This window comes from Belliella buryatensis (assembly GCF_900188245.1).
In the GTDB taxonomy this organism is placed as follows: Bacteria; Bacteroidota; Bacteroidia; order Cytophagales; family Cyclobacteriaceae; genus Belliella; species Belliella buryatensis.
This window is the reverse complement of the sequence record NZ_FZOK01000015.1, coordinates 1-107,916: the sequence shown is the minus strand read 5'-3', so window position 1 is coordinate 107,916 and position 107,916 is coordinate 1. Positions and strand designations below refer to the sequence as shown.

Genomic DNA, 107,916 nt, shown 5'->3' with positions numbered 1-107,916 from the left:
GTAGGTCGCCGCCACATTATCAAAAAGCCTTTCAGGAAACTGAAAGGCTTTTGTGTTTTTTACCCTATAGCTATATTTTCATGGATAGAGAATGATATATGCTTCGCTATATAAAGTTGATATATGCCTTTCCAAATCTTAATCTAACCAGATTTGTTAAACGTTAAAATTGTTCATCGTTAAATGTATGTTACCAGTATATTCCCTATCCTCCCACGTCTACCTGGCGTAGATAGGCTTAACGGATTATCATTTAACAATATTTTTCCTCAGATACAAGGCTGACCACTATCTATCCAATATGGCAAGCCCTTGCAAGCCTAATATCTATTCACCTAATAACCTAATCAACTAACCCCTCAATCAACCAAATCAACTAATTCCATTAGCTCAAAATCAACTTTAAACTTTCTAACTTCCCCAACTTTTACCCCAATCTACAATTTTCAATTCCTTCAATCTTACAATCCCTCAGGCTGTCCAAATTTCCAACTTTTTAAAAACCCCTCAGTATCTTATTTCCTTTTTAGGGAATAAAGTTGCAGTTTTGCACAAACTCAATCCTTTATGACTATCCTGCTGAAATCCCTAAGTTTTATTGATTCCAAAGGCATTCATAAGCCAGATGATTACATCTTTGATGGTGAAAGCCTTATCAAAACAGCTCCTAATTTATCCGTAAAGATTGATCAAACTCTGGACTGCACCGGACTTTTTGGTTCTGCTGGTTGGGTTGATTTAAGGTGTATGGCCTGTGAGCCAGGTGAAGAATATAAAGAAAGTCTAGATAGTTTGGGGGATTTGTTACAGGCTAGTGGGTTTTCAAAAGCTGTATTGATGCCTAATACCCATCCTGCAATTCAGAATAAAAGTGATTTGCAGTTTCTGAAAAATAAAACTTATGGGTGGTTTACCGAAGCAGTGATACAAACTTCAATTACAAAAGAAAATAAAGGAGAAGATTTTACAGATATTTTGGATCTGAATGCTCAGGGGGCTTTTGTTTTTGGTGATGGGCTTCATCCACTTTCAAATCCAGATAGACTGGCAAAAGTCCTTCAATACCTTCAAAAATTCGATGGTATTTTATTTGATCACTCTTATGAACCTTTGTTGGCTTTGTTTGGGCAAATGCATGAAGGCCTTATTTCCACTAGGATTGGAATGAAAGGAATACCTAGTTTGGCTGAGGAAATTGCTGTTAAAAAGAATCTTGATATTTTGAAATACACAGGTGGTAGGATGCATTTTCAGACAATCAGCACAAAGGGAGCTGTTGAGGCCATTAGATTAGCAAAGGGAGAGGGACTTGACGTTACTTGTGATACTTCCATTTATCATTTATTGTTCAGTGATGAGGACTTACTGACCTTTGATGCCAATTTTAAAGTGATGCCACCTTTTAGAGATAAAGAAAATATTACAGCATTAGTAGCGGGGCTTAAGGATGGCACGATAGACGCATTAGTATCGAATCATCAGCCGCAGGATTTTGATGCGAAGCATATGGAGTTTGATTTGGCTCAGCCAGGGATGATAGGATTACAAACCTTCCTGCCTGCTATGATCAAACTTAGTGACGAATTTGGTTGGGAACTTTTGATTTCTAAAATCACCGATGGTCCTAGAAGGGTCTTAGGTGAGGACCTGTCATCAATCAATAGCTTAACTATTTTCGATCCATCTGAAGATTGGCATTATAATCATAAATCTAACCTGTCTCTTTCATCAAATCACCCATGGATGGATTCCACCCTTCAGGGTAAAGTGAAATTTGTGATAAAAAAGAATAAACTAAACAAATTGTAATGTCTAAATACTTTTCTTATGCATTCAAAATAGGAGCACTTGGGGCGATATTTTCCATAGTTGCTTTTTTTGGTATGGGTATGCTTGGGCAAGACCCAACACTGCCAAGCCAGCTATTTAGTTTTGTTTCTGTACCAGTCTTTGTTGCAGCAGCCTTATATTTTGTGAGGTGGAAAGTCAATCAGAATCATCTAAGTTTCGCCGAGGGAATGACTGTAGGGTTTGTAGTTTACGCGACTAATGCATTAATAAGCTTTTTAGGGATTTTTCTCGGGTTGATATTTGCTCCAGAATTATTTCAAATGATAAAGGAAAATAAGCTTCAAATCACATTAGATAAGAAAGCCTTTACTATCGAGCAATATGGACAGGAGGTTTTTGACCTGACCTATCAAAGTATTTCAGATTTATCAGTTTTCCAAGTCTCAATTAATGATTTAATTTGGAAAATTATCTTTGGGCTGTTTTTTACAATTATTATTTCTATTATTTTGAGAAAAAATTTAAACTAAATAGCATTATGGAAACAACGCAAACGCCCCTAAAAGCTGGGCTAAATTCAGGAGTAATTCTAGGAATTGTCTCAGTGATCATTACCTTCATCTTTTATTTTGTCAGTCCTGAGCAATTGGTAGGCACAGCCTATACTGTTATTTATTTTGGGGCTTTAATAGGCCTTGTTATTTATTTTGGTCTCCAATACCGTAAGTCCATAGGAGGTTATTTGGAGTTTGGTCCGGCATTCAATTTCTCTTTCATTAGCATGTTGATTGGGGGATTGATAGGACTGGCAGGCACGATGATTCTTTATTTTGTAGTAGACCCATCTTTACCCAACGTGATAGCTGAATCCGCTTTGGAAACCAGTATGAATATGATGGAGAAATTTGGGGTAGCTGATAATTTGACTAGTGAGCAAATTGATGAAATGAGAAAAGCTACTTATGATTCAGTGTCCCCATTTGGTTTGATTAAGTCTCAAGGATTTGCTTTGATAGGCTATGCTATCTTATCTTTGATCATTGGCGCCATTATCAAGAAAAGAGATAAGTCGCTTGACTATTAATCAAAAGAGATGCTTGATATTTCCGTGATAGTGCCTGTTTTTAACGAGCAGGAGTCTTTGCCAGAATTAAATAATTGGATTAGCCGGGTCATGAATGACCACGGCTTTTCTTATGAAATCATTTTTGTCAATGACGGAAGTACCGATAGTTCTTGGGAAATTATTGAGGGGCTTTCTAAAAGCAATCCTAACATCAAGGCGATTAGTTTTACTAGGAATTATGGTAAATCTGCTGCCTTGGATATGGGCTTCAGTAAGGCTGATGGTGATGTTGTAATTACCATGGATGCAGACCTTCAAGACAGTCCAGACGAAATCCCTGGACTTTATCAAATGATCATAAAAGAAAATTATGATGTGGTGTCTGGTTGGAAAAAGAAAAGATTTGACCCCATCTCTAAAACTATACCTTCCAAGTTTTTCAATGGAGTAACTAGGTGGATCTCTGGGATCAAACTTCATGACTTCAACTGTGGATTGAAGGCCTACAAAAATAGAGTAGTCAAAAATATTCATATTTATGGGGAAATGCATCGCTATATCCCTCTTATAGCCAAATGGAATGGTTTCTCTAAAATAGGAGAAAGGGTAGTAGAGCATAGAGCTAGGAAATATGGTGTGACCAAATTTGGCCTTGAGCGATTTTTAAATGGTTTCTTAGATTTGATTTCTGTCTCCTTTGTAAATAGGTATAAGAAAAAGCCCATGCATTTTTTTGGAAGCTTGGGAACACTTTCCTTTTCTTCAGGGTTTTTGATTACGATTTGGCTTATTTTTCAAAAGGTTTACGGTTTATACAAAGGAACCAAGGTGAGAGAAATTACGGAGCAACCTTTATTTTTCCTCGCATTGGTGGCTTTGATAGTAGGTGTACAGTTGTTTTTGACTGGTTTCTTGGCTGAGATGATGACATCTAATAATTCCCGCAAGGCTGATTATAATATCAGTGAAATGATCAATATTGATAAGTGATGAAGTTTTCAGTCATCATTCCTGTTTACAATAGACCAGAAGAAATAGCAGAATTACTGCAAAGTCTTTTTCTCCAAGAGGAGCAACCAATGGAAGTAATCATAGTTGAGGATGGATCTACACAGAAATGCGAAAATTTACTTGCTGATTTTTCAGGCCAAATATTGATTAGATATTTTTTTATACCCAATATTGGACAAGGCTTTGCTAGAAACTATGGGATGAATCAGGCAAATGGTGATTTTTTTGTCTTATTTGATTCAGATTGTATTATTCCAAAGCAATATTTCCGAGTGCTTAAAGAAGCGATTTTGTCAAGAGAATTGGACGCATTTGGGGGTCCTGATGCTGCTGGATTAGATTTTTCTCCTATTCAAAAAGCCATGAACTACAGCATGACTTCTGTATTGACCACGGGAGGAATCAGAGGAAAGCTTAAAGATGTCTCAAAATATCAGGCTAGAGGATATAATATGGGGATGTCCAGAAAAGCTTTTCATCAATCGAAAGGTTTCATAGACCCTAACCGAGGTGAGGATATAGAATTAAGTTTGCGATTAAAAAAATTAGGCTTTCGACTTGAGTTGATTGAAGAAGCCTATGTTTACCATAAACGAAAAAATACACTCGCTTCTTTTTTTAAGCAAAGTTATACCTTCGGTCAGAATAGGATCAATATCAGTCGATTTCATGCAGACGCTATCAAAATTGTCCATCTGTTACCACTCTTTTTCTTGCTGTATTGGTTTTGTTTATTGTTAGGGATATTTGTTTTTCCTGATTCTGACCTACTAATTTCAGGGATTGTATTATTAGGGATTTGGAAAATTTCAATTTTAATTCACTCAACACTGAGCAATAATTCTTTAATCGTAGGTGTGTTGTCAGTAATTACATCTTTCGGACAACTCAGCGCTTATGGTCTAGGATTATTAAGTGAAACTGTAAAGAAATTTTTTAAAGGTTGATTCAACCTTTTTCACAATAAAAAATAATTTCCTGATCAGGTAAAGCATATTTTTTAATGGTTTCAAGATCTAGTGATTTTACAAATAAATTTTCTTGAACTTTAAGTCCAGATAAGCTCAGACGGACTGCATAGTCATTACCATATTTTCTGACATGATCTCTTTGACCAAAGAGGCGTTCTTTTTCAGCAGGGTCTGTGACCGTTTTATCTTCAATAGTCTCGGGTAAGTCATACACTGGTGATTGTATAATTCCCCAGCCATCTTTTTTCAGTACTCTGTTGATTTCTTTACAGGCCCGAATATCATCATCTACATGCTCCATGACGTGATTGCAAAAAACCACATCGAAGCTCTCGTCTTCGAAGGGGATTTGATGCACATCCATTTTGACTGAGGCTAAAGGTGATTCAATGTCTCCTGTGATGTATTCCAAATTTGGCAAGGCTTTCATTCTTTCGATGAAACATAGCTCTGGGGCAACATGGAGAACTTTTAATTTTTTAGTGAAAAATGGAGTTTCTTTTTGTAAAAACAGCCACATCAAGCGATGCCTTTCTAAGGCCAAGCAATTAGGGCAAAGAGCATTTTCTCTTGCTTTACGTCCGTATGGCAGGAATTTTCTGAATTGATGATCACAGACATTGCACTGAACTTGCTTTCCTTTGTAAAACACAGCTAAAACCCTGAGGAAAAAATGTGATACAAGTTGAAGGTATTTTCTAGGTATATACCGGATCACAAAACTAATAATTGATTTCATTATGAGCTTATTGCTGAAGTTAAATTGATTTAGCTTGCAATTTAAGGATTGTTGAGACAAAAATTGGAGTCGCTTGCCTACGAATCTTCTATGTGCCCTGATTTTATGCTAGTGGCTGTATAATATGCTCGTTGGGAGATTTTCCGGATTTCAAAATATTAGATTTGTAGATACTAGATTGTAACAAAAATCAGATGAAAAATAAAAAAACATATATTGGTATAGCCATTGCCATTGTATTGGTTTTCGTGGTATGGAGGTTTTTCTCGGGTACAGTAGGAGATAGCTTTGATATTTTTGCAGATGTCAAACAAGGCAGTTTTAGGGTAGAAATAACAAGTTCCGGAGAACTAGAAGCGCTTAATTCAGTCGAGATTCTCGGTCCTTTAGAGGCTAGAAGATTCCGTGTAAATAACATCACTATTGAAAGTATGGTGGATGAGGGGACAATAGTAAAGCAAGGTGATGTGATTGCCGAGCTAGATAAGTCCGAACTTTTTGGGCGACTTGATGATAAGCGTATAGACCTAGAGCAAAGTAGGGCGCAATACGAGCAAATTCAATTAGATACCTCTTTGGTCTTGAGACAGGAACGGGATAATATTTCTAATCTTGAGTACAATGTTCAAGAGAGGAAATTAGTTTTGGAGCAATCTCAATTTGAGCCCCCTGCGATTATCAAGCAAAATGAATATAACCTTGAAAAAGCAGAAAGAGATCTAGATCAAGCTAGAGAAAGATACAGGGTCAAAAGGCTTCAAGAACGAGCAAGGATGGTGGAGATTTCAGCTCGTGTTAGAGAGAATGAAAATGAGTTAGCTCAAATGCAAGAGGTTTTGGAGAAATTCACTGTGAAAGCTCCACAGAATGGGATGGTCATCTATCAATCTGGTAGAGGAGGTAAAATCAAGGCAGGCTCTCAGATAAGTTCTTGGAATCCAGTAGTAGCAACACTTCCAGATTTGTCTCGAATGAGAAGTGTAACTTATATCAACGAGGTAGATATTCGTAAAATAAAAATAGGTCAAGCAGTGGAGATTGGTTTAGATGCATTTCCGGATAAGAGATTGTCTGGGAAAGTTACCCGAGTAGCTAACATTGGTCAGCAAAGGCCAAACTCTGATGCCAAGGTATTTGAAGTGGTGATAGAAGTTAATGAAAGTGATGCTTCATTAAGACCTGCTATGACGACTAGCAATACCATTATTGTAGATCGTATTGAAGATGTGAAATATGTGCCTTTAGAAGCCATCAATGTACATAATGACAGTATTAATTATGTGTTTCTAAAGAATGGAGCTAAACAAGAGGTGTTGTTAGGTTTAGCCAATCTGAATGATATCGTCATAGAAATGGGGCTCAATGAAGGTGATCGAGTTTTCCTTTCTACGCCAGACTGGGCCAAAGATGCGCCTGTCAAATTACTCGCGGACCTTGATGGTAAAAGAAGAAAAATTATGGAAGAAACCTCAGAAGTCCCAGAGCAACCCGAATCAAATCAAGGTGAAGAGCGGACAGAAAGAAGAAGGGGGAGACAGTGAAAAAACCTTTGATTGATGAAAGATTGATGGCGAATTTCTCCATCGCTTTGGAGGCTGTATTTGCTAATAGGTTGAGGTCATTTTTGACTGCACTAGGGATTATTTTTGGAGTGGCTGCTGTGATTGCTATGCTGGCCATAGGAAATGGTGCGCAGCAAGAAATCATGGAGCAAATCAAATTGGTCGGGGTGAATAATATTGTGATTCAGCCAATTGTGGAGCAAGTGGAAGAGAATGTAGGTCAGGAAAGTGATCTTGAAAGTGAGCGTAAGCGTTTTTCACCTGGACTCCGGCTGATCGATGTAGAATCCATCCAGAAAACAATCCCCAACATAGAAAAACTAAGCCCTGAGGTAGTTTTAGAAACTCACGTAGTTTATGGTGGGATTAGGCGGTCTGCAAAATTGGTAGGGATCACTCCTGCATACTTTGATGTTTTAGATTTTCGACTGGAAGAGGGAAAGCTTTTTAGTGAGGCAAATAAAATAAAAGGAGATCCAGTTTGTATCATTGGTAAGGCAGTTCAGCGTAAATTTTTTCCAAAAGAAAACCCTATCGGTAAAAAAATCAAAAGTGGTAATCAGTGGCTAGAAGTGATTGGTATCATGGAAGAACGACTGGTATCAGAGCAGAGTATTTCTAAGCTGGGTATCCGGGACTTCAATATGGATGTCTATATCCCTATCCAAAGTATGTTGGTTAGGTTTAAAAACAGAGACTTGGTTACAGGTTTTGATCTTGAAGATGAAGAGACAACTCAGAGAAATGTTAATTATCATCAATTGGACAAACTTGTAGTCCAAGTAGGAGAAAGTGAGGCATTGAAGCCTACTGCTGAAGTGATATCTAAGCTGCTCGCTAGGAGTCACAACGGTGTTGTTGATTTTGAGATTACCATACCAGAACTATTGCTCAAACAGCAGCAACGAACCCAAAACATCTTTAATATAGTGCTGGGGGCTATCGCTGGAATCTCCTTATTGGTAGGTGGAATAGGGATTATGAACATCATGCTAGCTTCAGTGATGGAAAGAATAAAAGAAATAGGCCTAAGGCTTTCGTTGGGAGCAAAAAAATCCGATATTGTCAACCAGTTTCTTTTCGAATCCATCATGATCAGTGTTTCGGGTGGTTTGATAGGAGTGATACTTGGGGTAGTATTGGCCTATTTAGTCTCTGTTTTTGGAGATTTCCCTACAGTTGTATCATTTACTTCTATCGTACTTTCCTTTGGAGTTGCTGCGACGGTGGGTTTGATTTTCGGAATTGCACCTGCCCAAAAGGCAGCTAGTCAAGATCCAATAACTTCTTTACGATATGAATAAAAAACCGATTCTTTATCTATTCTTGGTAGGATTTTTTCTTACAATCAACAATTCAAGTGCTCAGCAAAGTGTAGAATATACACTTGAGCAAGTAGTAGCAAGGGCCAAATCTCAATCTCCAGCGGCAAAGAGGGCAGAGACTCAACGAGAAAATAGGTATTGGCAATACCGACTCTTCAGGTCTAATTACAATCCTCAATTGAGATTGGGTGGTACCATCCCTAGTTATTCTCAATCCTTCAATAATGTCACCCAGCCTGATGGAACTATCCAGTTTAGGGAGGTAAGACAGAACCTGATGGATGTCAATTTAGGATTGGTCCAACAAGTTTCTGCTACTGGTGGTACAGTGTCGGTCAATTCTTCGACCAATAGATTTGATAATTTTCTAGCAACTGGCTTTGATCCACAGACAAGATGGAGCGGGGTGCCGATAAATGTCCGTTTAGATCAGCCGATTTTTGCTTTCAATCCTTTGAAATGGGATAAAAAAATCGAGCCACTCCGATTCGAAGAGAGCAAAAGAGAGTATGTAGAGGAAATGGAAGGTATCAGCAGATTCGTTGCAATACTTTTCTTCGATTACTTGGACGCACAAGTTAACTTAGAGATAGCCTCACTTAATCTTAAAAATACTGAAGATATATTCAAAATCGAGCAGGGAAGATACAATATAGGTACTACCTACGAGGATAAGCTCTTGCAAGTAGAACTTCAAGTGCTTCAGGCCAAGCAACAATTGGCACAAGCAAGATTAGATATGGAAGAACGATCTCTAAGATTGAAGTCTTATGTGGGACTCAACGAGGCTACCAACTTAGTCTTGGTAGCACCTAAGGAGATTCCATTCTTTGATGTTCCCGTTGATGAAGCCATAGAGCGAGCATTTCAAAATAGATCTGAGGCACTTGGTTTTGAGAGAAGAAGACTTGAGGGTGAAGCTAGTGTAGCGCAGGCTAGAGGTCAGCGTTTTTTGATGAATTTGGGAGCAAGCTATGGTTTCAATAATGCTGCTTTGGCATGGGGAGATATTTATTCTAATCCAAATACACAAGCTTTGGTCAACCTCAATGTGTCAGTTCCGATTTTAGATTGGGGTAGAAATAAAGCAAGAATGGGCCAAGCGCAAGCGAGTAAGCAATTGATTGAATATACTGTGGAGCAAGATGTGATCAACTTTGAACAGGAAATTTTCACCAAGGTGAAAAACTTCCAAATGCTGAAAGACAGAATGGAAATCACCAAAGTGTCTGATGAGGTGGCAGAGAAGCGTTATGAAATATCATTAAAAAGATATCAAAATGGCAATGTGACTATTACAGATTTGAACATCGCACAGCAAGAGAAGGATAGCAATAGAAGGGCCTATATTCAGTCTTTGAGAGACTTCTGGACTGCATATTATGAATTGAGAGAGTTGACCCTATATGATTTTGAGTCAAGGACTTTGTTGTATAGCGCTGATAATTCAAATTAAAAAACAAAAAAGGTCAAGACTTAATTGTCTTGACCTTTTTTGTTCATCATTCTTTTATGCTTTTTCAATGCCTCGTGAATGATCCATTCGATCTGTCCATTGGTGCTGCGAAATTCATCTTCTGCCCATTTTTCCACAGCCTGCATCATCTTTTCATCTATTCTTAGGGCAAAGGGTTTTTTAGCCATAATCATTAATCCTCCTTCCAAGAATTTAAAATCTCTTGGATTTCTTTTTGCTTATGCGTGCTAAACACATATTTTTTATTTTCCTTCTCTAGGATTAGAATATGATCTGAAAAGTAAATAAATGCCTTGGTCTTCAGAGAAAACCTGATACCTACTCCTCCATATTCTAGCAATCCATCGGATTTTTTGAGTTCATATGTGTCAATTTCTTCTTTTTTGAACTTTGTCCAGCGATTGTAAATCGGAGGATTACGAAAGGAAATGCCATATTGATCTATCCGTAGCTCAAGCCTCATATTGAAAATGAAAAGAAATACGCCTATCATCAATCCTCCAACAATCAATATAGGAACCCATCCATCTTCTCCTAACTGCCCAGTAAAGTAGAAGGTCAATAGCAAAGCTAGCGTTGGCAGCTCAATCAATATGATTGCCCACATGATGAAGCTACCTCTTAAGTTTTGTTGCTCTTTGACTATCATGCTAAATTATTGGTTCAGCGTTCCCACATTCAACACAGGGCTTGCCGCTCTATCCGAACACAAGACCACCATCAAATTACTTACCATGGCAGCTTTTTTCTCCTCTTCAAAATCCACGATTCCTTTGATTTTCAGGTCTTCCAAAGCCATTTCTACCATTCCAACCGCACCATCTACTATTTTTCTTCTCGCTGCGACAATGGCTGTTGCTTGTTGCCTTTGAAGCATGGCGGAGGCGATTTCCTGAGAATAGGCCAAGTGAGAAATTCTTGCTTCGATGACTTTGATACCTGCATGATGCAAGCGGTCTGAAATCTCAGCTTCTAGAGAATGATTGACATCTTCTACACCAGAGCGTAAAGTGATTTCTGCATCCTCAGCTTCAAAATCATCATAAGGATATTTTCCTGCCATTTTCCGCACAGCTGCATCAGACTGAAGATGAATGAAGTTCTCATAATCCTCCACTTCAAAAGTAGCTTTGAAAGTGTCTTCTACTTGCCAAACAACAATGGTTCCCACCATGACAGGATTTCCGATTTTGTCATTTACTTTTAGCGGCTTGTTTTCAAAATTTCTTACACGAAGAGATATTTTATTCTTGGTCATAAACGGATTGACCCAAAAGAAACCATTCGCTTTAACAGTTCCTTTGTAAGCTCCAAATAGAATCAGAACCATGGCTTTGTTAGGTTGTAAAGTAAAGAAACCTGGTAGTGTTAAAATAAACAGTACAATCAGTGCTATACCTAACAAAATGACTTGGTTCATCAATAAAATAATAATGGCTGGTATCAGGGCTATCGCCACCAAAACCATCAAATAGCCAGAAAGGGGTTTTGTTATTTTTTCCATAGTGTATGATATTAAAATGATATCATTACAATATACTTAAATTTTGATAAAAGGTTACAAGTTTTTATTTATAACTAAAATCTACTATCTTCCATTTTTGAAAAATTAAACTATTTAAAATTAAGTAACAATGGAATTAGCCTTTATTAATAGTCCTAGTTTAATGGTTGTTTGGATTCTAACATTTTATTTGAACGTACTGATAAGTTTGTTTTTATTGTTTTATGTCCTATTAACAAAGAATCGGGATCATTTTATAACGATAGAATATTTGGTTTTACTTTTCATTCCAGTGTTAGGAGTTGCCTATACAATCCATAGGATATTTAAAATCAGGAAAATTCAAAAAGTATAAAGTCCATTTGCCTTATGAGAATTGTATTGGTACTGTTGTCTCTTGTTTGCTTGTCGAGTCAATCGATTGGGCAAGGAGTCGATTTTCAATCTATCACTTTGAAAGAAGCGCTGAATCAAGCTAAGGAAGAAGAGAAGCATGTCTTTGTAATGTTTGGTACTACACATTGTGGATACTCCATGCGAGCTTTTTTCAATTTGGGTAATAATAAAGAGGTTGGAGAATTTATGAATGCCAACTTTATCAATGTAGCATTCGCAAATCCTGAGGGGTTGAATGCCAAAACCATGAATGAATTGGTGGATCTTTCTATGGCAGAGCCATTGTCAAGACTTGAAAATAATGAAGAGGTAATCTTTACTAATTATTTTGTTTTTCCCAATTTCTTCTTTTTAGATCCTAATGGGAATATCACATATTTCTTTAATGGTAGTAGGAAAATTGATAAAAGAATTTTGAAAGCAGCACAAAAGGGGTTGAATCCAAAACCTCAAACCCCATTGTTTTTTAGGACATATTTTAACAATAGAATGTATCCAAAGACTAAACGCTCCCTGGGAATGCTTTCTGAGGGGATGCTTGCCTATCATCAATTGGAAATGCCTCCAGAACTTGATTATTCACAGCCTTTATCGATTAATTGGGAGGATATCAATCTCCCAGAAGGAAATCAAACTCTTGCAATAAAGCATATCGAAAATTCACTATCAAAAGGAGATCATTATTTTAACCAATTCTTGGCTGCGGTCATATATGATAAAACAGGAAATCCTGAAAAAGCATCTGTATATGCACAAAATGCAATTGATAATTATCCCAAACACTGGTCTAAGAAAAAAAGAGAATTGATAGATGAACTACTTAAGACTCAGTTTTCTTTGGACTGATCGCTATAGTAAAAAATAACCCTGCACTAAAGTAAAGCTCTTTCATGCAGGGTTTTTTTCTTTATTATTACTTCATCATTCGTGGTTCAGAATTCAATATTCAACATTTTAAATCCGAATACCGAAGAGTTCTCACTCGTGAATCTAAAATCTAAAATTTAAATTCTACAATTAAGTCAACATCGCTCCATCCACTTGTAGTACTTGACCTGAGATGTAAGAACTCATATCAGACCCTAAGAATACACAGGCGTTTGCCACTTCATCAGGTTGACCACCACGCTTCATCGGAATGGCATCTCTCCAGCCCTGAACAGTCTTTTCATCAAGAACAGCCGTCATCTCAGTTTCGATAAATCCTGGTGCGACAGCATTACATCTGATATTTCGAGAGCCTAATTCCAAAGCGACTGATTTCGTGAAACCTACGATTCCAGATTTGGAAGCGGCATAGTTTGCTTGTCCAGCATTACCTTTGATACCGACTACAGAAGTGATATTGATGATGGATCCAGCTTTGGCTTTCATCATCGTTCTAGTAGCAGCTTTGACGGTGTTGAAACAAGATTTGAGGTTGACATTGATGACTTCGTCCCAAGCATCTTCTGTCATTCGCATCAAAAGATTATCTCTGGTGATCCCGGCGTTATTGATCAAAATATCCAAGCCACCGAATTCAGAAACCACAGCATTGACCAATTCATCAGCAGCAGCAAAGTTGGAAGCATCAGATTTATAGCCTTTGGCTTTGATGCCAAATGCCGCTAATTCATTTTCCAAAGCTTGTCCTTTTTCAACACTTGACAAATACGTGAAAGCCACATTGGCACCTTCCTGAGCATATCTGATGGCAATGGCTCTTCCTATTCCTTTTGATGCTCCCGTGATCAGAGCCGTTTTTCCGCTTAATAATCCCATAGTTTAGTTTCTTTGGTTTTTTAAAATAAGGTCAAAAATAAAGATAATTTTTTAATGCACGCAGAGACGCAAAGACGCAGTCTTTTTGGTTATTTAATTTTAACCTCTTTAAAGACCAAAAACTATTCTTTTTACACCGTCTCTTAGAAGGCTTTCATTGAAATTAATTAGTAAACCAAGCTTAATATTAGTGAGCTTTAAATATGTGATTACTTGTTTGTAATGAACTTTAGATAAAGCTTCTATAGATTTTAACTCTATCAAAACCTTGTTTTCAATGATTAGGTCTGCTTTGAAGCTATTCTCGAAAATCATCCCTTGCCAAATGACAGGTATTGGTTTTTGCCTTTTTACATCAAATCCTTTATTACTCAATTCATATGCTAAAATATTTTCATAAATGTTTTCATATAAGCCTGGACCTAATTCAGAGTGAATCGTGTAGCATGAATTGATTATCTCTTTAGAAATTTCATTTTCAGTCATAAAAATAGAATTTGGAATGAACTATAATTTGCTAGCAATAATTTAAGAAAAATTATCATTTGAATAAAATTCCAGAATTCAAATTTCTTTGCGTCTCTGCGTGCCATGATTATAGCCTAGTCTTATATTTTTTTCTCACCTTAAAAAGCTTATTTTTGCGTAGCTTATTTGAAAATTAAACCTTAAAAATATGTCTTCAACGAAATATGATGTAATAGTAGTGGGTACTGGTCCAGGGGGGTATGTTGCGGCGATTCGCGCGGCTCAATTGGGTCTCAAAACCGCAGTAGTGGAAGCTGCCGAATTAGGTGGGATTTGCTTAAACTGGGGTTGTATTCCTACCAAAGCATTGATAAAAAGTGCTCAAGTATTTGAATATATCAACCACTCTGAGGATTACGGGATCAAAGTCAAAGGCGCTGAGATGGATTTCAACGCCATGATTAAAAGAAGCCGCGATGTAGCAGGTGGAATGTCCAAAGGAATACAGTTTTTGCTTAAAAAGAATAAAATCGATCAACTTTTAGGCTGGGGAAAAGTGCAGCCAGGTAAGAAAGTGGAGGTTGAAGACAAGGATGGTAAGAAGACTGTCTATGCAGGGGATCATATCATCATTGCAACAGGTGGTAGAGCAAGAGAACTTCCAGCCTTGAAAATCGACAATGAAAAAATCGTAGGTTACAGAAAAGCCATGACTTTGGATAAAAAACCTTCCAAAATGGTTGTAGTTGGTTCAGGAGCTATCGGTGTTGAGTTTGCTTATGTTTATAAGTCTATTGGTGTGGAAGTGACTATCGTAGAGTTTTTGGATAGAATCGTTCCTAACGAAGATGAAGAAGTATCAAAAGCGCTGGAGAAAATCTACAAAAAAGCAGGTGTCAAAATTATGACGAGCACAGAAGTGACTGCTGTGGATACCAAAGGAAAAGGTTGCAAAGTGACGGTGAAAGATAAGAAAGGAACTGAATCAACCATTGAATGTGATATCGTTCTTTCTGCGGTAGGTGTTGTATCAAATATTGAAAATATCGGATTAGAAGATGTTGGGATTTTGGTTGAGAAAGGTAAGATCAAAACTGACGAATTCTACAAAACCAATATGCCAGGTTACTATGCGATCGGTGATGTCGTAGCAGGTCCAGCATTAGCTCACGTAGCATCTGCTGAAGGAATTATTTGTGTAGAGAAAATCGCAGGTCACCATCCTGAAGCATTGGATTATAACAACATACCTGGATGTACTTATTGTATTCCTGAAATTTCTTCAGTAGGATATACAGAGGCACAAGCCAAAGAAGCAGGATATGAATTGAAAGTTGGTAAATTCCCATTCTCTGCTTCAGGAAAAGCATCAGCTGCCGGAGCAAAAGATGGATTTGTTAAATTGATCTTTGATGCAAAGTATGGAGAATTACTTGGTGCACATATGATCGGTGCTAATGTGACGGAGATGATCGCTGAGATCGTTGCTGTGCGTAAGTTAGAGACAACAGGTATGGATTTGATCAAGACTGTTCACCCTCACCCAACCATGTCAGAAGCAGTGATGGAAGCTGCAGCTGCTGCTTATGGAGAAGTGATCCATTTGTAATTACAATGAAATAATCCTAATATTATAAGCACAAGGTGAAACAATTGCCTTGTGCTTTCTTTTTATAGGAATGTCACATATTTTAAAAAGTACCTTTTGGAAGAAGAACAGTTAATAGCAGGACTTAGGGCTCAGGACCGGAAAACGGTGGAATACCTTTACGATAAGTATTCCAGAGCGCTCTTTGCCGTTATTTCTAGGATCATTACTGATCATGATATTGCTGAGGAGGTTTTTCACGATGCCTTTATCAAGATCACTAGAAAAATAGACGGCTATGATGAATCAAAGGGGAGGCTTTATACCTGGATGGCAAATATCTGTCGCAATGCGGCAATAGATAAAACCAGGTCTAAGGAATTTTCTAAAAGCAGTAAGACCAATACGATAGATGACTACGTATATGGAATCGAAAGCGAATCGGGTACCTTGGAGCTTGTCGATGGGATTGGAGTCAAAGAGCTCTTGACCGCCCTCAATGAGGAACAAAGGTTTGTGATTGAATGTATTTATTTCAAAGGGTACACCCACTCCGAAGTATCGGAGGAATATGATATTCCCTTAGGTACGGTCAAGTCACGTATTCGAGCAGCTGTAAATGTATTAAAAAAGAACTTAGAGAAAATTTAGTGGATATTCAAGCTTATATATCGTCAGGAAAACTCGAACTCTTCGTACTAGGGGAGTTGAGTGTGCGGGAGCAGGAAGAAGTGATGAAGCTAGCTGAGCAGTACCCTGAAATCAGGAAAGAACTGGATCAGATAGAAGAAGCGATGTTTGCCTTTGATAATTTATCAGGGAAGGCTCCTTCGACATCATTGAAGGCTCAAGTAATGGATACTTGGGAAAAAGAGGTCAAGCCTGCCGCTTCAGATCAAGCCATTCCTTCCAAAGGAGAAGGGAAAGTGGTACCACTTCAACCATGGAAAGCATATGCAGCAGCGGCATCTATTGTAGCAGTTGTCGCATCGGTTTTTGCAATTTATTATGCTACCCGATATTATGATGTAGACCAAAGGCTGATGGCAATGGTACAGGAAAGAGCAGTCCTCGCAGAGGAACTCGATAATTATAAAGTCAACTACGAACAGACAGATGCACAATTAGAGACACTTCTGACAGGTAATTTCGAAAGGGTACCTATGAAAGGAGATGGCTTTGAGATGCAGAAGGATGCGCAAGTTGATGTATGGTGGGATAAGGGTGCAGAAAGCGTATTTATCTCTGTCAACACGCTGAATGAACTGGATGAAAACTCCGACTACCAACTTTGGGCAATCGGTGACGATGGTCCTGTAGGAATAGGTCTAGTCAATGCAGGACAAAAATTCAGCTTGCAACAAATGCAAGCCGTGGCCGCAGCAGGAGCTTTTGCTATCACTATAGAGCCTAAAGGAGGAAGCGAAAGCCCAACCTTAGAGAAGCTCGTAGTATTAGGCCCAGTTGCTTAATTAATTATACTTATTCTAACAAAAAAGCCTGACTGGAAAGTCAGGTTTTTTTTATTTTAAGAAATTGATTTTAAATAGGTTGAAATTAAACTAAGAAAAAGCTTGACAACTATTGTTTTTTTTTTCTATAATTGTTCAGATCATTTTTACCGGTATTATTTTGATTGGGTTTCACGATCCTACCCGCGTTTTGCAATGGGTCTAAATTTATTTAATTATGAAAAAATTAATTGGAGCATTAGTATTATCATCTCTTATAAGTTTGTCTTTATCCATTCCAAATCAGACTTCTGCGCAGACTACTGGTTGTGATTATTGGGGTGAATTTCATAGTTGTGATATGTACGATTGTGGAGATTGTGTGTTCTTGGCTTGTGGTTCAGCAGGTGGGGTGTTAATTTGTGGATTTGATGATTTGATTGAAGATTAAGTTGATCTCAAAATAGTATATCCCTATGAGTTAATGCTGCATAAATGGATTTTGCAGCAAAACCCTTAATTAAATGTTTATGATACAGCGCTGTATTTTCTGTTTTTCATTGATTGGGTTTTTGTCTTGTAACGTTAAGGATGATGACCAAGTGAATTTTAAAGAATTTGAACTGAAAATTGAAGAATCAAAGATTTCAAATGATAAGATAGGTTTTTTCCAAAAGCCTGATAAGTCTCAGTTAGTATCTGATTCCCTTATCGTTTCTGTCGGTGGGTTTTCAGGTATTTCTATTTATAATTTAAATAATGGCGAACAAATTGATTTTGTTAACACGTTAAGTGATCCTAAAAGATCATTGATTTTCTCAACATTTGATGCGAGTGAGTTCCCTGATATCTATCTTTTGGAAAGTAAACGAAAAATGATTTATGTCTATAACTTTGAAGAAAAAGAATTCACTCAAACATTTCGTCTAGGTTTAGATGAAAGTACCTCTATACCATTGTTCGGAGGTAAGTTTAAAAAGTATCGAGATAATTTCTATATTGAACTCAATGCTGTAGAAACTTCCTTATTAGATCCTGAATATTATAGGAAGTCAGGTGAGTTTATGGGGGTGTTTGATACGGAGGGTAAACAGATAAAAAGGGTGATTCGGTATCCAAAACAAATGACTCATCCAGAAGGTCATTTTATACCCAATAATTATTATTCTTTTGATATTTATGAAGATAGATTGTATATCTGTTTTCCATTTGAGAAAGAAATACGAGTTTATGATATAAATGAAGATTTCGAGAAATATGAGTCAATCCCCCTCCCATTAAAAGGTTACATGACTTTAGACCTTATTGAAATTCCTGAAAAGTTTAATCCACAATTAATCCCTATTGAACAACGTCAGATTTCAGCCAGAGTTAGTAATTTGATCGTAGAAAGTGGTAAGTTGTATTTGTTTTTTGCAATAAATGATAATAAGCAGAATGAATTTTATAGAGTGTTTTGCTCCCTTTATCAACTAGATTTAGAAGAAGTTAAGTGGAATGTACAGAAAAATCATATAGACTTATATGAATTTGGTGAATTTATAGGAGTATCAGGTGAAAAGTTGGTTTATTTAGATGCTTCATTGAAGAATAAAGATAATAAATTCATCAATTTGGCGGTTATGAAATAAATATTCTCAACCATTTGAAAAAAGAAAACCGAAGGGATTTCCTTCGGTTTTCTTTTTTAACGGATATTCCCCAACTTGGCGTTTCAAATCTCTTTACCCTATGGAACTCCAACTTTCTACCCCTGCTTTGCTTTTCTCAGCCATCACGCTGATGATGCTGGCATTTACAAATCGATTTTTGGCCGTTGCCAATTTGATCCGGGGACTTCATAAAAAATACCTCGAAAACCCTAAAGAAAACATCATCATTGAGCAAATTCACAATCTCAAAAAGCGGCTAAGCATGATTAAATACATGCAACTTTGCGGGGTATTAAGTTTCTTGCTTTGCGTGATTTGTATGTATCTGATCTTTATCGGGGCACAGTCCGCAGCCAATTATGTATTTATTGGTAGTATGTTGGCACTTTTGATTTCTTTGGGGATCTCTCTTGTAGAAATCCTGATTTCCACCCAAGCACTTAACCTTGAACTGAAGGATATGGAAAATCAATTTCAAGAGCGAACAAGCAGTTTTTGGTTTAAAAAAGATAAAAATGATGAATAAACTCAGTAATAAAATTTCAGTATTATTTCTATTTGTAGCACTTTGGTCATGTAACACCAAGAATGCTGAAAGTTCTGCAGAAGTAGCTACTGCTTCTAATTTAATTCAAATAGAAAGTATTGAAGAAGCTAAAGAATTCTACGCTTGGACTGCAGATAGAATCCCGATGGTTTCCGCCCATAGAGGAGGTCCTTATCCTGGCTTTCCAGAAAATTCTATTGAGGCTTTTGAAAATGTGCTAAACCATACTCCTGCGATAATTGAGTTTGATGTAGCACTAACCAAAGATTCGGTTTTGGTGCTGATGCACGACAATACACTCGACCGTACAACCAATGGTTCGGGGAAAGTTATTGATATGACTTTCGAAGAAATCAGAACACTTCGCTTGAAGGACAAGGATGGAAACATTACTGATTTTATTGTACCTACTTTAGAAGAAGTCCTGGATTGGGGAAAAGGTAAAGTGCTCTACACGGTGGATATCAAAAGAGAAGTTCCTTTCGAAATGGTAGTAGAGGCTCTCAAGAAAGCTCAAGCAGAACCTTATGCTGCAGTTATTACTTACAGCGTCGAAGCAGCTAAAAAAGTACATGCTTTGCACCCAGAATTGATGCTTTCGGTAACGATAAGGAATGAAGAAGAATTGCAGAGATTTGAAGATTCCGGAATCCCGATTGATCAATGGATAGCATTCACAGGAACTTCTGAAAGACTGGCTGAATTCAATCAGTTACTCCATGAAAAAGGTGTTTTCACGATTCTTGGAGTATTGGGAAACTTAGACCGCAGCGCCAACGCCCGAGGTGATCAGATTTATGCAGAATTCGTCCAAAAAGGAGCGGATATTCTAGCTACAGACAGACCGATTGAAGCTGCAGAGGCGATTAAAGGTTTGATTCCGGAGAATAGTTCGAAGAAGAAATATTTGAAATAGGATTGAAATACTGTAGAAATAAGATGGAAATACGGTAGATATACGATAGAAATACGTTAGAAATAAAGTAGGAATAGAATAGAAATAAAGCTGAAATCTTACTTTCTACCTTGGTGAACTTGTCTGTTGCAGGCTGGGTGATATCTCTACGATATTTAATAGAACCTTTTTCAATCATATTTCGCCACAGGCATATTTCAATTTATTTCACAAAGTATATTTCAAATTTTACCACATTTCATAAAGTATATTTCTACTGTATTTCCTTTAATAATTATATATGATAATTGATTTAAGAAGTGATACCCTAACAAAACCAACTCAGGGAATGCTCGAAGCCATGTGGTCAGCACCTGTTGGGGATGATGTGTTTGGAGAGGATCCAACTGTAAATGCTTTGGAGCAAAAGTTGGCAGATATGTTTGGCATGGAAGCGGGTTTGTTTTGCCCATCTGGTACGATGACCAATCAGATTGCCATCCGCCTGCATACAGGTTTGCAAACTGAAGTGATATGTCATAAATATTCCCATATCTATCTTTATGAAGGTGGAGGAATCATGTCCAATTCTCACGCATCGGTCAAGTTGCTTGATGGGGCTTATGGTAAAATCAGCCCTCAGGATATCCTAGACTCCATCAATCCTGATGATGTACATGCACCGGAAACTACATTGGTTTCTCTCGAAAATACCATGAACAAAGGTGGAGGAAGCATCTACACGCTGGACGAAATCAAGCCTATCAAAGCGATCTGTGAGCAGTATGGCTTAAAGTTGCATTTGGATGGTGCCAGACTTTTCAATGCTCTGGTTGAATCAGGGGAAAGTCCCAAAGACTGGGGAGCTATGTTTGATACAATTTCTATTTGTTTGAGCAAAGGTTTGGGTTGCCCAGTGGGTTCAGTGCTTTTGGGAACCAAAGCTGATATCAAACGGGCAAGAAAGGTCCGAAAGGCTTTCGGTGGCGGTATGCGTCAAGCAGGTTTCTTGGCTGCAGCTGCAATCTATTCTTTGGATCATCATATTGATCGATTGAAGGAAGATCATGCTAGAGCGAGAAAGTTGGGGAAAATGTTGGGACAACATCCTTTGGTTTCTGAGGTATTTCCAGTCATGACGAATATCGTGATTGCCAAGTTAGCTGGGATCACTCCTGCGGAAATGCTATCTAAACTAGAATCCGAAGGCATTAAAGCCGTAAAATTTGGCAAAGATCAAGTTAGGTTTGTGACGCATTTGGATTTTGATGATGAGATGCTGGGGAGGTTTGGAGAAAGATTAAATGATATAAAATAGATATTTACTTTGTGATATAAGTGGATATATGGTAGAAATATACTTCGTGAAATACAATAAAATATGTCCTTTCCTGTCGCAAGCAGGCTCGGGGAAATAAAATAGAAATATGTTTTACTTTGGTTCCTTATTCAGTTTATTGAGATTTGTTTCAGGCAGAATTGGAGAAAACAGCTTAGGGATTTGAACCATAATTTCAATTAAAGCTGTTTCTTTTATATATTTAAGAAAAAACACAATGATTACTAAGGAAAAATTACTCGAAACTCTAAAAAGCATGCCGGATAAATTTTCAGTTGATGATTTAATGGAGCGAGTACTTTTATTACAAAAAATTGAAATAGGAATGGAGCAATCCGAAAAGGGAGAAGGTTATTCCGCAGAAGAGGCCAAGAAAATGATTAATGAATGGCTAAAGTAACATGGTCTCCTCAAGCTGTGGAAGATATCGCACATATTGCTGAATTCTATTTTAAGACATCTTCGAATTATGCCGAAAATCTAATATCCTCCATTTTTTCAAAAGAAGAAATGATAAGCACTTTTCCGGAAATTGGGAGGATAGTTCCAGAACTTAATAATAAGTCAGTTAGAGAAATAATTTTTAAAAATTACAGAATTATATATTGCATTTTCGATGAAAATAGAATCAGCGTATTGACAGTTCATACAAGTTCAAAGCCACTAACAGACATTTCTTTATTTGATTAATAAATTTTTTGTTGGTTTAAATGTTAATTTAATGGGTACAAAATCTTTATATAATACCCCATTAATATGGGTCTAAATCTGGGGAATCGAACATCGATTTCCGAACCAATATCTATTTATAACTTGTCCGCCTTGGCGGATCCAATATCCATTAATATCTTGCTAATGAGTAATTCAGGTTTCAATTCTCTGAATTCATTATAACCTTTCATTTTAGATATTCATAATGAACAACACCCCATTAGCAGAAAGAATGCGTCCGACAAGTTTAGATGAACTTATTGGGCAGGAACATCTTTCAGCACCAACATCCTTTTTGTACAAAGCCATCAAATCAGGCAATGTGCCTTCTCTGATTCTTTGGGGACCTCCGGGGGTAGGGAAGACGACTATTGCCAATATCATCGCCAACGAAATCAAAGCTCGTTTTTATACCTTGAGTGCAATCAGTTCTGGAGTGAAGGATATCCGGGAAGTGATAGAGAAGGCGAGATTTCAAATGGGTGTAGTACTTTTTATTGATGAAATCCATCGCTTCAATAAATCCCAGCAGGATGCCTTATTGGGAGCAGTCGAAAAAGGTGTAATTAGACTGATCGGAGCCACTACTGAGAATCCCTCTTTTGAAGTCAATGCCGCACTACTTTCCAGATGTCAGGTTTTTACTCTAAATCCATTAGGGAAATCCGAATTGGAAGGCATGTTGGTTCAAGCTTTGGAAAAGGATGTTTTACTAAAGAAAAAGACCGTAGAGTTAAAGGAAACTGAAGCTTTGTTGAGGCTGTCTGGAGGAGATGGAAGGAAGTTATTGAATCTTTTTGAAATTGTCATAGAAGGAATCAATGAAGATCCATGCGTGATCACCAACGAGAAGGTCACCACCATTGCACAACAAAAAGTAGCGCTTTATGACAAATCTGGGGAGCAACATTATGATATCATTTCTGCTTTTATCAAATCTATCAGAGGATCAGATCCCAACGCAGCAGTGTATTGGTTGGCAAGAATGATTGAAGGAGGAGAAGATGTGAAATTTATAGCGAGACGATTGGTGATACTAGCTTCTGAAGATATAGGGAATGCCAATCCCAATGCATTGCTATTGGCGACCAATTGTTTTGATGCCGTGAAGATCATAGGTTATCCAGAGGCTAGGATAATCTTGTCCCAGTGCGTGACGTATTTGGCAAGCTCGGCAAAAAGCAATGCGTCTTATATGGCTATCAACAAAGCCCAGGCATTGGTAAGGGAAAAAGGAGACCTTTCTGTCCCGCTTCATCTTCGCAATGCACCCACCAAGCTGATGAAGGATTTGAATTATGGCAAAGAATACAAATATTCACATGATTATGAAGGCAATTTTGTAGCTCAGGAGTTTTTGCCAGATGAAATCAAAAACCTCAAGCTTTATGATCCTGGAAACAATGCAAGGGAAAATGAATTGAGGAAATACCTCAATTCAAAGTGGAAGGGGAAGTATGGGTATTAACTTTTTTAATTAAAAGTTTTCAGCTAATCTGATGAATGGTTGGGGGGAAGTGGTGTAATTGCTTATATTCAAGTGACTTAAATCAAACCAGCCAACAGATGAAAAAAACTTTATCTTACCATTTAATAGTATTGGTATTTGCTTTTACGTCCTGCCAAGAGGTGCAGGAAGGTCCAATTTTCGAAATTTCATTTTCAGATTCGCTAATTGATCAAGCCCAAGATGGTAGATTAATTTTAATGCTTTCTATCAATGATGCTTCAGAGCCTCGATTTCAAATTTCTGATGGACCAGAATCACAGCTTGCTTTTGGAATAGATGTAGAAGACTGGGAACCTGGCAAAGCCATGCTGATTGATGCAGAAGCTTTTGGTTATCCCATTAGAAGCTTAAAGGATATCCCAGAGGGAACTTATCAAGTTCAAGCTTTGCTCAATCGCTACGAGACCTTCAATTTGAAAGATGGTAGAACTCTCAAACTTCCCCCAGATAAAGGGGAAGGACAGCAGTGGAACCGTAAACCCGGTAATTTTTATAACCTCCCTCAGCAAGTCAATATCTCCAAAAACGGAAAGATAAGTATTATGCTAGATCAAGAGATTCCTCCAATTCCTGATCCTGAGGATACGAAATATGTCAAACATGTGAAAATGAAAAGTGAGATGCTCAGCGAGTGGTGGGGACGCGATGTCTATTTAGGAGCAAATGTACTTATACCTCATGGCTTTGAAGAGCATCCAGAGGCGAGATACCCTCTGATGATTTTTCATGGTCACTTTCCATATACTTTTGGAGGCTGGAGAGAGAGTCCACCAGATCCAGATTTAGAGCCCGACTATGCTGCAAGGTTTGGAATCAGTGGATATAATATCATCCAACAGCAAGAAGCCTATGATCAGTATCAGCAATGGATCAGTCCAGGCTTTCCGAGATATTTGGTTATAGAAATTCAGCATCCTACACCCTATTATGACGATAGCTACGCTGTGAATTCTGAAAATCAAGGTCCTTATGGAGATGCCATTACTTATGAATTGATTCCACATATTGAAGAAATGTTTAGAGGTATAGGAGAAGGGTGGAGTCGTTTTCTTTATGGAGGTTCTACTGGTGGTTGGGAGTCTTTGGCTGTAATGGTAAAGTATCCGGATGAGTACGGAGCTTGCTTTGCAGCATGTCCTGATCCGATTGATTTTCAAGCCTTCACGGTTGTAGATATTTATAAGGATAAAAACGCTTACTATTTAGAAAGTCCTTGGAAGAAAACTCCTAGGCCAGGCAAGCGGGATTACCTAGGTTATGTCAGTGCAACTCTAGAGGAGATGAATCACCGAGAGCTGGTCTTGGGGACAAAAGGCAGAAGTGGACAGCAATGGGATATTTGGGAAGCGACTTATTCTCCAGCAGGGGAAGACGGTTATCCAGCTAGATTATGGGATAAAATCACTGGAGAGATCAACCAAGATGTCGCAGCATATTGGAAAGAAAATTACGATTTAGGTCATATTCTGAGGAGAGATTGGGAAAAAGGTCTGGGTGAGCAATTAAAAGGCAAGATTCATATTTACTGCGGTGATATGGATAATTATTACCTCAATAATGCCGTGTACTTAGTGGAGGAGTTTTTAGAAAGCACGACCAACCCTATTATGCAGGGGAGGTGGATTATGGAGATCGCGCAGAGCATTGTTGGAATGGAGACCAAGAAAATCCAATATACATTTCTAGACTCCGGTACAACACCTTTTACCTCCCAAAAATCTTAGAAATTATGAAAAGAGACGCTCCTGCTGGAGCTGATTTGAAAAGCTGGAGATACTGAAGAATTTGAGGTCTTTAAAAAACTCCTTTAAATCCAACTCAAAGCCTTGGATGACAGAAGATCTAGCCGTATCGCCTACTGTCATCCAAAGCGAGGCGGAGTATTTCCCGTAACTCCAATCGGGTTCTTTTACCAATGATTTAGACTCCTCTTTATCCATAGTTGAATTTACAAAAATTGGCGTCAGTTATCAAACTGGATCCGTTAAACCTGCTAGGTTTTTAAGCGTAATCAGCTATAAATTAGATCATTTCAGCAAGAAACCTAGCAGGTTTTTATTAATAGTGTCCTTGAATCCCAATAAGCCCTCTTAGTATATCCTAATATCTATTTAGTATCCATTAGACTCATTGAAGACCTGTTTTTAGAGGCGAGTTTATTCAGCCAAAATACTAATCATAATTCCTAAAGGAACCTGAATTCATCTACCTTCTCAATTTTCTGTTTGAGATCAGCGATGTTGATACTCGCCTTGATGCCATTGTCACGGATCATTTTCTTATCCTTCAGGTTTTGGGTGATTTTTTCATAGACCTGTTGAGGGGTTTCAGTGGGTCCATTCCCTTTTTTAGCCTGAATGATATTGTTTTTGTTGGCCAATTCTAGCGCCTCCAGTACCTTGAGGTGATAGTTGTCAGCCAATTCAAAGAAGTTGTCGTAGTAAAGGATAAACTTCTTAGCCAATTCCACCGTGCCATTGACCTGATTGCTGTAATTTTTCAGCTCCGTTTCATTCTGGATCAAGTTAGCGTAATTGATTTTTCCAGCGCTATTTCTGTACTTGCGCTCTATCTGGTTCAGGTACAGTTCTACATATTCTTTCGAAAAACTGCTCAATACCCTATTAAAATAAGCGTCTAGCGATTCAGAAGACATCCTATCTGGGGTATTGTATCCCAGTTTGGTAGCATCTTTTTTAAGTTTTCCCAGCAACTCCAGCTGAAGATTTTCTAAGAGTACGATCCTGTCATTGTTAGATGACTGGTTGATGGCATTGGCTTTGTCCAGTGCTGAGAAGTACACAAGATACTTGTTCAGCTCACTTTCAAACTTACCCAATTTTTGAAAATCAGGTTTTTTTTCGGTCAACATGGAGCTGTAGGCCACATTGATTAGGGAGTTGGAGGCAAAGAATGCTTGAGAAACAAAAGGTACCCCTTGTGTTAGTGGACTGGCCACAATACTGTTGGTGATCTCTAGAAACCGGTCCATCTTGGTCTTGGTCTCGAATATGCCGATTTTTTTGGCGGACTCCATGATTACCTCTTCCAGAGAAAATCCTAAAGGGCCACCTTCTATGCTACCCAAAGAATTGATAAATCCTTGATATTCCTGATCGGTCATTCTGGACTTCAGGTTGATGATGTCATCACTGAGTTTTTTGTAGATCTGAGTAGAATGGACGATGCTGGAGCGAAGAGATATCCACCTTGTCTCATCGGTAATGTTCTTATCAATGATCAGGTCATTGAGTGCTTTGTTGTTGATTTCCAAATTTTGCTGTAAGCTCTCATTGTAATTTTTGAGCACTTGGATTTCCTGTTCCAACCGAGAAATTTTAACTGAATCAGGGCTACTTTGAGCCATTGTCGACCAGGTGGTCCATGCCATCATAGAAGACAGCAAAAGGATTTTCTTCATATAAGAAAGAAATGGGTTAAAGTTTTAGCAGTCAGCGCAAAAACCGAGCAAATATAGAGGTGTTTAGCATTTTTTAATCTTTTAGAATCAAATTGTTTTTCAACAAAATGATTTAGGTACACAAGAGGGAAATAGTTTTTCAAACCAAAATTACAGGTAAACTTATACCCAAATTTCCTTGAATAGTTAAAATTCTATTTTATCTTCATTCCGTTAAAAATTAATTTGTTTCAAAAGTGAACAACCAGCCTATGATGTTACAATTGATCAAGCTTGAATTGCTGAAAACCATGAGGTCTACTTCCTTTGCCAAATCGGTATTGGTGGCGATATTTTTGGGTTTTTTAGCGATCGTATTACTTTCTTACCTTTTAATTCTAGGGATATTTCTGAAGGAGGTAATAGAAAAAGGCTTCAATCAGCCTGATGCTTACGCTATACTCAGCGCCAATTTGATTTATTTCTTTTTGGTGGAGTTTATGTATCGGTATTTTACGCAGCAGCTCCCTGTGATTGAGTTGGAACGATTTCTTCACCTTCCGATCAAGAAAAGTAAAATCATCAATTTCCTTTTGGCGAGATCTTTTATTTCGCCATTGACTTTGGTCGCGTTCCTTTTGTTTGCCCCATTCGCATTCAAGGAAGTGATGCCTAGATTTGGGGATGCTGCAGGCTGGTCTTGGCTTTTGTGTATATTGTTAACCAGCTGGTCCCTACATTGGCTGATGCTATGGTTTAAGCAGAAGTTTGAAGATAGCTTTACCGGATTAGCCGTCATTTTCGCAGTTTTATTGCTAGGAGCAGGCTCTAATTATTATGGCTGGTTTAATATTGGTGAGTTAATGAAGCCTGTTTTTGACTGGTCATTGACATCTCCTTTCCCAGTCCTTGTCATGGCAGTTTTGTGCTTGTTTTTGTACAGAGTTGCTTATTCATACTATTTTGAAAATGCCTATCTAGAAAGCTTGGCCAAGGAAGAAGATGTCAAGTTTGCCAATACGAATTTCGGTATTTTCGATAGATTTGGATTAGCGGGTGAGTTGGCTAACTTGGAATGGAAGCTGATTATCCGACACAAGAAAAGTAGGACTTACCTGATGCTGGCTGGCTTTTTCTTGTTATATGGCTTGATCTTTTATACCAACCCTGTATACCAATCTGAGGATGGCTTTAGTCACATATTCATCTTTGTAGGAACCTTTATCACGAGTATATTCATGCTGCAATATGGTCAGCTATTTTTGAGCTGGAATTCAGCTAATTTTGATTTCTTTCTTCAAAAGAGAGGAGGGATTGAGGCGTTAGTGAAAGGTAAATACCTTTTATTCGTAGCAACTTCCGCTTTGTGTTTTTTGGCTTCTGTTCCTTACGTGTATTTTGGCTGGGATATTCTATTGATTCATGTTTGCACTTTTCTTTTCAATATGGGTGTAGTGATCCATTTGGTGATTTATTTTTCACTTTGGAAACCAAAGCCTATGGACTTGAATAAAGGCGCAATGTTCAATTATGAAGGAGTAGGTATAGCTCAGTTTTTGATGATGCTTCCCATATTTTTAGGCCCCTATGCCGTCTATTTTCCTTTTGCTCTTTTAATTAATCAATATGCTGGTTTGGCAGCTTTAGCCATTTCAGGTTTGGTGGGGATAGTCTTCTCTCCCTATTTGTCCTCACTTCCTGTGAACAAAATATTAAAAAACAGATATGAAATTTCATCCGCATTTAGACAAGAACTATGATCACGATCAATAACCTCAAAAAACAATATAAAGATGCCGTTGTGCTCGATGTCTCAACGTTGGAAATCTCAAAAGCGGAATGCTTTGGTTTGGTAGGTAATAACGGTGCTGGTAAAACGACACTGTTTAGAATCATGCTCGATTTGGTTAGAGCTACAGAAGGTCAGGTTTTACTTGATGGTACAGATGTAAGTAAATCTGAAGATTGGAAGCATCGCGTGGGGGCTTATTTAGACGAGCACATGCTTTTGTCTTATTTGACAGCAGACGAGTATTTTGAGACTTTGAGAAAAATCTATAATCTTTCTGAGGAGGATTTAGAGGAGCATTTGGCAAAATTTGATGAACTATTCAATGACGAGATTCGCGGCAAAAAGAAATACCTCCGAGACCTTTCCAAAGGGAATACCAAGAAAGTGGGTATCGCTGCAGCCATGATGGGTAATCCAGAAGTGGTATTGCTGGATGAACCATTCGAAAACTTGGACCCAAGTTCACAAGTGAGGTTAAAGAAACTGATCCTTCAAGAAAAAGAACGATCACAACTCACTTTTTTGATCTCCAGTCATGATCTCAATCATGTGACAGATCTCTGTGATAGGATTGTTCTATTGGAAAAAGGAATAGTGATCAAAGACCTTCATGATAAATCCTCCATGGTAGAGGAGTTGAATACTTATTTTGGGACTTAAATCAATTTTTGATGCGAGGTTAAAATCAAAATAAAGTAAAAAAATGTTGACCTCCCATGATTCTCTTTGAGAATTGGGGGAGGTCAACATTTTTAAGTGGAGCTGGCGAGATTCGAACTCGCGTCCAGATAGGGAAACACCGTACCGTCTACATGTTTAGTCACCTGTTGGGTTTTCGACTGTTGTTTGCTGGATGACACACCTGACAACAGCTTATCCACTAATCTTAGCCTTGCTTAGTAGCCTCACAAGGAGCAGCGCTGTCAAGTCGACACCTCAATTCCAACCGGACAGTGCAACGGTTGGTGAGATGTGGCCGGGGAATCTCTATCGAGGCTCAACCCTTTAAGCGTTATCTATTTCCCGTGAGGGATAGATTATGCAGCCATGGCGTAATTAGATTCGCCAATTATAGTTTGTATGAATTATTCACAGACGTACATACTCCACCTGACATGCGAGCCCGATCCTTACACCTACTGTCAAAACCGGTCAGCCCCATTGTTTCCAAACAGGATGACAAATATAAGGGAAATAAAGTTCCTGCTTCTAGTTATAAGGTTGGGAAAGTTGAAAAGTTTAAGGGTAGAGCGCTTTTTTGTGAATTGGGCTTTGAATTGAAAAAATAAAAAATTGAAAGATTTTGGACTTTGCACTTCAAATGTCTTCGAGCCATCAGGGTACTTTGTACTTGGTACATTGTACACCGAATATCAAACCTCACATTCAATCTCCTCAAATTTGTTTTCCGAAGCAAAATTCAAAAACTTTGTAATTCATCAAAAAGCAATAACGTTTTGAAGAGACAACTCTTTTTACTCTTATTTCTATTACCATTAATCACAGAAGGTCAAATCCTCAACATTGAAAGATCCAGACTTCAAAAAGACACCTCTAAGGTTTTTCTGTTTAAAGCTAATGCAGGATTAAATGTCTATAATAGAAGTGCCGCAGCAGATGATCCGGTTAATTTATTTGGTTATAATGTCGACCTCAATGCACTTTATTATCCTGGCAAACATGGATATATGTTTATTTCTAAGTTTGATTATTTGAAAATCAACGATTCTGATTTCCTGAACTTTGGGATGGTTCACGCGAGAGCAAATTTTCTCAGAGAGGAGGCTGTCAATTATGAAACTTTCGTCCAATATTCTTTTGATAATTTCCGTGGATTAGACCCTAGATGGATAGCAGGGGGTTCAATAAGGCACAGTTTGATCAAGACTAAGAAGTTTTCTTTTCTCTATGGTATAGGAGGTATGTATGAATTTGAAAAGTGGCAAGTTCCCAATGACGAACAATTCATAGAGGTCAACTTCTTTAAAAGTTCCAATTACATCAGTGTTCGTGCTACTATCAATGAATACGTGGACTTCAACATGGTCAATTATTATCAAGTGGGCTATGATCGAAGTATTTCGGGTTTTAGGCACCGAATTAGTAATTCGACCATTTTGAATACCAAACTCACGGAGAAGTTTGCCATCACAAATACTTTTGAAATTTCCTACGAGGATAGACCAATAGTCCCGATCACCAATGTGATCTATTCTTTTCGAACAGGCCTTTCATTGAACTTCTAATTTCAAAATTTATTTCCTCACAGATTCAGCCAATTGTCAAAAATTAATCGCTGATTTTAAAAATCCGCGAGGACTAGTTTCCAATAATTTTATATCTTGCGGTGATGGAAAATTTTGTAGTATCAGCCAGGAAATATAGACCGTCCAATTTCAAGAGTGTGGTTGGCCAAAGCCATATTACCACAACTTTGAAAAATGCGATCAAGAATAATCACCTGGCTCAGGCTTTTCTTTTTTGTGGTCCCCGAGGAGTGGGTAAAACTACCTGTGCTCGTATATTGGCCAAAACCATCAACTGTCAAAATCTAACTGCTGATTTTGAAGCTTGCAATGCCTGTGATTCCTGCAAGGCATTTAACAACAATGCTTCTTTCAATGTCCACGAACTCGATGCTGCGTCAAATAACTCTGTAGATGACATCAGGAATCTCGTAGAGCAGGTTCGTTATGCACCACAGCAAGGTCAATATAAGGTCTATATCATCGATGAGGTTCATATGCTCTCCAATCAAGCCTTCAATGCTTTTTTGAAGACCCTAGAAGAGCCACCGAAGTATGCTATTTTTATTTTGGCTACCACAGAGAAGCATAAAATCATTCCTACGATTCTATCGCGTTGCCAGATTTTTGATTTTAATAGAATTCAAATCAAAGACATAGCTGATCACTTGAAGTACATCGCTGGTGAGGAAAAAATAGAGTCAGAAGAAGAAGCACTCAGATTGATAGCTACCAAAGCAGATGGAGCTTTGAGAGATGCACTTTCTATATTTGACTTGATTGTAACTTATTCGGCTGGCAATAAGCTCACTTATCAAGAGACGATCTCAAATTTGCATATTTTGGATTATGATTATTACTTCAAAGTAGTCGATGCGCTCCTTGAGGAAAGTATTTCCAAAGTATTGATGATTTTTGATGAGATTCTAAAAAAGGGTTTTGATGGGCACAATTTCATCGTAGGACTCAATGAACACCTCAGAGATCTGATGGTTTGCAAGGATTCAGAGACAATAGAACTACTTGAAGTTTCAGAATCTGCCAAAGAGCGGTATTTACAACAATCTCAAGACGCTTCTTTGTCATTTTTATTAACTGCTATGAATATCTGCAATCAGTGCGATATCCACTACAAGGCTTCCAAAAACCAAAGGTTACATGTGGAATTGGCATTGATGAAATTAGCAAAAGTCAATCAAGCCATCTCTCTGGCAGCCTTGGCTCAAGAAGAGTCAAAAAAAAAAGCCTAAGTAATCAATCTACTTCTAACTCAGAAGCTACTCCAAGCCTCTTTAAAGAAGCCAATCCATTTGGGCCTAAAAAGTCTCCTGTTCAAAAAACTATTGCTATTCCTAAGTCTATCGAAGAGACAAAGAAAATTGTTGCTTCCAGACCTGTGGAAATAAAGCAAACTCTTGAAGAAACCCAAGTTCAAGAAGCCGTTAATCAGCTTACAGAGACTTTTGACGAAGCTAAGCTCAAGTCTATATTGGAGGGAATGGTAGAGGAGTTTAAATCAAATCATAAAAATCTGGAAGTGACTGTTTTTAAGCAGCCCTTTAGATTAGACGGTGAGCAAATTACTTTCTTGCTTAATGGAGAAATTCAAGAAGAGATTTTTGGAAAAATACGTGGGGAGGTACAACAATTGTTAAGAAGGAAGCTGAATAATTATTCGGTTAGCTTACTTTCTGAAATCCATGAAGAGGCCGTACCTGAAGGGCAAAGACTCTATACTTCCACTGATAAGTTGAATTACTTGCTCGAAAAGCATGCGCCACTAAGAGAGCTACAGCGTAAGTTTGGGCTAGAAACTGACTTCTAATCCCTAAAAATCTATCCCAATCCCAAAGTTTATCAGGTTTTGAAGTTGAATAGCTGGGCCTTGTGTGTCATTAGATCTTGTGATCAAAACTCGCTCGTCATAGATCAAGACAGTCTCTATTCTTGTAGTGATGTATTTATTGACCTTCATGCTGATTACAGAGTTGAGATTGACCACCATGTTTCCAAGTCTCTCATAATTGGAGAAGAGGTTGAGATCAGCTCGCCAACGGATGTTTTCAAGGATTTGGATATCTGTAGAAGAACTCACTGACATACCAGCTTCAGCTCTGATCGATTCTCCTGGCAAAACCCCAAAAGCACCCGCTCTACTCAACGAATCGTCGAGTACTATTGTAAATCTACCAGTAAACGGAGAAGCAATGATGGAGACTTTGTCATTGTTTTTATATTCTTTTTTATAGTTAAGACCAGTAGAAGATTGGATATAGGCTGGTGCTAATAGATCAGATATTCGCTGCCTTGCATCTTGTTCCGCGCCTGAAGGTCTAAAGTAACGATAGCCACCTAGTAGCTGTGTTCTCGCTTCTATTTGGGTAGACAAATACCACTTGGGTGAAAGTTCTCTACCATACTTGCTAATGAAGAGGAAGTTGTCGTTGGTTTTTCTTGTGGCGAATCTCCGGTCGCTTTGCCTATTAAAACCAAAGTTGACAGTTAGTTTACTGTCCCATATTTTTTCATCTTTTTTGAAATTGGCAAAGAGATTCAAGCCTGTATTGAGGGCCATGTTGCTTGCCCCACCCGCTGACCAATTACTTAGACTCACTTGCTGAATGCTAAGGTTAAAGTTTCCCCCTTTTTTCCAATAGACGGGCTTTTCTGGTCTGATGATGATAACCGAGTCACCTAGCATGATGATGGTCTCACCATTGATGACAAGGGTGTCAGCCAACTGTATTTCTTCCTGTGCTTGGCTCAACTGCAATGTCCCTGCAAGTAAGAAAAGAATGAAAAGAAACCTTTTGATCATGGCTCAAAGATAAAAGAGAGTTTGTGAATTATGGTTTGATGATGATCAATTTTTGGCCGACTCTGATGTTATCATTGCTCAGGTTGTTCCACCTTTTGATATCGTCGATTTTGACGCTGTATCTTTGACTGATTCGGAATAGGTTTTCACCTTGCGCTACTGTATGGGTAAGTCTTTCAGAACTAGACATGGGATTGGTAGTAGCAGGAGTGGGTTCTGTTGGCGCTGATGTAGGAGATACGCTACTTGGCGCTGGTTGGTTAGCGCTAGGTTCCTGTATTCCCAATTGTCTTTGCTGATTGAGAGGGAGGATGGTGATATCTTCTCCCCTTTTCCTATGCTCTTGTAAGTTGAGCACCATTCCTGGCACCAAGCTCCTATCACTTCGAATTCTGTTTTTGGCTTTCAAGGAAGAAAGCTTTATTCCATACAGCTGAGAGATCGACCAAAGTGTTTCTCCTTGTCTTACTATGTGGATTTCTGCATCAGCACTGCTATTTTTTGCCTTGGTGTAATAGTAGGATCCAGCCTGTATATTGTCTCTTCGACTCAGGTCATTGACCCTTCTTAGTTTGCCTTTTCTGATGCCGATTTGATCAGCAAAATTTTCTTGAGAAGTAGCCTGAGCCGCTTGTACTGCTTCGATATTGTTAACCTTGATTTGATCTGGCTGACTGGCCCATTGGGTGTTACCTGTAACTTTAGGGTATTTTTCTGGTTGGCTTTGGCTGTATCGTGTGGTTTGAGCAGTTGTGCCTGTGGTACTCGTTGTTGTCGAAGTGGATGCAATGACAGGCCTGCTAGGTGCTGCACCAGATTTGAGGAAGATAATGGAGTAGGTTTTGTCTCCTGGGATTTGGCCATTGCTGGTCCATTTATTATACTCTCTCAGGTGGCTTTCTGTCACTTGCAGTCTAGCAGCTACGGCTTTCAAAGTAGTAGGGCCCTGCACACTCACCTCTTCCAAATATCCTGTGTTAGACACAGGTCTTCCAATTTGTCCTTCAAACGCAATTTTATGTGCTAGAAATTTCTTGAAATACCAATGCGTGTTTCTATCTAATTCTACCACTTTCTTACCATTGTATTGAGTGCCAAAATAGGCTTTTGCACCACCTAAACCCATTTGATAGGCTACCAAACCACACATCCAGTTGTCAAATTGGCTATTGTTCTTTTTGAGGTAGAGTGCCGCACCCTTTGTGGAGGAAACGATGTTTTTCCTTTCGTCGATTAAATTATCTACTCGTAAAAAAACCTCTTCTGCTGTCCCTTTCTTAAATTGCCAAAATCCAACTGCATTGGAGGTAGAGACAGCATCAGCAATCAGGCTACTTTCTTGGATCACGAGATACTTGAGATCTAATGGTACGCCAGCAGCTTGCAATTCCCGCTCTACAAATGGCATATATAGATTCACTCGGTCTAGCTTGGTTTTGAAATAGTTTTGATTTCTATGTAGGGCATCTACATCCAGCTGAATCTCCCTACGCGCTTGTTCGTTGAGTCTTAATGTTAAGTCAGCAAAACGGATTTCTTTTGGAACTTGAGGGATTTGTGCCTGCGCCGAGCTGTTTACAAAGGTCAGCATGGCGAAAAGTAACAAAGCGGTTTTAGTTAGATTTTTGATCATAATTTTCTTGCTAGCATGATTCCGTCTCTGATGGGTAGGAGTACATTTTCTACTCTAGGGTCTTCCTGTACCATCTGATTGTACTCCAGAAGTACTTTGGTGTCTTTGTCGATTTTTTTTCCTTCTTCGACCAATACTTTCCCAGACCATAGTACATTGTCTGCCATGATGATTCCACCTTTGTTCATTCTTTCAATCACTAAATTGTAATAATTGATGTAATTGGCTTTGTCTGCATCGATGAAAACCATGTCAAAGTTACCGTCAAGGGTTGGGATGATATCCAAGGCATTTCCAAGCCTGTAATCTATTTGAGCAGCCAAACCAGATTTTTCAAAAAATCCTTTTACCATTGGGGCAATTTCATCATTGATATCTAAGGTGATTAGCTTTCCCTCTTTTGAAAGTCCTCGTGCCATGCAGATGCCCGAATAGCCCGTGTAAGTACCTATTTCCAAAATCACTTTTGGATTATGCATCTTCACAAGAAGCTCGAGTACCTTTCCTTGAAGCTGTCCTGAAAGCATCCTAGGCATCATGACCTTAGCATGTGTTTCTCTGGTGATATACTTCAAGAGCTCGTCTTCTTGACTAGTATGACTTTCGCAATAGGCTAAGAGTTCGGGAGCAATGAATTCCATTTTATTTTGGTAAGTAAGTTAGGTAGCTGAGTTGATTGGGGTCAAATACTTCATTGGCAATGTCCAGCAACTCTTCAGCAGAAGTACTTCTGATCGTATCAAAGATACTATCTAAGGAATCGATTTTACCTTTGTCAAGTAGGTTTTTGCCAAAAACCAGCATCAAGGCGGCATAATTTTCCTCAGCCATAGCCATTTGTCCGATTGCTTGTTCCTTGGCCATGTGAAGCTGCATGGTGCCTAGCTTTTGGGTACGGAGCTTTTCCATTTCCCGCATGACCAATTTCTTGGCTCTTTTGACAGTATTCTCTTCGGTGCCAAAGAAAATCCCAATAAACCCCGTGTCAGAATAGGTCTGATAGGAAGACTCCACAGCGTAGACATAGCCATGTTTTTCCCGAAGAGAGAGGTTGAGCCGAGAGTTCATGCTCGGTCCTCCAAGAATATTATTGAGCAAGTAGAGTTTGAATCGTCTCGGGTCATAGAGGCTGTAAGCGGTTTTTCCAATAGCACAATGTGCTTGGCTAATTTCTTTCTCTACGATCTTAATCTTTGGTTGGTATTGAACATAGCTATTTCGCACATAAAGACTCCTTTTAGCAGGGATGCTAGATAAGTAGCCTTCTACTTGCTGTAGTACTTTTTTGAAGCTGATATTACCTACTACAGAAAAGACGATTTGTGTGGTGTCTAATCTTCTAGATATAAAATCGAAAAAATCCTGTTGGGTAAACCGACCTACTGTCTCCTCAGTGCCCAAGATATTTCTCCCTAAAGCATGTCCTTCGAATACCAGTTCATCAAAATCATCCTGAATAGAATCCTCAGGTGAATCTCGGTACATAGCCATTTCCTCCAAGATGACATGTCGCTCTTTCTCTATTTGTTTTTCCGGGAAAATGCTGTTGAAGGTAATGTCACAGAGGAGTTCTGCCGCTTTATTGAAATGCTCTTTGAGTACACTAGCGTAGAAGCAGACTTTTTCTTTGGTCGTGTAGGCATTCAGCTCGCCACCTAGAGATTCTAGTCTATTGATGATATGGAACGCTTTCCGTTTTTTGGTGCCTTTGAAGGCCATATGTTCCCAAAAATGCACCAAGCCCTCCTGTTCTTTGGTCTCGTCTCTGCTGCCAATATTCAATATAAATCCAGAATGAACCATCCTCGTATGTGGGACTTCCATGTGGATGATTCTGATTCCGTTTGATAGTTCTTTGAGGTTGTATTGCATCTCTTATGATTTCGCAATTAATGTACAAAAATATAATAGTTTTAATGGTTTTCGGTTCAATTTTAGTGTAATTCCAAGTTTTAAGCCTTAGAAAATTATATTTGTATATAGAAAGTAAAAATCAAAAGACAATATGAAATATAACCCACTTCCAAAAGAGCTGTATATCAAAAACCGCAAGAAGTTGACCGAGAAATTACCAGCGAAATCTGTTGCTGTTTTTCATTCGAATGACATCATGCCAACCAATGCGGATGGAACCATGCGGTTCAGACAGAATAATGATATTTTTTACCTGAGTGGAATTGATCAGGAAGAATCCATATTGATTCTTTGTCCTGATTTTCCCAATCCTGATATGCGGGAAGTGCTTTTTTTAAGAGAGACAAACGAACATATAGCCATTTGGGAAGGTCACAAATACACCAAAGACGAAGCACTAGAAGCCTCAGGAATTCAAAATATTCAATGGCTAGCCAATTTTGATCAGGTACTCAATACCTTGATGTCGCTGAGCGAAAATGTATTTTTGAATACCAACGAACATCTGCGAGCAGATGTACAGGTAGAGAGTAGAGATGCGAGATTTATCAAAACTTGCAAAGAAAGATTTCCGCTTCATAACTATCATCGTGTAGCGCCTTTGATGCATCAGTTAAGGGCTGTAAAAGAGCAAGAGGAGATCAATCAAATGCAAATTGCCTGTGACATTACTGAAAAAGGCTTTAGAAGAATCCTCTCTTTTGTAAAACCTGGAGTGACTGAATATGAAATCGAGGCGGAATTTATCCATGAATTTATTCGAAACAGAAGTAAGGGTTTTGCTTACGAACCTATCATCGCTTCTGGTGCAAATGCCTGTGTATTACATTACATCGAAAATAAAGAAATTTGCAAGGATGGAGACTTGATCCTTTTTGATGTTGGAGCTGAATACGGCAACTACAATGCTGATATGTCTCGCACTATTCCTGTGAATGGTAGATTTACCAAAAGACAAAGGTCAGTTTATGATGCTGTCCTTCGGGTGCAAAGAGCAGCTATGGATATGCTGACACCAGGCACAAATATTCAAGACTATCACAAAGAAGTGGGATTGATTATGCAGTCTGAGTTGGTGAGTTTGGGCTTGATCGATCAGACAGATATCAAAAACCAAGATCCAAAATGGCCTGCATACAAAAAATACTTTATGCATGGTACTTCTCACCATTTAGGTTTGGATGTGCATGATGTGGGCACGATGCATGAGGCGATCATTTCAGGAATGGTTTTCACCGTAGAACCAGGGATTTACATTCAGGAAGAAGGTTTGGGAATTCGATTAGAAAACAATATCGTCATCCAAGACAACGGTTACTTCGACCTGATGCGCAATATCCCGATAGAAGCAGAGGAGATTGAGGAACTGATGAATAAAGGATAAAGCGTATCTCGCAAAGGTGGAGGAGGAGCAAAGGTGCGCTGAGTTTTGTTTTTCGCCTGTGGATGCGATGAAGCAAGATTCAAGACAAAAGACACAAGAACCAAGATATAAGAAAATAGAAGCTTGAGACGAGATGTTAGAAGTAAATTCTAACAACTACGAAGTAGTTTAACTTTGAAGCCCCGGGTTGCAACCCGGGGATTGAAGTTGATGATGAGGACAACAACCCCGAAGCGCCTGTCCCGAGTACCGAGCTATCGGTACGGGAGGTTGAACTTCTTTATTTTTAGGAAAAAGTAAAGCTTGTTCACTGTGCTTCTTTCATTTTTATACTATTTTTTCAAATACACAACCTCAATAAAATCATATATAAACTAATGATTTTAGACTATAAAGTCGGATTATAGGCAATAAATACTTTTAAATTAGAATTTTTCCGATATTAATTATTTCAAAAAATACTTGGAACTAAAATCAATTTCAATTAAACTTGAAGCAAATAAATTAATTAACAAAAAAGTACACTTTTATGAAAAAGTTTCTATCTATCTATCTATCTATCTATCTATCTATCATTTCTACACTATTAGCACAAAAATTTTTATACATGGATTTCAAATTTTTAATGCAAATGAAGAGTGCAATATTTCTTTTATTACTTCTTTTGAGCTTTCAAGTCAATGCTCAAGATCAATTAAAAAATAATATCTATTCTACATATTCACATGTAACTGGGGATAGATATTCTGGTGGCAGTTTTATAGGTCAGGGATATACCATAGGATATAGAAGATATTTGAAAGATAGAATTTACGCTGATTTTTCTTATGGAAGATTAGATTATGAAGGTCAAAACAGTGTTTTCTTTTTATCAAAAGAAGAGACTGGTCGTTTTGATATGCATTTCTTTACATTAGGATTTGGATACGATTTAGTTCAAAAGGAAAAATTTATTTTATCCACCGAAGCAAGTTTTCTTAGGATAAGGAACCGGATGCTAGAAAGTCAAATCGGAGAAGGAGACAATATTACCTTTCGCCAAACAAATAGATTTACAGATGTCACAGCAAGGGTTGGGTTGAAGGCAAGGTTTTTCTTAACAGATAATCTTCAATTAATTCCTTCCATAGCCTATGGTTTTCAAATCGAACAATTTGAAACGAGTTGGCTAAACATCGGCTTAGGATATTCATTTTAATTAAATGAATCTGAAAGTTCTCTAGATTTAATTCTAGAGAGCTTTTTCAATTAAATGTGTTATTAAAATTTGAGTAAATGAAAAGATTAATAATTTTAGCAGCCTTTTTATCAGTTTTTACTTTTAATACAAATGCTCAAGAAAGCAGAGAAAAGGAACTGATCTACAGAATTGGGGTAGGGCCTGGGATTGAAGGGAATGCTGGATTGTGGACGATTAACTTGATAAATGAATTGAGCTATTATGCTACTCCTCGATTTTCTATCAATCCTTCTTTTACTTTTATGGCATCAGTTGAAGATTTTGACCTAAGTGGCAGATATTGGCAACCTGTGCTCAATGGTGAAAATACTGAATCATTTGTTGCCAGTCTTTTTACAGACGTCAGGTTTCAATATGATGTGATTAAGACTGAAAAGGACTTCCGACTAGGCATAGGCTTTGGTCCATCCTTCCAATATGGAGGTGATGGAATACATGGAGGTTGGGGTTTGAATGAGTTTGGGAACTATAGTAGTTTTTGGTTAGTGGAAAGACATGCAAGGTTAGGCTATGTGACCCAAGTGACCTTCGACTGGCAAGGTAAAAATCTAAATCGAAGAAATACCCTAGGTATCAGCATGTCCTCTTTTGAAGGCTATTGGCCATATTATTTGATGGTGAATTATAGGCTTGGATTTAAGCTATGATTAAGTCTGAAAAGTAGTATGATGTTATTGTTTTGGGAGTATAGTTTGTTAGACCTGGCAGGTTTTGAAAACCTGCCAGGTCTGCATTCCTCCTAAGATTTTGTGTTTTTAACGATTACATCAATCTCGATTTCCACACTACCCTTGATCCCAAAGGGATCACATGTATATAGCATCGAACATTGCATGAAGAGTACGACCCCGACGGGGTCGAATTAACCCATTATATGCTTCTCCCATAAGCATGGGACATCTACAAGGTCAAACTTTTTGATCTGAAGTCCATTTTTTAAAACATTTAACCACCTTGATTACGAAGCGAGGAAATGGTAAAATAAAAAAGCTGACCCTGATAAGGGTCAGCTTTTTTGTCTCAAGCCTTATATCTAAAAAGAATTATCCTATAGAAATTCTCTTAAAAGCAGCTACAGTCATTCCTTTGCTTACTTTGTCTAGGTACTGAGCGATAGATAAAGAACCATCTTTCACAAATGCTTGGCTAAGCAGTGTGTTTTCTTTGTAGAACTTGTTCAATTTACCCAATGCGATTTTTTCAAGCATTTCTTCAGGCTTACCTTCTTGTCTAGCTTGGTCTTTACCTACTTCGATTTCTCTCTCGATCACAGAAGCATCTACACCGTCTTTGTCAACAGCTACTGGATTCATCGCAGCAATTTGCATTGCTACATCTTTACCAGCCTCTTCTACGTCTGCACCGCTAGTGTTTGTCAAAGCTACCAATACACCCAATTTACCATTGGAGTGGATGTAAGGAACTACCGCCTCGTCTTTCACTACTTCAAAGTGAGAGATTTCGATTTTCTCACCGATTTTACCAGTCAATTCGATGATTTTCTCTCCTACTGTGATTCCTTCAAAAGGAAGTGCTTGGATGTCTGCAACAGAACTTGCATTATTTTCAGTTGCCAATTCCAAAGCAGTGTTAGCAAAAGCTACGAATTCTTCGTTTTTAGCAACAAAGTCAGTTTCACAAGTCAAAGAAAGCAAGTATCCTGTAGTACCGTCAGCGCTAACTTTGGTTACGATTGTTCCTTCTTTGGTCTCTCTATCAGCTCTAGAAGCAGATACTTTTTGACCTTTTTTTCTAAGGATGTCAATAGCTTTTTCGAAATCTCCTTCAGCTTCGGTAAGGGCTTTTTTACAGTCCATCATACCGGCACCGGTCATTTGTCTCAGTTTGTTTACTTCTTGTGCAGTAATAGCCATTGTATTGTCAATTTATGAGATTAAACTTTTTTCTATGTGATTTAGATTTGATATCCCATCGTGACGGACTACCAGATCTTAGTTGATAAAAACAAAAAATTGAACACAGGTGAGTACCTTATGTTCAATCTTTTGTAATGTATTTCAAAGTAGTGGATTACTCTTGTGTATCAGCGTCCACAGCTCTTTTTGCTTCCTCTTCTTCAGTGAGTTTAGCATCTTCTTTGTCTTTCTTTCTTTCAGAAAGTCCTTCTTCGATAGCTGCGCCAAACGCTTTTACAAGCAAAGAGATTGATTTGAAAGCATCGTCATTGGAAGGGATAGGGAAGTCTACCTCGTTAGGGTTAGAGTTCGTATCTACCAATGCGAATACAGGGATACCAAGCTTCTGTGCCTCGGCGATAGCGATGTGCTCTCTTTTGATGTCTACTACAAACAAAGCAGCTGGAAGTCTTGTCAGGTCAGCAATACCACCCAAAACTGATTCCAATTTTTCTCTTTGTCTAGTGATCATCAGACGTTCTTTCTTCGCTAAGTTCTTGTAAGCGTCTTCTTTCATCATTTTGTCGATGGTAGACATTTTCTTCAAGGATTTTCTGATTGTAGCGAAGTTAGTCAACATACCACCCAACCATCTCTCGGTTACGTAAGGCATATTAAGTCTTCTAGCTTCATCGGCTACCAAGTCTTTCGCTTGCTTCTTAGTCGCAACGAACATGACTTTTTTACCTGAGCGTACGATCTGCTTGATTGCGTTGGATGCTTCGTCTAGGCAAACAAGCGTTTTGTTAAGGTCGATGATATGGATACCGTTCTTCTCCATGAAGATATACGGAGCCATTCTCGGATCCCACTTTCTAGTTAAGTGTCCGAAGTGAACACCAGCATCCAGTAAGTCTTTATATTCTATTTGTGCCATTAAAATATGATGTTGTTTCGATATAAAATGTAAAGAATCTCCAGATTAACGTTTAGAGAACTGGAATCTTCTTCTTGCTTTTCTACGTCCTGGTTTCTTACGTTCTACCATTCTGGAGTCACGTGTTAAGAAACCTTCTTTTTTCAATGCTTCTCTGTGGTCAGCGTTGATTTCGCAAAGTGCTCTGGCAATTGCCATTCTTGCTGCTTCTGCTTGACCTTTGATTCCGCCACCGTCTACGTTGATTTTGATGTCATAAGCTCCATCTTCGCCAACTAGGGCAAGAGGCTGCTTTACTACGATCTGGTGCAGATCAAATGGGAAGTAAACTTCGATGGTTCTGTTGTTCACAGAAATCTCACCTTTGCCTGGTTGCATGTAGATTCTCGCAACAGACGTCTTTCTTCTACCGATTGTGTTGATAATTTCCATAGACTGCTTTGATTAGAATTTATGTTCTTTAGGTTGCTGTGCAGCATGTGGGTGCTCAGGGCCATTGTACACAAATAAGTTTCTGTACAATTGTCTTCCAAGTCTATTTTTTGGAAGCATACCTCTTACTGCTTTTTCTACCAAGATTGAAGCCGATTTGTCTTTCAATAGTCTTGGAGTAGAAATACGCTGACCTCCTGGATAACCTGTGTGACGAACATATACTTTTTCGTTCCACTTTTTACCAGTCAATCTAACCTTGTCTGCATTGATGACAATCACGTTGTCTCCGCAGTCTACATGAGGGGTATAAGAAGGCTTATGCTTACCTCTCAAGATTTTCGCTACCTCACTAGAGAATCTACCTAATACTGCAGCCTGGGCATCCACTACGATCCAGTTTTTTTCTACAGTTGCGGCATTCGCTGATACGGTCTTATAGCTTAATGTATCCACTGTGTAAATGTTTAATTATGAGCTTGTTAAATATATTTCACCCTCAAAAAGGGACACAAAGATAGAAGTAATTTCTTTTTAATGCAAAAGAAAGAACATTATTGCCCACATTTTCACGGCTTTACTTCAGTTTTTTTTGAAAGTTGGTGACTTTCTTCTAAAAACCTGCAACAATCCAAGCTAATGCGGGTCTAAATATTTATTCTATCTGTTTTTCTCCAATTGCTTGACTAAAACGTCAAAATCTTTCGGATATGGAGCAATCACCTCTATGCTTTCTCCTTTCACTCCTTTGAAATTCAAGGCGTAAGCATGAAGCGATACGCGTTGCATGATGGGTTGCTCCTCTGTGTTTTTTTTGAGGTTGAATCGCCTTTTGAGTTCTGATAGATAAAGTGGCTTTCCTCCGTATGTTTCATCTCCACAGATGGGTGACTTCAAGTAAGCCAGATGAACCCTGATTTGATGAAGTCTTCCGGTGACCGGTTTGCATTCTATTAAGGAATGCTTGAAATAGGTCTTCACTGTTTTGAAATACGTCTGTGCCGGCTTACCATCTTTGCTGACTTTGGCGATTCCCTTATTGTTGGCGAGTAGATTTTTGTCCACTAATACATCTTTGTAATCATGGATTCCTTCTACTACTGCATGATAGATTTTATCAACTTTTCTGTCTTCAAACTGGATGGCGATATTACGGTAGGCTTCAGGGTGCTTGGCTATTGCTAGGCAGCCCGAAGTCTCCTTGTCCAGACGATGACACACCTGGGCATCAGGGGTGTATCCTTTGGCCAAGTCCAGAATGTTCTGGGCCTCATGCCGGTCATCCAATGTCGATAAATATGGAAGCTTATTGATCACGAGGTAATCCTCATTTTCAAACAGAATGAGATCTTTAAAATCAATTTTCTTCATGCAGCTTCATTTACCAATAAGGGCGCAAAAGTATGGAAATAAATCAAGTAGAAGAAATTTTAACAAAAGAATATTTTGGAGGAGCTTGAAAAAACTCCGAAGGAGTGACCGACATATTAACCATGGGTTTCAGCCCATGGTAAAAGACGTTAGCGCAAGTGCTGAGTGCCGTGAGTACGGACGATTTGAAAATTTGATCTTTCCTTTATCCTTGACATTTACACTTTTATTTTACCTTTGGGATAGGAAAAAGCAAACGAATGAACAATCAAATACTCAATTCTAAACTTCGTACCGTCAATGTCATGCGCTATGTCATGCCATTGCGGGAAGGGGGTTCTTTGCCTGCTTTGGCAGATGCGGATGATGGATTTAGCTATGTATTGAAGTTTAGGGGAGCGGGTCAGCGTGAAAAGGCATTGATCGCTGAGTTGCTTGGGGGAGAAATTGCCAGATTGCTTGGCTTTAAAGTTCCTGAATTGGTTTTTGCCAATTTGGATGAAGCTTTTGGAAGATCAGAGGGGGATGAGGAAATTCAGGATTTGCTCAAAGGGAGTCAAGGGCTTAATCTTGCACTTCATTTTCTCTCCAAGGCTTTGACTTTTGATCCTGGTGCTACACAGGTAGATTCGATTTTGGCATCGAAGATTGTTTGGCTAGATGCATACATCACGAATGTGGATCGGACTTTTCGAAATACCAATATGCTGATTTGGAACAGAGAACTTTGGCTGATTGATCATGGCGCTTCTTTCCTTTTTCATCATTCTTGGGACAATTGGCAAAAGCATGCTGAAAGTCCCTTTACTACGATCAAAACACACGTCTTACTTCCTAATGCAAGCGAATTTAAAGCAGTTGACCTAGAATTTAGGAAAATTCTTACTCCTGCGGCTATCCGAACCATCGTTGACTTGATCCCTGATGAATGGATCTTGGCATCTAGAGATGTGGAAGATGCAGAAGAAGGAAAGGCGATCTATGAATCGTTTTTAATGAAGAGATTAGAATTTTCAGGAGTATTTATAAAAGAGGCGGAAGATGCAAGGAAAGCACTTATATGAATATGCCATTCTGAGAGTTGTGCCTAGGGTAGAGCGCGAGGAATTTATCAATGTGGGTGTCTTGCTCTGCTCCAAGAAGGAAAATTTCTTGAAATGTAAAGTCAGTCTGGATATCTCAAAGCTCAAGGCTTTAGACCCTGAAGCTGATGCCCAGCTATTTGAAAATTATCTCGAATCCTTAGATCAAATCTGCCAAGGCAAAGCAAATGGTAGCCCCATCTCACAGCAAGATACGCCTTCAAGATTCCGCTGGCTGACAGCCAACCGAAGTTCTATGATTCAAACCTCCCGACCGCATGGCGGTTTTTCGGATGATTTAGAGGCTACTTTGGAAGAACTCTATGATTTATTTGTCGCTTGACTCTTTCTTTTTTTCCACTGGCAGGGAAAAACTGAAAATAGAGCCTTTGCCCAATGTGCTGCTGACTGCAATTTTGCTTTGGTGAGCTTCTAAAATATGTTTGACAATCGCCAATCCCAACCCTGTACCGCCTTTTTCTCGAGAGCGACTTTTTTCTACCCTGTAGAATCTTTCAAAAATTCTTTTCAGATCTTCAGGCGGTATTCCTTGACCGTTATCTTTTACCTCGACACTATGTTGGCTCTTATTCGTTTGAAGAATGACTTCTACTTCGCCACCATCGTGATTGTATTTGATGGCGTTAGAAATCAGGTTTTGACATACTCTGAATATTTTGTCTTTGTCAGCTGTCGTGAGGAAGGTTTTGGACTTATCATAGAAAAATCGAATCAAAACATCTCTCTTCGCAGCTTTTTGCTCCAATTCTTCAATTACTTCTAAGATCAAATCTTTCAGATCAAATTTTTCAAAGTGAAATTTAATCACACCGCTTTCCATTTGATTGAGCGTAAGTAAATCCTGAACCAGTTTGTCAAGAGAGTTGAGGCTTTTAGCTGCTCTTTTTAGGAATTTGTATCGCACTTCTTCATCATCGACTGCCCCATCCAGAAGTGTATGAATAAAGCCTTGAGCAGCAAAAATTGGTGTCTTGAGTTCATGCGAAATATCAGCTATAAACTCTCTTCTGAAAGTTGCGTTTTTCTGTAGTGTTTCTATCTCTTTGTTTTTGGCAAGTGCATAAGAGTTGATCGTCTTGTTGATTTTGCGCAGAGGCGAAATGGATGTCCTGGCAGATTTCTCGTTGATAGAAGAAAGATCTTTCTTTTGAATTTTATCTAATACTGTGTAGATATTGCTTATTTCCTTGAAAATCAAAAATTCTAAAGTGACATTCATCAGGATATAAGAAACCGAAAATGAAATAGCTCCTGCCACCAAGAGGAGTGTAGCAGTGGCGTCATCCATTAAGTACAAAAATGCTACCGTCAAGGCAGAAATGGCAATAGCCAAAATAAAAGAGATCCCCCTTGAAGTGGTAAGCATGTGTGATTAGATCAGTTCAGTTCGAATTTATACCCTACGCCTTTCACAGTAGTGATGTAATCGTCTCCGATCTTTTCTCTTACTTTTCTGATATGCACATCGACGGTCCTAGCCAAGACAAATACATCGGCACCCCAAATATTCTGCAAGAGTTCATCTCTACTGAAAACCATATTAGGGTTTTTTGCAAGGAAATACAAAAGTTCGAATTCTTTTTTGGGTAAAATGATTGTTTTGCCACTTTTGTCTATAGTGTAGCTTGTGCGATCTATGGTAAGATCCTTGATTTTGATTTGGGTGAGTTCTTGCTCTTTTTTGGCTTCTCTTCTAAAAAGTGCTGCTATTCTGCTCATCAAGGCTCGCGGTTTGATTGGCTTGGTAATATAGTCATCTGCCCCAACATCAAAAGCCGCAACCTCAGAATATTCCTCAGATCTTGCAGTAAGAAATATGATAAAAGTGTTTTTGAGTTCAGGTATTTCTCTAATTTGTCGGCAGGTCTCTACACCATCCTGATTGGGCATCATGATATCTAGAAGGATCACGTCAGGTTGGAATTTGGAGGCAATTTTCACACCTTTCATTCCGTCTTCAGCTGTCTCTACTTCATAGCCTTCTTTTTTGAGATTGTAACTCAGAATCTCTATGATATCTGGTTCATCATCGACTACAAGGACTTTGACTTTCTGTTTTTCGCTCATGGCTATGCCGCTGGTTTCTGGTTTAATTCTGACGCTAATTTAGAAAAAGACCTCACATAAATTTGCTTCTTGTTGATAGAGAAACCTAAAAACAACAGAAAGTTTTCATTTGACTCCCTAATGTTAAGGCATTGTTAAGCAAGTGTCAATTAATTATTACGTAAACCTTTGGCTTCAGTGATATCCATGTTAAGTGCACCGACCATTAAGCGCGCTTTGATTTTAAGTGGGATTTTATTTTGATCATCAGAAACCCACACAGTGACGGGATGCTCTCCTCTGAACAGTTTATTGGCGGGCATTATAGGCGTAAACATGAAGGTGTCGAAGTCTCCTACTTGGGTTGATAGCTTTTCTTTTCCTTCATATATTAATTTTAGGTTATATATTTCTTTATCAAAAAAACCTGTGATATGGACAATGTCTCCTTTTTTATATTTTTTCAAATCCATTGTTCTAAGAAGGTAAAACCCACTTACAATATCCTGAACGTTGGAAGGGACTTTGTAATCCTTGGTATCTACTACTTTTTTATTTTCTCTGTCATAAAGACGTACCTTGGCATTTCCTTTTTCATGGTCAAAGATGACCCTTTCATTTTTACGATATTTTCCTTCTTCGATGAATCTGTAAGATTGATATGGGATGATTTTGGTCGTATCTAGATAGCTTCCCCAAGTGTCGTTCACTTTGAATAACTTAAACAATCCAAGTGTCTCACCAGTGACATCGATTCTATAGACGGGATTACTATTGATGGTACTTACCATAGGATAAACTTTCATTTTTGCTTCCGCTGCATCAAGGAAGCCATAAGAAACTTTAAAAGTGAGCTCTTCCCCTTGCTTGAAAGCATTATTTTTCTGTTGGGCAAATCCAGAGATACTTCCCAAGCTGCAAAAAAATGCGACAATTAGTGACTTAAATAAATGATTTTTCATTAACTTTTGTTTTTCGAACAAGTCTTTTCAAATCTTATTCCAATATTTACGGTTGACAACTTGTTAGTATTATTTAACCTTTGCTAGGTACGGATTATCCGACTATGTTGTTTATATCAGTTGGTTCTCCAAGTATCAATCATTAATTTCACAAATTCAAATCAAGAAAAAGTTAATATTCAAATATGAGCGCAAATATAGAAAAACTCAAAGCCCTGCAGTTGACCATTGATAAGTTGGAGAAGACCTATGGAAAGGGAACTGTCATGAAACTCAGTGACAACAAAGTGCAGGATATTCCAGCGATATCCACTGGTTCATTAGGTTTGGATATGGCTTTAGGTATTGGTGGAATTCCCCGAGGGAGGGTGATTGAGATTTATGGTCCTGAATCCTCTGGTAAGACAACCTTGACCATGCATTGTATTGCTGAAGCTCAAAAGGCTGGAGGTTTGGCTGCATTTATAGATGCAGAGCATGCCTTTGATAAGTCTTATGCAGAGAAATTGGGCATTGATACAGAAAATCTCTTGATCTCTCAGCCTGACAATGGTGAGCAAGCACTTGAAATTGCAGAGCATCTGATACGTTCTGGAGCGATTGATATCATAGTAATAGATTCAGTGGCTGCTTTAGTTCCCAAAGGTGAATTAGAAGGAGATATGGGGGATAGTAAAATGGGCCTTCAGGCAAGGTTGATGTCTCAAGCGCTTAGGAAACTCACTGGAGCAATCAATAAAACTGGCTGTGCTTGTATTTTCATCAATCAGTTGAGAGATAAAATAGGAGTCATGTTTGGTAGCCCAGAGACTACTACAGGTGGTAATGCCTTGAAGTTTTATGCATCTGTAAGATTGGATATCAGGAGAATCGGTCAGATCAAAGAATCTGCTGACAATATACTTGGTAATAGAACCAAGGTGAAAGTTGTGAAAAATAAAGTTGCACCTCCTTTTAAAGTAGTGGAGTTTGATATTATGTATGGTCAAGGTATCTCTAAAGTCGGAGAGATCATTGATCTGGGTGTGGAGTTTGATATAATCAAAAAAGCAGGCTCGTGGTTTTCTTATGAAGGCAACAAACTTGGCCAAGGTAGAGATGCAGTTAAAGCTTTACTTTTGGATAATCCTGAGCTAATGGAAGAGTTGGAGAAAAAGATTAAAGAAAAAGCAGGATTGGGAAAAGCTACCTTGCCAGAGGAGTTAGGAGAAGACTAAAAGATGTTAGCGATCAGTAAGATCAGTTTAAGATTGAACATTACTTGTGAAGTTAAGCTGAATGCTTTCTGCTAAATAGTAAAAAGACCTGCTTTGAGAGCGGGTCTTTTTTTGATTATTGTGATTTCTTTAATTTGATCTAATTGCTTCTACTGGATCCAGCCTAGCTGCTAAAGTTGCAGGAACGATTCCAGAGACTACGCCAATAAGTGAGGATACTCCAAGCCCTAAGATGATGTTGCCAAAGGTCAGGGTTAGTTCTAAAGAACCCAGTTGTATAAATGTAATGAGGTAGACGAGGAAAATTCCAGCAATTCCTCCTATCAAGCTTAAGAACATCGCTTCAAAAAGGAATTGAAATAAGATAAAGTAATTTTTAGCACCAAGAGATTTTTGAAGACCAATGATGCTTGTTCGTTCTTTTACAGATACAAACATGATATTAGCTATCCCAAATCCTCCAACTAAAATAGAAAAACCTCCAATTACCCAACCTGCGCCACTGATCACATCGAAAATTGAGCCGATTGTATTCATGATGAACTCTGATTTATTGAGTGAAAAATTGTCTTCTTCGGTAGGTTTTAGCCCTCGCTTAGCCCTTAGAAGTCCTTTGACTTCATTTTCCAATGCAATCAATCCAGCATCATCTTCTTGTCCTTTCATGGCAATACTTGGGCCAAGCCCATACCTGCCTACATTGTAAAGTTTAGTGAATGTGCCGTAGGGAACCATTACGGCTTCGTCTTTGGATGGCGTGTCAAAAAGTGCTTCACCTTCTTCTTCAAAAACACCAATTACAAAGAATTTCTGACCACGAATTTTCAACTCTTTTCCCAAAGGGTCGCTATTTGGGAAAAGTGAATTAGCAATTTTTGTCCCTATTAGAATTACATTTCTAGCAGAGTTAATTTCCAATTCAGTGAAGAATCTTCCTGTTCCTATCGGAACATCATAGACATCTTTATAAGTAAAAGAAACCCCTTTAAGAGATGTTCCGCTATAGGAGTTATTTCCAGATTGAACAGTCACATTTGCATCTGCAAAAATAGTAATACCGTCAGCACCTCTTACATTATCTCTTAAGAAAGTATATTCTGCAAAGGTATTATTAGGTCTTCTGAAGTACTTCCACCAAGGGAAGTCCGGCCCACCTGCTGAGTAATCAAATTTATCAACAGTCATGACATTATTGCCCAGAAAGCTCAAGCTATTTTTGATGTTGTTCTCGAGGGAATCAACTAAAGTGAAAACAGCGATAATGGCGAAAATACCGACTGTTACACCTAATAATGAAAGAATGGTTCTGGTTAGATTGGCTTTTAAAGCTTGGAGAGCAAAAAGAATGCTTTCCCAAATAAGTTTGATTGCGATCACGGTAAATACTGTTTGTTTTCAAAACTAATTCACAAGATAGGATACATTTAGGGATTTTTCTTGTTAACTTTGCAGTTTTTACGAAGTATCGTAAAATTAATCTCAAAGCACACTACATTCATTCTATATGAAGTTATCCGATTTTAAATTCGAAGTTCCAAGAAAACTTATTTCCCTTTATCCGGCAGAAAACAGAGACGAGTCTCGTTTGATGGTTGTTCACAAAAAAACAGGTGAAATTGAACACAGAATGTTCAAAGAAATCACCGATTACTTCGGCGAAGGGGATGTTTTTGTGATGAACAATACGAAGGTTTTCCCTGCTAGACTTTATGGAAACAAAGAAAAAACAGGAGCTAAGATTGAGGTTTTCCTATTGAGAGAACTCAATCAGGAATTGAGACTTTGGGATGTATTGGTAGACCCTGCTAGAAAAATCCGTGTTGGTAATAAGCTTTATTTCGGTGACAGTGACCTAGTAGCTGAAGTAATTGATAACACTACATCAAGAGGGAGAACGATTAGGTTCCTTTTCGATGGGACTGATGAAGAGTTTTACAAAACGATAGATACTTTAGGTGAGACGCCTCTATTGAAGGAGTTCATCGATAGAAAAATCGAGCCAGAAGACAGAGAGAGATATCAAACTATTTTTGCTCAGCATGTAGGTGCTGTGGCGGCACCAACTGCTGGTCTTCACTTTACACCACACTTGCTGAAGAGGCTTGAGCTCAAAGGGGTAGAGGTATCTCCCATCACATTGCATGTAGGTTTGGGAACCTTTCGTCAAGTTGATGTAGAAGACTTGACGAAGCATAAGATGGATTCTGAAAATTATGACATTCCGCAGAGAACCGTAGATCTTGTCAATGATGCTTTGGATAATAAGAAAAGGGTAGTAGCAGTAGGTACAACTACTCTAAAGACGGTAGAGTCTTCTGTGACCGCTAATAATAGATTGAAAGTGAGTGATGGTTGGACGGATAAATTCATCATTCCTCCTTATGATTTTAAAATTGCCAATGCGTTGATTACCAACTTCCATTTACCAGAGTCCACTTTGTTGATGACAGCTTCGGCTTTTGGAGGTTATGATTTGATCATGAAGGCATATCAAGAAGCCATCAAAGAAAAATATAGATTCTTCTCTTATGGAGATGCAATGTTGATCATATGATAATAGAAAGGCTCTTCAAGAGCCTTTTTTTATTTTTAATATTTCCCCAACTTTGGGCATCTAAATTAATGGTGCAAATATGAATAAGTATGCGGTAATTGTAGCAGGAGGCAGTGGTACTAGGATGAGAGCTCTTATGCCCAAGCAATATCTTCCGATTGGAGGTTTACCTGTATTGATGCATACTTTGAAAAAATTCGCAAGGGCTATTATTGACATCAAGCTAGTCTTAGTGATTCCAGCAGGAGACTTTGAATTATGGGAAGAGTTGTGTGAGCAACATCAATTTCAGATTCCTCACCAAGTGGTGGCTGGTGGAAAGAGCAGGTTCCAATCTGTGAAAAATGGATTAAATGCCATCAAAGAGCAAGAAGGTCTAGTAGCTATTCACGATGGGGTGAGACCATTTGTAGAGCCCTCTGTGATTCAATCAAGTTATGAAGTAGCCACTAAGTCAGGAAGTGCTATAGCAGTGGTTGCACTTAAGGATTCTATCAGGAAACTACAAGATGATGGGAAGTCGATTTTTCAAGAAAGGCAGTATTTCCGGTTAGTGCAGACACCTCAGACTTTTCAGTTAGCAAGAATAAAAAAAGCATTTGAGGTTATTGAATTGCATACTTTTACAGATGATGCCACTGTTTATGAACATCAGGGCTGGCAAGTGGAGTTGATTGAAGGTAATCTAGAAAACATCAAAATAACGACTCCTGAAGATTTGGAATATGCAGAGTTTTTATTGAGTAAATAATTTGGCCGACATGTTTTGGCATTTTACCGAGTTTCGAGTGTGTTTTGCCTAATGATAGACAAAGGGGGAATGAGATTAAGGTATTTTTGTTTTATAAATTTTAAAGACGTTCCTCATGACAAATCAAAAATTCAGCAATCAAAGTAATAACTACACCTTGGGTGTGATTTTGATTGTGGTCGGTGCGATCATTTTGATCAAAAAGCTCGGCTTCGTACTTCCTTTTTGGCTTTTTAGTTGGCCAATGATATTTATAGCAGTTGGATTGGTGATTTTGATCAATTCACAATTCAAAAATGGCTTCGGTTATTTTATGCTCATTTTTGGATCATTTTTTATGTTGAAAAAATATGTCGATTTGCCCACAGGTTTTGAGGGATATGTCATCGCTTTCGGATTGATTGGAGCGGGTTTTTATTTCTTGATCAATCAGAAAAAAGGCACAGATAAGTTTTTTGGTACAGGAAATCAGGACTTTTCAAGTTTTAATTCAGCTGTACAAGATGCTGAGGAGGTAGGCGAGGACGGTAATCCAAAACATCACACATCTGATGACTTTGGGTTTGAGCCTGAGGTGATTTCTTCCCAAGCATTCCTTTCTGGAGATCAAAAGAGAATTCTTTCCAAAAATTTTAAAGGAGGAAAAATTTCAGCCATTTTAGGTGGTTCTGAAATTGACCTCAGCCAAGCAGATATGATAGAGCCTGCGATGCTCAATATCGAAGTGGCACTTGGTGGTGTCAAATTAGTGGTGCCTCCACACTGGCAGGTGCAAGTTAACGTATCTAATGTATTGGCCGGCGTAGAAGACAAGCGCATGTTCCCAAATGTAAGTCCTGACCCGAAAAAGATTTTAAAAATTTATGGCTCTGTCATTCTTGGAGGCTTGGAGATTAAATCATTCTAAACCAACTTGTACCTGTGATCAGTCAAGTTTTTAAATTTTCTAACTCACTTTGGTACAAAGCCATTCTGATTATCCTACTGTGGATAGTTGGAGTGGCTTATTTGATTCATTCCTTCGGGGTAAGTTTAAGCGTTGCTTTATTTGATGTCAGCATTCATACCGCATTTTTGACACTAGGATTTTTTCTATTGGAGAATATCTTTAGATTTTATTCACCGCAAGGTAGAAGTGTATTCATTTTTATGATTTTCCCAATTTCAGTTTCCTTGATGGTGTTTTTTTCTGGTATGTTTAGTATGGAATTTTTTACAAAAAATGAAGATGACTATTTAAGATTGATGTCAAATGCTTTTTTTGTAAAATTATTTATCATCTTCCTATTGTGTTTGTGTTATACTGTAATCTTGCTTTTTCAATCCAAACTAGAAACTCAACTTCAGCATAAAGAGAGGGAAGAGCAGATTCAAAAACTCGCCAAAGAAGCTGAACTGTATCAACTGAGGCAACAGCTTCAGCCACATTTCTTGTTCAACAGTCTAAATTCTATCAGTTCTCTGCTCCATCGAAGTCCTGAGCAAGCTCAAGAAATGGTGATCCAACTATCGGAATTTCTTAGAAAGACTATCCGAAAAAATGATCAAAAGTGGATCTCTTTAGAGGAGGAATTAGCATTTTTACATTTATTTGTAGGGATAGAAAAGGTTCGATTTGGTCATCGATTGCATGTTGATTTTGATCAAAAAGGGGAAGTAGGAGTATGTAAATTGCCTCCCTTATTGGTTCAACCTCTCTTAGAAAATGCCATCAAGCACGGCTTGTATGGTTTGCTTGGAGAGGTGAATATTCGAGTATCGTTCAGCTCAGAAGAAGCTTATTTGGTAGTTAGAATCGTAAATCCTTATGATCCTCAAGCAGGGCAAGCAGGTGGAGAGGGCTTTGGTCTTGAAGTGATTAGGAGAAGGTTATTTCTTTTATTTGGGAGACATGATCTTTTAGCCACTCAAGCAGATGCTAAGTTATTTAAGGTTCAAATCAAAATACCCCAAAACTATGATCAATATTATCATCATTGATGACGAGCCCTTAGCAGCTGCGCTAGTTGAGGATTATTTGTCTGAATTTCCAGAAGCCAGTGTGAAAGCAATTTGTCATGATGGTTTTGAAGGACTCAAAGCTATTAAAGAACACGAGCCGGATTTAATTTTTCTCGATGTTCAAATGCCAAAAATCACTGGGTTTGAAATGCTTGAATTGCTCGAAAAAACTCCAGCAGTAATTTTCACTACAGCTTACGATGCTTATGCCATGAAAGCTTTCGATTCTCATGCTGTGGATTATCTTTTGAAGCCGTTTTCTAAAGAACGATTTGCGATGGCTTTCGAAAAATTTCTTAAGCTTCAAGGAAATGAAGAAAATGTTCCAAATTTACTTTTGTCTAAAATTGAACTTAGTGGGCCTTCGGAGAGGATTGTACTCAAAGACAAAAATGAGATCAAGATTATCCCTTCTTCAGAGGTGAGGTACTTAGAAGCAAATGATGATTATGTCAATATCTACACAGTCGAAGGGAAGTTTCTAAAAAACAAAACGATGAAATTTTTTGAAGCAATACTTAACCCCAAGCAATTTGTTAGGGTGCATCGATCTTATATTGTTAATCTTGGAGAGATTACTAAAATCGAACCTTACGAAAAAGATGGTTACTTATTGCTTTTGAAGTCAGGAGCCAAAGTCCCTGTGAGTAAGACAGGTTATCCAAAACTGAAACAAGCTTTAGGATTGTAGGTGATAACTTTTGATTAATAAGAATTAAGCTAATAAAGATAAAAAAGAGCCTAAAGTGGCTCTTTTTTAATATTCGTCCTCGTTGAAGAAGAAATCATCTTTAGTCGGATAATCCGGCCAAATTTCCTCGATGTTCTCGTAAGGCTCACCGTCATCCTCCAGTTCTTGTAAGTTTTCTACGACTTCCAAAGGAGCGCCCGAACGGATTGCATAATCGATCAATTCGTCCTTGGTTGCAGGCCATGGAGCATCTTCAAGGTAAGATGCAAGTTCTAATGTCCAGTACATAGTGTCAATGTTTTAATGTTTACCGCCTTAACGGGTTGCAAAAATAGAAATTGTTTTAAATTTTCAATCTTTAACTGATTATTTGTTTGAAAGTTCCTTTAAGATAAAATTTTTCACATCAATTTTTCTCCTGAATGCACTGATCTTTCTTCGCATCATAATTTCAAAATCTGGTTCCTGACTTCTGAAGTTCTCTGAATTTTCTTTTACTGTCCTCAGCTCACTTTCATCTCTTTGGAGTAGGTCTTTGAGGATGGCTATTTTGATTTTCGCTTGTTCTTCATCTGACTTGTCTCTAAAGTCATCATACTTTGAAATCGCGAGCCTGTTCAAGAATGATTTTTCAAAAACAATTTCAGAGTAAAAGATGAAATTTCTAGTGATCAAATTTGCATCTCTAGGACGCGTCTGACTCAAGGGCTTCCATTCTGCTTGAAGTTTTTTAGCTTGGGAGGTCACCATAGGTGTGCTTTCTTGATACGCAAGCTTTTTCATATCCTCGGTGATGGATTCCATTTTGGCTATGACTTCTCTTGGGTTGAGTCTAGGCCCTGATTGCATTTCTCTCCTGAACCTACTGAATATACGGTTGTTGAGCTTGGAAAATTCGTCCCAGAGAGGTTGTCTTTTTTCAGCAGGGACTTTTCCTGATGCTTTCCATTCTTTTTGGATTCTTTTGCTGACTTCAAAAGCTTTTTTTGCATCTGGATTGTTGAAAGCTTCCTGCGCTTGTCTCACTAAGTCTTCGTAGACTTTAATGTTTTCTTCAGCCTGAGCAGCCATTTCTTCAAAGAATATTTTTCTCTTGTCAAAGAAAACGTCTACTGCTGTATTGAAATCATTTTCAATTTCTTCTTCAAATTCTTTCTCTACAGGACCAGTTTTGATCCATCTCAATTTCAGTTCTTTGAATAGCTCCGAAGTTTCTTTCCAATCTGTATTATTTTTGAGTGCCTCTGCTTCTAAAATTAGCCCACGTTTGATTTCAAGATTCCTCTCTCTATTCTTCTTGATGATGTCTTCTAAGTAGGCCTCTAGCTGATTGAGTTCTTCAATCAAAGGGACAAAGTCTCCCAAGGCATCGTATTGCATCAATGAATCTCTCAAATGAATCAGTTTCATTAGAAATGATCCTTTGTTTTGATTCTCTTCTATGTCTTTTTTAAGATTCTCTACCTTCTCGGTGACTGTAGCAAATCTGTCTTCAAAGTATTTAAGGGTGGATGCCTCGTTTTCTTTTACTTCCCCGATAACTCTATCGGGCTGGCCCAAAAATCCCTTCAAAAATACCTTATTGTCCTTAATGTATCCGTATGGATGCTCCATTTTGATTTAATAGGTTGTAGTGGTTTATATTCTATACTAATTGCAAATTAATTAATTCGAAATCATATATCCTAAGAAAGCCCTTTTTTTGCATCTTTGTTCCTTAAGTTGACGAATATTAATCAAAAACACAGCAAATGAGCGGAGAGAAGATCATATTTTCAATGGCTGGGGTATCCAAAATCTACCCCCCTCAAAAGAGAGTACTTAAAGATATCTATCTATCATTTTTCTATGGAGCCAAAATCGGTGTCCTAGGCCTCAATGGTTCGGGTAAAAGTTCCTTGTTAAAAATCATTGCAGGAATAGATAAGGAGTTTCAAGGAGAGGTAGTATGGTCTCCAGGTTATTCTGTTGGGATGCTCGAACAAGAACCTCAGCTAGACCCTACCAAGACAGTGAAAGATATCGTGGAGGAAGCAGTGTCCGAGACAGTCGCTTTGCTGAAAGAATTTGAAGCCATCAATGAGCAATTTATGGATCCTGCCTTGATGGAAGATCCAGATGCGATGGATAAGTTGATCGAAAAGCAAGGAGACGTGCAGCAGAAGCTTGATGCTGCCAATGCTTGGGAATTGGAGACCATGTTGGAGAAAGCTATGGATGCGCTTAGACTTCCACCAAGTGATGCTATCGTTGGAAATCTTTCCGGTGGTGAAAAAAGAAGAGTGGCACTTTGTCGACTTTTGCTTCAAGAGCCAGATGTACTGCTCCTTGATGAACCTACCAACCACCTCGATGCCGAGTCAGTCCTTTGGCTTGAGCAACACCTCAAACAATATAAAGGAACTGTCATCGCAGTAACTCACGATAGGTATTTCTTGGATAATGTTGCGGGATGGATTTTGGAATTGGATAGGGGAGAAGGGATTCCTTGGAAAGGAAATTATTCCTCTTGGCTAGATCAAAAGCAAAACAGGTTGAAACAAGAAGAAAAAACCGAATCCAAAAGGCAGAAAACGCTCGAAAGAGAATTGGAATGGATCAGAATGACTCCGAAAGCCCGTCAGGCCAAAGGAAAAGCGCGTCTAAGTGCTTATGACAAACTGATTAGTGAAGAAGGAAAAGAAAGAGAAGCCAAGCTAGAGCTTTATATCCCACCGGGGCCAAGATTAGGGGCCAAAGTGATTGAAGTCAATGGAGTTTCCAAAGCTTTTGGAGATAAATTATTATTTGAAGACCTATCTTTTAACCTGCCTCAAGGAGGAATTGTAGGAATCATCGGTCCCAATGGTGCTGGTAAGTCCACCCTCTTTAAATTGATCACAGGAAGAGAAAAAGCAGATGCTGGTAACTTCGAAGTAGGTGAGACCGTGAAGCTCGCGTATGTGGATCAAGAACATGATACATTGGATCCAAATAAATCAGTCTATGAATCCATTTCAGGAGGCAACGAAATCATTAAACTGGGGAACAAAGAAATGAACTCCCGTGCCTATGTCGGAAAATTCAATTTCACAGGTTCTGATCAGGAGAAAAAAGTAGGCGTACTATCCGGCGGAGAGCGGAATAGAGTTCACTTGGCGATGACACTCAAAGAAGGTGGAAACCTTTTGCTACTCGATGAACCTACCAACGATCTCGATGTCAATACACTGAGAGCTTTAGAAGAGGCATTGGAGAACTTCGGTGGATGTGCGGTGATCATTTCCCATGATAGATGGTTCTTGGATAGGATTTGTACCCATATCTTGGCATTTGAGGGAGATTCTCAAGTGTATTGGTTTGAAGGAAACTTCTCCGATTATGAAGAGAATAAGAAAAAACGCCTTGGTGATGTGACTCCTAAGAGGATTAAATATAAGCCTTTGAGGTAATAAATTTGTCAATTGTCCATTGTCAACAGTCCACGGCGGCTCCACATATAGTATTCACATTATTTTAAGTGGCTACTGCTAAGAAAGCGTGTTACAGATAATTTGATTTGGTAATTGCATTTAAAAACCATCCTTAAACTTTTGAGTTGAGGATGGTTTTTTTATTTTAGTAAATCAAATTTGAATCGATGAACAAAAAATTTTTAAATATCGCCATTGCTATCCATGCAGCTATTTTAGCACCGCATTATTTGGGTTTTGAATATTTAGGGAGTATTAAAGGTGCGATCTGGGTTTCAATGATCTTTCTTTTACTGGCAAACTTTCTACACATGGCTTGGATTGAGTGGAAAAAGCAAAAAGAGATTAAGTCCAAACAAAAATTATAAGCTTTTTTGAAGCTTCACTTGACAAATGTTTTTCATAAGAGTAGGTTTAAAAATCATTTATAAACTTTTTTAAATCACTAAGTTCTTTTTTGTTTCTTTACTATGAAATCCAAGCAGGAAATATATGAGGACTATTTTGCTAAGGCCAGGAGCTGAAGAGTTGAATTATGAAATTAGAGGTATTGTCAAAAAGGCAAGACAGATCGAAGCTTTGGGGCAAACAATCACTTGGGAAAACATTGGAGATCCAATTCAAAAGAATAATAAAATCCCAACTTGGATGAAAGAGATTGTCTCTGAATTGGTTAGTCAAGACCAAACTTACGGCTATGCAGATTCCAAAGGTGTATTAGAGACAAGGAAGTTTTTGGCAAATTTGAACAATCAGAAAAAAGGCGTTCAAATCACTGCTGAGGATGTACTATTTTTTAATGGTCTTGGAGATGCTATTGCCAAGTTGTATCAGTTTTTAATTCCAACAGCTAGGATTATAGGTCCTTCTCCTGCTTACAGTACGCATAGTTCTGCAGAGGCAGCTCATGCAAATACTGCACCGATTACTTACAAGCTTGATCCAGATAATCAGTGGCTTCCTGATATGGAAGACCTTTACAACAAAGTCAAATACAATCCGAGCATTGTAGGCATTCTGATTATCAATCCAGATAATCCAACAGGGATGGTATATCCCAAAGAAGTGTTGGAGGGGTTTGTGAAAATTGCCAGAGAATTCAAGCTATTACTGATAGCTGATGAGATTTATCAAAATATCACTTATAATGGCATAGAGGCAGTAGCATTGTCAGAGGTAGTAGGGGATTTGCCTGCGATTTCATTGAAGGGGATTTCCAAAGAGTTTCCTTGGCCAGGTTCTCGCTGTGGATGGATGGAGTTTTATAACCGAGAGGCTTCCAAGGAATTTAGCAAGTATGTACAAACATTGGAAAATGCCAAAATGATCGAAGTGTGCTCTACTATTTTGCCACAGCTTTCTATTCCAAAAATCATGTCGCATCCTGATTATGCAGCATATCGTCAAGCGGAAAACTTTAAAATTGGACAGAGAAGTAAGCTGATGGAAGAGTTGCTTTCTGGTATTCCCGGCATCAAGTTTAATCCTACGCAAGGGGCATTTTACAATACTATTGTTTTTGAAGAGATCTATCTCGGTCCAAATCAGTTTTTGCCGATTGAAAACAAAGAAATCAAAGCTTTGATGGAGTCTTGGTTGCAAGAAGAAAATATGCCTTTGGACAAAAGATTTGTGTATTATTTATTGGCTTCTACAGGAATCTGCGTAGTCCCAGTATCTTCTTTTTGCTCCGATTTGAGAGGGTTTAGAGTAACTTTATTGGAAGATGATGAAGTTACTTTTAAAAACACCTTTACTAGACTAGCAGATGCTATTAAGACTTATTTGGAGTCTTAAGACTTCAGGGGAATTAAATATAAGATCTTATGGGCGAAGTAGGTTTTAATAAAGTAATAGTTCGGTTCTTTTTTACTGGGGTAATGACAATTAATGGATTTCTTTCTATTAAATGGTTTACTTTTCTATTGGCTTATAATGAACATCAAGGATTTGAAAATGGTGTTTTTGTATTAGGTTTTATTGCAATATTCTTATTTGGCTTTTATGAACTCATTTAGGGTTTTAATTTCTAAAAGATGGTAGTTCTCCTACTCTTTCACTTTTATCCTTTTCACTTTCTCCTAAAACCGGATGCCTTTATCTCTTTGTACATTATACTTGGCACTTAGTAGATTAAATTACCCTTAATTCCCCGTCCGCCACATGGCTCTGTAAAATGATTTTCTAAGATCTTCTGGGGATTCATGGAGGGTGATGCCTTCATGCTCTCGAATGTTGAGCGGAGTAGTAGGCGGAGGAAACTTTTCTTCCAAATCTTCTACAGGCATGTCCATCAAATCATTGAGTACAGGTTGTCCTGCGTCTATCCAAGCGCTGTACCAGAAGTCGGCAATCATTTTGATGGAACGCTTCATTTGTCTTTCTACCTGACCAGCGAGCATATCATTATAGGCTTTGGTGAATTCTTTAGAATAAACACGAGTATTGATTCCACCGCGCTCTTCAAAGCTGTATTTTTTATCATCAGGAAAGCGTGTGCTTAGGATTTTTTCAAAATTCAATACGGAATCTAAGGCAAGGTGTGCGTAGATAATGGCGTCCCAAGCAGCCAATTGGGTGTTGGGTAGGTACTCTGCCTGACCTACAAAAAGATCAAAGTCATCCGCCAATAACTCAGGAACTCTACTCTCCCAGAAGGCATGGATGCCGTATTGGTTGGTCAATTGCCCATTGTAATTTTTGGTTGTGTGAAGTGGGACGTTGATATCGCCGATGTAATGTCCCAGATCTGCTGCCAATCTAAGAATAGCTTTTTTATCTTTTCGCTTAAAAGCTTCTGTGAGTTGGTTCTTGGTGTTGTAGGCATTCCAAGGTCCTATGCCATGCTTTCGCAGTTCTTCTTCACCAAATTTCTCTACAGCTTGATTCCAATATCTCGGTAGCTTGTAGATCGCACTATCTCCGTAGACATCTGCATCCAGGTAGTGTTTCTCGGCTTCCCCAAAGACAGCGTATCTTCTTCTATCAGGGTTAACAGCATTTTCAGTGATAAATTGGATATTGGATTTGAAGAAACCAATCATCTCAGGGGGGAGAGAAAACACGGCATGCCTATTGATTTTTTTGTGTGCAAAGAAACCCCAAGCCACCGCAGCAGTGTCTAAGAAAAGAAATAACAGTGTGAGTGTGAAAAAATTGCGCATTTATAAAAATAATAAATTTTTCGCATTTTGATAAAAGAAAATAATGCTACATTTGTGGTTCTAAGGCGGTATTAGAACAATTATTCGACTTGATTTCTCAGCTTTACCAGGTTTAGTTTAGAAATCCTTTTGTGTTTAAAAATTAATCTATTAAATTTGCACTCCGTTTAGGACAAGGGGATTGTAAAGAAATTAAGTAAACAAAGATATGGCAAATCACAAATCGGCAATTAAAAGAATTCGTGCAAACGAAGCCAAACGTTTGAGAAACAGATATCAGGCCAAAACTACAAGGACTTTTATCAAAAGATTGAGGTTAACTACTGACAAAGTAGAAGCTCAAGAGCTTTTGAAAAAAGTAACTTCTATGATTGATAAATTGGCTAAGAAGAATATCATTCATAAGAACAATGCTTCTAACAAGAAATCAAAATTGACCAAATTGGTTAATTCCATGGGATAATTTATGCCCAGAAACATATTAAAAGTCTTGATCTCAGGGTCAAGACTTTTTTTATGCCTTGTTTTTTTTTATTTTTATTCAATCCTTTTTTTAACAATCATTTTTATGGATCCATACCAATCTATCAAAATCTCTCTTCTAGCGGAAGAAGACCGCCCGAGAGAAAAGCTTCTACTCAAAGGGAAGTCTGCGCTCTCCGATGCGGAATTAATTGCCATCCTGATCGGCTCAGGGACAAGGTCGCTCAGTGCTGTAGATCTCTCAAGATATATGCTCTCCAAAGTTAATTTTAACCTTGCTGACTTAGCTCGTATGAGTGTGAAGGATTTACAGCAGTTCAAAGGCATCGGGGAAGCCAAAGCTATTAGCATAGTGAGTGCCCTAGAGTTGGGTAGGAGGCGTAAGCTTCAGGAGCCTGTCCGAAAGCCAAGAATAGATTCTTCTCAGAAAGTTTATGATTTTATGAAAGAGGATCTTTTGGACGAGATTGTAGAGAATTTCTGGGTAATCTATCTCAATAGGAACAATAACGTGATCAAAAAGCAACTTATTAGTAAAGGAGGAGCAAATGCTACGGTCGCTGACCCTAAGTTAATTTTTAAATTTGCCTTAGAAGTGATGGCTAGTTCGATGATTTTGGTTCATAATCATCCTTCAGGAAGTCTGAGGCCTTCAGATCAAGATTGCTCTTTGACCAAAAGATTGGCAAGTATTGGTAAAAATTTAGAAGTAACTGTAATGGATCACGTTATTTTCACAGATAGTGGCTATTTTAGCTTCGCAGATGAAGGACTAATGTGAATTATGACAAAAAGAAATATTGCGCTAGCCATCGTGGCCATAGGGGTGCTTGCGGCAGTGATCTATATGCTGACTAGCGCAGACGATCAAGAAGTATATATAGAAAAGATTGAAAAGGAGCGTGAGCGGCAATTTAAGTTTTTGCGCTTCAACCCAGAATCACCCCTAAGTACTGATCAGAAAAATGAACTCAATGCGCTAAGTTTTTACCCAATTGATGTAGCCTATAGAGTAAGGGCTAGAATGGTGCCAGCCGATGACAGGAAAGTGATGGAGATCCTCATGACAGATGGTACAGTAGAAAAATACATCAAGCATTCATACGCTGAATTTGAGCTCAAGGGTCAGCTCCAGCGCTTACTTTTACTTCAAGCCGTATCGGAATTGGATAAGCGCAATTTCTTTTTGGCTTTTGCTGATGAAACAAGCGGAATTGATACTTATGGAGGTGGTCGCTATCTCAATCTTCGTCAGGAAGGGAAGAACAGTATTCTAATTGATTTTAACTTGGCATATAATCCTTATTGTGCGTATAATCCAGACTATGCTTGTCCGCTTCCTCCAAAGGAAAACCTAATGACTATCGCTATAGAGGCTGGGGAAAAGGATTATATCAAGTAAAGCCAATGATTTTCTGTCAATGACCAAAAAAATAGGTTCATTTACCCTTATGCCTATTTCATTTCTCTTAAATTTGTGCCTTATTCTGAAATATTAGCGCATTCATGAAAATTTCTATAAATAGACTTAAACATTTTATTGACCTTGATCAATCAGCGAAAGAGATTGCTGCTTTGCTGACAGGGGCAGGTTTGGAAGTGGAAGGGATAGATACTTTTGAGTCTATCCAAGGAGGATTAGAAGGTGTAGTTATTGGTGAAGTGTTGACTTGCAGTAAACATCCTAATGCTGATAAATTGAGTGTAACTACAGTAGATATTGGGAATGATATCGTTCCAATAGTCTGCGGTGCGCCCAATGTAGCAGCTGGTCAAAAAGTAGTCGTTGCGACAGAAGGGGCTATGCTTTACCCGATCACTGGAGAACCATTTCAAATCAAGAAAGCCAAGATCAGGGGAGAAGCGTCACAGGGAATGATCTGTGCAGAAGATGAGATAGGTCTTGGTGATAGTCATGCAGGAATCATGGTTTTGGATACTGACCTTGCCAATGGAACATCAGCTTCTGCATATTTTAGTGTGGAAAAGGGAGAAGTTCTCGAAATAGGACTTACCCCAAACAGAGCTGACGCTGCCTCTCACTTAGGTGTAGCGCGAGATTTGAAAGCTTTGCTCAACAAGGAGATTTGCCTTCCATCCATTGAAATTTTTAAAGTGGATAATCAGGCGCTCAAAATCGATGTGGAAGTGGAAGATGCCGTAGATTGTCCGAGATATGCAGGCTTGACCATTTCTAATGTTAAAGTTGGTCCATCTCCAGAATGGCTTCAAAATTATCTAAAAGCACTAGATCTAGACCCGATCAATAACATTGTGGATATTACCAATTTCATTTTACACGATCTAGGTCAGCCACTTCATGCTTTTGATGCATCAAAAATCAAGGGCAGCAAAATCTCTGTTAAAAAACTACCAAAGGATACCAAATTTATTACCCTAGATGATAAAGAAAGAAAGCTTTCGGGTGAAGAATTGATGATTTGTGATCAAGAAGGCGGACTTTGTATTGCAGGTATATTTGGAGGGAAAGGTTCTGGTGTATCCGAAGAGACGACTTCAATCTTCTTAGAGTCGGCATATTTCTCTCCTGATGTCATTAGAAAAGGTAGTCAGTTTCACGGATTGAAGACTGACGCTTCTTTTAGATTTGAAAGAGGAACAGATCCGAATATGCCAATCTATGCGCTCAAGAGAGCGGCTATATTGATCAAAGAGCTCGCTGAAGGTGAGATTTCATCTGAAGTAATCGATCTTTACCCAAGTCCAGTTGCTGATTTTGAGATAGCGGTATTGTACAAGCATATCGACAGGCTGATAGGAAAGCACATTCCGAAGGAGACAGTGAAGCGTATTTTGGAAAGTTTAGAAATCAGCGTGACTGAGGAAACTCTAGATGGGTTCACAGCAGTGGTTAAGCCTTATAGGGTAGATGTGACAAGGGAAGCAGATGTGATTGAGGAGATCCTCAGGATATATGGTTTTGAACAAGTATCCTTATCTGATAACTTGAATGCAGATTACCTTGCGGAGCATCCTTCTAAAGACCTGAATAAACTACAATACAGGTTGAGTGAAGTGCTTTCAGGCTTGGGTTATTACGAAATCATTACCAATTCCTTGACTAAGCCTGCATATGCTGAGAAATCTGCGCACCTCAATGCAACAGAGAATGTGGTCATTCTAAATAAATTGAGCGAAGACCTAGGAGTTATGCGCCAGAGCCTTTTATTCACTGGTCTTGAAGTACTCGCACATAATATCAATAGAAGGCAGAAAGATCTCAAGCTATTTGAATTTGGGTCTGTTTATTTCAAAGAGGTAGATGGCTACAGAGAAGAGAAGCGATTGGCTATTTTCCTTACTGGAGATAAGGCAGCTGAAAGTTGGTTAGCTCCAGCGACTTCGGTACAATTTCCTGATCTGTATGCAGTAGTTGAGCTGATACTGGAAAAACTCGGTATAGACAGTGTGGCGGTAGAGATCGTGCATGAATCACCATTTGAATATGCTTTGCAATTGAAACTTGGGGCGAAAGTATTGGGAACTGTGGGGATGCTAGATGTGGGAATAAGTAAGCTGGCAGAGGTGAAGCAGGAGGTGCTGTTTGCTGAGTTGAACTGGGATTTGCTTTGCAAAAAATCCAAAGGCTTGAAAAAGTACCAAGAAATTTCTAAGTTTCCAGAAGTAAGAAGGGATCTTTCACTTGTGATAGATAAAGCAGTAACATTTGATCAGATCAAGGGAGTTGCTTTGAAAGCAGGTGGAAAATTACTGCAAAGAATTGGGGTATTTGATTTGTATCAAGGAGACAAAATTGATGCAGGCAAGAAGGCCTATGCATTGAGTTTCTATTTACAGGATACGGATAATACCTTGACGGACAAAATTATTGATAAAACCATGAATCGACTAATTCAATCTTTTGAAAATGAGGTCGGTGCTTTTATCCGAAAATAAAAAATGATTCACGAAGAACTCCAACGTCTCGAAAAACTAAGCTCTCAAGTTAGCAAGAAAATGGAATACCTTGAGGAGCAAAATCTGATGCTCAAGCATGAGGTGGATTTTTTGAGATCTAGCATCAAAGAAAAAGATGCTGCATTGGAGGATTTTAAAAATCAAATTAAAATCACTAAACTTGTAAACAGCATACCAGTGGAAAACATTGAGTCTGCCGAGTTGAGAGAGAGGATCAATAATTATATACAAGAGATCGATAATATAATTGCCTATTTGTCTGAATGATATGGAAACACTTTCAATCAAAATCAAAATTGGGGATAGAGAATACCCAATGAAAGTCAAAGTGGAGGATGAGGCGAAAATCAGACATGCGGGAAAATTAATTAATGATAAAATAAGAAGATATAGAGAAGAATTTGGATTGGACGATAAGCAGGATTTGCTCGCAATGGCAGCATTTGATTGCATGGTAGCGTCTATGGAGCAAGATCAAGTCAACGCTGACGATGGTGAGTTGATCAAAGATAACCTTCATAAAATCAACCAAAGACTGACTAATCTGCTGTAATTATTTCCCTTAAAAATTCGGCACTTTTTGCTTTCCTATTAGGTATTAAAGCACAATAAACCTATGGGAGAACCAATATACATTATCATTGCAGGGCTAGTAGGCCTTGGTGTGGGCGCCTTGTTGGTGGGGCTTTTTATGAAAGGCAACAACAAGAAAATAGAAGAAGACGCCAAAGAAAAAGCTAAGATCATTTTGCGAGAAGCAGAGATGAATGCTGAGTCTGTCAAAAAAGACAGAATCCTGGAAGCTAAAGAAAAATACCTAAGGCTGAAGTCGGAGTTTGAGGAAGAGGTGAATAAGAAGAAAAGTATCATCATCACAAATGAAAACAAACTCAAACAAAAAGAACAATCTCTAAACAAAGAACTCGAGCAAATCAAAAGAAAGGAAGCAGAGCTTGACAGCAAAAAGGAAAATCTCAATGCTCAGCTGCATGCCGTTCAAGTCAAAAAAGACGAGCTTGATAGAGTAACCAATCAACGCATTGCCGATTTGGAGAAAATCGCAAACCTAACTAGAGAGGAAGCAAAGGATCAGCTCATCGAAATGCTCAAGGACGAAGCCAATACCAAAGCTTCTTCCCATATCAAGGACATTCTAGACCAAGCAAAACTCTCTGCAACCAAGCAAGCCAAAAAGATAGTTCTTGATACTATCCAAAGGACAGCGACCGAGCATGCCATCGAAAACTGCGTGTCTGTTTTCAACATTGAAAGTGATGACATTAAAGGTAAAATTATCGGTAGAGAAGGTAGAAATATCCGTGCCCTCGAAGCAGCCACAGGCGTGGAGATCGTAGTAGATGATACACCTGAGGCGATCATCATCTCTGGCTTTGATCCAGTGAGAAGAGAGATTGCAAGACTTTCGCTTCATAGATTGGTTCAGGATGGTAGAATCCACCCAGCAAGAATTGAAGAGGTAGTTGCTAAGACGGAAAAAAACATCGACGAGGAAATCGTTGAAATAGGAGAGCGTACTTGTATAGAACTTGGAATTCACGGCCTTCATCCTGAGTTGATCAGAATGGTGGGAAGAATGAGGTTCCGTTCTTCTTACGGCCAAAACTTACTTCAACATTCCAAAGAAGTAGCCAAGCTTTGTGCTACCATGGCAGCTGAAATGGGCTTGAATGCTAAGATGGCTAAAAGAGCAGGTTTGCTTCATGATATTGGTAAAGTTTATCCAGAGGAAGCTGAGTTACCTCACGCCATTTTGGGGATGGAGCTTGCTAAAAAATACAAGGAACATCCAGAAGTATGCAATGCTATAGGAGCTCACCATGACGAGATCGAGATGACTTCTATGATTTCACCGATCGTACAGGCCTCTGATGCGATCTCAGGCTCTAGACCGGGAGCACGAAGAGAAATCATGGATAGCTACATCAAGAGATTGAAAGATCTTGAAGATTTAGCACTCAGCTTTGATGGAGTAAACAAGTGTTTTGCGATGCAAGCAGGACGTGAACTTCGTGTCATCGTAGATGCAGATAATGTAAGTGATCAGACAGCAGGTCAGCTTTCTTTCGATATTTCTCAGAAAATCGAAAAAGAAATGCAGTATCCTGGTCAGATCAAAATTACTGTAATCAGAGAAATGAGATCTGTGAGTTACGCAAAGTAAGAGCAGACAAATGAATTTTAGCAATTGGCTTACCGTGCTGATTGAAGCATAAAAATCAAGAAGGTGTAGGAAAGATTCTACACCTTTTTTAGTTGAGATTCTTTTCCTATTTTAGAGAAAATTTTATAGTCCCCAATTCCATTAACCCATCTTTTTGATGTTTATACTGACTCATTTATTCTTTAGCATAGGAGAAGTTTTTTATTCTTCTTACAAAAATCTAAAGGTTCGATTAGCCAAGAAAAAGTTGTCTGAACAAGATAAGAACATCTTGAAAAATCTCTTTCCCTACTATGCAAAATTGAATTCAAGCCATAAACAAGAGTTTATAGAAAAGGTAGAGTGGTTTATAGCAGAGAAGAATTTTTTACCACGAGGAGAGTTGAGAATGGTTACGCAAGAGATGAAGCTTTTGATCTCAGCCACAGCAGTGATGGTTACATTTGGGTTTCCAGGAGTGACTTTAAAACATTTCAAAAAAATACTAATTTATCCTGATTCCTATTATTCAACGATTAATAAACAATTTCATCAAGGAGAAGTCAATCCAAAGCTGGGAATCATCGTATTGTCTTGGGAGAATTTTGTAAGAGGATTCATTGATCTGCAGGATGGGATAAATCTAGGGATTCATGAAATCGCCCACGCGATGAAGCTCGAAAATCAAATTCATTATAACAGTGAGAGTAATTTCTTCAATCCAACACTTTGGGGACGATACGCTGAAAATGCAGCTGTGGAAATAGAGAAAATCCTAAATGGAGAAGAGACTATTTTCCGCTCTTCTGCGGCCAATAATCAACATGAGTTTTTTGCAGTTGCCTTGGAAGTGTTTTTCGAAAGATCAGCCGAACTTAAAAGCTACAATCTAAGACTCTATCAATCTTTGGTCTACTTGCTGAAGCAAGATCCAATTGTATTGGCTCGAGAGGTTTAATTCAATTTGTTTATAAGCGGTATTGCCATCTTTTTGATTTATTGTGACTTTTGGAGTTCTTAATTCTTCCTTTATGAAATCATTCAAAAGCTTACTATCACTCGTTCTATCGTTTCTGTTTGTCCAAGTTTCTGCTCAGGAAATCAAACCATCTTACAAAACAGCTGTAGAAAAACTCGCAAAGAAAAAAGAAGTTCAGGATGCTTTTGCTTACATCCTTGAGATTGATGAGCAAACGATAGCTGATATGATCACTTTGACAGAGATTCCTGCACCATCTTTTGAAGAAACAGCAAAAGGTCTCGTTTTCGCAGAAATGCTTCGGAATGCTGGAGCTGATTCAGTTTGGATCGATGAGGTGGGCAATGTCATCGCATTGAGAAGAGGCAAGAATTCGGATAAAACGATTGTGATCGATGCGCATTTGGATACTGTTTTTCCGATAGAAACGGATGTCACTGTGAAGCAAAAAGGCGATACTTTATTTGCGCCTGGAATAGCTGATGCCAACCGTTCTTTGGCCATGTCTATTGCCTTGATGAAGACGCTTGTTCATCAAAATATCAGGACAGCACATGACTTATGGTTTGTAGGTTCTGTTGGAGAAGAAGGACTTGGAGATTTGAAAGGGATGAAACACCTTTTTAGAGAAGGAGGCCATACAATTGATGCTTTTATCGCTATTGATGGTGGAGGGATAGATGGAATCGTCAATGGAGGAATCGGCTCTCTAAGGTACAGAGTTACTTTCAAAGGCTCTGGAGGACATTCCTATGGCGCTTTTGGAATAGGGAATCCGCACAATGCCTTAGCCAATGCGATTTCTAGTTTTGTTCCGAAGGCCGATCAGTTTACCAAAGAAGGAATCAGAACAACATACAGCGTGTCAGTCCTAGGAGGAGGGACTTCAGTGAATTCTATTCCTTATGAATCTTGGATGTTGGTAGACATGCGTTCGGAAGATCAGGAGAGGTTGCTAGGAATCAACGGGCTTTTTCTCGAAGCCATGCAAGAAGGCTTGGAAAAGGAAAATAGTATCATCAGACGTGGTAATCCCCTTACTGTAGAAGTTGAAAATGTAGGTGATAGACCAACAGGCATTACAGCACCTACCCATGAATTGGTGCAGCAATCTTTGGCTGTCTCTACTTACTTAACAGGAAAGCAGGCTAGACTTAGCGCAAGCTCTACAAATAGTAATGTTCCATTATCACTGGGAATCCCTGCGATAACCATAGGTAGAGGTGGTGAAGCAGGTGGAGGACATAGCTTAGACGAATGGTTCCTCAACAAAGATGGCTATCTGGGTCTTCAGAATGCTTTATTATTGATTTTGATGCAAGGGGAATATTAAAAAACGTATTTATCAAAAAACAGAAATCCCAAGCTTAATCAAGCTTGGGATTTCTGTTTTTAAAGACTTTTTATTTCCATTTATTTCACGAAGTATATTTCTACTTTATTTCGCTTCGCTTACTTCAACTTTACTTCCGCTCCACCTCTCTCAAATTCTCCAGTTTCTTGTTTCTCAAGAATCCATTGATGTCCTCAAAATGCTCTTTGACACGCTTGTTGCCAAATTCGAAGACTTTGGTCACTAAGCCATCTAAGAAATCTCTGTCGTGAGATACGACAATCAAAGTGCCATCAAAAGCTTTCAGTGCATCCTTGATGATGTCTTTGGTTTTCATGTCCAAATGATTAGTAGGTTCATCAAGAATCAGGAGATTGACAGGTTCTAGCAGAAGCTTGATCATGGCGAGCCTGGTTTTTTCTCCTCCCGAGAGTACTTTGACTTTTTTGTTGATATCATCTCCTTTAAACATAAATGCTCCCAACAAGTCCTTGATCTTACTTCTGATTTCTCCTACCGCGATTTGATCTATGGTCTCAAAAATAGTCAAACTCTCATCGAGAAGCGAAGCTTGGTTTTGAGCAAAATAACCAATCATGGCATTGTGGCCCAATTCGCATTTCCCTTCGAAATCAATTTCACCCATGATGGCTTTGATCATGGTAGATTTACCTTCCCCATTTTTTCCTACGAATGTAACTTTCTGACCTTGTTCAATGATCATGTTGGCATCTTTGAAGACCACATGGTCTCCGTAGGATTTGGAAAGGTCCTGCACGATGACAGGATATTTTCCTGACCTTGGAGAAGGAGGAAAACGGAGTTTCAAAGCAGAAGAATCTACTTCATCAACTTCTACGATATCCAATTTCTCCAACATCTTCACGCGAGATTGTACCTGTAGCGTTTTGGAATAAGTTCCCTTGAATCTATCTATAAACTGAGTGGTCTCAGCAATGAACTTTTGTTGCTCGTCGTATTGCTTTTGTTGTTGCTCCCTACGCTCTTTTCTCAACTCGAGATAATGGGAGTATTTGGCTTTGTAATCATAAATACGACCCATCGTCACCTCAATGGTCCTATTGGTGACATTATCCACAAAAGCTCTATCGTGGGAGATTACCACTACTGCCTTGGCTTTCTCTGTCAAAAAGTCTTCCAGCCACTGTATAGACTCTATGTCCAAGTGGTTGGTCGGTTCATCTAACAGGATCAAATCTGGTTTTTGCAGCAGGATTTTTGCCAGCTCGATTCGCATTCTCCATCCCCCCGAAAACTCTGAAGTAGACCTGTCCAAGTCCTTCCTTTCAAAGCCTAGTCCTAGTAGTACTTTTTCGACCTCTGCTTCATAATTGACTTCTTCTATAGCGTAGAATTTCTCGCTGAGTTCGGACACTTGTTCGATGATTTTATAATATTCCTCCGAATCATAATCCGTTCTCACGGTCAGCTCTTCGTTGAGTCTATCGATTTCAGCTTTCATATCGAGATAGGAGGCAAAGGCTTTGGCCGCTTCATCTCTTACTGAGCAGTCATCAGCGGTAAGCAAATGCTGCGGCAAGTAAGCAATCACTGCATCTTTAGGGGCAGATACACCACCTTTGGTAGCTTTGGTTGCGCCTGCGATGATTTTGAGCATGGTGGATTTCCCTGCACCATTTTTACCCATGAGGGCGATTTTGTCATTTTCATTGATAGAAAAAGACACATCACTGAACAATGCATGTCCGCCATGCAATACTGAAATATTATCTACTGAAATCATAATGATCAAAATTCAAGGGGCAAAGGTAAGGAATAGATGATTGAAAAATTGGAAGATTTTAAAATTAGTGAATGAGCCTACTTTTAGCTTTTTGAGATTTCGTTCGCTGCATCCGCTTTTAGGGATTTGCAATCCCGAAACCAGAAATAGTAAGGATTTGCAATCTACTTATCATTAACTTCAATGATTGATCTTCGGAATGGTCTTTGCTCTAAATGGATTGTAAAACAAATTTTAAAGAAATGGATAACAGAGAAAAATTAGAGAAAATGGACAGGGCTTTGAGAATGATGCAAGATCTTAGACATAGCCAAGTAGCCATGGTTGAGAAATCATCTAAGCTTCAAATGGATGCCATGGAGTTCAACTTTTCAGAAATGGAGAAAAACATGGGCGATCTTTTTAGCAGATACAATGAATCTTTGGATTTAATTGACGCAGAACTGGAACGCTTCGAGATCAAAAGGAACCAGTTTGAGCAAAAGCATGGTCTTGACAAAGTGGAAGAGTGAAAAATATTATAGCGTAGAGAAGCTGCTTGGGACACCCCGAGCAGCTTTTGTTCTTTATACCTCACTGTTTTTTTGATCCGAGTTATTTTTGTTCCTGTTGTTGATGGTTTTTTTAAGGATAAAGTATCCCAATGTTCCTGAAATCAAAGATGCAGAGAGTATCCCCATTTTGGCTTGCTCTACATAGATTGGGTCATTGAAGGCCAGGGCATTGATGAATAGTGACATGGTAAACCCAATAGCGGCAAGACAGGAAATACCCAGTAACATGGCCTGATTCAAGCCTTGAGGCATGCCAAACCATCTCAGCTTCAAGCCAAGCATGGCGAGCCCATATATACCTAGGATTTTCCCCAACACTAACCCAAGTCCAACTCCCAGTGCCACTGAGCTGCTGATCATCTGCATCCAGTTGCTGTCAATGACGACACCTGCATTGGCCAAAGCAAAAACCGGCATGACAAAGAAAATTACTAGTCCATGCATGTTTCTTTCCAATCGCTGAAGTGGAGAGATAGAAGCTTTGGAGATGCGTTTAATTTCCCCAATGATATTCTCTTCTTCGTTGGAGAGGAGGTATTTTTCCTGCTTGGCTTTGTTAGCCGTTTTGAATTTGGTGGTAAGCTGACTGATTGCGTTGAGGTAATTAGTTTTATCAATTCGTCTATCTGCAGGAATGGCAAATGCAGCCAAGACTGCAGCTATCGTTGCATGCACTCCTGATAAAAGCGTCGCTAACCATACACCACCAATGCCTAGCAGTGCAAAAATCAACACCCTTCTTACTCCTAGTTTGTTGAGCGTGAACATCATGCAAAGAATGATGGCGCCGATAGTCAAATTGACTAAAGATATCTCAGAAGTATAAAAGAGTGCAACAATCATCACTGCTCCCAAATCATCTATGATGGCAAGTGCAGTGAGGAAAACTTTGAGTTGAATGGGTACTTTTGGACCGAGGAGATACAAGACCCCGAGTGCAAAAGCGATATCTGTAGCCATAGGAATTCCCCATCCTCTCATGACCTCAACAGAGCCGCCTGAATTGATGGCTATGTAAATCAAGGCAGGAAATAGCATGCCCCCAACAGCACCCACGATGGGCATAAGGACATTTTTGGGAACAGATAGTTCTCCAGCCATAATTTCTCTCTTGAGTTCTAGTCCCACTACGAAGAAGAATATTGACATCAAGCCATCATTGATCCAAAGAAGTAGTGATTTTTCCACAGTGAAGCTGCCTATTGTAAATCCGATATTTTGACTCAAAAACCATTGTGTGTAAGCATTGGCTGGGCTATTGGCTAGAATTAATGCCAATGCAGCAGAGAAAAAAAGTAAGAAAGAGCTGAAAGTACTCTTTTTGATAAACCGCATCATGGGGTTGAGCATGTTGTAAGTGAGTGAGGCAGCTGTCATATCTGTGGGCTTTAAGTGCTACTATATCAAGGTCTTCTTGAGCAAAATCATACGGGCAAAATTTAGAAAAGGATAGAAGCTTCTTCGACAAGAATGAATGATTTAACAGAATTTTGGGGTTTGAACTAGCTAAAAAACTCCTAGCTTAAAGAAAGCAAATACGAATAGCTTTTGATTTGAAGTGCAAAAAAATAGGGCTGAATTATTATATAGACAGCATAAAATAAAAAACAGGCTTAAAATTAAAAGCCGCTGTACGATGGTATCGTGAGCGGCTTTTGAATTGATTCTTAGAATCTATAAAACTTTATTATGTTCATTATATTAAGCTTCTACACCAAGAGCTTTGGCCATTACAGCACCGATTTCAGCTGGTGAATCAGCTACGTGAATACCATTTTCTCTCATGATTCTCATTTTCGCTTCAGCGGTATCATCAGCACCACCTACGATCGCACCAGCATGCCCCATTCTTCTACCTGGAGGTGCTGTTTGTCCTGCGATGAATCCAACAACAGGCTTTTTATTGCCATTTTCTCTGATCCACTTAGCAGCTTCAGCTTCGTAATTACCGCCGATTTCACCAATCATCACGATTGCATCTGTTTCAGGATCTTCCATGAGCAACTGTACAGCTTCTTTGGTAGAAGTTCCGATGATAGGATCTCCACCGATTCCGATAGCCGTAGACACACCCAAGCCTGCTTTAGCTACTTGATCAGCCGCTTCATAAGTCAAAGTCCCTGATTTGGAAACGATACCGATTCTTCCTGGCTTGAATACAAATCCTGGCATGATGCCTACTTTTGCCTCACCTGGAGTAATGACACCTGGACAGTTTGGACCAATCAAAGTAGCACCTCTTTCTTTGATATAAGGCTTAGCTTTCAACATGTCTGCTACAGGAATTCCCTCAGTGATGGCAATGATTACCTTGATACCTGCATCCGCAGCTTCCATGATAGCGTCAGCAGCAAATGCCGGTGGAACAAAAATGATAGAGGTATCTGCACCTGTTTTTTGAACAGCTTCTTCAACAGAATTGAACACTGGTCTCTCCAAGTGGGTTGAACCGCCTTTGCTTGGAGTAACACCTCCCACTACATTGGTTCCGTACTCTATCATTTGTTGTGCGTGGAATGAACCTTCAGATCCAGTAAACCCCTGCACAATCACTTTTGAATTCTTATTAACTAAAACACTCATGTTGCGATTTTTAAAGTTCGTCACAAAAATAAAAGAATAAGCCCTTAGATAAAAAGAATTCTCAAACATTATCCATTTAATTTACACTCTGCATATCTTTTTCTATTTTAGACGGTGCTTAACGCCTATTATGAAAAAATTCTATCCCTTAATTTTTATTTTCTTTACCGTCCAATTTACCTTTGGTCAGTCATTTCAATTCAATAGACAGATCAAAGGAGTAGAGTTGCCTACTTCTAATGTCAATGGGATCCTCCAAGATGACGAGGGACTGATGTGGTTCAATACCTCTGATGGTGTTTTTAAGTCTGATGGGTTTAGCACTTTCCCTATTCCTGATTCGATTTCATTGAAAATGACAAATAAGACAAGGCTTTTCAAAGATCAAGAGGGAATAGTTTGGATATCCAATCAGCTCAAAGAGCAAAAAGCCTTTTTTTATTTGAAAGGGAAATGGGGAGAGCTGACCTTCCCCGAAGAAATCAGCAAATTGAATCGTACTTACTTGGACTTTGCTGTTGTAGGCAATGGCAATCAAAAATATTATCATGCGATCTTCGCAGATGCCCTTTGGACTTATAATGTCTCGTCAAATCACTGGCAAGAAATAAGACATCCATTTCAGACTTTTGGCGGGATGGTTTCGGCAAGCTTTCACAATGGTAAATCTTATTTGTTTTTTGAGGAAAAAACTTTCACAGTTGAGGGGACGCTGTTAGTAGAAGTTACCCCAACTGGCATAGCTCTTCCCTCTCAAGTTCTTTATGTCAAGTATTGTCCAATCAGAAAGGAGTATTATTATTTAGGAAAAGACTTTTTGGCTAGAGGGAAGGAATTTCTTGAAGTTGAGGAAATAATTCATCAAGATTTCGTAAGAAATATCTACAGTGCAGTGGATTATAGTGCGCTTCAGGTTGAAAATGCAAAAGTCTATTATTTCTATAATTCACAACTTCATAAGTATAACCCTGAGAATGGGAACATTCAGGAAATTAGTGCAGCAGAAGCAGTAAAGTCCTACAATATCTATGCGTCATTTGTAGACCGAGAGGGAATTGCGTGGATAGGCACACACCGTGGTTTGGTCAATATCAATTCTCTTTTATTTTTAAATTATGATTCTCGTTCCTTTTTGGAAGATGAAGTCACTGCAATAATCAAACTTGCATCTGAAAAATATCTATTGGGTTTCAATAATGGTTTGCAATTATTTGACCAAGGTACTTTTATCAAACTCAAGCATGAGGAGGCACTTGTAGGTCAGCCTAGAAATAGAGTGACTAATTTCTCTATGGACAAGAATGGGGTGGTATGGATTTCCTCTAATCTTGCAGGGATAGGTAGATATAACCCACAATCGGGCAGCCTGATCTTTGAAGAAAGCCCTTTGGATAAATTTGTGACCGCAGTCGAAGCTATCGGCGATACCTTGATTGTGGTCAGTAGGGATAAAGTATACCTTTCAGATATCAACAAACGATCAGGACACTTTGAGAATGATATCACTGAAATGATATTGACCCGATTGAGTCAAGAGGAGGTTTTTCTGAGAAAAGTAGGTAGACTCAATGATGGCCGGTATATATTTCTACAAGGTGGGAATGTTTTTGTCCAAGAAATCTTTTTCGAGACTCCTAATTTTATCAATGTCATTGGTTTTGATTACTTGGAACATGAGGGCAAGCTTTATCTAGGTACTGAGACAGGTCTCAAAATATATGAAAATGGGCAGGTCAAGCTCTTTGAAAAAAACGGCCAGGCTATCAGAAGGCCTGTATATGCATTGCTATTGGACTCAAGCAATAGGATTTGGGCAGGGACGGATCAAGGTGTGTTTTTGGTCGAAGAGGAATCAATCAGGAAATTTGACGAAAGCAGTGGTTTAGTGGGCTCAGAAGTAAACAGAGGTGCTTTGATTGAAGCTGAGGACGGCGCGGTGCTAATTGGTACGCAAAGAGGACTTTCGGTATTTTTCCCAGAAGAGGATGAGAAAAGGGATTTCACCCCAGCTACAGAAATTCTAAATATCAGCTTACTTAATAAAAACATTCGAGAAGTAAATTTGGATAGAATTGCATTTGAAAACAATTCCATTGAAGTGACATACAGAGCGATCAGTTTTCTCCAGTTTTCTGATTTGATTGTCAACTACAAATTGCTGGGCTATCACGAGGAATGGCAACAAATCATTAATCCCAGAGTAAACACCCTAGTTTTCAATAATCTTCCCCCAGGAGAGTATGTGTTACAGTTGCAAGCGAGCTTGGGAGGACAGTATGAATCTGAAATCGTATCAAGTAGGTCTTTTAGGATTTTGAAACCAATTTATTTGCAGACTTGGTTTGTGATACTTTTGTTATTAATTTTTGCAGGAATAGGCTTTTTACTTAATGCCTTAATGAATCAATGGCGCAAGCAGAATCTACTCAAGCAAACAATTGATGAAAAAATTAAAGAAGCTTTTGTCAATGAAAATCAGTTTAGAAATGTATGGAACAGTTCAGCTGATGGTTTGATGCTTTCAGTAGAAGGGGGAAAAATCCTGACAGTCAATCCAAGTTTGGCGATTTTGACTGGAATGGAAAAAGAGCAGTTAGAGCAACTTGAAATAAAAGACATGTATGCTGACCCTGATTATTATTTTCAACAAAGAGAATTGGTGTTGGGAAAAATCGGGAACTCAGAAGAAATAGGTATTACCCTTGAAATGGAGATGCCTTTCAAGAATGGAGTGAAATTTATAGAACTTTATGTAGCTAGATTGAAAACAAGTTTTCAAGGCAAATCAGTTATCCTTTCGGTATTCAGAGATGTCACAGAAAAGAAGCAATATGAAGAAAGCCTTAAAATGGCAAAAGAAAAAGCAGAGGAGGCTAATAGGTTAAAAACAAATTTCCTTTCTAATATGAGTCATGAAATAAGAACTCCACTCAACGGGATTTTAGGAGGGACAGAAAATATTATGGACAAGTGGGGGCATGAAAAAGGATTGATTTCTGAGCTTGAAATCATCAAAGAATCAGGTGAGCGACTTCTGGAAACCATTAATGGCATTCTTGACCTTTCAAAAATCGAAGCCAATAAGTTTGAAGTATTTCTAAAGGAAACCAATGTGAATGATTTTGTTGGTAAAATTTTACTGCCATTGAAAACATTGGCAATGAAAAAGGAACTTCTTTTGTCTGCAAAATATGAGACTAAACCATTTGTCGCCTTTATTGATCAGCGCTACCTAGAAATGATTATTAATAATTTAGTAGGTAATGCAATCAAGTATTCAAATGAAGGCTTGATCAATGTCAAAATTGAGAGAATAGCAGACAAATTACACCTTGAAGTTAAGGATATGGGGATCGGGATGAGTGAAGAGTTTATGACCAAATTGTTCAGACCATTTGAACAAGAAAGTGAGGGTTATGGTAGAAAATACGAAGGCACAGGCCTAGGTTTGGCTATAACCAAAAATTTAATAGATCTATTAGGTGGGGAAATTCAGATAGAAAGTATCAAAGGAAATGGGACTCATGTAAAAGTAGTCTTGCCATTGAGCAAAATTTGATTTTAGTAAATGATTTAATCTTGTAATTTGCACATGCATTAACCACCGATTTATGTTTCCATTAAGGATCTTAATTACAGAAGACGACCATGTCTCTGCACTTTTGCTAAAGAAAGCATTAGAAAAAAACAATCATCAAATTATCGGCATTTCAGACTCGGGCGAGAAGGCGCTGGAGATATTAGAGGAGCACCCTGCAGATATCGTTATGATGGATATCAATTTGGCAGGGGAGTTAGATGGAATAAAGACAACCGAAATCATCAACGAGAAATACGATATACCTGTTGTCTACTTGAGTGCCAGTTCGGATGCTGAAACCTTGACTAAAGTAGTAGGAACCAACCCTAGTGCTTATGTGATCAAGCCATTTAACATCAGAGAATTGAACATGGTGATAGAGTTAGCCATCTTCAAAGACCGAAAAGAAAAGGAGCTCCAAAAGCTCAACAATGAACTAGAGGAAAAAGTCAGACAAAGAACAGCTGACCTTCATGAAGCAAACAAGGAGCTGACTAGGGCATTGGAAAAGGAACGGGAAATAGGAGAACTCAAATCAAGAATTGTTCTCAATGTATCGCATGGGTTTAAGACCCCCTTGACTTCTATTTTGAGTTCTGCTCAGTTGCTACAGATGTATGCTGATAAGGAGCATCCATTGAAAACAAAAATCATGAAGCATGCTTCTAAAATTGAAAATTCAGTAAGGAGTTTGAATAGTTTATTGACCTCAGTGTTGTTCTTTGGGAAAGCTGATGCCAATAAGATTGATTACAACCCAAAGAAAATGTTTACTGCAGCTTTTATCAATGAAGTAGTAGATGTGGTGAAAGCTGGAGCTGAGCATGACGTGAAGGTCAATCTTGAAATCGGTAAAATCCCCAAAACCATCACTTCTGATGTAGATTTGCTCTATCAGATATTTGAGAACCTTTTGTCTAATGCGGTCAAGTACTCGAAAGATGGACAAAAAGTAGATTTTAAAATTTGGGAAGAAGGAGGGTTTATCAAAGCAGAAATCATAGATCAAGGAATAGGTATACCAAAAGCCGAACATGATCAATTGTTTGACCGTTTCTTTAGAGCAAAAAATGTTGGCATCATCGAAGGATCAGGATTAGGCCTTTCTATCGTCAAAAAATGTGTTGATGTGCTCAAAGGCGAAATCAGTTTTGTAAGTGACGCGGGGAAGGGGACTACCTTCTTTGTGACCATTCCATATAAAAAATAAATATGTTATCTGTAAAGAATATTAAATTTCAATACGACGCTCAAAACAGTTTTCAGATTCCTGATATCAACCTAAAGGCTGGAGAACAACTTTTGATTCTAGGTAAATCAGGAAGTGGAAAAACAACCATTCTCAATATATTGGGAGGATTACTTAAGCCAGATTCTGGTGAAGTGAAGCTTGGAGATACATTGGTCAACCAACTGAGTGGAGCCAAACTCGATAAGTTTAGAGGCAAGCATATCGGTATAGTTTTTCAAAAGCCTCATATACTTGCACCATTGACAGTGGAGGATAATTTGAGACTGGCTAATTATTTTGTTGGAGCCAAAGGTGAAAGAAACCTTGAGCTGTTAAAAGAACTTGGAATCTATAATAAGCGGAAATCAAAAGTAACCACCCTCAGCGAAGGAGAAGCTCAGCGCGTTTCCATTGCCAGAGCCCTAGCCAATCATCCTCAGTTGATCTTAGCAGATGAACCCACGGCAAGTCTAGACGATGAGAATGCTGCCATTGTAATTAAACTGCTTCAAGAGCAAGCACAAAAATTCAATGCAGCGCTAATTATTGTGACCCATGACCAAAGGGTAAAAGATCATATTTCTAACCACATAATCATGGGAGGTAAATCATGAATATGCTCAAACTAAGCTGGAAATACCTTGTTGCAAAACCATTGAATACAGGGTTGAATATCTTACTATTGGCATTGGGTCTAGCCATTATCACTGTTTTGATTTTGATCCAAGACCAGTTTGAAAATAAGATGACCAAAGATGCAGAGGGCATAGATTTGGTGGTAGGTGCCAAAGGGAGTCCACTTCAATTGATTTTGTCAAGTGTGTACCACATTGATTATCCTACAGGGAACATTGACATGGAAGAGGCACAGTCACTTTCTAGAAATCGACTTGTGAAAAACATCATTCCTTTGGGGATGGGGGATAACTATCAGGGATACCGCATCGTAGGGACAAACCACGATTACCTTGAGCTTTATAAAGCTGAAATCGAGATGGGTGAAGTGTGGAGAAAACCATTCGATGTAGTCTTGGGGGCTGTTGTGGCTGAAAAGCTCAACCTAAAAGTTGGAGATTCATTTATTGGTTCACATGGAATTGGGAGCAGTAGCCATGAGCATGATGAGCATCCTTACAAAATCACCGGTATCCTAGCTAAGAGTAGCAATGTGCTAGATAACCTGATCTTAACTAGCATCGAGTCTGTATGGTATTCCCACGATGAAGGTCACGATCATGATAAGTTTGAAGCAGATGTGACCACTTCTGGGTTTCCTCCAGCTGATGAAGATAGGGAGGTAACTTCATTATTGCTCCAGTATCGCAATCCCATGGCCGCTGTACAGTTGCCTAGATTTATCAATAGCAGAACATCCATGCAGGCAGCCTCGCCATCTTTCGAGATCTCTAGGCTATTTGAGTTGCTAGGTGTGGGAGTTAAGTTGATTCAAGGTTTAGCCTTTGCAATTATTGTGATTGCTGGCTTGGGAATATTTATCGCACTGTTCAATTCACTCAAAGAAAGAAAATATGATCTCGCAGTGATGAGAACATTGGGCGCTTCTAGCCTTCAGCTATTTATTCATATCGTTTTGGAAGGGATTATTCTTACTTTCATTGGTGCGTTGTTAGGAATTGCTATCGGGCACCTTTTCTTAGCGGTTCTCGTTATGCAAAATGAACAAGGAGCAATCAGCGGATTATCTGCGGCGGTATTCTTGCGAGAAGAGTTATACATCATCGGTTATGCGATAGCAGTAGGTTTTATAGCCTCATTGATTCCAGCTTGGACCGCATATCAAACAGATATTGCAAAACAACTTACAAAATCTTAAATCACAAAAATTTCAAATTGTCAACCTGTAAGAGATTAAAATTATAAAAATGAAATTGAAGAGAACCTTATTCATATTTGCTTTGGTCTTCGTATCTGCGATGACCTATGCACAGACTTCTAATAACGTATGGAGAGACCTTTCAGAGGTAACTTACAAAATTGGAGAAGATGATTTTGGAGAACTATACATTCCTGTATTCAGTGATAAAATCAAAAAATTAGAAGGCAAAGTGGTGGAGGCAGATGGCTATATCATTCCATTTGAGGGGATGTTCAAGCCTGAGCATATCATTCTTTCTTCACTTCCATTGGCGGAATGCTTCTTTTGTGGGTCTGGTGGACCTGAGACAGTCATGGAGGTAATGATGAAGAATCCTATCAAGTACACCTCCAAGAGGGTTCGTGTAAGAGGAAAACTTACACTCAATGATAAAGATCCAGAAAAACTCATGTATATCGTGGTTGATGCTGAGATTTTGAATTGATTAATTAGTCAACGGTCGACAGTCAGCTGACCACTGTAAGGATTCTACATTACTGTAAATGATTACTTGTCTGAAAGAGGAAAATCATACTAAATAAAAAAAAACTGCTGCTCAATGAAATGCCCCCAATAAGTGCCTAACTTTTTGGGGGCACATCACAAATCAGCAGGTTTTTTTATTTAGAGACAATTTGCTTCTCCATGGACTGAAACTCGGTCATCAACTGTTTGGTGATAGGGCCTACTAGACCTGAACCTATTTTTTGATTATCGACTGATGTGATAGGGAGGATTTTTTTGGTAGTACTTGTGATAAAAGCCTCGTCAGCTGTCAATAATTCCTCAAAGGACACTTTTCTAATCCTTGTATCAGGTGCTAGCTCAAGCACACGCTTCCGAGTAATTCCATGCAGGATATGTTCGTCAGGGGTGCTGATAGCTCCACCTTTGATGACAAAAATATTGCTACGAGAACTCTCGGATATAATGCCATTCTGATGATAAATCACATCTTCTGCACCCTTTGCTTTCCAATCTGCGCTCAACCATACTGGAAAGGCATAATTGGTAGTCTTGATGTCGGCTATCGCCCTAACATGCTCCGCGCTGAGAAGCTTTACGCCATTATTGTATTTTTCTGAAGAAGGAAATATCAGGTCTTCACAGAAAATAAATAATTCACCTTTCCCAGGCGAAAAATGATTTTCTGACACCCCTCCAGTCAATAGCATTCTGATTCCTCCATTTTTAAGATCGTTTTTTCCAATCAATTGGTGAATGATATCAGAGAGTGTGGATTTGTCATAATTGAGCTGAAGATGGGTTTTGGATGCAGATCTGATAAACCTGTCCAAGTAGTCAGATAAAAATAAAGGGGTATAATTAGAAGTACGAAAAAAATCAAAAATCCCGTAGCCTCTGATCAAACCTATATCCATAGGATGCACATTAGCTGATTGAGCATCGATTATTTGGTTTTTAGCAAAACAGAACGGTTTCATGAAATATGTATTAAGTTTTTGTAAGTCTAACGAATAAATATCTATATTTGCAATTATGTTGCAAATTATAAAAAGAATTTCCTCTCAATCTGCTGATTTATTAGGAATATCAGCTTCAGTCCTTTGCCTGATCCATTGCTTGGCTTTTCCAGTCTTGATCTCGGCAGGTTTTATATTTGGACATGATGATCATGCAGGTCATGACCATGCTCATGTACATTGGCATTGGATGGATTTTCTTTTCGTTGCTTTGGCAATTTGGGCCGTGATAAGCGCTGTTAAAAGTACGCAATCTAAGCATATAAAAATAGCACTTTGGGTTGCTGTGACAATTTTTTCTGTGGGAGTTCTATTACATGATGTGTTTAGCTGGATGATTTTTGTTTCTTTGGTGGCTTCTGTTGCTTTGGTTATTATTCATATTGTAAACTGGAAATTTCATAGGAAATGTAATGTTATTGTGAAATAATTTCTTTTTTAAGTCAAATTAAATTTTCTTTGTAGTGTTGATCAACCAAAGAAAATGAAGACAGTTTTTAAGAGTTTTTCGGTATTCGCAATATTTCTATTTCTTTTCTCTTGTGATGAAAGCAAAGAGGAAGCTAATCAGCGACTTAGAGCTGAGGTCATTCAGATTCATGATGAGGTGATGCCATTTATGGGTGACCTGAAATCCCTCAGGAAAGAAATAGTAGCTAAGGCAGATGAATTGAAAAGTTCTTCGGAATCAGACAATACTCAAAAAGTACAGGAGTTGATACTATTGGCTAAGCAATTGGACGAAGCTTTTGATGGGATGTTTGTGTGGATGCGTCAATTCAAGCAAAGCACAGATGATATGAGTGAGGAAGAGGTTGAAATCTATCTTTTGGAACAGAGGGAAATGGTTCAAAAAGTTCATGATGACATCACCTCAGCGATAGAGAAGGCAAATTCAGAATTGGGAAAGTATTGATCTACTTAGTTAAGTAGTTTTCTATCTCTTTACTATCTATTACACCTTTGTTGCTCCCCCAGATATTGTACAGGTAAGTCACAATTTGCGCAATTTCCATATTGGTCAGTTGTGGATTGGCAGGCATAGGTTGATTGTATTTTTGATCATTTACTATGATTTCTCCCTTTAGACCGTATTTGATGATATGTACAGTTCTGCCAATGTCCTCAAGCATGTAGTCAGAGCCACGAAGTGGAGGGATCAATTTTCCAAGACCAATTCCATCCGTCTGATGACAGTTGGCACAGTAGTTCTCATAAAGTATTTTTCCTTCGATAGCATACTGCATGACTTTGGAGTCTTTGATGTCTGAAAGTCCCTTGTCTAGTGGATCTTTTTCTGTCCCACAAGACGTTGCCGTCAGGATCAAAAAAGATATAGTTATCCCTAAATTTAGTTTCATTTACCTCAGAAGTTTGGGAATGTCACGCATCAATCTATTGACTTGGTCTTCCTTAGTGCCATCATATACTCCCCTGATTCTACCTTTTTGATCTATCAACACAAATGCACCTGAATGAAGAATTCCTCCTGGTTCATTTTTGTCTTCCATGGCAGTTGTCAAATAGCTCGTCTGACCGATTTCAAAGATTTTCTCTTGGTCTCCTGTGAGAAACTGCCAAGTCTGATCATCATTTACCCCTATTTTCTCTGCAAACTCTTTTAGAAGTTCCTCAGTATCATGCTCTGGATCTAAGGTATGACTTAGAATCATAAACTGTTCCTCATCTTTAAACTCTTCGTAAACACGCAGCATCTGAGTTTTCATGATCGGGCAAATTGTAGGGCAGGTAGTAAAGAAAAAGTCAGCCACATAGACTTTGCCATCCGTAGTATAATTGCTTATTTCTCTACCTTCTTGATTGGTAAATGAAAAGTTGGCAATCTTATGATAGATGGTGTCTTGAATTAATTTTCCTTCCAACTCTATTTCATTCACATGCCAATTTCCTAATATTGGTAGATTTGTGTTGTGGTCTTCTGCTTTTTGTGAGCAACTTACCCAAACCATTCCTAATACAGTGATGATAGCAATAGATTTGAGTGTTTTGATAAGTGTAAGCATAATTTATAAATTCTTTTTTTCTCTGACTTTTTTATAAAACTTGATCCCCAGCATCATGAATAGGCTAAGAGCAAATAAGCCTACAATTCCCCATACCACGCTGATCAAGCTTTTTAAGACTATTAAGAAGACTATGGCAAACAGTAGCACCGTAGCGACTTCGTTCCATACTCTTAACTGTGTAGAGGTCCAGTTAGATTTGCCATTTTGCAAATCTTTGTAAATCTTTTGACAATAAAAGTGATATAAGTACAATAAGAATACAAAAGCCAACTTAGCATGCATGAATCCAAGCTGCATGTACCCCCATCTGTAAGAAAGTACCCAGAAACCGAAAATTAAAGTCAAAATAGCTGATGGCCAGGTGATGATATACCAAAGACGATTAGCCATTAGATTCAATTGTGGAATCAGAATTTTTCGTTCCTGTTCGGGTTTTTCCCAAGCTTCAGCCTGATAAATGAAAAGTCTTACTATATAAAATAAGCCAGCAAACCAGGTGACAATAAAAATGATATGAAGAGCTTTGATGTATTCGAAGGCCATTATACTTTTTTTCTGCTAAATTAAGGCTTTAAATGTAAAAGTCTCTATGAACATGCGCTCATCCTATCTATTTTATGTTTTGATCCTTGGAGTAGCCTTGGTGATGATTTGGATTGTCAAGGAATCATTTACCCAGCCGGGAATCAAAGATTTAGAAATCGATTTTGAAGAGATGGCATTTTACAGAAATGAAAACAATACTGGGCCAGTAATCAGGGTGTATGCAGTATATGCCACTGATACACTCTGGAACAGCCTAGAGCAATATGGAGACTATATGCCCCATACCAAATATGGAAATACGAAGGTTTTTTTCTTTATAGATAGAGCAAAGACGCCAAGTGAAACTTTCCCAAAAGCACCATATTTCTCGGAGGAGTATCAGCAATATTGTGTGGGCAGTTATGAGAAATCAGCCATGGGAGGAGTAAAGTTTACTCGATTCCCTTTTATAAATTATTAATTAGTCAAGATTGAGAAAGAGAAATAGACTTTCAGCACAGGCTTACATCGATGGTGTATTGAGAGGCGATCGGGTGATTTTGAGTCAGGCGATTACCCTGGTGGAGAGTGCTTTGTCCACAGATCAAGTTTTGGCAGAAGAGGTGATGGACGCAGTATTGCCACACGCAGGCAAGTCAATCAGAATTGGAATCACAGGAGTCCCAGGGGTTGGCAAGAGTACTTTTATCGAGAAGTTTGGTTGGCTTGTCATTGAGCAAGGTTATAAGCTGGCAGTGCTTGCTGTAGATCCCAGTAGTCAATCGAGCCGAGGGAGCATTCTAGGCGATAAAACCAGAATGGAGAAGCTATCTATTGACAAGCGCGCCTATATCAGGCCAAGCCCTTCTGGTACCACGCTAGGTGGTGTAAGTGCCAGGACTCGAGAAGCCATGTTGCTATGTGAAGCAGCAGGTTTTGATGTGGTATTTATCGAAACAGTGGGTGTTGGCCAGTCTGAGATAGCGGTCAAGGGTATGGTTGATTTTTTTCTGCTCTTGATGCTAGCAGGTGCAGGAGATGAATTGCAAGGTATCAAAAAAGGTATCATAGAAATGTGTGATGCTTTGGTAATCAACAAGGCAGACGGGGAAAATAAAGAGACGGCAAAGCGTGCTAAGAGGGAGTATGCCAATGCCCTTCATCTGTTCCCAGCCAAGGAGAGTTCATGGTACCCCAAAGTAACAACTTGCTCAGGGTTAAGTGGAGAAGGCTTGCCCGAAATCTGGCAGATGATTCAGAAATATCGAGATCTGGTTTCTAGAAATGGGTTTTTTGAATTTAACCGTGCTGAGCAGCGGGCTAATTGGATGCAAGAACATGTGAAGTACTTGCTAGAGACCAATTTTTACAATGATATGGCCATCAAAGAGGATTTGAATGAATCTTTGGCTGATATCAAATCAGGGAAAGTTTCTGCAATCAAAAAAGCAAGAGCATTAGTTCAGTTATTTATGAATCAAATCAAGCCAAAATAAAAAAATGCGACCTTTTAATAAGATCGCATTTTGAATTTTTTCTTCAATTCATTCACCGAGTTTCTGAAAGCAGTATCTGTTTCCATCAGGTCATTGACAGTTTGTATGGCGTGAATTACTGTACTATGATCTCTTCCTCCAAAATGATAACCAATAGACTTTAAGGAATGGTTTGTAAACTCTTTGGAGAAGTACATCGCTACCTGCCTTGCTGTCACGATTTCCTTTTTCCTGGTTTTAGCTTTAAGGTCATCAAGTTTAATCTCAAAATAGTCAGAGACAGTTTTTTGAATGAAATCAATACCAACTTCTGTTTCTATGTCTTTGACGATGTTTTTCATAATCGTCTTCGCTAGTGTCAGGTCAATCTCGACTCTATTAAGAGAAGCATGCGCGATCAAGGAGATCATGACTCCTTCTAGTTCTCTCACATTGGTGTCTACTGTGTAGGCCAAATATTCGATCACATCATCAGGAATGTAAATCCCTTCTGACTGCATTTTCCTTTTGATGATAGCTACCCTAGTTTCAAAATCAGGCATCTGCAAATCAGCAGTCAAGCCCCATTTGAATCTGGAGAGCAACCTTTCTTCAAGTCCTTTGAGGTCCCTAGGAGGACAGTCAGAGGTCATGATGATTTGTTTCTTATTCTGATGCAGGTGATTGAAGATATGGAAAAACATCTCCTGAGTCCTATCTTTTCCAGCTAGGAATTGAATATCATCAATGATCAATACATCTACTTGCATGTAGAAATTGGTGAAGCTCTTTACATTACCATCCTTAATGGAATCCATGAATTGGTTGACAAATTTCTCAGAGGAAACATAAAGTACAAACTTATCTTCAGGGCCATTTTTGATTTCGTTCCCTATGGCCTGTACCAGGTGTGTTTTACCTAATCCTACACCTCCATAGACCATCAGTGGGTTGAAAGAAGTGATGCCGGGCTTAGTAGCTACTGCAAAACCAGCCGATCGGGCTAGTCTATTACAGTCTCCCTCTATGTAAGTATTAAATGAATAATTCGGGTTGAGATTGGATTGCAAGAGCATGTCGCTGTCTAAAGACTGCATCTCGAATGGGCTGCGACTTTCTTGTGGTGTCCCATTCATGTTTGCTTTCTTGGCAGCCGCAGAAGCATTGCCTTGAGGGTAGCTGACCATGTAGGGTTGATTCTGCGAATTACCTCGGTCTACTACTACGGCATATTCTAATCTACCGCCGGCACCTAGGGTTGTTTTGATGGCTAGCTTGAGCACCTCTACATAATTATCCTCTAGCCATTCGTAAAAAAATTGACTCGGTACCTGTATCGTCAGGCTACTTCCTTCTAATCTAACAGGATTGATAGGTTTGAACCAAGTTGAAAAACTTTGTTCATTTACATGTTGCTCGATGACACGCAAACATTCCTTCCATACTGCATTAGCCTCTGAACTCATTTATACCGATAAAATAACATTAGTTTTAAAAGATAGAAAACCCTCCTTGCTCAATTCGAGGGGCATCAAATTTGGGGAAAATATATTTAAATAAAAAATCATTTTCCGCTTGACTTTCTAATAAACCTTTAGATTTCTCGCTGAGGCAAAGGAAGTTTGCTGATTCTTTGAAAACTCAAAATCTATTTTCCCTAATCTCAAGGCCGCAGTGCCAACTTGATTGATGATTGTTTGGTGTCCCTCGGCATTTTTGAGCAAATTTGGTTCATCCAAAAAGGTATGGCTATGTCCACCAAGGATCAAGTTAATTCCTGATATTTGCTCCGCTAGTCTGACATCACTCGAATAGCCTAAGTGTGAAAGGCAAATGATCAAATCACATTTCTTTTTTTTGAGTTCTTGAATCATTTCTTGTGCCTTTCCTGCAGGGTCTAGGTACTTGGTATTGCCGTAGTTTTTAGCTCCCACAAGTCCTTCCAGCTTGATGCCAAGGGCAAATACGCCAATTTTCAAACCTGACTTATTGTATACCTTGTAGGGTTTAAAGGCACCTTTCAGAATCGTTTCCCTGAAATCATAATTGGAAGATAAAATTTCGAATTTGGCATGTTCCAGTTGATTGGCGATGCCTTCCAGCCCATTGTCAAATTCATGATTCCCTAGCGTACTGGCATCATAACCCATCTCAGACATCAGCTTGAGTTCCAGTTCTCCTCCATAGACATTGAAGTAAGGAGTGCCTTGGAAAAAATCTCCAGAATCCAATAGCAGGATGTTGTCCTCCTCATTTCTGATCTTTTTGATCAAAGAGGCTAGCTTGGTCATTCCACCCTGGCCAGCATTTCTGCTACCATCATTGGGAAATGGATCGATGCGAGAATGCATGTCATTGGTATGCAAAATGCACAAGCGAGAGGATTTGGCTGGAAAGCTGTCCAATGCCAAAATTGGATTAGCCAAGCTGAGTCCTAGGCCTGTTAGTAAACTATGCTTTATAAAATCTCTTCTTTGCATCTTAGTTGTATTTTTGTCTTCCTTCGATTTGAGCGTCAAGTTTTTCCCCTCGAGTAGTCTTCGCTTTGATCATCTGTATTAGCATGTCTCTCAGAAGCAGGTCTGTATTTTCCTTGATATGCAAGTCAGTTAGAAAGTCCATGTTGTCCCCTCCGTTGGCGAGGTAGTCATTGATGGCTAGGAGATATACTCTGTTGGTATCCAATGCTTGTCCATTGACCTTGAAGGATTGGACTTGGTTGCCTTCGCCGATGATTTCCATGCCGCTGACGGCCATGTTTTTCCTTGCAGCCATGAATTCCGCAAGCTTTTGTACATCCTTGGCAGTCAGTTCTAATATCACCAAGTAATTGTCAAAGGGTGAAAGCTCGTAGATATTACCCAAGGTGATGTCTCCTTCGGGGAGGTCATTGCGCATGCCGCCATTGTTGATGATGGAAATATCAATGTTGATTCCAAATTCCTGCTCCGCATATGCTCTCTGTAGGTCAGCTACAAAATTCCCAAGTAATGACTCCCCACGGCCTCTTGTGAGCGCCTTTGTGGACTGACCGATGATGCTGCTCATTTCCGCTTCCATCTTTGCCTTATAAGGGCTGACCATTTTGGTCAATTCTGGGTCAGCCATGATTTCTAGGTCATTGGCGATAAAGCCACCGGTAAATTGATGCCCCACCTGAGGGCTACAAGCGACAAAAAATGCTAAAGCCAGTGAAAAAGAGCTGTTGATGATTTTCTGAAGGATATTGCGCATTGGATTGGATCAATTGTGAAAATATACTGATCAAAGATATGCTAAACCCAAAAATGATCCCATATTTAGAAGATAAATAATATTTTGATTTTGTTCAATAGAATTGTATGGCCATTGGGGAAATTATCTCTTGATGAAATTTCTAACGAGGAGCTTAGCATCTTAATTGATGATAAGAAATTGAAATTAATAGCCAAGCATTGATAAGGCCAAATTTGGAATAAAACCTCTACATACAAAACTTTTTGACATCTACGCTTTAAAAGGTAACTTTGAAAGGTTATCTAAAGTGAGTGATTTTCGTAATTTGGTAAATTACTCACTTTTTTCAAGCCCAAATATTAACGCTTTATGAAATACAACTTATTTGAGGACTTTGCTCCTTCAAGTAAAGCAGACTGGATCGCGCAGGTGACCAAAGACTTGAAAGGCAAGTCTTTTGAGGAGACTTTGATCAGTCAGGCAGCTGGAAATATTCAAATACAACCTTTTTATACCCAAGAGGACATAGCGCAAGCTTTGCCGCTGGAACCTATCCATCACCGTGTCAATCCGATATCAGCAATACCTGGCCTGTCTCCTAGAATATGGGCCAATACTGTCAGGATTCGTCCATTAAATGAAAAAGAAGCGAACAAAAGAATTCTCCATGCACTTCAAATGGGTGCTGATGGGCTGGTCTTAGCTTTGACTGGGGAGGAGGACCTAGAAGTTTTACTTCATGAAGTTCAGCCAGCTTATATTCAGCTCTTTTTGGATCCGCAAGGTGACCCCTTGGAGCTTTTCACCAAGTTTCTGACATGGTTAAAAGTTGCTGAGCTAGACCTCAATCAAGTATATGGTGGGTTGTTGTGGGATCCTGGTATTGCTTTTTTGAAAACAGTTCAGGAGAGATCAAAGCTGATGGAGACTGCCAAAGTGCTGATGAAGGCTGGCCAGGAATTGCCAGAGTTCAAGGTTTTAGCGATAGATGCCGCGCATTACCATCATGCTGGCGCCAATGCAGTTCAAGAATTGGCATTTGGAATTGGGGCTTTGATTGATTTGATTGATGAATTGACTGAGAATGGATACACTTCCTCAGCGATTTTTGACAAGCTGCTATTTACCACAGGATCAGGTTCTGACTTTTTCTTAGAAATCAGCAAAGTGAAGGTGTTGAGATTGATGATCCATCAGCTATGCGAATTGTATGGTATAGATGTCTCAGCAGCGCATATCACGATCTATGCGCAGACGAGCTATTGGACAAAAGCGGGGAAGGACCTCGATACCAATTTGCTGAGAAACACCACAGAAGCTATGGCTGCCATCTTAGGTGGTTGCAATGCGCTGGAGATCCTGCCACATGATTTTTCGGATGGATTAGACAATGACTTCTCGGCAAGAATGGCCAGGAATATCTCTAATATCCTCAAAGAGGAAAGCTACTTGGATAAGGTCATTGACCCAGTATCAGGGACTTATTTTCTAGAGAAGCTTTCGGGAGAATTATTTGAACAAGTTAAGTCCAAACTCGAAAAGCTAGAGGCTGATGGAGGATGGTGGATTGCCGCTGAGCAAGGACGCTTGCAACAGGAGGTCAAGAAAGAGAGACAGGTGAAGCAAGCTTTGGTACGTGATGGTATGCAGGTGAAAGTAGGTTTGAATAAGTACCCGAACCCAAAAGAGTCGTCTGTCAAATTGCTTCAAGAGCAGACAGAGACCGCTGCGCAGCAGCTACTTTGGAGCAGAGACAGCCTGTTATGGGAAACCCAAAATTCTAAAAAGTCATGAGAGTAGATATCAGTAAGCTAAGCTTATCTCGCCCAGAAGCAAACGCACAGCAGGAAGCGGAAGCACAAGTATGGGAAACCGCTGAGAAGATTCAAGTTCCCTCAGCAGTGACAAAAGAAGCACTTGAAGGAGCCAGCCACTTGAATTTTTCGGCTGGGATTGCTCCCTATCTAAGAGGGCCATACAGCAGCATGTATGTCATGCGTCCATGGACAATTAGGCAGTATGCTGGATTTTCTACCGCGGAAGAGTCCAATGCATTTTATAGAAGGAATTTGGCAGCTGGTCAAAAGGGGCTGTCTGTAGCCTTTGACTTGGCTACTCATAGGGGCTATGATTCAGATCACCCGAGGGTGGTTGGGGATGTGGGAAAAGCAGGTGTAGCTATAGATTCAGTGCTAGACATGAAGGTGCTTTTTGATCAGATTCCTTTGGATCAAATGTCCGTATCCATGACAATGAATGGTGCTGTGATTCCGATTATGGCATTTTACATTGTAGCCGCTGAGGAACAAGGTGTACAAGCAGAGCAGCTTAGCGGTACTATCCAAAATGATATCTTGAAGGAGTTTATGGTCAGAAATACCTATATCTATCCTCCTTTGCCTTCGATGCGGATCATAGCGGATATTTTTGAATACACCTCCAAGAATATGCCCAAATTCAATTCCATCTCTATATCTGGTTACCACATGCAGGAAGCAGGAGCTACGGCAGACTTGGAATTGGCTTACACGCTGGCAGACGGCTTGGAATACTTGAGAACAGGTGTGGCAGCTGGTTTGGATATTGATGATTTTGCTCCTAGGCTTTCATTCTTCTGGGCTATTGGAATGAATCATTTCATGGAAATAGCCAAGATGAGAGCGGGGAGATTGCTTTGGGCAAAAATCGTCAAGCAGTTTAATCCTAAGAATTCAAAATCACTGGCGTTGCGTACGCATTGTCAGACAAGTGGCTGGTCACTCACAGAGCAGGACGCTTTCAATAATGTCACGCGTACGGCTGTGGAAGCCATGGCGGCAGTTTTGGGGCATACCCAGTCCTTGCATACCAATTCTTTTGACGAGGCGATTGCATTACCTACCGATTATTCGGCTAGAATCGCGAGAAATACACAGCTTTACCTTCAAGACGAAACTGGTATCACTAAAGTGGTAGATCCTTGGGGAGGTTCTTACTATGTAGAATACCTGACAGACCAATTGGTACAAAAAGCATGGACGCTGATAGAAGAAGTGGAGGAACTGGGAGGCATGGCCAAAGCCATAGAAGCAGGGATTCCAAAGATGCGCATAGAGGAAGCGGCCGCTAGAAAGCAGGCAAGAATTGATAGCGGAAAGGACGTGATTGTAGGTGTCAATAGGTTTCAGACAGAAGAGAAGGATGATTTTGAAATTTTGGAGGTGGATAATAACTCCGTGAGACTTTCTCAGATAGAAAGATTGAATCAATTGAAAGCTGAAAGAGATGGAGCAGCTGTCATAGAGGCACTATCAAGCCTCACAGAATCCGCAAAAAGTGGAAAAGGGAATTTGTTGGAACTAGCTGTGGATGCTGCTCGAAAAAGAGCTACTTTAGGAGAAATATCTGATGCCATGGAAGAAGCATTTGGAAGACACAAGGCCACAGTGAAGTCTATTTCTGGAATATACTCAGGTGAGGCCAAGGATGATCGAAGTTTTCAAGAGGCTAAAAAGCTAGCGGATGAGTTTGCGGCTTTGGAAGGTAGAAGACCTAGAATCATGGTGGCTAAGATGGGACAAGATGGGCATGATAGAGGAGCTAAAGTGATTGCGACAGGTTTTGCAGACCTTGGATTTGATGTAGATATCGGGCCATTATTCCAGACACCAGAGGAGGTAGCACAGCAAGCTGTAGAAAATGATGTACATATCGTAGGAGCATCTTCTTTGGCGGCAGGCCATAAGACACTTGTGCCAGCATTGATTGAAGAGCTAAAAAAATTAGGAAGAAGAGATATCATGGTCATTGCAGGTGGGGTAATACCTCCAAAGGATTATGATTTTCTTTACCATGCAGGTGTTGCAGCAGTCTTTGGTCCTGGAACGATCTTGCCCAAAGCAGCAAAAGAAATTTTAACTAAATTAATGGAAGGTTGATTTGATCAACCTTTCTTTTTTTAAATTGAGATATGAAATCAATTACATTGATATATGACGAGCGATTGGAGGAGGAGGTAGAGTCCAAAGTGCTCCCGCTTTTGGAGAATAATGTTAAAATCAAAATCCCTTACAAGAATCATAAGAAATATGAATTTTCAGAAGAGGATTTCATAGTATGCTACCTGTCTGATGAGCAGGTTCGTGAGCTGTTTGATGTGATTATTGAGAATCATTGGAAGATTGGTTTTCTTCCCCATCCTAAGATGACCGAAGCAAGACAAGGTTTTGGTGTTTCTTCCAAGCTAGATATAGCCGTAGAAAATATCCTCAATACAGAAGAGGTAGTAGAAGTTGATGTGCTTTTTGCCAATGGGCAACCCGTTTTGAATAAGTTGATTATAGGGAGTTCATTTAGTTTGCTTTACGCTTTGGACAATGATGAGTTTTTCTTCAAAAAGTACCTGAATCGCTTCAAGCGTTTTTTGAATTCATTCAAGAGGGTGAAGCTTCATCCTTATACTATCAATTGGAGTAAGGATAGTGGAGAAATGCAATCCAAACCAGTAGACACTGCTGCCCTTGGGATGGTAGTAGTACAGCATGGGCAGAGTTCGATATTATCTAGGAGAATAATAGAGGATTCCTATGCCAACGATGGGATGCTTCACTGTTTGATTTTGGCACCGAAAAGCATTTGGGAGATTATCAAATTTGGATTTTACAGTATTTTTAAATCTTCCAAGCGATCCAAATTACCAGATTATGTAGCCCATCTCAAGACTGATAAGGTATCGATTAGTAGCAATCAGCCTATTAGTTATGCTATTGACGAAGTACTAGTGAGCGCAAAGTCTATAGAACTTGAGGTTCAGCCCAAAGCAATAGGCATTGTACCTGGGACAGCCTTATCGACTAATGCACAAGTGAAGAAGACAAAAGTTTTCAAAGTACAGAATTTACCACAAGGAGAGTTGAAGAATGAATTGCTAGAGCGATATCTACCCTTTACAAATCACGCGACAACAGAGGAATTTAAGTGGCTTTTTACCACACTGAGAGAAAATTCTAAGGCAACATCCAGCTACCTAGTTTTAATGGCATTGTCCACTATCATTGCTACTTTTGGTCTATTTGGCGATTCTTCTCCAGTTATAATTGGCGCGATGATTTTGGCCCCTTTGATGTCGCCCATTATTTCTTTGGCTATGGGCGTATTGAGACAAGATGATCAATTGATCAGTAGGAGTTTTAGAACTATTGGATATGGAATGGCGGTGGGATACTTATTTGCTATTTTGATTACTTGGTTTACCCCACTCAATATAATGAATGGAGAGATATCTGCTAGAATTCGACCCAATTTACTTGATTTAGGAGTAGCCGCCGCTTCTGGTATAGCAGGCGCTTACGCTCATTCCAAAAAAGAAGTGGCTAAGACCTTGGCTGGTGTGGCGATCGCAGTAGCCCTAGTGCCGCCATTGGCAGTTTCTGGAGTAGGTTTCGGATGGGGAGACTGGTCTGTTTTCTGGGGTGCTTTGTTACTTTTGGGTACCAACTTGGCAGGGATGGTCTTGGCAGCTGCTTTGACCTTCTTATTTCTTGGATTTAGCCCATTCAGATTAGCTAAAAAAGGCATAACGATTTCTTTGTTTTTCGTTGTTTTGATTAGTACCCCTTTGGCATTTGGATTTTCTAAAATGGTCAAAGAGAACAAAATCATACAAAACCTCAGCGGGAAAGAGATTTCTGTTGGGATACTGAGGGACGTAAAAGTGATTAGGGTATCACCTTTGAAAATTTCCATTACTATAGTTTCTGAAAGTCCACTTGACATCAATCAACTCAATGAAGTAAAAGAGGATATAGAAGAAGAGCTGGGGCAAAAAATAGAATTGGAACTCTCTGTGGCAGTTAAATTATAGAGCAGCTAATTCTCAATGGCGCAAGAGTTAAAAAAGGAGGCCAAGACCTCCTTTTTTATTTAATTATCTTCTCCTCTGAGTTTGATTACCGCTCCTTCAAGTAAAGGACTGATCCTAACCTGACAGGCCAATCGGCTTGTAGGGTAATACTCTGGCAGGTTTTCCAATTGGTCAAGCTCTACATCAGATGCATCTCCAAGTTGATCTTCACCTTCAAGCACCTCTACATGACAAGTAGCGCATAGAGCCATGCCGCCACATGTAGCCAATACTGGATATTCTGATGCTTTTAATACCTCCATGAGACTAAGCCCCATGTCATCAGGAGCTTCTATTTCTTGACGATTTCCGTCGTGATCTTCTACTGTGAATGTTACCATGCTGCAAAGGTAAAATTAAAATGCATTTACACCATTGACCGTGGTGTATTTGAAGCTCAATTTTTGGTCAGGATATACATATTTGAATGCAGAGTGCATCATAATAGCGGCTTCATGAAATCCACAAAGGATCAGTTTCAATTTGCCTTCGTAGGTATTTATATCTCCAATCGCATATATTCTGTCTACTCCTGTAGAGTAATCAGTCGTATCTACTTCAATGGCATTTTTGTCAATGCTCAATCCCCAGTCTGCTATTGGACCTAACTTAGGACTCAAACCAAACAATGGAATCAAATAATCTGCATCTATTATAATTTCCTCTTTGGCCTTATTTTCCAATTTTACCGATTCTAACTTGTCTTCTCCATGGATGCCTTTCAAGTTGGCAGAAAGAATGAGATCAATCTTTCCGTTATTAGCCAGATCAAATACTTTGGAAGCAGAATCTGGAGCACCTCTAAAAGTTTCGTTTCTATGAACCAAAGTCACTCTTTCTGCGACATCAGCCAAATAAATCGTCCAATCTAAGGCAGAATCTCCACCACCAGCTATGACTACTTTCTTATCTCTGAAGGTTTCTGGATTTTTGACCATATAGACTACACCTTTGCCTTCGTAGGTCTCAAGATTTTCCAACACAGGTTTCCTTGGTTCAAAGCAGCCTAGTCCACCAGCAATTACAATTACTTGTGCATGGACTTGTGTTTTGTCACTTGTAGTGATTACAAAAGAACCATCATCCTGCTTCGCCAAATGGTCTACTCTTTCACCCAAAGTAAAGGTAGGATTGAAAGGTTTGATTTGCTCCATCAAGTTGTCTACAAGCTCCTGTGCTTTGACTTCAGGATAACCTGGTATGTCATAAATGGGCTTTTGTGGGTAGATTTCGGATAATTGCCCCCCTACTTGAGGTAATGCATCTATCAAGTGGCAACGCATTTTCAATAAGCCTGCTTCAAAAACTGCAAATAATCCGACTGGTCCAGCCCCGATGATGCAAATGTCAGTATTAATCATGATGTGTAAGATTTATTGGTAAAACCAATGATGATTCAGATTGTTCGTATAAATATAATTAGTGTAACAACTATTTTTAAGCTGAGTAGATTTTCATTCCTCAAGATTAGTGTAGATGGTATTCAAGATCCGTTTGAATTCTTCAAAATCCTGCTCGTTAAGGTTTTCCCAAGCTTTTTCCCTGATTTGTGCAATCTGAGGCTTCAGCTCTTTTACTTTAGAGACCCCTATTGTTGTCAAATGAAGTTGGAAGCTTCTCCTGTCTTGAGGATGAGGTACTCTTTCTACATAACCTTTTTTGCAGAGTATATCTATGATTCTCGTCAATGTAGGATGGTCTTTAAACACCAGCTGTGCCAATTCAGTTTGACTCAATAGTTCGTTTTCGGATAGATTTTTCAAAACTAGCCATTGATCTACAGTGATGTCAAAGTCACCCAAGTTGAATTTTTGTTGGGCGTATTGTTTGACCTTCCGGGCTGTCCGATCAAGGAGAAATGAGTACTTGCTGAATTGTTCTTGTGTCATACAAATAATTAGTGTGACAAATATATGAAGAAAAATAAAGGGAACAATAATTCCCTATAAAAAAGGTAGGGAATAAGATTTGTTTAATTTGATGCGATATTAGTTCTGTAGATTAGATTACCTTCTTTATCCCATTCGGCCCTGATGTAAGGTCTAAAGTTTTTGGTGAAGGGTTTTTCTTGGTATTGAATTTCTCTTTTTCGGATTGCTTGCGCGTTTTTAGTGTCCCAGTACTCTGTCCATAAGCCCACTTTTTCTCCATACTGATATTCTCCAATAACAGCGACTTGGCCATTTTCATAGAAGTGATAGAAATTGCCTTCTTTCAAATCGTATTCAATTGGCGTGAGTTTTTCTATGACTTTATTGTTGCCATCATAGTAGGTGGTTCGAGAGTCTTTTCTCCAGCCAGCTTGATAATGGCCTTTATCGACCAATACACTTCTATTGTCAAATGTCATCCAAGTTCCATGCTTGGTTCCGAAATAGTACATGCCTTTTTCCACTGTGATTTCTCCGATGATTCTTTCAAAAGGCCCGTGAAGTAAGACACCTCTGGAGGGGTCAAAATCCTTGGAACGAATCATTTTATCTCGCTGATCATACCAATAGATATCCCTTACATAAGGGTCAATAGTCCGCTTCTGTGTAGTATAGTTGAAAAAAGTAAATTGAACTTGTTCTCGAAGATTCTGTCTGATACGTCCTTTTTTGGTGCGCTCACCAAAGTATATATTTTTCTTCTCCTTCTTTTTTTCTTTTTTCTTTTTTTCTTTTTTGCTCTGTTCGTCAAAAAGTAAAAGGGGTGAAGTAGTAGGCAAAAGTTTATTGCTCACAATACCAGAAGAATCTGGATCAACGGTTACTTTCTCTATTTCCTTTTTATTTTTCCTCTGTGCCATCAGCATGGTAGGAAGTGCGAGAAACATCAATAAACAGAGCCAAAATGATTTCATATATGCAATAACGAGTATAAAAACCAAATATTGAATCTTAAAAGTACTAATTCAGAATCAATTCTCAGTTAAGTTTAGATTTAATAATTGGAATCTTTAATTTTGGTCAAATTTAAAAAAACAACCGCATAAAATGAATTCAATCTTATCCGACCGAATCAACCAAATGGAAGAGTCAGCTACGCTGGCAATGGCAAAAAAAGCAAGAGAACTTAAAGGCCAAGGTGTAGATATTATCAGTTTGAGTTTGGGTGAACCAGATTTCAAAACGCCTAAGCATATCCAAGAGGCAGCCAAATCAGCAATTGATGAAGGTAAATATTTTGCATACCCTCCTGTGGCGGGTTATCAGGATTTGAGAGAAGCTATTGCTAAAAAGCTCAGAGAAGAAAATCAAATCGCTGAAGCAAAAGCTGAAAATATCGTTGTCTCAACAGGGGCTAAGCATTCCATTGCTAATGTTTTCATGTGCATGCTGAATGAAGGGGATGAGGTGGTGATTTTTTCACCTTACTGGGTATCTTATGCTGAGATCATAAAGTTGGCAGGAGGTGTGCCAGTTCTGATAGAGGGGACTTTGGAGAATAATTTCAAAGCAACTGCTACTCAGTTAAAAGAAGCCATGACTGATAAAACAAAGGCGGTGATCTATTCTTCTCCTTGTAATCCTACTGGTTCAGTATTCAGCAAGGAAGAATTGGAAGATGTTGCAGCGGTAGTGAAAAGTAAAGAAGATGTGTATGTCATTGCTGACGAGATATATGAATTGATTAATTTCACTGGGCAGCATTTTAGTATAGCTTCTATTCCAGGTATGTTTGAGAGAACAATTACTGTGAATGGATTTTCCAAAGGGTATGCAATGACTGGCTGGAGAGTAGGATACATCTGTGCACCACTTTTTATAGCCAAAGCATGTGAGAAGATGCAGGGCCAGTTTACTTCTGGAGGCACTGGTATAGCTCAGCGTGCTGCGTTGGCAGCGATTGCTGGAGATCAGACTCCGTCAAAGGAAATGGAAAAAGCATATCTACAAAGAAGAGAATTGGTTTTAGGTCTTTTGAAAGATATTCCGGGTATAAAAACGCATGTGCCTGAAGGGGCATTTTACTTTTTCCCTGATGTGACAGCTTTCTTTGGTAAGCAGTTAGGAAATCATCAAATTAGTAATGCTGATGATCTTTGTATCTATCTCTTGGAAGAAGCAAACGTGTCTGTGGTGACAGGAGCAGCTTTTGGAGCTCCTGATTGTGTGAGGTTGTCTTATGCTGCCTCTGAGGAAGAACTAAAGGAGGCTTTGAAGCGTATCAAAGAGGCATTGGGAAAATTATCCTAAGTCATTTATGAAGGGGAAGTACTACCGCTTTGTGGTAGTACCTCCCATTATTTTAATATTCAGCTTTGTAAAATGGACTCTATAATTTTTTATTTGTAACAATACTCAAGCATATGAAATCCGAGAAACCAATTCTGATTCATTTTCATTTCCACAAAAGGAAAACAGGGTTGACCTCAAGTATTGAAAATGTCCTACCATACCTTGAGCGGAATTTTGAAATCTATATTTTTGGGAGTTTGCTTTCTGGAAAGATAATAGGTTGGTTAGAAGTTCTAAAATTGCTTCAAACCAGGAGAAAGGTAATAGTTCATGTACATCGAAACAATGAAATTTTAAGGGCTTTGTTTTTAAGGGTGATTGGAAGTGATTTTAAATTAATTGCCACAAGACATGCTGAAAGTACACCCTCAAGGTTAACATTAAGTTTGCTGAAAAAAGCTGATGCAGTCATTTCCCTAACTCCGAAAATGCAACTATCGCTTCCATTTTCCTCAACAGTGGTAGGGCATGGAGTACAGACAGAGTTTTTTCGACCTGACTCATCAGTCAAAATCTCAAATGTTATTCAAGAAAATATTATTTGTATTGCTGGTAGGGTTAGGGAGCGCAAAGGACACCAAGTAGTTTTGGACGCAGTGCAACCCATCCTCGCGAAATACCCCAATTGGGCTTTGGTAATTGTAGGAAAAATAGATGATCAACAGTTTGTAGAGAATTTAAAGGGGGATATTTCCAGTAATAAGCTGACTAGCCAAGTTTACTTTCATCCTGAAACTAAAAATATCAAAAAATACTATCAAGCTTCAAAGATTGTAGTCGTTCCGTCATATTCAGAGGGGTTTTCACTTGTTTGTTTAGAGGCCATGTCTTGTGGATGCACTGTAGTTGCTACGAGTGGAGTGGGTGTTCATGGTGATGTAATTGAAAATCAAAAAACAGGCTATTTATTTTCACCAGGTGACTCCGAAGAGCTGCGAAAAGTTTTGTTTGGGTTAGTTTCACGGGAATTAAAATACACCTCTGAAGCAGCAAGAGATAGGATAGTAAATGAATGGAGTGCGCAAAGAGAAGCTAATCAATTGAAAATGCTATATTTGCATTAAAACAAAATTTAATGTTAGTTAATAAAAGTGTTAAATATTCTTTCAGATCTTTTTTAAATAAGTATCACTGGGTCTCTTATGATAAGCACAAAAATAATTTTGGAGACATACTCACTCCTCATATTATTGCTCATTTATCTGACAAAAAAGTAAAAAGAATTCCATCTTTATTTTATCGTTTTACCAATCATTTTTTCATGATTGGGTCAATTCTACAAAAGAGTACATCTAAAACCATCATCTGGGGAAGCGGTTTTATTTCTGCTAAAGTGAAATGTAAAGAAGAGCCTTTGGAAATATGTGCAGTACGGGGGCCTTTGACCAAAAGCAAATTGGAAGCCGCTGGAATTGAATGTCCAAATGTATTTGGCGATCCTGCACTTCTAATGCCTGAAATCTATAAGCCAAAAGTAAAAAAGAAATATAGAATTGGAATAATTCCACATTATGTTGACAAAGGAAACCCTTGGTTGTCAAATTTTAAAGAATCTCATGAGGTCACAGTGATTGATGTACAACAAGCTAATCCACTCAACGTGATAGATGAAATGCTTGCTTGCGATCGGATTATTTCTAGTTCACTTCATGGGGTCATTGTGGCAGATGCCTACAATATTCCTTCGCTTTGGATAGAATTTTCGGATCAGGTTGTCGGAGAAGGTTTCAAATTTTTGGATTATTTCATGTCTGTCAAAAGAAAGGATAGAAGACCTATTTGCATTAAGAAGCACACAGAAATCCACGAAATAGAGCGTAATTTTTACGATTATAAGATCGATATTGATTTAGAGCAGTTGAAATCAAGTTGCCCTTTATGATTTTATTGGTTTTAGATACCTCTGATATCTTGTTTTATTCAAATAAAAATATTAATTTTTTAATATTTAATTATTTGTTTAAATCTTGCTTCTCTTTATAAACTTATCCTTTTATCCCCTTTAGCATTTTAGTGTATTGGAAACCCCATGACTGCTTCTTTCTGATTGCTGGGTTTATTTTATGATTTTCGGCTTTAAATTAGAAAGAGTGATTGATTTTAGGAAACCCTACTTAATTTTACTTGAAGTATCTGATAGTTGGTTTTTAGTAAATTGTTCTGGTGTAGTTTTCTGTTCGACTTTTTCAAAATTTAGTCATTGATATTATTTTAATATTAAATCAAAAAATTCCATGAAATTAATTTTGCATTTATGGGATTTTCTTTTCTATATTTGTATCGGGTGATTAAGCAACTTTTTTTGCTAAAGACTTTTGATAGAAGTTAAGAAGTGAAGGCTATATTGACAATTGTTTTTTCTGGCCTTCATTTCAAATTAATCCTGCTTTAGCAGGATTTTTTGTTTTAATTCGTGTTAGGTAATTGAGATTGATAAATTTCATTGTTTAATGGTTGCGCTCTAAAAATGGAAAAGGTGAAAACGAGATTGCTTATTTTTTTTCTAGTCATCATGGGCACTGGTGCATTTGCCATGCAAAATGAATCATTAGATTCAGCGTACTACATAAAATTTCCAGATAAGTTGACAACTAGACTTTATACCTCGAGGAAGTATACTGCTTTTGAAGTAAAGGATAGATTGTCTGATAAGAGTATTCGATTTGAGCCTAACTCAACTTTCAATATGGGAGTTGGTGCGACCTACAATGGGCTAACACTTAATTTGGCATATGGTTGGGGGTTTTTAAATCCTGATAAAGGTACTGGAGAGTCAAAGTACCTAGATTTACAAGCACATGCTTACCCCAATAATTTTGTGATTGATTTGTTTGGACAGTTTTACAGAGGGTATTATGTGGACATGAGGGAGAATATTTCTTTTGGAGAGCCTTTTTATGTAAGTCCTACGATGCGAGTCAGAAAATATGGGGCTAATGTTCAATATTTGTTTAGTGGAGATAAAATATCTCTGAGAGCTGCTTTTTTGCAAAATGAGTGGCAAGTGAAATCCGGAGGTAGTCCTTTACTTGGTTTTGAGATTTATGGAGGAACAGCCAAAGACAATCGTCCAATATTTCCAATTGGGTTTTTGGATAATCCTGATAGGGATTTCAACCAAACTAATTTCTTTCAGTTTGGCCCCAATGCAGGATATGTGCATACGTTTGTGATTCTAAAGCATTTTTTTATCACGGGTTATGCGTCTACCAATCTTAGTTTAGGTCAGCAAAGGCTAGTTTTTAATGAAGGAGCAAACAACCGCTGGGGATTCAGTTCAAATTTATTCTTAAGAGGGTTTGTAGGTTACAATTCTGAAAAATGGTCTGTAAATTTTAATTATGTGCACAATAAGGTCAATATGATTCGGAATTCAGATTTTGACAATACTTTAATGACGGGAAATTATAGGATCAATTTTATATTTAGGCTCAGCCCCGGACTAAGACTTAAAAGGTATTTGGATGCTGTCGATTTAAAAAGACTGCTTTAAATTCTCTAAAGAATGATTTGGGGTTTAATTGTTCAAGATCATCATAATTGATCTTTTTTCTACTTAACAGATTACTGAATCCTTTGAGATTTTTGCTAGTTTTACTTCAATACAAAGAATAGAAAACCCAATCTTATGGCAGATCAATATGGAATCAAAGCAGCTTTAGAGAAGCTGGGAATCAAATCGGAAAATTTAGGTACAAGCACAGGAGCACAATGGATCGATACTGGTCAAGAATACATAAGCTCTTATTCTCCTGCAGATGGCGCATTGATCGCTAAAGTGCAGCAGACGGATCAAGAGGCTTATGAAAAAGTGGTTGTCCAGGCACAAGAAGCATTCAAGAAATGGAAAGTAATACCTGCACCTCAGCGAGGAGAGATTGTCCGTCAAATAGGAAATGCACTTAGGGAAGTAAAGGCAGAGTTGGGGAAGTTGGTGTCCTATGAAATGGGCAAATCCTACCAAGAGGGTCTCGGGGAAGTGCAGGAAATGATTGATATATGTGATTTTGCTGTGGGTCTTTCTAGGCAGCTCTATGGTCTTACAATGCATTCAGAGCGCCCATCCCATAGGATGTATGAACAATGGCATCCACTTGGGATTGTAGGGATTATTTCAGCTTTCAATTTCCCAGTGGCAGTATGGTCGTGGAATAGTATGATCGCCATGGTATGTGGTGATGTCTGTGTATGGAAGCCTTCGGAGAAAGCTCCTTTATCAGGACTTGCTTGTCAGCATATTATTGCCAAGGTTTTGTCAGCTAACAATCTTCCAGAAGGTATTTCTGCACTTATTGTAGGTGATTATAAAGTTGGAGAGTATCTATCAAGAGACCGGAGAGTGCCTTTGGTTTCTGCTACGGGTTCAACGAGAATGGGTAAGCTGGTAGCGCAAGCAGTAGGTCAAAGACTTGGAAGGTCGCTTCTGGAATTGGGTGGTAATAATTCCATCATTGTGACTGAAAATGCCGATATGGATATTGCTATCCGTGGAGCCTTATTTGGTGCGGTGGGTACAGCAGGGCAGCGTTGTACGACTACCAGAAGATTGATAGTGCAAGAGGGTGTATATGATGAAGTAAAAAACAGACTTGTTGCAGCCTATGGCAAGTTGGTTATTGGAAACCCTCTTGATGAAAAAAACCATGTGGGTCCTCTGATAGATCAGGAAGCGGTCAAGATGTATTTGAATGCAATTAAAAAAGTCAAAGCAGAAGGAGGGAAGGAATTGGTGCAAGGAGGAGTTTTGCAGGGCGAAGGATATGAATCGGGTTGCTATGTGAAGCCTTGTATCATCGAAGCAGAGAATCATTTTGAAATGGTGCAGCATGAGACTTTCGCTCCTATATTGTATTTGTTAAAGTATAAAACCTTAGATCAGGCTATTGAAATGCAAAATGCAGTTCCTCAGGGATTGTCTTCTGCAATCATGACTCTCAATATGCGAGAGGCTGAGATTTTTCTGTCGGCGGCAGGCTCAGACTGCGGAATCGCAAATGTGAATATAGGTACCTCAGGAGCTGAGATAGGAGGAGCTTTTGGTGGGGAGAAAGAGACTGGTGGAGGTAGAGAGTCAGGCTCTGATGCTTGGAAGGCTTACATGCGTCGACAGACCAATACGATTAATTACAGTACTGCATTGCCACTGGCACAAGGGATTAAGTTTGATATTTAAGAATTTTGACTCAGGTCTTTTCTTGGTTTCTTTAGAGAAGACCTGAGTCAATTGTTTGTTTAAATAATTTATTGTTCATTATCAATCAATTAATTTGAGTAAGCTTGTTTTTTTTTAGTTTTTGTTTGTGCGAAAAGAATTAAAATCTACCTTTGCAATCCATTAAGACAGCAAAGGCTGTGAAGAAAATGGGAGTTTAGCTCAGTTGGTTCAGAGCATTCCGATTACGATCGGAAGAGTCGGGAGTTCGAATCAATAAGAGTAGACAAAGATAATGGGAGTTTAGCTCAGTTGGTTCAGAGCATCTGCCTTACAAGCAGAGGGTCGGGGGTTCGAATCCCTCAACTCCCACATAAGATTAAAATTATTTTCCCTCGGGAGTTTAGCTCAGTTGGTTCAGAGCATCTGCCTTACAAGCAGAGGGTCGGGGGTTCGAATCCCTCAACTCCCACAGAAAGCCTCAAAGAAGAGGCTTTTTTTCATTTATGTCATGCTACTTTTACATATTGTATTCAAGATCAAGGGATCGGTATTATCTAGGGCACAGTTGTGATAGTTTAATAGAGAGAGTACGCCGTCACAATTCTAAACATAAAGGTTTCACGGATCAGTCCTAAAAGTTGGGGAATTGGGTTCAATCGATTTTCTTTGTTAAAAAAAAGAATTGGAAGAAAAGGATTACCTCAGTTTGCTTTTG

105 protein-coding genes, 2 tRNA genes and 1 other RNA gene are annotated in these 107,916 nt (G+C 38.8%); 69 read left to right on the top strand and 39 right to left on the bottom strand.

The window, feature by feature from the left end; translation table 11 throughout:
• The first annotated feature begins 567 nt into the window (after positions 1-567).
• The 5 genes from CHB66_RS15055 to CHB66_RS15035 are packed head-to-tail and all read left to right on the top strand — an operon-like array spanning position 568 to position 4,815.
• On the top strand, positions 568-1,809 hold the full coding sequence (locus tag CHB66_RS15055) for a dihydroorotase (protein WP_089242239.1): 1,242 nt from the start codon (positions 568-570) through the stop codon (positions 1,807-1,809).
• Positions 1,809-2,321, top strand: coding sequence for a DUF4199 domain-containing protein (locus tag CHB66_RS15050; protein WP_089242238.1), 513 nt, complete (start codon positions 1,809-1,811; stop codon positions 2,319-2,321). The genes CHB66_RS15055 and CHB66_RS15050 overlap by 1 nt, the downstream gene beginning before the upstream one ends.
• A gap of 8 nt (positions 2,322-2,329) precedes the next feature.
• Positions 2,330-2,875, top strand: a complete 546-nt coding sequence (locus CHB66_RS15045) for a DUF4199 domain-containing protein (RefSeq protein ID WP_089242237.1) — start codon at positions 2,330-2,332, stop codon at positions 2,873-2,875.
• Between the two features lie 9 nt (positions 2,876-2,884).
• A complete protein-coding gene (locus CHB66_RS15040; protein WP_089242236.1) occupies positions 2,885-3,847 on the top strand; it encodes a glycosyltransferase family 2 protein in 963 nt (320 codons plus the stop codon).
• Complete coding sequence (locus CHB66_RS15035) at positions 3,847-4,815, top strand: glycosyltransferase (RefSeq protein ID WP_089242235.1); 969 nt, start codon at positions 3,847-3,849, stop codon at positions 4,813-4,815. Before CHB66_RS15040 ends, CHB66_RS15035 begins: the two co-directional genes overlap by 1 nt.
• A gap of 1 nt (position 4,816) precedes the next feature.
• Here CHB66_RS15035 and CHB66_RS15030 read toward each other — a convergent pair whose 3' ends face one another.
• Positions 4,817-5,578, bottom strand: a complete 762-nt coding sequence (locus tag CHB66_RS15030) for a class I SAM-dependent methyltransferase (protein ID WP_089242234.1) — start codon at positions 5,576-5,578, stop codon at positions 4,817-4,819.
• A 194-nt stretch (positions 5,579-5,772) separates the two neighbouring features.
• Between CHB66_RS15030 and CHB66_RS15025 the strand changes: the two genes are divergently transcribed.
• From CHB66_RS15025 to CHB66_RS15015, 3 genes are read left to right on the top strand one after another with little or no spacing between them, the layout of a single operon-like run.
• Positions 5,773-7,119, top strand: coding sequence for an efflux RND transporter periplasmic adaptor subunit (locus CHB66_RS15025; protein WP_089242233.1), 1,347 nt, complete (start codon positions 5,773-5,775; stop codon positions 7,117-7,119).
• 26 nt (positions 7,120-7,145) lie between these two features.
• The gene (locus CHB66_RS15020) at positions 7,146-8,444 is read left to right on the top strand and encodes an ABC transporter permease (RefSeq protein ID WP_076502844.1); all 1,299 of its coding nucleotides are present in this window, start codon (positions 7,146-7,148) and stop codon (positions 8,442-8,444) included.
• The gene (locus tag CHB66_RS15015; RefSeq protein ID WP_089242232.1) at positions 8,437-9,921 is read left to right on the top strand and encodes a TolC family protein; all 1,485 of its coding nucleotides are present in this window, start codon (positions 8,437-8,439) and stop codon (positions 9,919-9,921) included. The genes CHB66_RS15020 and CHB66_RS15015 overlap by 8 nt, the downstream gene beginning before the upstream one ends.
• A gap of 20 nt (positions 9,922-9,941) precedes the next feature.
• Here the strand turns inward: CHB66_RS15015 and CHB66_RS15010 are convergent, their stop codons facing one another.
• From CHB66_RS15010 to CHB66_RS15000, 3 genes are read right to left on the bottom strand one after another with little or no spacing between them, the layout of a single operon-like run.
• Entirely contained in the window at positions 9,942-10,112 is a 171-nt protein-coding gene (locus CHB66_RS15010) for an Arc family DNA-binding protein (RefSeq protein WP_089242244.1), read from the bottom strand.
• Between the two features lie 2 nt (positions 10,113-10,114).
• Positions 10,115-10,591 (bottom strand): hypothetical protein, encoded by a 477-nt coding sequence (locus tag CHB66_RS15005; RefSeq protein WP_089242231.1) that lies wholly within the window; start codon positions 10,589-10,591, stop codon positions 10,115-10,117.
• A 6-nt stretch (positions 10,592-10,597) separates the two neighbouring features.
• The gene (locus CHB66_RS15000) at positions 10,598-11,446 is read right to left on the bottom strand and encodes an SPFH domain-containing protein (protein ID WP_089242230.1); all 849 of its coding nucleotides are present in this window, start codon (positions 11,444-11,446) and stop codon (positions 10,598-10,600) included.
• Between the two features lie 369 nt (positions 11,447-11,815).
• On the opposite strand from CHB66_RS15000, the gene CHB66_RS14990 reads away from it, so the two are divergent.
• Positions 11,816-12,688, top strand: a complete 873-nt coding sequence (locus CHB66_RS14990) for a thioredoxin domain-containing protein (RefSeq protein WP_089242228.1) — start codon at positions 11,816-11,818, stop codon at positions 12,686-12,688.
• 171 nt (positions 12,689-12,859) lie between these two features.
• Here CHB66_RS14990 and fabG read toward each other — a convergent pair whose 3' ends face one another.
• Together fabG and CHB66_RS14980 are read right to left on the bottom strand one after the other, a co-directional pair.
• Complete coding sequence (fabG, locus tag CHB66_RS14985) at positions 12,860-13,606, bottom strand: 3-oxoacyl-[acyl-carrier-protein] reductase (protein WP_089242227.1); 747 nt, start codon at positions 13,604-13,606, stop codon at positions 12,860-12,862.
• Positions 13,607-13,714: 108 nt separating this feature from the next.
• Positions 13,715-14,092: a GxxExxY protein gene (locus tag CHB66_RS14980; RefSeq protein ID WP_089242226.1), complete on the bottom strand. Its 378-nt coding sequence runs from the start codon at positions 14,090-14,092 to the stop codon at positions 13,715-13,717.
• 190 nt (positions 14,093-14,282) lie between these two features.
• Between CHB66_RS14980 and lpdA the strand changes: the two genes are divergently transcribed.
• The 12 genes from lpdA to CHB66_RS14920 all read left to right on the top strand — a co-directional run bounded on the left by lpdA (position 14,283) and on the right by CHB66_RS14920 (position 25,491).
• The gene (gene lpdA, locus CHB66_RS14975; RefSeq protein WP_089242225.1) at positions 14,283-15,683 is read left to right on the top strand and encodes a dihydrolipoyl dehydrogenase; all 1,401 of its coding nucleotides are present in this window, start codon (positions 14,283-14,285) and stop codon (positions 15,681-15,683) included.
• 96 nt (positions 15,684-15,779) lie between these two features.
• Positions 15,780-16,313 (top strand): RNA polymerase sigma factor, encoded by a 534-nt coding sequence (locus CHB66_RS14970; protein WP_076502835.1) that lies wholly within the window; start codon positions 15,780-15,782, stop codon positions 16,311-16,313.
• Complete coding sequence (locus CHB66_RS14965) at positions 16,313-17,134, top strand: anti-sigma factor domain-containing protein (protein WP_089242224.1); 822 nt, start codon at positions 16,313-16,315, stop codon at positions 17,132-17,134. Before CHB66_RS14970 ends, CHB66_RS14965 begins: the two co-directional genes overlap by 1 nt.
• A gap of 217 nt (positions 17,135-17,351) precedes the next feature.
• Positions 17,352-17,564 carry a hypothetical protein gene (locus CHB66_RS14960; RefSeq protein WP_089242223.1) on the top strand — a complete coding sequence of 71 codons (213 nt, stop codon included), beginning with the start codon at positions 17,352-17,354 and terminating at the stop codon, positions 17,562-17,564.
• Between the two features lie 73 nt (positions 17,565-17,637).
• Positions 17,638-18,744 carry a hypothetical protein gene (locus CHB66_RS14955; protein WP_089242222.1) on the top strand — a complete coding sequence of 369 codons (1,107 nt, stop codon included), beginning with the start codon at positions 17,638-17,640 and terminating at the stop codon, positions 18,742-18,744.
• A 100-nt stretch (positions 18,745-18,844) separates the two neighbouring features.
• Entirely contained in the window at positions 18,845-19,291 is a 447-nt protein-coding gene (locus CHB66_RS14950) for a DUF2721 domain-containing protein (protein ID WP_089242221.1), read from the top strand.
• Positions 19,284-20,228: a glycerophosphodiester phosphodiesterase family protein gene (locus CHB66_RS14945; protein WP_089242243.1), complete on the top strand. Its 945-nt coding sequence runs from the start codon at positions 19,284-19,286 to the stop codon at positions 20,226-20,228. The genes CHB66_RS14950 and CHB66_RS14945 overlap by 8 nt, the downstream gene beginning before the upstream one ends.
• A 280-nt stretch (positions 20,229-20,508) precedes the next feature.
• Entirely contained in the window at positions 20,509-21,525 is a 1,017-nt protein-coding gene (locus CHB66_RS14940) for a threonine aldolase family protein (protein ID WP_089242220.1), read from the top strand.
• Between the two features lie 238 nt (positions 21,526-21,763).
• On the top strand, positions 21,764-21,946 hold the full coding sequence (locus CHB66_RS14935) for a hypothetical protein (protein ID WP_089242219.1): 183 nt from the start codon (positions 21,764-21,766) through the stop codon (positions 21,944-21,946).
• Positions 21,934-22,236, top strand: coding sequence for a type II toxin-antitoxin system RelE/ParE family toxin (locus CHB66_RS14930; protein WP_089242218.1), 303 nt, complete (start codon positions 21,934-21,936; stop codon positions 22,234-22,236). The genes CHB66_RS14935 and CHB66_RS14930 overlap by 13 nt, the downstream gene beginning before the upstream one ends.
• A gap of 226 nt (positions 22,237-22,462) precedes the next feature.
• On the top strand, positions 22,463-23,725 hold the full coding sequence (locus CHB66_RS14925) for a replication-associated recombination protein A (RefSeq protein WP_170932503.1): 1,263 nt from the start codon (positions 22,463-22,465) through the stop codon (positions 23,723-23,725).
• Between the two features lie 98 nt (positions 23,726-23,823).
• Positions 23,824-25,491, top strand: coding sequence for an alpha/beta hydrolase-fold protein (locus tag CHB66_RS14920; RefSeq protein ID WP_394335283.1), 1,668 nt, complete (start codon positions 23,824-23,826; stop codon positions 25,489-25,491).
• A gap of 3 nt (positions 25,492-25,494) precedes the next feature.
• On the opposite strand, the gene CHB66_RS16825 is transcribed toward CHB66_RS14920, so the two are convergent.
• Together CHB66_RS16825 and CHB66_RS14915 are read right to left on the bottom strand one after the other, a co-directional pair.
• Entirely contained in the window at positions 25,495-25,707 is a 213-nt protein-coding gene (locus CHB66_RS16825; protein WP_141107408.1) for a hypothetical protein, read from the bottom strand.
• A gap of 245 nt (positions 25,708-25,952) precedes the next feature.
• Positions 25,953-27,188 carry a hypothetical protein gene (locus CHB66_RS14915; protein ID WP_089242216.1) on the bottom strand — a complete coding sequence of 412 codons (1,236 nt, stop codon included), beginning with the start codon at positions 27,186-27,188 and terminating at the stop codon, positions 25,953-25,955.
• Between the two features lie 251 nt (positions 27,189-27,439).
• On the opposite strand from CHB66_RS14915, the gene CHB66_RS14910 reads away from it, so the two are divergent.
• Together CHB66_RS14910 and CHB66_RS14905 are read left to right on the top strand one after the other, a co-directional pair.
• The gene (locus CHB66_RS14910) at positions 27,440-28,927 is read left to right on the top strand and encodes a DUF5687 family protein (RefSeq protein ID WP_089242215.1); all 1,488 of its coding nucleotides are present in this window, start codon (positions 27,440-27,442) and stop codon (positions 28,925-28,927) included.
• Positions 28,924-29,619, top strand: coding sequence for an ABC transporter ATP-binding protein (locus tag CHB66_RS14905; protein WP_089242214.1), 696 nt, complete (start codon positions 28,924-28,926; stop codon positions 29,617-29,619). Before CHB66_RS14910 ends, CHB66_RS14905 begins: the two co-directional genes overlap by 4 nt.
• Positions 29,620-29,713: 94 nt before the next feature.
• Here CHB66_RS14905 and ssrA read toward each other — a convergent pair.
• Positions 29,714-30,119: a transfer-messenger RNA gene (ssrA, locus tag CHB66_RS14900) on the bottom strand.
• Between the two features lie 297 nt (positions 30,120-30,416).
• Between ssrA and CHB66_RS14895 the strand changes: the two genes are divergently transcribed.
• From CHB66_RS14895 to CHB66_RS14885, 3 genes are all read left to right on the top strand, one after another.
• On the top strand, positions 30,417-31,205 hold the full coding sequence (locus tag CHB66_RS14895; protein WP_089242213.1) for a DUF481 domain-containing protein: 789 nt from the start codon (positions 30,417-30,419) through the stop codon (positions 31,203-31,205).
• 104 nt (positions 31,206-31,309) lie between these two features.
• Entirely contained in the window at positions 31,310-32,455 is a 1,146-nt protein-coding gene (locus CHB66_RS14890; protein ID WP_089242212.1) for a DNA polymerase III subunit gamma/tau, read from the top strand.
• 146 nt (positions 32,456-32,601) lie between these two features.
• Positions 32,602-33,030, top strand: coding sequence for a DNA polymerase III subunit gamma/tau (locus CHB66_RS14885; protein ID WP_245812742.1), 429 nt, complete (start codon positions 32,602-32,604; stop codon positions 33,028-33,030).
• 3 nt (positions 33,031-33,033) lie between these two features.
• On the opposite strand, the gene CHB66_RS14880 is transcribed toward CHB66_RS14885, so the two are convergent.
• From CHB66_RS14880 to CHB66_RS14865, 4 genes are read right to left on the bottom strand one after another with little or no spacing between them, the layout of a single operon-like run.
• Positions 33,034-34,023: a DUF3078 domain-containing protein gene (locus tag CHB66_RS14880; RefSeq protein ID WP_089242211.1), complete on the bottom strand. Its 990-nt coding sequence runs from the start codon at positions 34,021-34,023 to the stop codon at positions 33,034-33,036.
• Positions 34,024-34,051: 28 nt separating this feature from the next.
• Positions 34,052-35,656, bottom strand: coding sequence for a LysM peptidoglycan-binding domain-containing protein (locus CHB66_RS14875; RefSeq protein ID WP_089242210.1), 1,605 nt, complete (start codon positions 35,654-35,656; stop codon positions 34,052-34,054).
• Entirely contained in the window at positions 35,653-36,297 is a 645-nt protein-coding gene (locus CHB66_RS14870; RefSeq protein ID WP_089242209.1) for an O-methyltransferase, read from the bottom strand. The genes CHB66_RS14875 and CHB66_RS14870 overlap by 4 nt, the downstream gene beginning before the upstream one ends.
• Position 36,298: 1 nt before the next feature.
• Positions 36,299-37,528 (bottom strand): M16 family metallopeptidase, encoded by a 1,230-nt coding sequence (locus CHB66_RS14865; RefSeq protein WP_089242208.1) that lies wholly within the window; start codon positions 37,526-37,528, stop codon positions 36,299-36,301.
• A gap of 133 nt (positions 37,529-37,661) precedes the next feature.
• On the opposite strand from CHB66_RS14865, the gene CHB66_RS14860 reads away from it, so the two are divergent.
• From CHB66_RS14860 to CHB66_RS14850, 3 genes are all read left to right on the top strand, one after another.
• Positions 37,662-38,954 (top strand): aminopeptidase P family protein, encoded by a 1,293-nt coding sequence (locus CHB66_RS14860; RefSeq protein ID WP_089242207.1) that lies wholly within the window; start codon positions 37,662-37,664, stop codon positions 38,952-38,954.
• A 529-nt stretch (positions 38,955-39,483) separates the two neighbouring features.
• Positions 39,484-40,152 (top strand): hypothetical protein, encoded by a 669-nt coding sequence (locus CHB66_RS14855; RefSeq protein ID WP_089242206.1) that lies wholly within the window; start codon positions 39,484-39,486, stop codon positions 40,150-40,152.
• Between the two features lie 77 nt (positions 40,153-40,229).
• A complete protein-coding gene (locus tag CHB66_RS14850) occupies positions 40,230-40,841 on the top strand; it encodes a hypothetical protein (protein ID WP_089242205.1) in 612 nt (203 codons plus the stop codon).
• A 396-nt stretch (positions 40,842-41,237) separates the two neighbouring features.
• Here CHB66_RS14850 and tsf read toward each other — a convergent pair whose 3' ends face one another.
• The 5 genes from tsf to CHB66_RS14825 form a co-directional block, all read right to left on the bottom strand.
• Entirely contained in the window at positions 41,238-42,068 is an 831-nt protein-coding gene (tsf, locus tag CHB66_RS14845) for a translation elongation factor Ts (RefSeq protein WP_089242204.1), read from the bottom strand.
• Positions 42,069-42,225: 157 nt separating this feature from the next.
• The gene (rpsB, locus tag CHB66_RS14840; RefSeq protein ID WP_089242203.1) at positions 42,226-42,987 is read right to left on the bottom strand and encodes a 30S ribosomal protein S2; all 762 of its coding nucleotides are present in this window, start codon (positions 42,985-42,987) and stop codon (positions 42,226-42,228) included.
• Positions 42,988-43,032: 45 nt separating this feature from the next.
• A complete protein-coding gene (rpsI, locus tag CHB66_RS14835; protein WP_076502815.1) occupies positions 43,033-43,419 on the bottom strand; it encodes a 30S ribosomal protein S9 in 387 nt (128 codons plus the stop codon).
• Positions 43,420-43,431: 12 nt separating this feature from the next.
• The gene (gene rplM / locus CHB66_RS14830) at positions 43,432-43,875 is read right to left on the bottom strand and encodes a 50S ribosomal protein L13 (protein WP_076502814.1); all 444 of its coding nucleotides are present in this window, start codon (positions 43,873-43,875) and stop codon (positions 43,432-43,434) included.
• 204 nt (positions 43,876-44,079) lie between these two features.
• Positions 44,080-44,790 carry an RluA family pseudouridine synthase gene (locus tag CHB66_RS14825; protein WP_089242202.1) on the bottom strand — a complete coding sequence of 237 codons (711 nt, stop codon included), beginning with the start codon at positions 44,788-44,790 and terminating at the stop codon, positions 44,080-44,082.
• Between the two features lie 260 nt (positions 44,791-45,050).
• Here CHB66_RS14825 and CHB66_RS14815 point away from each other — a divergent pair, with 260 nt between their 5' ends.
• Together CHB66_RS14815 and CHB66_RS14810 are read left to right on the top strand one after the other, a co-directional pair.
• A complete protein-coding gene (locus tag CHB66_RS14815) occupies positions 45,051-45,854 on the top strand; it encodes a HipA family kinase (protein WP_089242200.1) in 804 nt (267 codons plus the stop codon).
• Positions 45,832-46,215, top strand: a complete 384-nt coding sequence (locus CHB66_RS14810; RefSeq protein WP_089242199.1) for a DUF3037 domain-containing protein — start codon at positions 45,832-45,834, stop codon at positions 46,213-46,215. The genes CHB66_RS14815 and CHB66_RS14810 overlap by 23 nt, the downstream gene beginning before the upstream one ends.
• Here CHB66_RS14810 and CHB66_RS14805 read toward each other — a convergent pair.
• The 3 genes from CHB66_RS14805 to CHB66_RS14795 all read right to left on the bottom strand — a co-directional run bounded on the left by CHB66_RS14805 (position 46,201) and on the right by CHB66_RS14795 (position 48,901).
• On the bottom strand, positions 46,201-47,259 hold the full coding sequence (locus tag CHB66_RS14805; protein WP_089242198.1) for a sensor histidine kinase: 1,059 nt from the start codon (positions 47,257-47,259) through the stop codon (positions 46,201-46,203). The two genes, CHB66_RS14810 and CHB66_RS14805, sit on opposite strands and share 15 nt — an antisense overlap.
• Before the next feature lie 11 nt (positions 47,260-47,270).
• On the bottom strand, positions 47,271-47,960 hold the full coding sequence (locus CHB66_RS14800) for a response regulator transcription factor (RefSeq protein WP_089242197.1): 690 nt from the start codon (positions 47,958-47,960) through the stop codon (positions 47,271-47,273).
• Between the two features lie 149 nt (positions 47,961-48,109).
• Entirely contained in the window at positions 48,110-48,901 is a 792-nt protein-coding gene (locus tag CHB66_RS14795) for a DUF3108 domain-containing protein (protein WP_089242196.1), read from the bottom strand.
• A 185-nt stretch (positions 48,902-49,086) separates the two neighbouring features.
• Between CHB66_RS14795 and recA the strand changes: the two genes are divergently transcribed.
• Entirely contained in the window at positions 49,087-50,118 is a 1,032-nt protein-coding gene (gene recA / locus CHB66_RS14790) for a recombinase RecA (RefSeq protein ID WP_089242195.1), read from the top strand.
• Positions 50,119-50,247: 129 nt separating this feature from the next.
• Here recA and CHB66_RS14785 read toward each other — a convergent pair whose 3' ends face one another.
• Positions 50,248-51,495, bottom strand: a complete 1,248-nt coding sequence (locus tag CHB66_RS14785; RefSeq protein WP_089242194.1) for an ABC transporter permease — start codon at positions 51,493-51,495, stop codon at positions 50,248-50,250.
• A gap of 127 nt (positions 51,496-51,622) precedes the next feature.
• Between CHB66_RS14785 and queA the strand changes: the two genes are divergently transcribed.
• The 5 genes from queA to CHB66_RS14760 all read left to right on the top strand — a co-directional run bounded on the left by queA (position 51,623) and on the right by CHB66_RS14760 (position 56,115).
• On the top strand, positions 51,623-52,672 hold the full coding sequence (gene queA / locus CHB66_RS14780; protein WP_089242193.1) for a tRNA preQ1(34) S-adenosylmethionine ribosyltransferase-isomerase QueA: 1,050 nt from the start codon (positions 51,623-51,625) through the stop codon (positions 52,670-52,672).
• A gap of 79 nt (positions 52,673-52,751) precedes the next feature.
• Positions 52,752-53,423, top strand: coding sequence for a 2-C-methyl-D-erythritol 4-phosphate cytidylyltransferase (locus tag CHB66_RS14775; RefSeq protein WP_089242192.1), 672 nt, complete (start codon positions 52,752-52,754; stop codon positions 53,421-53,423).
• Positions 53,424-53,538: 115 nt separating this feature from the next.
• The gene (locus tag CHB66_RS14770; protein ID WP_089242191.1) at positions 53,539-54,330 is read left to right on the top strand and encodes a LiaF transmembrane domain-containing protein; all 792 of its coding nucleotides are present in this window, start codon (positions 53,539-53,541) and stop codon (positions 54,328-54,330) included.
• A gap of 14 nt (positions 54,331-54,344) precedes the next feature.
• Positions 54,345-55,403 carry a sensor histidine kinase gene (locus tag CHB66_RS14765; RefSeq protein WP_089242190.1) on the top strand — a complete coding sequence of 353 codons (1,059 nt, stop codon included), beginning with the start codon at positions 54,345-54,347 and terminating at the stop codon, positions 55,401-55,403.
• Positions 55,381-56,115 (top strand): LytR/AlgR family response regulator transcription factor, encoded by a 735-nt coding sequence (locus CHB66_RS14760; protein WP_089242189.1) that lies wholly within the window; start codon positions 55,381-55,383, stop codon positions 56,113-56,115. The genes CHB66_RS14765 and CHB66_RS14760 overlap by 23 nt, the downstream gene beginning before the upstream one ends.
• Before the next feature lie 66 nt (positions 56,116-56,181).
• Here the strand turns inward: CHB66_RS14760 and CHB66_RS14755 are convergent, their stop codons facing one another.
• Together CHB66_RS14755 and CHB66_RS14750 are read right to left on the bottom strand one after the other, a co-directional pair.
• The gene (locus CHB66_RS14755; RefSeq protein ID WP_008625540.1) at positions 56,182-56,403 is read right to left on the bottom strand and encodes a DUF2795 domain-containing protein; all 222 of its coding nucleotides are present in this window, start codon (positions 56,401-56,403) and stop codon (positions 56,182-56,184) included.
• A gap of 78 nt (positions 56,404-56,481) precedes the next feature.
• Complete coding sequence (locus CHB66_RS14750; RefSeq protein WP_089242188.1) at positions 56,482-57,729, bottom strand: DUF349 domain-containing protein; 1,248 nt, start codon at positions 57,727-57,729, stop codon at positions 56,482-56,484.
• A gap of 137 nt (positions 57,730-57,866) precedes the next feature.
• Here CHB66_RS14750 and ettA point away from each other — a divergent pair, with 137 nt between their 5' ends.
• The 3 genes from ettA (at position 57,867) to CHB66_RS14735 (ending at position 61,364) form a co-directional block, all read left to right on the top strand.
• The gene (gene ettA / locus CHB66_RS14745; protein ID WP_089242187.1) at positions 57,867-59,546 is read left to right on the top strand and encodes an energy-dependent translational throttle protein EttA; all 1,680 of its coding nucleotides are present in this window, start codon (positions 57,867-57,869) and stop codon (positions 59,544-59,546) included.
• A gap of 188 nt (positions 59,547-59,734) precedes the next feature.
• A complete protein-coding gene (locus tag CHB66_RS14740) occupies positions 59,735-59,935 on the top strand; it encodes a hypothetical protein (protein ID WP_089242186.1) in 201 nt (66 codons plus the stop codon).
• Positions 59,936-60,059: 124 nt separating this feature from the next.
• Positions 60,060-61,364 (top strand): pyridoxal phosphate-dependent aminotransferase, encoded by a 1,305-nt coding sequence (locus tag CHB66_RS14735; RefSeq protein ID WP_089242185.1) that lies wholly within the window; start codon positions 60,060-60,062, stop codon positions 61,362-61,364.
• Positions 61,365-61,711: 347 nt separating this feature from the next.
• Here CHB66_RS14735 and CHB66_RS14725 read toward each other — a convergent pair whose 3' ends face one another.
• On the bottom strand, positions 61,712-62,731 hold the full coding sequence (locus CHB66_RS14725; protein ID WP_089242183.1) for a zinc dependent phospholipase C family protein: 1,020 nt from the start codon (positions 62,729-62,731) through the stop codon (positions 61,712-61,714).
• A gap of 208 nt (positions 62,732-62,939) precedes the next feature.
• Here CHB66_RS14725 and rpsT point away from each other — a divergent pair, with 208 nt between their 5' ends.
• The 9 genes from rpsT to CHB66_RS14680 all read left to right on the top strand — a co-directional run bounded on the left by rpsT (position 62,940) and on the right by CHB66_RS14680 (position 71,626).
• A complete protein-coding gene (gene rpsT, locus CHB66_RS14720) occupies positions 62,940-63,194 on the top strand; it encodes a 30S ribosomal protein S20 (RefSeq protein WP_089242182.1) in 255 nt (84 codons plus the stop codon).
• 105 nt (positions 63,195-63,299) lie between these two features.
• Complete coding sequence (radC, locus tag CHB66_RS14715) at positions 63,300-63,995, top strand: RadC family protein (RefSeq protein ID WP_089242241.1); 696 nt, start codon at positions 63,300-63,302, stop codon at positions 63,993-63,995.
• Positions 63,996-63,998: 3 nt separating this feature from the next.
• Positions 63,999-64,616 (top strand): DUF1684 domain-containing protein, encoded by a 618-nt coding sequence (locus tag CHB66_RS14710; RefSeq protein ID WP_089242181.1) that lies wholly within the window; start codon positions 63,999-64,001, stop codon positions 64,614-64,616.
• Between the two features lie 104 nt (positions 64,617-64,720).
• The gene (gene pheT, locus CHB66_RS14705; RefSeq protein ID WP_089242180.1) at positions 64,721-67,132 is read left to right on the top strand and encodes a phenylalanine--tRNA ligase subunit beta; all 2,412 of its coding nucleotides are present in this window, start codon (positions 64,721-64,723) and stop codon (positions 67,130-67,132) included.
• Between the two features lie 3 nt (positions 67,133-67,135).
• Positions 67,136-67,420 (top strand): hypothetical protein, encoded by a 285-nt coding sequence (locus CHB66_RS14700; RefSeq protein WP_089242179.1) that lies wholly within the window; start codon positions 67,136-67,138, stop codon positions 67,418-67,420.
• Position 67,421: 1 nt separating this feature from the next.
• On the top strand, positions 67,422-67,706 hold the full coding sequence (locus tag CHB66_RS14695; RefSeq protein ID WP_089242178.1) for a cell division protein ZapA: 285 nt from the start codon (positions 67,422-67,424) through the stop codon (positions 67,704-67,706).
• 63 nt (positions 67,707-67,769) lie between these two features.
• Positions 67,770-69,335, top strand: a complete 1,566-nt coding sequence (rny, locus tag CHB66_RS14690; protein ID WP_089242177.1) for a ribonuclease Y — start codon at positions 67,770-67,772, stop codon at positions 69,333-69,335.
• A 157-nt stretch (positions 69,336-69,492) separates the two neighbouring features.
• A complete protein-coding gene (locus CHB66_RS14685; RefSeq protein ID WP_089242176.1) occupies positions 69,493-70,272 on the top strand; it encodes a zinc-dependent peptidase in 780 nt (259 codons plus the stop codon).
• A gap of 73 nt (positions 70,273-70,345) precedes the next feature.
• Positions 70,346-71,626: a M20/M25/M40 family metallo-hydrolase gene (locus tag CHB66_RS14680; RefSeq protein ID WP_089242175.1), complete on the top strand. Its 1,281-nt coding sequence runs from the start codon at positions 70,346-70,348 to the stop codon at positions 71,624-71,626.
• A 130-nt stretch (positions 71,627-71,756) separates the two neighbouring features.
• On the opposite strand, the gene CHB66_RS14675 is transcribed toward CHB66_RS14680, so the two are convergent.
• On the bottom strand, positions 71,757-73,391 hold the full coding sequence (locus tag CHB66_RS14675; RefSeq protein ID WP_089242174.1) for an ABC-F family ATP-binding cassette domain-containing protein: 1,635 nt from the start codon (positions 73,389-73,391) through the stop codon (positions 71,757-71,759).
• Between the two features lie 242 nt (positions 73,392-73,633).
• On the opposite strand from CHB66_RS14675, the gene CHB66_RS14670 reads away from it, so the two are divergent.
• Positions 73,634-73,903, top strand: a complete 270-nt coding sequence (locus CHB66_RS14670) for a hypothetical protein (RefSeq protein WP_089242240.1) — start codon at positions 73,634-73,636, stop codon at positions 73,901-73,903.
• A gap of 54 nt (positions 73,904-73,957) precedes the next feature.
• Here CHB66_RS14670 and nhaA read toward each other — a convergent pair whose 3' ends face one another.
• Complete coding sequence (gene nhaA, locus CHB66_RS14665) at positions 73,958-75,322, bottom strand: Na+/H+ antiporter NhaA (protein WP_089242173.1); 1,365 nt, start codon at positions 75,320-75,322, stop codon at positions 73,958-73,960.
• A gap of 324 nt (positions 75,323-75,646) precedes the next feature.
• Positions 75,647-76,528: a succinate--CoA ligase subunit alpha gene (gene sucD / locus CHB66_RS14660; protein WP_089242172.1), complete on the bottom strand. Its 882-nt coding sequence runs from the start codon at positions 76,526-76,528 to the stop codon at positions 75,647-75,649.
• Between the two features lie 130 nt (positions 76,529-76,658).
• Between sucD and CHB66_RS14655 the strand changes: the two genes are divergently transcribed.
• The 5 genes from CHB66_RS14655 to CHB66_RS14635 are packed head-to-tail and all read left to right on the top strand — an operon-like array spanning position 76,659 to position 83,660.
• Complete coding sequence (locus tag CHB66_RS14655; protein ID WP_089242171.1) at positions 76,659-80,087, top strand: ATP-binding protein; 3,429 nt, start codon at positions 76,659-76,661, stop codon at positions 80,085-80,087.
• Between the two features lie 52 nt (positions 80,088-80,139).
• Positions 80,140-81,318: a hybrid sensor histidine kinase/response regulator gene (locus tag CHB66_RS14650; RefSeq protein WP_089242170.1), complete on the top strand. Its 1,179-nt coding sequence runs from the start codon at positions 80,140-80,142 to the stop codon at positions 81,316-81,318.
• Positions 81,319-81,320: 2 nt separating this feature from the next.
• Positions 81,321-81,953, top strand: coding sequence for an ABC transporter ATP-binding protein (locus CHB66_RS14645; protein WP_089242169.1), 633 nt, complete (start codon positions 81,321-81,323; stop codon positions 81,951-81,953).
• Positions 81,950-83,173, top strand: coding sequence for an ABC transporter permease (locus CHB66_RS14640; RefSeq protein ID WP_089242168.1), 1,224 nt, complete (start codon positions 81,950-81,952; stop codon positions 83,171-83,173). The genes CHB66_RS14645 and CHB66_RS14640 overlap by 4 nt, the downstream gene beginning before the upstream one ends.
• A gap of 49 nt (positions 83,174-83,222) precedes the next feature.
• On the top strand, positions 83,223-83,660 hold the full coding sequence (locus tag CHB66_RS14635; protein ID WP_089242167.1) for a hypothetical protein: 438 nt from the start codon (positions 83,223-83,225) through the stop codon (positions 83,658-83,660).
• Positions 83,661-83,835: 175 nt separating this feature from the next.
• Here CHB66_RS14635 and CHB66_RS14630 read toward each other — a convergent pair whose 3' ends face one another.
• Positions 83,836-84,660 carry an aminotransferase class IV gene (locus tag CHB66_RS14630; protein ID WP_089242166.1) on the bottom strand — a complete coding sequence of 275 codons (825 nt, stop codon included), beginning with the start codon at positions 84,658-84,660 and terminating at the stop codon, positions 83,836-83,838.
• A gap of 55 nt (positions 84,661-84,715) precedes the next feature.
• Between CHB66_RS14630 and CHB66_RS14625 the strand changes: the two genes are divergently transcribed.
• The gene (locus CHB66_RS14625) at positions 84,716-85,129 is read left to right on the top strand and encodes a MerC domain-containing protein (RefSeq protein WP_089242165.1); all 414 of its coding nucleotides are present in this window, start codon (positions 84,716-84,718) and stop codon (positions 85,127-85,129) included.
• 54 nt (positions 85,130-85,183) lie between these two features.
• Positions 85,184-85,615, top strand: coding sequence for a hypothetical protein (locus tag CHB66_RS14620; protein ID WP_089242164.1), 432 nt, complete (start codon positions 85,184-85,186; stop codon positions 85,613-85,615).
• A 1-nt stretch (position 85,616) separates the two neighbouring features.
• Here CHB66_RS14620 and CHB66_RS14615 read toward each other — a convergent pair whose 3' ends face one another.
• From CHB66_RS14615 to CHB66_RS14605, 3 genes are read right to left on the bottom strand one after another with little or no spacing between them, the layout of a single operon-like run.
• Complete coding sequence (locus CHB66_RS14615; RefSeq protein ID WP_089242163.1) at positions 85,617-86,060, bottom strand: c-type cytochrome; 444 nt, start codon at positions 86,058-86,060, stop codon at positions 85,617-85,619.
• Positions 86,061-86,669: an SCO family protein gene (locus CHB66_RS14610; RefSeq protein WP_245812745.1), complete on the bottom strand. Its 609-nt coding sequence runs from the start codon at positions 86,667-86,669 to the stop codon at positions 86,061-86,063.
• A gap of 57 nt (positions 86,670-86,726) precedes the next feature.
• Complete coding sequence (locus tag CHB66_RS14605; protein WP_089242161.1) at positions 86,727-87,269, bottom strand: CopD family protein; 543 nt, start codon at positions 87,267-87,269, stop codon at positions 86,727-86,729.
• Positions 87,270-87,321: 52 nt separating this feature from the next.
• On the opposite strand from CHB66_RS14605, the gene CHB66_RS14600 reads away from it, so the two are divergent.
• Positions 87,322-87,732, top strand: a complete 411-nt coding sequence (locus CHB66_RS14600) for a hypothetical protein (RefSeq protein WP_089242160.1) — start codon at positions 87,322-87,324, stop codon at positions 87,730-87,732.
• A 10-nt stretch (positions 87,733-87,742) separates the two neighbouring features.
• Positions 87,743-88,747 (top strand): methylmalonyl Co-A mutase-associated GTPase MeaB, encoded by a 1,005-nt coding sequence (gene meaB, locus CHB66_RS14595; RefSeq protein ID WP_089242159.1) that lies wholly within the window; start codon positions 87,743-87,745, stop codon positions 88,745-88,747.
• Between the two features lie 14 nt (positions 88,748-88,761).
• Here the strand turns inward: meaB and dnaA are convergent, their stop codons facing one another.
• The 3 genes from dnaA to CHB66_RS14580 all read right to left on the bottom strand — a co-directional run bounded on the left by dnaA (position 88,762) and on the right by CHB66_RS14580 (position 91,960).
• Positions 88,762-90,192, bottom strand: a complete 1,431-nt coding sequence (gene dnaA / locus CHB66_RS14590; protein WP_089242158.1) for a chromosomal replication initiator protein DnaA — start codon at positions 90,190-90,192, stop codon at positions 88,762-88,764.
• A gap of 117 nt (positions 90,193-90,309) precedes the next feature.
• A complete protein-coding gene (locus CHB66_RS14585; protein ID WP_089242157.1) occupies positions 90,310-91,206 on the bottom strand; it encodes a bifunctional metallophosphatase/5'-nucleotidase in 897 nt (298 codons plus the stop codon).
• 1 nt (position 91,207) lies between these two features.
• The gene (locus tag CHB66_RS14580; protein WP_089242156.1) at positions 91,208-91,960 is read right to left on the bottom strand and encodes a 5'-nucleotidase C-terminal domain-containing protein; all 753 of its coding nucleotides are present in this window, start codon (positions 91,958-91,960) and stop codon (positions 91,208-91,210) included.
• Between the two features lie 351 nt (positions 91,961-92,311).
• Here CHB66_RS14580 and CHB66_RS14575 point away from each other — a divergent pair, with 351 nt between their 5' ends.
• Genes CHB66_RS14575 through CHB66_RS14565 form a run of 3 tightly spaced genes read left to right on the top strand, consistent with a single transcriptional unit; the run spans position 92,312 to position 97,784 of the window.
• Positions 92,312-93,736 (top strand): methylmalonyl-CoA mutase family protein, encoded by a 1,425-nt coding sequence (locus CHB66_RS14575; protein WP_089242155.1) that lies wholly within the window; start codon positions 92,312-92,314, stop codon positions 93,734-93,736.
• Positions 93,733-95,859, top strand: coding sequence for a methylmalonyl-CoA mutase (gene scpA / locus CHB66_RS14570; protein ID WP_089242154.1), 2,127 nt, complete (start codon positions 93,733-93,735; stop codon positions 95,857-95,859). Before CHB66_RS14575 ends, scpA begins: the two co-directional genes overlap by 4 nt.
• A gap of 32 nt (positions 95,860-95,891) precedes the next feature.
• Positions 95,892-97,784 (top strand): DUF389 domain-containing protein, encoded by a 1,893-nt coding sequence (locus tag CHB66_RS14565; RefSeq protein ID WP_089242153.1) that lies wholly within the window; start codon positions 95,892-95,894, stop codon positions 97,782-97,784.
• 59 nt (positions 97,785-97,843) lie between these two features.
• Here the strand turns inward: CHB66_RS14565 and CHB66_RS14560 are convergent, their stop codons facing one another.
• From CHB66_RS14560 to CHB66_RS14545, 4 genes are all read right to left on the bottom strand, one after another.
• Positions 97,844-98,164: a 2Fe-2S iron-sulfur cluster-binding protein gene (locus CHB66_RS14560; protein ID WP_089242152.1), complete on the bottom strand. Its 321-nt coding sequence runs from the start codon at positions 98,162-98,164 to the stop codon at positions 97,844-97,846.
• Between the two features lie 15 nt (positions 98,165-98,179).
• Positions 98,180-99,184 (bottom strand): NAD(P)/FAD-dependent oxidoreductase, encoded by a 1,005-nt coding sequence (locus CHB66_RS14555; protein ID WP_089242151.1) that lies wholly within the window; start codon positions 99,182-99,184, stop codon positions 98,180-98,182.
• A gap of 93 nt (positions 99,185-99,277) precedes the next feature.
• Complete coding sequence (locus CHB66_RS14550; protein WP_089242150.1) at positions 99,278-99,712, bottom strand: MarR family winged helix-turn-helix transcriptional regulator; 435 nt, start codon at positions 99,710-99,712, stop codon at positions 99,278-99,280.
• A gap of 83 nt (positions 99,713-99,795) precedes the next feature.
• On the bottom strand, positions 99,796-100,668 hold the full coding sequence (locus CHB66_RS14545) for a toxin-antitoxin system YwqK family antitoxin (RefSeq protein WP_089242149.1): 873 nt from the start codon (positions 100,666-100,668) through the stop codon (positions 99,796-99,798).
• Between the two features lie 133 nt (positions 100,669-100,801).
• Here CHB66_RS14545 and CHB66_RS14540 point away from each other — a divergent pair, with 133 nt between their 5' ends.
• The 7 genes from CHB66_RS14540 (at position 100,802) to CHB66_RS14510 (ending at position 107,670) form a co-directional block, all read left to right on the top strand.
• Positions 100,802-102,004 (top strand): pyridoxal phosphate-dependent aminotransferase, encoded by a 1,203-nt coding sequence (locus tag CHB66_RS14540; RefSeq protein WP_089242148.1) that lies wholly within the window; start codon positions 100,802-100,804, stop codon positions 102,002-102,004.
• Positions 102,005-102,117: 113 nt separating this feature from the next.
• A complete protein-coding gene (locus CHB66_RS14535; RefSeq protein ID WP_089242147.1) occupies positions 102,118-103,110 on the top strand; it encodes a glycosyltransferase family 4 protein in 993 nt (330 codons plus the stop codon).
• A gap of 11 nt (positions 103,111-103,121) precedes the next feature.
• Entirely contained in the window at positions 103,122-103,928 is an 807-nt protein-coding gene (locus CHB66_RS14530; RefSeq protein WP_089242146.1) for a polysaccharide pyruvyl transferase family protein, read from the top strand.
• 585 nt (positions 103,929-104,513) lie between these two features.
• The gene (locus CHB66_RS14525) at positions 104,514-105,539 is read left to right on the top strand and encodes a DUF4421 domain-containing protein (RefSeq protein WP_089242145.1); all 1,026 of its coding nucleotides are present in this window, start codon (positions 104,514-104,516) and stop codon (positions 105,537-105,539) included.
• Positions 105,540-105,674: 135 nt separating this feature from the next.
• A complete protein-coding gene (amaB, locus tag CHB66_RS14520; protein ID WP_089242144.1) occupies positions 105,675-107,219 on the top strand; it encodes an L-piperidine-6-carboxylate dehydrogenase in 1,545 nt (514 codons plus the stop codon).
• A 276-nt stretch (positions 107,220-107,495) separates the two neighbouring features.
• Positions 107,496-107,570: transfer RNA gene (locus CHB66_RS14515), tRNA-Val, on the top strand.
• 25 nt (positions 107,571-107,595) lie between these two features.
• A tRNA-Val gene (locus tag CHB66_RS14510) sits at positions 107,596-107,670 on the top strand.
• The last annotated feature ends 246 nt before the right edge of the window (positions 107,671-107,916 follow it).

Excerpts from the sequence above, each read along its gene's own strand:
- CHB66_RS14540 (WP_089242148.1), top strand. The coding sequence starts at position 100,802 with ATGAATTCAATCTTATCCGACCGAATCAACCAAATGGAAGAGTCAGCT.
- CHB66_RS14850 (WP_089242205.1), top strand. The coding sequence starts at position 40,230 with ATGAAAAGATTAATAATTTTAGCAGCCTTTTTATCAGTTTTTACTTTT.
- dnaA (WP_089242158.1), bottom strand. The coding sequence starts at position 90,192 with ATGAGTTCAGAGGCTAATGCAGTATGGAAGGAATGTTTGCGTGTCATC.
- recA (WP_089242195.1), top strand. The coding sequence starts at position 49,087 with ATGAGCGCAAATATAGAAAAACTCAAAGCCCTGCAGTTGACCATTGAT.
- CHB66_RS14640 (WP_089242168.1), top strand. The coding sequence starts at position 81,950 with ATGAATATGCTCAAACTAAGCTGGAAATACCTTGTTGCAAAACCATTG.
- rpsT (WP_089242182.1), top strand. The coding sequence starts at position 62,940 with ATGGCAAATCACAAATCGGCAATTAAAAGAATTCGTGCAAACGAAGCC.
- CHB66_RS14545 (WP_089242149.1), bottom strand. The coding sequence starts at position 100,668 with ATGAAATCATTTTGGCTCTGTTTATTGATGTTTCTCGCACTTCCTACC.
- CHB66_RS14530 (WP_089242146.1), top strand. The coding sequence starts at position 103,122 with ATGTTAGTTAATAAAAGTGTTAAATATTCTTTCAGATCTTTTTTAAAT.
- lpdA (WP_089242225.1), top strand. The coding sequence starts at position 14,283 with ATGTCTTCAACGAAATATGATGTAATAGTAGTGGGTACTGGTCCAGGG.
- CHB66_RS14630 (WP_089242166.1), bottom strand. The coding sequence starts at position 84,660 with ATGAAACCGTTCTGTTTTGCTAAAAACCAAATAATCGATGCTCAATCA.
- CHB66_RS14920 (WP_394335283.1), top strand. The coding sequence starts at position 23,824 with ATGAAAAAAACTTTATCTTACCATTTAATAGTATTGGTATTTGCTTTT.
- tsf (WP_089242204.1), bottom strand. The coding sequence starts at position 42,068 with ATGGCTATTACTGCACAAGAAGTAAACAAACTGAGACAAATGACCGGT.
- queA (WP_089242193.1), top strand. The coding sequence starts at position 51,623 with ATGAAGTTATCCGATTTTAAATTCGAAGTTCCAAGAAAACTTATTTCC.
- CHB66_RS14775 (WP_089242192.1), top strand. The coding sequence starts at position 52,752 with ATGAATAAGTATGCGGTAATTGTAGCAGGAGGCAGTGGTACTAGGATG.
- CHB66_RS14760 (WP_089242189.1), top strand. The coding sequence starts at position 55,381 with ATGATCAATATTATCATCATTGATGACGAGCCCTTAGCAGCTGCGCTA.
- CHB66_RS14740 (WP_089242186.1), top strand. The coding sequence starts at position 59,735 with ATGAACAAAAAATTTTTAAATATCGCCATTGCTATCCATGCAGCTATT.
- CHB66_RS14805 (WP_089242198.1), bottom strand. The coding sequence starts at position 47,259 with ATGCTTACCACTTCAAGGGGGATCTCTTTTATTTTGGCTATTGCCATT.
- CHB66_RS14550 (WP_089242150.1), bottom strand. The coding sequence starts at position 99,712 with ATGACACAAGAACAATTCAGCAAGTACTCATTTCTCCTTGATCGGACA.
- rpsB (WP_089242203.1), bottom strand. The coding sequence starts at position 42,987 with ATGGCACAAATAGAATATAAAGACTTACTGGATGCTGGTGTTCACTTC.
- CHB66_RS14770 (WP_089242191.1), top strand. The coding sequence starts at position 53,539 with ATGACAAATCAAAAATTCAGCAATCAAAGTAATAACTACACCTTGGGT.
- CHB66_RS14560 (WP_089242152.1), bottom strand. The coding sequence starts at position 98,164 with ATGGTAACATTCACAGTAGAAGATCACGACGGAAATCGTCAAGAAATA.
- CHB66_RS15040 (WP_089242236.1), top strand. The coding sequence starts at position 2,885 with ATGCTTGATATTTCCGTGATAGTGCCTGTTTTTAACGAGCAGGAGTCT.
- CHB66_RS15015 (WP_089242232.1), top strand. The coding sequence starts at position 8,437 with ATGAATAAAAAACCGATTCTTTATCTATTCTTGGTAGGATTTTTTCTT.
- pheT (WP_089242180.1), top strand. The coding sequence starts at position 64,721 with ATGAAAATTTCTATAAATAGACTTAAACATTTTATTGACCTTGATCAA.
- fabG (WP_089242227.1), bottom strand. The coding sequence starts at position 13,606 with ATGGGATTATTAAGCGGAAAAACGGCTCTGATCACGGGAGCATCAAAA.
- CHB66_RS14680 (WP_089242175.1), top strand. The coding sequence starts at position 70,346 with ATGAAATCATTCAAAAGCTTACTATCACTCGTTCTATCGTTTCTGTTT.
- CHB66_RS15045 (WP_089242237.1), top strand. The coding sequence starts at position 2,330 with ATGGAAACAACGCAAACGCCCCTAAAAGCTGGGCTAAATTCAGGAGTA.
- CHB66_RS14695 (WP_089242178.1), top strand. The coding sequence starts at position 67,422 with ATGGAAACACTTTCAATCAAAATCAAAATTGGGGATAGAGAATACCCA.
- CHB66_RS14865 (WP_089242208.1), bottom strand. The coding sequence starts at position 37,528 with ATGCAATACAACCTCAAAGAACTATCAAACGGAATCAGAATCATCCAC.
- CHB66_RS14650 (WP_089242170.1), top strand. The coding sequence starts at position 80,140 with ATGTTTCCATTAAGGATCTTAATTACAGAAGACGACCATGTCTCTGCA.
- CHB66_RS14625 (WP_089242165.1), top strand. The coding sequence starts at position 84,716 with ATGTTGCAAATTATAAAAAGAATTTCCTCTCAATCTGCTGATTTATTA.
- CHB66_RS15025 (WP_089242233.1), top strand. The coding sequence starts at position 5,773 with ATGAAAAATAAAAAAACATATATTGGTATAGCCATTGCCATTGTATTG.
- CHB66_RS14815 (WP_089242200.1), top strand. The coding sequence starts at position 45,051 with ATGAACAATCAAATACTCAATTCTAAACTTCGTACCGTCAATGTCATG.
- amaB (WP_089242144.1), top strand. The coding sequence starts at position 105,675 with ATGGCAGATCAATATGGAATCAAAGCAGCTTTAGAGAAGCTGGGAATC.
- CHB66_RS14750 (WP_089242188.1), bottom strand. The coding sequence starts at position 57,729 with ATGGAGCATCCATACGGATACATTAAGGACAATAAGGTATTTTTGAAG.
- CHB66_RS14950 (WP_089242221.1), top strand. The coding sequence starts at position 18,845 with ATGGAACTCCAACTTTCTACCCCTGCTTTGCTTTTCTCAGCCATCACG.
- CHB66_RS14555 (WP_089242151.1), bottom strand. The coding sequence starts at position 99,184 with ATGATTAATACTGACATTTGCATCATCGGGGCTGGACCAGTCGGATTA.
- CHB66_RS15055 (WP_089242239.1), top strand. The coding sequence starts at position 568 with ATGACTATCCTGCTGAAATCCCTAAGTTTTATTGATTCCAAAGGCATT.
- CHB66_RS14855 (WP_089242206.1), top strand. The coding sequence starts at position 39,484 with ATGAAAAAGTTTCTATCTATCTATCTATCTATCTATCTATCTATCATT.
- CHB66_RS14585 (WP_089242157.1), bottom strand. The coding sequence starts at position 91,206 with ATGCAAAGAAGAGATTTTATAAAGCATAGTTTACTAACAGGCCTAGGA.
- CHB66_RS14645 (WP_089242169.1), top strand. The coding sequence starts at position 81,321 with ATGTTATCTGTAAAGAATATTAAATTTCAATACGACGCTCAAAACAGT.
- CHB66_RS14915 (WP_089242216.1), bottom strand. The coding sequence starts at position 27,188 with ATGAAGAAAATCCTTTTGCTGTCTTCTATGATGGCATGGACCACCTGG.
- CHB66_RS14795 (WP_089242196.1), bottom strand. The coding sequence starts at position 48,901 with ATGAAAAATCATTTATTTAAGTCACTAATTGTCGCATTTTTTTGCAGC.
- CHB66_RS14635 (WP_089242167.1), top strand. The coding sequence starts at position 83,223 with ATGAAATTGAAGAGAACCTTATTCATATTTGCTTTGGTCTTCGTATCT.
- CHB66_RS14870 (WP_089242209.1), bottom strand. The coding sequence starts at position 36,297 with ATGGAATTCATTGCTCCCGAACTCTTAGCCTATTGCGAAAGTCATACT.
- CHB66_RS14605 (WP_089242161.1), bottom strand. The coding sequence starts at position 87,269 with ATGGCCTTCGAATACATCAAAGCTCTTCATATCATTTTTATTGTCACC.
- CHB66_RS16825 (WP_141107408.1), bottom strand. The coding sequence starts at position 25,707 with ATGGATAAAGAGGAGTCTAAATCATTGGTAAAAGAACCCGATTGGAGT.
- CHB66_RS14670 (WP_089242240.1), top strand. The coding sequence starts at position 73,634 with ATGGATAACAGAGAAAAATTAGAGAAAATGGACAGGGCTTTGAGAATG.
- CHB66_RS14725 (WP_089242183.1), bottom strand. The coding sequence starts at position 62,731 with ATGCGCAATTTTTTCACACTCACACTGTTATTTCTTTTCTTAGACACT.
- CHB66_RS14890 (WP_089242212.1), top strand. The coding sequence starts at position 31,310 with ATGGAAAATTTTGTAGTATCAGCCAGGAAATATAGACCGTCCAATTTC.
- CHB66_RS15020 (WP_076502844.1), top strand. The coding sequence starts at position 7,146 with ATGGCGAATTTCTCCATCGCTTTGGAGGCTGTATTTGCTAATAGGTTG.
- CHB66_RS15005 (WP_089242231.1), bottom strand. The coding sequence starts at position 10,591 with ATGATAGTCAAAGAGCAACAAAACTTAAGAGGTAGCTTCATCATGTGG.
- CHB66_RS14700 (WP_089242179.1), top strand. The coding sequence starts at position 67,136 with ATGATTCACGAAGAACTCCAACGTCTCGAAAAACTAAGCTCTCAAGTT.
- CHB66_RS14825 (WP_089242202.1), bottom strand. The coding sequence starts at position 44,790 with ATGAAGAAAATTGATTTTAAAGATCTCATTCTGTTTGAAAATGAGGAT.
- CHB66_RS14580 (WP_089242156.1), bottom strand. The coding sequence starts at position 91,960 with ATGCGCAATATCCTTCAGAAAATCATCAACAGCTCTTTTTCACTGGCT.
- CHB66_RS14860 (WP_089242207.1), top strand. The coding sequence starts at position 37,662 with ATGAAATATAACCCACTTCCAAAAGAGCTGTATATCAAAAACCGCAAG.
- CHB66_RS14960 (WP_089242223.1), top strand. The coding sequence starts at position 17,352 with ATGAAAAAATTAATTGGAGCATTAGTATTATCATCTCTTATAAGTTTG.
- CHB66_RS14800 (WP_089242197.1), bottom strand. The coding sequence starts at position 47,960 with ATGAGCGAAAAACAGAAAGTCAAAGTCCTTGTAGTCGATGATGAACCA.
- CHB66_RS14565 (WP_089242153.1), top strand. The coding sequence starts at position 95,892 with ATGAAATCAATTACATTGATATATGACGAGCGATTGGAGGAGGAGGTA.
- CHB66_RS15000 (WP_089242230.1), bottom strand. The coding sequence starts at position 11,446 with ATGGAAAAAATAACAAAACCCCTTTCTGGCTATTTGATGGTTTTGGTG.
- CHB66_RS15050 (WP_089242238.1), top strand. The coding sequence starts at position 1,809 with ATGTCTAAATACTTTTCTTATGCATTCAAAATAGGAGCACTTGGGGCG.
- scpA (WP_089242154.1), top strand. The coding sequence starts at position 93,733 with ATGAGAGTAGATATCAGTAAGCTAAGCTTATCTCGCCCAGAAGCAAAC.
- radC (WP_089242241.1), top strand. The coding sequence starts at position 63,300 with ATGGATCCATACCAATCTATCAAAATCTCTCTTCTAGCGGAAGAAGAC.
- CHB66_RS14905 (WP_089242214.1), top strand. The coding sequence starts at position 28,924 with ATGATCACGATCAATAACCTCAAAAAACAATATAAAGATGCCGTTGTG.
- CHB66_RS14685 (WP_089242176.1), top strand. The coding sequence starts at position 69,493 with ATGTTTATACTGACTCATTTATTCTTTAGCATAGGAGAAGTTTTTTAT.
- CHB66_RS14600 (WP_089242160.1), top strand. The coding sequence starts at position 87,322 with ATGCGCTCATCCTATCTATTTTATGTTTTGATCCTTGGAGTAGCCTTG.
- CHB66_RS14930 (WP_089242218.1), top strand. The coding sequence starts at position 21,934 with ATGGCTAAAGTAACATGGTCTCCTCAAGCTGTGGAAGATATCGCACAT.
- CHB66_RS14875 (WP_089242210.1), bottom strand. The coding sequence starts at position 35,656 with ATGATCAAAAATCTAACTAAAACCGCTTTGTTACTTTTCGCCATGCTG.
- CHB66_RS15035 (WP_089242235.1), top strand. The coding sequence starts at position 3,847 with ATGAAGTTTTCAGTCATCATTCCTGTTTACAATAGACCAGAAGAAATA.
- rny (WP_089242177.1), top strand. The coding sequence starts at position 67,770 with ATGGGAGAACCAATATACATTATCATTGCAGGGCTAGTAGGCCTTGGT.
- CHB66_RS14735 (WP_089242185.1), top strand. The coding sequence starts at position 60,060 with ATGAGGACTATTTTGCTAAGGCCAGGAGCTGAAGAGTTGAATTATGAA.
- rpsI (WP_076502815.1), bottom strand. The coding sequence starts at position 43,419 with ATGGAAATTATCAACACAATCGGTAGAAGAAAGACGTCTGTTGCGAGA.
- CHB66_RS14935 (WP_089242219.1), top strand. The coding sequence starts at position 21,764 with ATGATTACTAAGGAAAAATTACTCGAAACTCTAAAAAGCATGCCGGAT.
- CHB66_RS14925 (WP_170932503.1), top strand. The coding sequence starts at position 22,463 with ATGAACAACACCCCATTAGCAGAAAGAATGCGTCCGACAAGTTTAGAT.
- ettA (WP_089242187.1), top strand. The coding sequence starts at position 57,867 with ATGAGCGGAGAGAAGATCATATTTTCAATGGCTGGGGTATCCAAAATC.
- CHB66_RS14535 (WP_089242147.1), top strand. The coding sequence starts at position 102,118 with ATGAAATCCGAGAAACCAATTCTGATTCATTTTCATTTCCACAAAAGG.
- CHB66_RS14655 (WP_089242171.1), top strand. The coding sequence starts at position 76,659 with ATGAAAAAATTCTATCCCTTAATTTTTATTTTCTTTACCGTCCAATTT.
- CHB66_RS14620 (WP_089242164.1), top strand. The coding sequence starts at position 85,184 with ATGAAGACAGTTTTTAAGAGTTTTTCGGTATTCGCAATATTTCTATTT.
- CHB66_RS14755 (WP_008625540.1), bottom strand. The coding sequence starts at position 56,403 with ATGTACTGGACATTAGAACTTGCATCTTACCTTGAAGATGCTCCATGG.
- CHB66_RS14710 (WP_089242181.1), top strand. The coding sequence starts at position 63,999 with ATGACAAAAAGAAATATTGCGCTAGCCATCGTGGCCATAGGGGTGCTT.
- sucD (WP_089242172.1), bottom strand. The coding sequence starts at position 76,528 with ATGAGTGTTTTAGTTAATAAGAATTCAAAAGTGATTGTGCAGGGGTTT.
- CHB66_RS14525 (WP_089242145.1), top strand. The coding sequence starts at position 104,514 with ATGGAAAAGGTGAAAACGAGATTGCTTATTTTTTTTCTAGTCATCATG.
- CHB66_RS14610 (WP_245812745.1), bottom strand. The coding sequence starts at position 86,669 with ATGGTTTGGGTAAGTTGCTCACAAAAAGCAGAAGACCACAACACAAAT.
- CHB66_RS14990 (WP_089242228.1), top strand. The coding sequence starts at position 11,816 with ATGAGAATTGTATTGGTACTGTTGTCTCTTGTTTGCTTGTCGAGTCAA.
- CHB66_RS14675 (WP_089242174.1), bottom strand. The coding sequence starts at position 73,391 with ATGATTTCAGTAGATAATATTTCAGTATTGCATGGCGGACATGCATTG.
- CHB66_RS14955 (WP_089242222.1), top strand. The coding sequence starts at position 17,638 with ATGTTTATGATACAGCGCTGTATTTTCTGTTTTTCATTGATTGGGTTT.
- CHB66_RS14810 (WP_089242199.1), top strand. The coding sequence starts at position 45,832 with ATGCAAGGAAAGCACTTATATGAATATGCCATTCTGAGAGTTGTGCCT.
- CHB66_RS14880 (WP_089242211.1), bottom strand. The coding sequence starts at position 34,023 with ATGATCAAAAGGTTTCTTTTCATTCTTTTCTTACTTGCAGGGACATTG.
- CHB66_RS15030 (WP_089242234.1), bottom strand. The coding sequence starts at position 5,578 with ATGAAATCAATTATTAGTTTTGTGATCCGGTATATACCTAGAAAATAC.
- CHB66_RS14945 (WP_089242243.1), top strand. The coding sequence starts at position 19,284 with ATGAATAAACTCAGTAATAAAATTTCAGTATTATTTCTATTTGTAGCA.
- CHB66_RS14980 (WP_089242226.1), bottom strand. The coding sequence starts at position 14,092 with ATGACTGAAAATGAAATTTCTAAAGAGATAATCAATTCATGCTACACG.
- CHB66_RS14615 (WP_089242163.1), bottom strand. The coding sequence starts at position 86,060 with ATGAAACTAAATTTAGGGATAACTATATCTTTTTTGATCCTGACGGCA.
- nhaA (WP_089242173.1), bottom strand. The coding sequence starts at position 75,322 with ATGACAGCTGCCTCACTCACTTACAACATGCTCAACCCCATGATGCGG.
- CHB66_RS14910 (WP_089242215.1), top strand. The coding sequence starts at position 27,440 with ATGATGTTACAATTGATCAAGCTTGAATTGCTGAAAACCATGAGGTCT.
- CHB66_RS14575 (WP_089242155.1), top strand. The coding sequence starts at position 92,312 with ATGAAATACAACTTATTTGAGGACTTTGCTCCTTCAAGTAAAGCAGAC.
- CHB66_RS14940 (WP_089242220.1), top strand. The coding sequence starts at position 20,509 with ATGATAATTGATTTAAGAAGTGATACCCTAACAAAACCAACTCAGGGA.